Genomic DNA, 113,605 nt, shown 5'->3' on the forward strand with positions numbered 1-113,605 from the left:
GCCGGTGCCGCCCCGAAGCTGCGCGACCGGTGGCAACCCGGCATCGACGTGCCGGCGGCCAGCGGCCGAGCCGACTCCGGCGACATCGAGATCGACCTGGTCGAGTTGCTCAGCGACGCCGCCGCGGTGGCCAGTGACGTGGGCACCGGCATCGCCATCTTCATCGACGAGATGCAGGATCTCGGCCCGGAGGACGTGTCGGCGCTCTGCGCCGCCTGTCACGAGCTGTCCCAGCTCGGCGCGCCGCTGATCGTCGTCGGCGCCGGACTGCCGCACCTGCCGGCGGTGCTCAGCGCCGCCAAGTCCTACTCCGAACGGTTGTTCCGCTACCAGCGCATCGACCGGCTCGACCGGATCGCCGCCGACCAGGCGCTCTGTGCGCCCGCCGAGCGCGAGGAGGTCGAGTACGAGCAGAAGGCACTCGACCTGCTCTACGAGAAGTCCGGCGGCTATCCCTACTTCGTCCAGGCGTACGGCAAGGCGACCTGGGATCACGCCCCGCGCTCGCCGATCACCGCCGCCGACGTACGGGTCGCCGCGCCCGAGGCGGAGGCTGAGCTGGCGGTCGGGTTCTTCGGCTCCCGGTTCGAACGGGCCACCCCCGCCGAACGCGAGTACATGCGGGCGATGGCCATGATGTCCGCGGTCGAGGGCGAGTCCGGGGCGGTGGTCCGCGACGACATGGATGCGGCAGTGCCCACCGCCGAGATCGCCCGGGCCCTCGGTCGCAAGCCCGCCAGCCTCTCGCCGGCGCGGGACGCGCTGATCAAGAAGGGGCTCATCTACTCCGGTGAGCGGGGCACTGTCGCCTTCACGGTGCCGCACTTCGGCAGGTACCTGCGCACCCAACCGGCCTGACCGCCGACCGGGGCGACGGGGTCAGACCTTCGACCAGGGCGTCGGAAAGAGCACCTCGCCGCGGGGCGGGGGGCCCTCCTCGCTGGTGGACGGCGGCAGCACCAACGCCTGCCAGGGCTCACCGAGACCAGCCCACGGGCCCGTCAGGCCCAGCTCCGTTGCCGGGCTGAAGCCGAACCGGCGGTAGAAGGCCGGGTCACCGAGGACCACGACCAGCCGCTCGCCCAGCTCGGTGGAGGCGTCCAGTGCGGCCTGCACGACCGCCGTGCCGTGCCCGACGCGCTGCCGGTGCGGTGCGACCGCCACCGGGCCGAGGGCCAGCACGGGCACGTCCGAGCCTCGCTCCGGCCGCACACGCACCCGGGTGAGCAGCGCGTACCCGACGACCTCGCCGCCGTACTCGGCGACCATGGCCAGCTGCGGCAGCCAGGCGGGGGTGCCGCGCAACTCGTTGACCAGGATCACCTCCGGCGGTGTTGCCACGTCGGGGCGGGCGAAGGCGGCGGCCAGCACGCGGCGTACCGGGCCGGCGTCGGCCGGGTCCTCGGGGCGTAGCCGCAGCGTGGTCACCCGCGCGACGTTACCCTCCGCAGCCGGTCCATCCGTGACGGTCGCTCGAATCGGCGTGGCGCACGTGTACGAGCACCGATCCGATCCGGCCGTTGGCGGGGTAGCAAACGTCGCGAAGGGGTATGACTGATCCATGACGCCCGTACGCTCCCTCGCCCGAGTCATGCTGAGCGGCATTTTCGTGGTCAGCGGTTACCGCAACCTCCGTTCCCCGGAGCGGCTGGCCAAGAAGGCCGCGCCAGTGACCGACCGGGTTGCCCCGACACTGCAGAAGTTGAACCCCCGCATCCCCACCGACACCGTGCAGCTGATCCGGCTCAACTCGGCGGTGCAGCTCGGCGCCGGGCTGATGCTCGCCACCGGACGGCTCACCCGGCCCGCCGCACTGGTCCTCGCCGGCACGATTGTGCCGACGACCATCGCCGGGCATCCCTTCTGGAACGACGACGACCCGGTCACCCGTGACACGAACAAGGTCCACTTCCTGAAGAACCTCGGTCTCCTCGGGGGTCTGCTGCTGGCCGCGGCCGACACCGAGGGCAAGCCGGGTCTGCGTTGGCGCACCGGCCACCGCATCGGCCATTCTCGACGTTCCATGCAGCGCGCCGTCCGTACGGCCCGGCGCGAGGCCCGGATCGCCGTCCGATCCGCCTCCACCGCACGTCGCCTCCCCGGCTGACCTGCGTCGATCCGTCTCCGTGCCACCCCCACCCCCGCTAAGGCCGCGAATTACCTGAACCACCCGGTAGGCGTTAACGCGGTGGAAATGTCAAAAACATGTGTGGGATCGGACACGGTCGCATAACGCGGGAGGCACTGACGTGAGGCGCCGTTCTAGGCTCCGTGCAGGACCTGGACGGGTAGGACGACCTTGGTATGGGGGTGGCCACGCCATGCCGACGGCTGTCGGTAGACGGGCGGACCGCCTCGCCCCAATCCAACGCGTGACGCGTGGGATCGATCGCAGGAACGTCGTACGGGGTGCCATCGTGGCCGCCGTCGCCTACGCCGCATGGCTTGCCATCGGCACCTTCGGGCGGCCGTACAACTTCTTCGACATGAAGATCTATCACGGTGCCGTGGTGTGGTGGGCGAGCGGTCATGAGCTCTATGAGTTCATCGCGCCCGGAACCACACTCGGTTTCACCTACCCGCCCTTCGCCGGTCTGGTCATGCTGCCGATGGCGCAGCTCCCGATCGGCATTGCCGGCATGGTCAACGCCGCCGCCAGCATCGCCGCGTTGGCGCTGGTGCTGGCCGGGTTGCTCCGCCCCATCGTGGATCGGCTGGCGTGGCCACTGTGGTTCGTCGTGGCCCTGGCGGTGCCGCTCGCGGTCGCCATCGAGCCGGCCCGGGAGACCCTCGGCTACGGCCAGGTCAACATCCTGCTGTTCGCGTTGATCATGGCGGACCTGATCGGCCTGCGCTGGCGCTCCCGCCGGGGCACCCACTACGCCGCGACCGACGGTCCCCTGCTGCGCTTCCTCTACGGCGGCGCCTGGGCTGGCGCGGGCATCGGCTTGGCCACCGCGGTCAAGCTCACCCCGGCACTGTTCATCGCCTACCTGCTGATCACCCGCCAGTGGCGGGTGGCAGCCACCGCCATCGGCACCACGATCGGCGTGACGGTGGCGAGCTTCGCGATCGTCGGCGACGAGTCGCGGGCGTACTTCGGCAGTGTGCTCTGGCAGACCGAACGGGTCGGCGCGGCGGACATGACACCCAACCAGTCCCTCGCCGGTCTGCTCGCCCGGCTGTACGACTCGATCGAAACCCCCGGGCTGCTCTGGTTCGCCTTCTCGGTGCTGATCCTGGCGCTGGGCCTGTCCCGGGCGGCGAGTTCCCGTGCCGACGGTGACGAGCTGACCGCGTTCACGCTGGTCGGCCTGACCGCGAACGTGATCAGCCCGATCTCCTGGACCCACCACCTGGTCTGGGTGATCCCGGCGATCATCGTGCTGGCCGACGCCGCCGTGCGCCGCCGGGAGGCCAGTCGGGGGATGCCACAGCGCACCGGCCAGGGGACGGTGTTCGGCGGGCTGCCCGGGGTCAACGGGCTCCGCCCACCGATCTGGTATCCCACTCTGACCGGGCTCCGTCACGGGGTCGCCGCGATCGGGCTCTATCTGCTCTTCCTGATCTCCCCAATCTGGCCGTACGAGCACCAGCTACCGGAGATGTCGCACTACCAGGACGGTCTCTTCGGAGCGCTGATGGAAAACTCGCTCGCGGTCGCGCTGATCGTGCTCGTCGCCGCGCTGCCCTGGCGGCCCGGTGCGGAGCCGGCGTTCTACGGCGAACGGATCACCAGGGCCGTGCTGGCAAACGGCCGCCGCTGAACGGTCAGGGGCAGTTGACCCATTCCTCGGTGCCATCGGTGAAGACCTGCCGCTTCCAGATGGGCAGGCGCGCCTTGACCTCGTCGACCAGCCGGGCGCAGGCCGCGAAGGCCGCCGCCCGGTGGGCGGTGCTCACCGCGGCGACCAGCGCCACGTCACCGATCGCCAGCGGGCCGACCCGGTGCGAGACCGCCACCGCGTAGACGTCGGGCTCCGCAGCGATCTCGGCGGCCACCTCGCGCAGCACCTGCGCGGCGCTCGGGTGCCCCTCGTACTCCAGGCTCGTGACCTGACGCCCATGGTCGTGGTCGCGGACCACGCCCTGGAAGGAGACCACGGCTCCGGCCCGACGGTCGGAGACCGCCGCCTCGTGGGTGGCCAGGTCGAGCGGCTGGTCGGTGACCTCGCCGAAGGTGATCGCCGGTGCGGTCATGAAACACGCTCCCCAGGAAGCAACGGCAGTGGCACGATGGGCACCCGGTCACCCGGCTCGCCGCTGGTGCCGGGCCTGATGACAGCGAACCCGTCCGCGCCGGCCAGGCCACGCAGCATTGCCGAACCGACGTGTCGCACCGGAGTCGCGGTGCCGGCGGCCCGGTCCAGTCGGACCAGCGCCAGGTGGGTGTGGTCACCGCGACCGGGCACCGCCTCGGCCAGGGTGACCTGCGGCAACACCGGCATCGAACGGCCCTGCAGACCGGCGAGCAGCGGCGCCACCAGCGACACCAGCGCGACGATGGCGGACTGCGGGTTGCCCGGCAGCCCCGCCACGAAGCGGATCCGCCCGTCGTGCCCGGCCAGCCGGGCCAGGAGCATCGGGAAACCCGGCCGGACCGCGACCGTGTTGACCACGTAGTCGGCGCCCAGCGCCTCCAGGGTCGGGTGCAGGTGGTCGACCGGGCCGTTCATCGTGCCCCCGGTGGTGCACACCAGGTCGGCGCCGGCCAACGCCGAGCGCAGGGCCGCCACGTGCGCGGGCAGCGTGTCGGCCACCGGGCCGACCACGTCGGACGGGCGGATCTGGCAGCCGTACCGCCGCAGCCACCCGGGCACCGCCGGGCCCAGCGCGTCCCGGACACGACCGGCTGCCGGCGGGCCGGCGGTCAACAGCTCGTCACCGAAGACGAGCAGCGCGGCGCGCGGCGCTCGTCGGACCCGCAGTGTGTCGTGCCCACAGGAGGCCGCCAGGCCGATCACCGCCGGGTCGACCGGCGTGCCGACCGGCAACAGCTCCTCATCGGCGTACGCCTCCTCGCCGGGTTGCCGCCACTCGGGCGTCTCCCGGGGAGTGCCGCTGACCAGACCGTCGACGGTCGTGGACTCCTCCACGCGCAGCACGGCGCTGGCACCCTCGGGCACCATGGCACCGGTAGCGATCTCGACGGTCGTGCCGTCCTCGGTGAGCGGCGCGGGGGTGCTGCCCGCCAGCACCCGGCCGACGACCCGCCACGGGCCGGTGCCGCGCACCGCCCAGCCGTCCACGCTGGAGGTCGGGAAGGCGGGCAGGTCGGTGCGGGTGGTCAACGGCTCAGCAAGGGTGGACCCGTCGATGTCGGCCAACGGTCGGGCGACGGCGGGCAGCGCGGCGGCCAGACCGACCGCGTAGACCCGCGACCGCGCTTCCTCCCAGCCGGCTGGTGGAGGTGCGACGACCCGATCCGCGGTGGGTGCGGTTTCCGTGCTCACCGACCGAGCCTATCGGCACGGACCGACACCCGTCGGGGCCTGGCGTGGACCGGTCGGTGGGCGCAGCCGCGAACCTCAGTGGTCGCCGCCGCGCAACTGGTCGACGGTGTGCCCGAGGATCGGCCCGAGCACGGCCAGGCCGTCCCGGGCGCCGCCGGTCGAGCCGGGCAGGTTGACCACGAGCATCCGACCAGCCACCCCGGCCAGACCCCGGGACAACACCGACGTGGGCACCCGGTCACGGCTGTGCGCACGGATCGCCTCGGCGATGCCGGGGATCTCGTAGTCGAGTAGACCCCGGGTCACATCCGGTGTGCGATCCGACGGGGTCACCCCGGTGCCACCACTGGTCACCACCACGTCGACACCGTCGGCGCGGGCGGCCTGCAAGGCGGCACCAACCGGCTCACCGTCGGGCACCACCACCGGCTCGTCGACCTCGCACCCCAGCTCGCGCAGGCCGGCGACGAGCAGTGGACCGCTGGTGTCGGCGTAGACACCGGCCGCGGCCCGGTTGGACGCGACGATCACCCGCGCCCGGATCACGGCCGGTCCTCCGGCCGGACCCACTCGCCGGTCTTGCCGCCTTCCTTGCGCAGCACCCGGACTGCCTCCACCGAGGCCGCCGGGTCGACCGCCTTGACCATGTCGATCAGAGCGAGGCCGGCGACGGCAACCGCCGTCAGCGCCTCCATCTCCACCCCCGTGCGGTCCGCCGTGCGGGCGGTGGCCGTGATCTCCACGGTGTCGGCGGTCAACTGCAGGTCGACGGTGACGCCGTGCAGGGCGATCGGGTGGCACAGCGGGATCAGATCGGGAGTGCGTTTCGCCCCCATGATCCCGGCCAGCCGACCGACCGCCAACGCGTCACCCTTGGGCAACCCGTCACGATGCAGCAGGTCGATGACCTCGGGTGTGGTCCGCAGACGGCCGGCGGCCACGGCCAGCCGGCCCGTCACCGCCTTGGCGGAGACATCGACCATGCGGGCCGCGCCAGCACGATCGACGTGGCTGAGCTGTGCGGGTTCGGTCACGGTCGTGAGCCTATCGGTGCGGTACGACGGCGTTCGGAAGGAGCGGCGTCGCGCTGACCGCCGCGCCGGGTGCTGACGGCGCACCGGTCGGACGCCGCTCCTTCCTCGCCGACCCGCCGCCGAGGTCGCTGGGGGGACCTGGCAGCGGGTACGTGTCGACGACCCGGTTCTGCCCAGGGGCAGAACCTCCCCCGTTCGTCGATACGGCCGAGAAGCTACCGGGCGCGGCGATAAGAAATCGATAAACGGCGTTCAGGCTGGCCAGCGCTCTACGATCAGGGTTGGTCAACCAACTCGGCGAGGCGGCGCTCGGCCTCGATGCGCTCCGGCACGCCCATCCGCCGGAAGATCGCCAACGCCCGCTCCCAGTGCCGCCGGGACTCGGCCGGGTCCGTGCGGGAGAAGTGTTCGGCCAGCCCGGCCAGAGCGCGTCCCTGCTCATACGGGTGCGCGATCCGAGTCGCCAACCGCAACGCCTCCTGGTGCCTCTCGAATGCCTCGCCACCTTGTCCCTGCGCCAGCAGGGTGCGGCCGAGTTCGTTCAGCGCAGCCGCCTCGACGTGTCGTTCCCCCGACCCGATCGACAGCTCCCGGGCTGTTTCGTGCTCCTGCTGGGCCTCGCTGAGACGGCCCAGACCGCGGTAGGCGATCCCGAGATCGTTGCGCACCTCGGCCTCGGCGTACCGGTGGCCGCTGCGCTCCCGCAGCGCCAGTGAAGCCATCAGGATCCGGATTGCCTGTGGACGATCGCCCATGCGAACACGCACTGCGCCGATGTGGCTGAGTGCGTTCAGCGTGTGAAAGTCGTCGGAGTTCGTCCGAGCCCACGCCAGGTGCAGGCGGTGCATCCGCAACGCTTCCTCGTAGCGCCCCAGGGCCGTCAGCGCCAAGCCAAGATTCGGCAGCAGGATGGAGCCGCCGGTACTCCCATAGACATTGTCCCGCAGACACTCGAGGCCGAGCTCCACCGACTCGGACAGGTGGCCGCTCCACCAATAGACAGCGGCGAGGTTCGCGCGGTACCGGGCGGCGTTCAGTACGTCCCGCGAGTTGCGGGAAAGGTCGACCGAACGTGTCAGGTGGTCAAGCGCCCCCCGCTTGTTCCCGGTACGAACGTAGGCGGAGGCCAGGTAGTTGTTCATCAGTGCCAGTGCATCAGCGTCCCCGGCAGCCTCCGCCGCCTGCAGCCCAACACGGTGGGTCAGAATGATGTCCTCGAAGTACCCGCGGATGTAGCAGAATCGCCAGAGGGCACGGGCCAATTGCCAGCAGTGCCGGTAGAACCCCGACTCGTGCGCCGACACCACCATCGTCACCAGGTCCGTCCGCTCGGCCTCCACCCAGTCAGCGGTCGGCTCTCCGACGGCCTCGACGAGCTCGAGCTGTCCGGACGGCATGTGCGTCACCTGGGATCTGATGACGCCCGGCTCCAGCAGATCGGCGACCCTCAGAACCGCCTCCAGCGTGAAGTCGAACAGTCGAGCCAGTCCGCGTCGGCGATCGTCGGAGGAATCGGCGTGGGAGCAGAGTTCGATGGAGTACTGGCGCATGAGGTCATGCAGCCGATACCGCATTGAGTCCAGGTCCTCCACCAGGTTCCGGTCGACGAGTTCATCGAGCGCCGCATGAGCGTCCGCCAAGGTCAGGCCGGTCAGGGCGGCGACCACCGGCGGGCTGAAGCGATTACCGGGATACAGGCCCAGGAATCGGAAGACACGCTTGGTCGAACCCGGGAGAGGCTCGTAGGAGGCGGCGAAGGCACCGGTGACAGTGCTCTCTTCCTGAGCCAGGTGGTGCAGCACCAAAGGATCGCCGGCCAACTGTTCGACAAGGTCCGCCAACCGCCAGCCGCGCCGATGCGCCAGTCTGGCACCGGCGAGCCGGATCGCCAGGGGAAGGTGACCACACCGCCGAACCACCTCGGCGGCCGCCGCCGGCTCGGCCTCGACCCGGTCCCGGCCAACGCTCAGACTCAGAAGATCCATGCTCTCCTGTGGGTTCAGGAGCGGAAGCGTCCGAGACGTTCCGACATCCGGGTGGAACAGACGTCGTCGCGAGGTCACCAGCACGACGGTGGTCGGCTCGGTCGGCAGCAGGGGCATTATCTGTTCGCTGCTCGCGGCGTTGTCCAGAACCACGGCCGACCTCCGCCGGCCCAGTTCGTGTCGCCACAATTCCACTCTGTCGTCGAACTCCACCGGAACGCGGTCGGCCGGCACGCCAAGCTGTCGGAGCAGGGTGACCAGGGCACTCGCCGGCTCCACCCGGTGCTTCTCGCCATGCCCGCACAGGTCGATGAACAACGCGGCGTCCGGGTATCGGTCGGACAACTGGCGGGCCAGGTGCACAGCGAGGGCTGTCTTGCCACTGCCCGCCATGCCATCGATGATGTGCACCGCCGGCACCCGTGCCTCAACCCTCCGGGTCTCCGCCAGCAGTCGCGACACCACATCCTCCCGTCCGACAAAATCGGTGACCGCCCGAGGGAGGTGATCGACCGGGGTGATCTGACCGGATTGTTCGGACGGCGTAACAGCCCCCACATCAGCCGCGACCGCTGGCGAGCGCCCCACGCCGATCCCTCCTCTGAAGGCGACGGCGCGCGCCGGGCCCGGGCGCGACACCGCCGCGACGATCGAGCGGCGCAACTCTTGGAGGTTGCTTCCGGGTCCTACACCCAACTCGGTGACCAGCTTCGTGCGGATCTCGTCGTACGCCGTCAGCGCCTCCGCGTTGTCGCCGCGCTCAAACAGAGCCCGCATGAGCAGGAGGTAGGCCGGCTCACGGAAAGGGTGGCGGGCCACCACGCCACGCAGGAGCGGAATCGCCAGGTCGTCCCGGCCCGATCGCAACTGGACGTCGGCAAGAAGCTCTACGGTCAACAACCGATCCTCTTCGGCGGTGACGGTTCGAGCGGTTAGTACGGGTCCGAGCGGAATGCCGGCGAGCATTGGACCCTTCCAACGGGCCACAGCTCGCCCCAACTGCTCCCGAGCTCGATCCAGATGGCCGGCTGCCAGCGCCTCCCGACCAGTGCCCCGCTCCACCTCGAAGCAGAAGAGGTCAATCACTTCTGGGCGTACGTCGAGTCGATAGCCGTTCCGATGTCGCGCGATCGACGCCTGACTGTCAGGGAGAGCCTCGAAAGTCCGGCGCAGATTGGCCGCATAGGTCCGCACATTAGCCACGGCTGATCGCGGTGGGCAATCGACCCATAACTCATCTACGAGGTCATCCAGTGTCACCAGCCGACCGGGCTGCACTGCGAGCATCGCGAAGATTGCCTGCTGTTTGGGCGTACCGAGGCGCAGCATGCGGGTAGACAGTTGCACCGAAAGACCGCCCAGAACCTGAATCTCCACCGGTCCCCTGTTCCAGCCGTGCCAGGTATTCAGTCGATCACGCAGCGAAGTCTACGACCCTCTTCGGTGACGCACTGCTCACGAGGCGAAGGGGGATGGCTGTTGGTGACCTCAGGATTACCGTGAGGAGGGTCGCTTGATTGCCCTATCCGCAGCGCACCATGTCGGCAGCAAGTTGCATCGGCACCAGCGGTTCCGCGTCGTGGCCCTCGAGCCACTCGAAGACTGACGCCTTTACCCCGTCAGCCTGACACCTCGAACGCGTCAACTCTGCCCCTGCCGCGTTGATGCCTCTCCAAACTCCGGATGAGGCAACTCCTGGGGTGCCGCAGACCTAGCGAATAACGCGACCATTACCTCGTCCGATACCGTCTGCAGTTGGCAGCTGTCCCACGAATCCAGCATCGGGCCAGTTCGACCGCACTCCGTTCAGCAGCGATGGACAGAACGTCACAAAAAACCTCCAACTTGGCTAATGTTGCGCATACCGACATTTAATTCTTCTAACCTGCCGATCCTTCTCTTAAGCTGCCATTCCAAGGAAGACCTCCACTTTGGGTAGGTCCTCGAATTGGCTCAGCGAGAAGGGGGCAACGCGATGCGCGGCAGCGAGTGGAACTGACCCCTCGAGTGGGGACGTGCACGAGCCCCGGACGGTAGGCTACGAGCACGGCAGAGGCAGTCCTTCGGGAGTGGCATGACCCTTCCTCAGCGACGAGAGATTGAGACCGATCAGCGGCTACGGCTGCTCGTCGGTCTCGTCGTCGTTGTAGCAATCCTCATCACGGCCACTTCACTACCGGTCGCAGCGCGCTCGGCGGTGACCGCCACGCCGACCGACATCGCGGTGCTCGTCGTACTCACCGTCGCAATCGCCCTGGGAACTCTCGTCAAAGCAAGGGTGCGAATCCGGTCCACCACCCACTCGATCAGTTGGACCGAGGCCGCGATCATCATTGGCCTCGCCATCGCTCCGGCCCAGTCGGTGGTCCTCTGCACCGCAGTGGGCATCACCTTCGCCTCGCTCCGGCTGCCGCCGATCAAGATGGCCTTCAGTGTGGGCAAGAACGTCATCGTGGCCTGGGGTGCCGGCATCACGCTGGCAATGACGACCTGGACCTGGCCACCCGAGAACACCGTCGCACTGATCGTGCCGGTAGCTGCCTCATACCTGGTTGCGGCACTGCTGGACGACCTGCTGGCCATCCCGGTCATCGCGCTGGCATCCGGCACCAAGATCGCGAAGCAGTTCCGGACCAACCTCGACCTCCGACTCGCCGGCTTCGCCGTACGGTTCGTCGTGGCGGTCTGCACGCTGCTGATCCTCGACGCGAACTTCAAGCTCCTGTTGGCCATTCCGCCCCTGGTTCTCAGCCTGCACCTGGGCTACTCCACGAGAATCCGTTCCAGGACCGAACAGCAGGCGTGGCAGCGGCTCGCCCGCACCACCGACGCGCTCAACGTGGTCGACCTGGACACCGTCCTCACCACCGCCGTCACCCAGGCCGCCGAGTTGTTCTCCGCCGACGAGGTCGAGATCGAGCTGCGCCTCGGCGGCCGCACCGTCCGCGGTGGCACCGGCGGCATCACCTTCGACGGCCCGATCGGCACGCCCGCCGAGGTGGACGGCACCATCGTCCCCACACCGCTGGAAGGACACGACCGCACCGTCGACATCGGCATACTTCGACTGCGTTTCCGCGGTCCGGTGCAGCTCTCCGAGCGGGAGCAGTACACGCTGCGCACCTTCGCCTCCGCGCTCTGCACCGCCGTTCGCAACGCCCAGGCGTACGCCGAACTGGCCCGGGTGGCCGACGAACACGCGTACGCCGCCGCGCACGACGCGCTGACCGGCCTGGCCAACCGCCGGCACCTCCTCGACGAGGGCACCGAGCAGCTGAGCGCCCGCCACGCCGACGGGGTGACCGCGCTGGTGCTGATCGACCTCAACCACTTCAAGGAGGTCAACGACACGCTGGGGCACGCCGCCGGCGACCAGGTGCTGGTGCAGGTCGCCGACCGGTTGCGCGGTGCGACCCAGGCGAGTGACCTGGTGGCCCGCCTCGGCGGCGACGAGTTCGCCGTACTCCTGCGAGGTCTGCCGGCCCCGGCGGTCGCTGCACACCGGGCCGAGTCCCTGCTCGCCGCCCTGCACGAGCCGTTCGAGCTGGACGGCATGCGGATCAGCGTCGAGGCCAGCGGCGGAATCTCCGTCGCCCCGTCCAGCGGTGGCATGGCCGAACTGCTGCGCCGCGCCGACGTCGCCATGTACCAGGCCAAGCGGGCCGGGCAGCGGATCGCCACGTACGCACCGACCCGGGACACCGCCGACCTTGGCCGCCTCACCCTCGGTGGCGACCTGCCCCGGGCGGTCGCCGACCACGAGTTCGTCGTCAACTTCCAACCGATCGTCGACCTGGGCACCGGCGAGGTGACCAGTGCCGAGGCGCTGGCCCGCTGGCACCACCCCACCCACGGCATGATCGACCCGCTGCGTTTCCTGGAGGCCGTGGAGCGTTCGGGCCTGCTGCCGGCCTTCGCCGAGGCGATCCTCGACCAGGCGCTGATCGCGGCGGCCAACTGGCGCGACGCCGGCTTCGACGTCCCCGTCGCGGTCAACGTGTCCCCGCGCAGCCTGCTCGACGCGCGGTTCCCAGGCTCGGTGCTGGCCCGCCTGCGCGCCCACGACCTGCCGCCGGACCGGCTGGTGCTGGAGCTGACCGAGACGCTGACCCTCAGCCAGCTCGACGTCGTCGACCGGGTGCTCAGCCGGCTCCGCGACGAGGGTGTCCGGCTGGCGCTGGACGACTTCGGCACCGGCTACTCGTCACTCTCGCTGCTCTCCCGCATCCCCGTGCACGAGCTGAAGATCGACCGGAGCTTCGTGACGACGATGGAAAGCTCGGCGGAGGCCGCCGCCGTCATCCGCTCCACCCTCGACCTGGGCCGCAGCCTCAACCTGGACGTCGTAGCCGAGGGCGTGGAGAGCGAACCGCAGCGGCGGGCCCTGTGGGAGTTGGGCTGCGTCGCCGGCCAGGGCCACCTGTTCGCCCGGCCGATGCCGGCCGGCACCCTGCTCGCGGCGATGCAGCGCGGTTCGGGCGGCCGACCCGGCACCCTGGCCGCGCCACTGCACGACGCCGGCGCGGTGATCCGGCTGAGCCAGAACCGCCGCCAGGCCGGCCGTTCCCGCCCCGACCGCCTCCCGCACCTGCCCGCCTGACCCAGCATCGGCCAGGTGCCGACGCAGACCGGTCTGCCAGACTGGCGCCGTGATCGCCGACGACCCGACCGCCCGCCGCCGTCGCTGGCACTGGCGAACGCTCGACGCCGCTGGCGGCGGACTCGCCCTCGACCTGGGCCTCTACGCCGCCTCGGCCGCCTTCGCCGCGATCACCGCGGTCACGTCGACCCTGCTGCCGCACCGGGCGTGGGGCGCCGTCGCCGCCGTCGGATACCTGGCCGCGACGCTGGTGGCGCTCGTCCAACTCCTGCTGCGTCGGCGCTCACCGACCTCACCCCTGGTCGGGCTGCCGGCCCGCTGGGCGGTCACCGATCTCGCCTGGGCGGGCACCGCACTGCTGCCCCTGCTCTGGCAGAGCATCGACCGGGCCGGCGGACGCACCGACCGGGCCCAGGAGGAGGTGCTGGTCGTGGAACAGGCCGGCACCCGCCTCCTGGAGCACGGCACCCCGTACCTCGGGCCCGACGCGATAGCCGCCCTGCCACCCGGCGAACAACTCATGGGCTACACCCCATACCAGCCCGGCATGGCGATGTTCGGCCTGCCCAGAGCCCTGGCCGACACCTGGTGGACCGACTCCCGGGTCTGGTTCGCGGTGGGCACCGCACTCGCGCTCGCCCTGGCCGTGGCCGCCCTGCGCAGAACACCGACCGCCACCCACCAGGTCGACACGCGCCACCGCCGGGACGCCGCGTTGCTGCGCGGCGTGCAGGCCGCCACCGTACTGCCGATCTGCGCCCTCACCCTCGCCACCGGCGGCGACGACCTGCCCGTACTCGCGCTCTGCCTGCTGGCCCTCGCACTCGCCGCCACCGACCGACCCGGCCGGGCCGGCCTCGCGGTCGGCCTGGCCGGCGCACTGAAGCTGTTCGCCTGGCCGATCGCCCTGGTCCTGATCGTCTGGGGTCTGACCCGGCGCGCCGGCACCCGGGTCGCCGCCGGCGCGATCGGCCTGCCCGTCGCCGCACTCCTGCCCGCCATGCTGGTCGACCGGGACGCGCTGACCGAGAACGTGCTGCGCTTCCCCCTCGGCCACGGCCTGGTCACCAGCCCCGCACAGTCCCCGTTCCCCGGCTACCTGATCGCCACCGCACTGCCCGCCGGCCGGCTGATCGCCGCCGCACTGCTGGTCGCGGCGGGAGTGGCCATCGCCGTCAGACTCGCCCGCCGCCCGCCCCGCACCGCCGTCGCCGCCGCGCTCATCTGCGGGTACGGGCTGCTCGTCGCCATCGCCCTGATGCCCTCGACCCGCTTCGGCTACCTGCTCTACCCGCTCGCCCTGCTCACCTGGGCACCTGCCCTGCACCGCCCGGTCGACACACCGCCGACCCCGGTCCCCGACCACCTGCCCGGTCGGGCCACTTCCGCGTAACTGGCGGGTGGAACGTCGCGTCAGGGCGTAGACCTGAAGACATGACGACGTACCGCGACCGGGCCGACGCCGGCCGGGTGCTCTCCGACCGGCTCACCGCGCTCATCGGCGAACCCGACGTCGTCGTCCTCGGCCTCGTCCGCGGCGGCGTGCCCGTCGCCCGGGTCGTCGCCGAACGACTCGGCGCACCACTGGACGTGCTGGTCGTCCGCAAGCTCGGCATGCCGTGGGCCCGGGAGGTCGCCTTCGGCGCGCTCGGGCCGGGAGGCGTCCAGGTGCTCAACGACGCGGTCGCCAGCCGACTCAGCAGCGACGACATCGCCGAGGTCAGCCGTCGAGAACAAGCCGAACTCGAACGCCGGGAACGCCTCTACCGGGGCGGTCGCGCGCAATTGGACCTCACCGGGCATACCGCGGTGATCGTCGACGACGGCCTGGCCACCGGCGCGACCGCCCGCGCCGCCGTGGAGGTCGTCCGCCAACTCGGGGCACACCGCGTCGTGGTCGCGGTCCCGGTCGGCGCGCAGGAAGCCTACGAACTACTCGCCGCCGAGGCAGACCAGGTCATCTGCGCCCAACGCCCAGCGGATTTCGGCGCGGTGAGCGTCTACTACGACGACTTCCACGAGGTGTCCGACGAGGAAGTCACCGAGGCGCTCACAGCAACTGCCTAGGTCCACCAGGTACCGTCGGGCGATGAGTAGTCTCACCTGTCCCAAGTGTCACGGAGAAATGCGCCAATACGAGCGCAGCGGCGTCGTCATCGACCAGTGCGGGGAATGCCGAGGCATCTTCCTGGACCGCGGCGAGCTGGAGAAGCTGTTCGAGGCGGAGGCCAACTGGAGCCGCCAACAGAGCGCCGGTGCGCCGCCGCAGCCTGCCCAGCAGCCGGCCGGCTACCCGCCCCCGCCGCCCCCGCCCGGTTACGGTGCGGTCCCGCCGCCCCCGCCCGCCCACGGCTATCCGCCGCAGCCGGCGTACGGCCACCAGCAGCAACAGCACCACGGCTACCACGGGCACTACCGGCAGAAGAAGCGCAAGGGCTTCCTCGACGACATGTTCGGCTGAGCCCAGAGCCGACATTCCGCCCGGGTCGATCGACGTGTCGGCCCGGGCACACCGCCCACCCCATCGATGGTTGGCGGGGCGCGATCGTCCATGCCAGGGTGATTCGCATGACCGTGATCCGACGGGACGAGGCGCTGGCCCAGGCGTACGACGGGATCACCGCTGCCGTCGACGGCCTGGACGACGCCGGCCTGCAACGAACCACCCGCTGCCAGGGTTGGCTCATCGCCGACCTGCTGCTGCACGTGCTCGGCGACGCCCAACGGGCACTGGTCGCACTGGCCAGCCCCGTCGACGGCCCCGCCGACGTCGACGACGTGAGCTACTGGCGCGACTTTCCCGGCGGTGATGACAACGCCACCCGGCACGCCTGGTGGGTCCGCCGATCGGCCGCCGCCTTCGACCGTCCCACCGGGATCGTCCGGCTCTGGCAGGAGACCGCCCCGGCGGCGGTCCGCGCTGCGGCGTCAGCCGACCCCGAGGGGTACGTGACCACGCAGGGGCACGTGCTGCGCGTACCGGATTTCCTCGCGACCCTGACCACCGAGGCCGTCGTGCATCACCTGGACCTGACCGTGGACCTGCCCGGCGCGCCCCCGCCCGGCCCACTGGCGGTACGAGTCGCGGTGGCGACCATGGACGGTTTGCTCAGTGACGACACCGTCCGCCCCACCGCCTGGGACGACCACGACTTCCTGCTGAAGGCCACCGGGCGCGTGCCCCTCACCGAACGGGACCGGCTGGAGTTGGGCGAGTCGGCGGGCTGGTTTCCGCTGCTCGGCTGACCGACGGCGGGTCGTCGCACCGGTCAGCCGATGGCCATGTCCACGAAACGGGACAGGTGCAGCTGCGCTGCCACCGTCACGGTGTCGGTTGGTCCATTTCGATGCTTGGCAACAATGAAATCCGCCTCGCCGGCTCGCGGCGACTCCTTGTCGTAGTAGTCGTCACGGTGCAGCAGGATCACAACGTCGGCGTCCTGCTCGATCGAGTTGTGGGTCGCAATGCCATTGGCGATGAAGTTGTGCGTCCCCAAGACGGTCGCGTCGAACACCTCCTGCTCACCGATCGACTCGATAGTGACGATCGAGTCCCAGAAGATGTCGTTGGTCGCGTGCAGGTCCAGGTCGGCCGCGTCGAGGACGGTGGCGATCGCCGCCAGCCGGGAGCGGCTGGGCGCATGCTTCCAGAGGGTGCTGCCGCAGAACTGGGTGCCGATGGCCTTCGCGAACTCACGGTGAGTCATGCCCTGCTCCACCAGAATCTCCTTGACTCTGGTCCACACCTCTCGCGGCACAGTGTCGACGTTGGTGTTGCTCTCCGTCGACTCCAACGCGGTAAGCAGAGCAGCGCAGCCCTCCGACCGCTGCCCGTAGACGCCGATCTCGCGCAGGAACCTCAACTGGTCGTCACGCCCGGAGATGTCGAGCGTGTACTGAGGGCGGTGCCCCACGACTGGTACAACCCTCAGCCGCGCCGTAATCCCGTACCTCAGGAGCAGCCGAGAGATGTCCTCAAGTAGGCGTCGACTAGTGGATGCGAAATAGACACGCCCCCCGCGACCCGAGCTGTTCACGGTCACTGAGCCGTCCGTGGCCCACAGGTGCTGCAGGAAGGTGGTGATCTGCTCCTTGGGCAGGCTGAAAATGGTCGACGGAAGGAACTTCTCGTGTGATTTCAGGCCGAAGAGACCCAAGTCGTCCAGCCAAGCCGCGATGGGGTTTCGCCGGCCGCGTGCCAGCCGATAGGGCGCAGGCAGCCGAAGGGTCGTCACCCTCGCGGCTGCGTAGTCGTCACGGACAGCAGAGATCCCAAAGTGCTTCGCCGCTTCCGACACGGCCTGAAGGTTCAGCTCATCACAGCTCGCGTATCGGATGGGTTGGCGCCGCACGAAGGATCCGTCGCCCAACAGGTGCGCCAACATCACGACCTCCGCGTCGGCCCACGGGCGGGTGGCCATTGGCGGAGGTAGGTGACGTGGCGTGGCGATGCGATCTCCGGGCGACAGCTCACCGAGCGGCACCCATCCAGTGAACGCGAGGAAGGGATGGTTCGCCGTGGCGTCGATCTGCTTGCCTGATGCGAGGGTCAGCCGGAACACCTCGCGGGTGCCGCTTGGGAAGACGTGGGTCATGGTGCGGGGCGTGTAGCGAAGGCTCTCGTCCAACGCCCAGACCGGGATGTCCCTAGCGTTGTTGGATAACAGTTCACCGAGCGTGATCTCCGTATTGTCATCCGCTCGAACCACTCGGGTCTCGGCCGTGAGGCAGCCAGACTCCCGCAAATCGGACAGCTGAGGTCGCTTGTCCGTGCGCTGCTCGGGGCCACGATTCAGCTGACTGACCGCGATGACCGGGCACTCGACCTCCTTGGCCAACAGCTTCAGGCCACGGGACAGGTCCGCAACCTCCTGCTGGCGGCTCTCGGTGCGCTTCGGCGACGTCATCAGCTGGAGATAGTCGACCACGATCATCTTGAGGTCGTGCCGCTGCTTGAGCCGTCGAGCCTTGGCGCGGATCTCCATCAGGTTCATGCTCGGCGTGTCGTCGACGAAGAGCGGCGCCTCGCTGATCTCACCCATGCATCGGGCCAGCTTGGTCCAGTCGTCGTCGGAGAGCTGCCCGCTGCGCAACACGTGCAGCGGCACCCGCGCCTCGGCGGAGAGCAGTCGCATGACGATCTCGACCTTGCTCATTTCCAGCGAGAAGATCGCGGCGGCCTGGTTGGCGCGAATCGCGGCATTTCGGGCAAAGTCCATACTAGCGGTCGATTTGCCCAAACCCGGCCTGCCTGCCACGATGATCAATTGGCCGGCGTGCAGGCCGTTGAGCAGTCGATCCAGGTCGCTGAAGCCGGTCGGCACGCCGGTCATCATGCCGCCGGTCGCCCCCACCGCCTCGATCTCGTCCAGCGTGGGCTGCAACATGTCGGCCAGGATCGCGAAGTCCTCGCTGACCCGGCGTTCGGTGACGTCATAGACGGCCTGCTGGGCGAGGTCCACGACGTCGTCCACGTCGCGGCTGCCGCCGCTGGCGGTGCCGTAGCCCAACTGCACGATCTTGGTGCCGGCCTCGACCAGGCGGCGCAGCACCGCCCGTTCGCTGACGATCCGCGCGTAGTAGGCCGCGTTCGCGGCGGTGGGCACGCTGGCGATGAGGGTGTGCAGGTAGGGCGCGCCACCGATGCGGACGAGATCGCCGGAGTCGGCGAGCGCCGCCGCGACGGTGATCGAGTCGGCCGGCTCACCCCGGCCGTAGATGTCCAGGATGATGTCGAAGATGGTGGCGTGCACCGGCCGGTAGAAGTCGTTGGTCTTGAGGATCTCGACGACGTCGGCGATGGCGTCCTTGGAGAGCAGCATGCCGCCGAGGACGCACTGCTCGGCGGCAACGTCCTGGGGCGGAGTCTTGTCGAAATGGCCGTCCCGCGGCGCAGGTGGCTGGCCTCCGCCGGAGCGTGACTCTGCCCGCATGTCGTCGGTGACCGACACGGGTCCCCCCTCCACTGCGCCGGATCTGATTCCAGCTCTACCGCTGGGGTGCGACACTTCCGTCCGACCGGGCCGGTCGATCGGGGGCCATCGCGCCGGCGGTCGAGGGCCAACCATACGGACCCCGAGGTCAGAGACTCAACAACGCCGGTGGACGAGCCTTGGGACAACCTGTGGATGCCGGGGGACAGCATGTGCGCGGCGTGTGCACAGCCTGTGGAAAACTGTTGGGGAATTCTTCGCCATAACTCGTTGACCTGCGGAAACGTGCTCCCCAGCCTGTGGAGGAAGATATTTCGGTCGGGCCTGTGACACGATCGTCCCGTACTATCTCCAGCGAACGGCTACACCTGGACAGCGGATTCCGCTTTCGGTTCAGAAGGGTCACACTCCGGCCGTGAGTTACCGGGACTGGGGACGCGGGGATGGCAGCCCGCGCGAGCGCCAGCCGACCGCCTCGTGGGGTGAACGCGCGGCGTCCGTTCCGGTCGACCCGTACGACGAGGATGGGCGATACCGCACCTCCAGTCGGCGGCGTGCACTGGACCGGGGCCAGGACGAGCCCGTCGACGCCTACCTGCCCCGGTGGGCGTTGGAGTCGGGTGTCCGGCACGCTGACGGCGGCGGGCGTCACGCGGCACCGGACGAGGACGAACGCGAGCGGCCCACCTCCGGTCCTGGCCGACGCTCTGCCGAGGCGCCGAGCGGCCGCGGTCGGCGCAGCGAGGCGGGTTGGCGCGAACAGGCGGCGATCGGTGCCGGCCCGGACTCCGACCACACTCGGGAGTGGACGCTCGACCGCCCGCAGGACCAGGGGTACGCCGGCCGTCGACGTGCCGACGCCGGGGAGGACGAGCCGGTCTCCGGTGCGATCCAGGACCGTCGCCCCCGCCGCGCCCCCGCTGGCCGTCCTCAGGTGATCTGGTCGGGCGGGGATCTGGAGTCCGCCCCGAGCGAGCCCGCGCCTGAACCGGACGTGAGCCGCCCCACCCGGCGTAGCCGCCGTGCGGCCGAGGAGTCCTGGTCCCGTCCGGCGGCCGACCCGTGGGTGCGCGGGTCCGACCGGGTGGCTGAGCCCGAGCCGTCGTACCCGCCCGCTGTGGATCCCTGGGATGCCTCCGGCGTGCACGCGTGGCCGCCGGCCGCCGGGGCGGACGGGACGGATCTGAGCGGGCAGTGGTCGGCCGTGGAGAGCGTCGGTGGCTGGGAGCGGTCCGACCGCACCGGCCAGTGGGAGCGGTCCGCGATCGAGGACGACCAGTGGGACCGTACGCTGCCGCCGCGCTCGGACCGGTCCGTGGCTGCGGAGGGTTGGCCGGCACGGGACGACGGGTTCTGGCCCGGCACGCGGCTGGCCGATGACGACCCCCGGTGGATGGATCCGGCGACGTCGGCGCCCAGGTCGCCGGTGGTGGGTTACACCGCTCCGCGACCGCGCAGTGCGCCGGTGCCGCGTGGCGGAGCGCCACGGCGTCGGCCGGACCGGCCTGCGGTCGGGGCGGCGTCGGTGCGTCAGCGGGTCGAGTCGGCGGCCAGCGGTGCCTTCTCGCGGCGCCTGGAGGACGATCTGCTCGACCCTGATCCGGGCGGGCCCTTCCGGCCATTGCTGCTCACTGCGGCTTGTTATCTGGTGCCGGCGATGCTGATCTTCGGTTGGTTGTTGACGTTGGACAGCCAGGCGCCGGCTGGTTGTGTGACGGACATCAGCGGGGGTGGCTGCGAGTCGGCCCGGTCGCGCGCGTTGGAGTCGCTGCTCGCGGGCTCGCCGCGCTTCGGTCTGGCGCTGGTGAGCAGTCTGGTGGTGGCAGCGCTGCTGCGTCGGGTGGGTACGACGTGGCGCTCGGCGACCATCGCGCTCGCCGCGGCGGTGGTGGGTGGCGGCCTCTCCACGGTGTTGATCAGCGCGGTGACCGGCCAGCCGATCGGGTGACCTGCCCTGCGAGGGAGGGCGGCACCGACCGGGCGTCCGCCTGACCTGCCCGGCAGGTCAGGGGGCACCGACCGGGGCCTGGTCGGGCTCAGATGACGTACGCACGAAGGCCCGCACCGATCGCTCGGTGCGGGCCTTCGTGGTGGTGTTGCGGACGTCAGCCCTGAACGACGTTCAGGTTGAACGACGCGGTCACCTCGGGGTGCAGCTTGATCTTCACCGGGTAGGTGCCGGTCGACTTGATGTGACCGGGCACCTCCAGCCGACGCCGGTCGAGGACCGGGCCGCTGGCCGCCTTGACGGCGTCGACGATCTCGGCCGGAGTGACCGAGCCGAAGAGCCGTCCGCCGTCGCCGGCGCGGACCTTCATGTTGACCTTGAGACCCTCGAGCTGAGCCTTGACCTCGTTGGCGTGGTCGAGGTCGCGGATCTCGCGGGCCCCACGGGCCCGCTTGATGACCGTGACCTGCTTTTCCGCGCCCTTGGTCCAGGCGATCGCGAAGCCCTGCGGCAGCAGGTAGTTACGGCCGAAGCCGTCCTTAACCTCGACGATGTCGCCCGGGGCACCGAGGCCGGACACTTCCTGAGTCAGGATGATCTTCATATCGGTGCCTCCTCTCAGCGGGTGGTGGCCGTGTACGGCAGGAGCGCCATCTCACGGGCGTTCTTGACCGCACGGGCGATCTGCCGCTGCTGCTGCGAGGTCACGCCGGTCACCCGACGAGCGCGGATCTTGCCGCGATCGGAGATGAACTTGCGCAGCAGCGCGGTGTCCTTGTAATCGATGTAGGCGATCCCGTCCTTGTCGAGCGGGTTCACCTTCTTCTTGGGCTTGCGCAGTGCCGCAGCCTTGGCCGTTGCACGTGCTCCTGGTTTGCGATCGCGAGCGCTAGGCGCCATTAGAACGGTGGCTCCTCGTCAAAATTGGTGCCCGAACCGGCACGCGCGGGAGAGGGAGAGGGAGCAGCCGAAGCCCAAGGGTCGTCGAAGTTGCCTCCGCCGCCACCCTGGTTGCCACCGCCACCGCCGCCACCGAAGCCGCCGCCACCGCCGCCGGAGCGGGACATCTTCTGCACCTTCGCCGTGGCGTAGCGCAGCGACGGGCCGATCTCGTCGACCTCAAGCTCGATGACAGTGCGCTTCTCACCCTCGCGGGTCTCGTACGACCGCTGACGCAGCCGGCCCGACACGATCACCCGAGCGCCACGCTGCAGCGACTCGGCGACGTGCTCGGCGGCCTGCCGCCAGACGGTGCATGCGAGGAACAGCGGCTCGCCGTCCTTCCACTCGTTCGACGCCTTGTCCATGAAACGGGGCGTCGAAGCGACTCGGAACTTGGCGACCGCAGCCCCGGAGGGGGTGAACCGCAACTCGGGGTCATCGGTCAGATTGCCGATGACCGTGATGGTGGTGTCTCCTGCCATGACCATCTCCTCGCGCACTCAGCGTCTCGTCGTACAGGCTCGCAGAGCCGTACGACAGAGTCGCGGAGGCTGATCCGGACGAACCGGGGTTGGATGCTCTAGCGCATTTCCGGTCGGATGACCTTGGTGCGCAGCACGGACTCGTTGAGCCGGAGCTGACGGTCCAGCTCGGCCACCGCAGCAGGCGTGGCCTGCAGGTCGATGACGGCGTAGATGCCTTCGGCCTTTTTGTTGATCTCGTACGCGAGGCGCCGGCGGCCCCACACGTCGGTCTTCTCAACCGAGCCACCCGCGGTCCGAATCACGTTCAGGTACGTGTCGAGCGACGGTGCGACGGTGCGCTCCTCGAGGCTGGAGTCGAGGATGACCATTAGTTCGTAGTGACGCAAGACGTGCTCACCTCCTGTGGGCTAAGCGGCCACGGTCCTTCCGTGGCAGGAGGTCTTGTGTCGCTGCCCGCACGTGCCGAGGGAACCCGACCGGACGCGGACAACCTGACCAGGATACCCGGTCCGAACGATCATGCCCGGGGTGGTCGGGTCGGCGCCCGGACAGGATGACGGGGGCCCCCATTCGACCGTCATCCGGCCGATGGTGGACCCCCGTCTACGAGGCCGCGGGGCGTCTGGTCCGCATTCCTTGGGTGGGACCTGGGGAGGAACGACCACACCGATGAGGTTGGACCGAAGACGCCCCGCGGAGCTTTATCGTGTTGTTACCTGACGATACAACGGCACTCGTACCTTGTTGGAGGAAAAAGCACAAATTGCCGAGATTCTTCATCGGTGGGCGATCGCTGTGCGAGGGGTCCCCTCCGCCACGCCGGGCCGCACGGCGGAGGTGACCTCGCTGTCGGCCGTCGACCTCCGGTCGCCATCTGCGGGCTTGCGTCGCTGGCGGCACCGGGTGCTGGTCGCCGGTTCAATTCCATCAACGATCGTCGGTCCGTCCGGTGACGCGACCGCACGCGACACCGCCCCGGCCGTCACCCCGCCCGTCGGGGTCGCGACGTAGGCTCGCTCGCATGCGTATCGGAGCCCACGTCGATTCGACCGACCCGCTGGCGGAGGCGGCCGCCCGGTCCGCCGACACCGTGCAGTTCTTCCTCGCCGACCCACAGGGATGGAAGGCACCCAAGCCCCGGGAGGACGCCGAGCAGCTGCGCACGGCCGAGGTTGACCTGTACGTGCACGCGCCGTACGTCATCAACGTGGCCACCCTCAACAACCGCATCCGGATTCCCAGCCGAAAGCTGCTGCTCGGGCACGCCAACGCGGCCACCGCCATCGGCGCCAAGGGTCTGATCGTCCACGGTGGACACGTCAACGCCGGGGACGACCTGGCCGTCGGCTTCGACAACTGGCGCAAGACCTTCGCGTACGCGGCCGACTCCGGCGGCTTCGGCGTGCCGGTCCTGATCGAGAACACGGCCGGCGGCGACAACGCGTGCGCCCGGCGACTCGACGCGCTCGCCCGACTCTGGGACGCCATCGGCGACTACGAGGTCGGCTTCTGCCTGGACACCTGCCACGCGTACGCGGGCGGCGAGGATCTGCTCGGCCTCGTCGACCGGGTCAAGGCGATCACCGGAAGGATCGACCTGGTGCACGCCAACAACTCCAAGGGCGCGTTCAACTCGGGTCAGGACCGCCACGACAACCTGGGCGGGGGCACGATCGACCCGGAGCTGGTCGTCGCGGTGATCCGGGCCGCCGGGGCCCCGGTGGTCGTCGAGACACCGGGCGGCGTGGAGGGCCAGACAGCGGACATCGGTTTCCTCCGTCAGCAGCTCGGGACGGCGAGCCCGGCAGCATGACGACCGGACAGCCCGGGACCGGGAAGGCCCAGCCCACCCCCACCGGCACGGACGCCGAGACCCGATCCGCCTCCGCCTCGGGCACCCCGGCACAGCCGGATCGCACCTCCGACGCCGTCTCCGGCAAGACTTCCGCGCCGACCGCCGAGACCACTGCGCCGATCGCGGGGGCCGTCACCGACCAGCCGCGGTCGAGCGACGGCGGCACGACCGGAGCCACCACGAGCGGCGACCCGCAGCCCTCGAAGGGTGGCGGCACCAAGGAGCAACCCGCCGGGGACGCCGCCACCGGTGAGGGCGACGGCCGGAAGGGCAGCGCGGCCACGGGCGGCACCGAGGGTGGCAGCGCAACCAGCGACAGCACCGCCAAGGACAGCAGCCCGGCCAAGGACGGCACCGCCAAGGACAGCGATACCGCCAAGGCCGACAGCACCGCCAAGGCCGACAGCGCGACCAACGCGGGCAAGGACGGCGCCCCGGCCAAGGACGGCACGGACGGCGGCTCGGAAGACGTCCCGGTCAAGGGCACAGGATCGGGCAAGGGCAGGTGGTGGAGCAGGGGCAGGCGAGCGGGCAGGACCGACGGTCAGGCAAAACCCGACGGTGACACCAAGACCGATGAGGCCAAGCCGGACAACCCCGATCGTTGGGAGGCGTTCGCCTCCGCTCCGGAGCCCCGGCCCTCCATCGTCACCCGGGCGGGCGGAGCCGTCGGCCGGTTCCTGATCCACGAGTGGACCCTGGCCACCCTCGGCGCGTTGGCACTGGCTGTGCTGATGACGTGGCCGACGTTGCGCTATCCCCGCTACACACTCCCGCAGGACTACTGGGACCCGAGCCTGCAGGCCTGGCAGATGGCCTGGTCCGGGCACATCCTGCTGGCTGAACCGGCGCGCCTGTGGCAGTCCAACACGTTCTTCCCCGAGCTGTGGAGCTTCGCGTTCTCCGACACCCTGCTCGGGTACGCCCCCGCCGGGATGCTCGGCAGCGGCCCCGAGGACGCGGTGCTGCGCTACAACATCATGTTCGTGCTGGCGCACGCGCTTGCCACGCTCGGGGCGTACGCGCTGGCCCGGCAGCTCGGGGCTGGCCGAATCGGCGCCGCCGTCGCCGGCGTCAGTTACACGTACGCGCCGTGGCTGCTGGCCCAGGCCGGGCACCTGCACGTGCTCTCCAACGGCGGGATCCCGTTGGCGCTGGCGATGTTGGCGCGCGGGCACGGCTGGTCACTGCGGCACGGTTACCGGCCCGAGCGCCGACACGACGGATGGGTCTACGCCGGTTGGCTGGTGGCGGCCTGGCAGCTCAGCCTCGGATTCGGTATCGGGTTGCCGTTCGCGTACTTCCTGGCCTGCGCGGTGATCGTCACCGCCGTCCTCTACTACGCGCGGCGGCTGCGCACCGGCCAGGCCGTGCCCTTCGGTCGCCGGTTGTTCCTCGCGGACCTGCTCGGCGGGTTGTTCTTCGCCGGTGTGGGTCTGCTGATGGCGTTCCCGTTCTTCAAGGTGACCGAGCTGCACCCGTACGCCGAGCGGACCATCGACGACATCAGCATCTTCTCGCCTCCGGCGTCGGGTTTCGTGACGGCACCGGCCGAGTCGCGGATCTGGGGTGGGTTGCACGAGGGGGCACGCGCAGCGCTGCCGTGGCACCCGGAGATGACCCTGCTGCCCGGGTTCGTGCTCTACGCGCTGGCCGCGGGTGGGCTGTTCTTCTCGGTCTGGCGGCTGCGGCACCGACTGCTGCTGCTCACCGGAGTGCTGGTGACGATGGCCTTCGCGATGGGCACCCGCTTCTTCGACGGCACCTTCACCTACGTGCCGCTCTTCGAGCACCTGCCGGGCTGGAACGGACTGCGTACCCCCGGTCGGTTGATGTTGTGGACCACGCTGCTGCTGGGTCTGCTCGCGGCGGGCGCGGTCACCGCGCTCACCGACCGGGTCCGCGAGTTGACCGCGCAGCGGATCCCGTCGTGGCCGGGGCCGTGGCTGCGGACGGCCACCCTGCTGCCGCTGCTGCTGGTCGCCGTCGAGGGTCTGAACACCACGCCGCATCCGGTGGTGCCGACCCAACCGGCAGCGATGCGTTCCACCGAGGGGCCCCTGCTGGTGCTGCCGAGCAACCAGAGCCTGGACCAGCACGTGATGCTGTGGTCGACGAGCGGTTTCCCCGACGTGGTCAATGGCGGCAGCGGCTTCACTCCGCGCCAGCTCGATGACGTCCGTCGGGTGAGCCAGTCGTTCCCCGACCAGACCAGCGTCGACTACCTGCGCACGCTCGGCGTCCGCTCCGTGGTGTTGCTGCGCGGGCAGGTGGTGGGCACTCCGTGGGAGATCACCATCGACGCGCCGGTGGAATCGCTGGGCATCACTCGGCAGGACGTGGGCGACGCGGTCGTTTATCGGCTCTGAGACGTGGCTGATCTCTAAGGCGGATTTGCGGGGAGCCCACCCGGCTCCGGGCGGTCAGGCTTGATCCCTGCGCCGGGCGGGCTCCCCCGCAAACCCTGACGTGGTCCGGGCCGCGTTCGCGCTTGGGTCAGGTGGTGGTGGTGACGGGTTCGCGAGAGGGTTCGCTGTCGGCGGGCCGGCGCCAGCGGTCTACCCAGGGGGCATCTCGTGCGCCGTCGAGCACGCCACCGTCCGGGTCGTCCGGATAGGTCGCCCGGACTGCGTCCCGCTCGGGGTGCAGGATCTCCTTGACGACCAGCACGCAGAGCACCACCACGGTGGTCAGCCGGAACGTCGAGGCCAGCACGAACACCCCCTCCGGGAAGACCGGACGGCTGGTCGCCGCCCCGAGCAGCTCTCCGTAGAAGGCGACGAAGTAGCAGACCTCGGCGATCTGCCAGGCCAGGAAGGCACCCCACTTGGGTCGGGCCAGCACCACCAGCGGCAGCAGCCACAGCACGAACTGCTGAGACCAGACCTTGCTGAAGATGAGGAACGCGGCGACCACCAGGAAGGCGACCTGCGCCAGCCGCGGGCGACGCGGTGCCCGCAGCGTCAGCGCGGCCACACCGAGACAGGCCAACCCGAACAGCGCGTACGAGATGGTGTTGAGGGTGGGGATGTTGGCGTTCAGCCACTCGAACGGCCCGAGTTGGGCGGGGTCGTTGCCGACCTTGCCGTCCAGGTAGCGGCCGATGTACCAGAGCGTGCCCCAGTCGATGGGCCGGGTGGTGTTCAGCTCGAAGAACCGGTCCCAGTTCTCCGGGTATGCCCGGGCGGCCGGCAGGTTCACCAGCACCAACGCGGCGATCGCCGTGCCGGTGGCGATGAGCGCGGCGCGGATCCGGTCGGCCCGCAGCGCCAGGACGAGGAGCGGCCCGAGCAGGAACAGCGGCCACAGCTTCGCCGCACCGGCGAGCCCGAGCAGCACACCGGCGACAGCTGGTCGTTTCCGAGCCCAGGCCAGCAGACCGAAGGCGGCCAGCCCGATGGCGAGCAGGTCCCAGTTGACGGTGGCCGTGAGCAGCAGCGCCGGGGCCAGCGCGAACAACGCGGCGTCCCAGGGTCGTCGGCGGCGCAGGGCCAGGATCACCGCCACGGTGGCCACCGCGAGGGCGCCCAGCACCAACGCGTTGAGGTTGTAGAACCACTGGGCCTGGTTGATGCTCGGGTCGCCCTCGCCGATGGCGTGCACCGGCAGGCCCAGCGCCCCCATGAAGTAGCCGGTCAGCACCGGATACTCGACCGGGTGATCACGGTAGGGCACCTTGCCCTCGTTGAGCCCCTCGGCGTAGTAGAGGGCGAGGACGTCGGTGTAGCAGAACCGGGTGTACTGGACGTTGTTCTGCCAGGCGCCGTCCTGGCAGGGGGACTTCTGCACCCAGTGCAGCGCGAGCGTGAGACAAGCCAGCGCCAGCACGATCCGGACCGCGGTCCAGAAGCGACGTTCCTGGCCTGCCGGCCGGTCCAGTGCGGTCGCGTGGTCGCCCAGCGGGCCGCCGATCGCGCTGGACATGCCGCGGACGAACCCGTCGGAGCGGGACGGGTGGTCGGTGGTACCGGCGTCGTCGATGCCGGGCGTCGACTGGGTGCTCATGAAGAGGCATCCTGCCGTACGACGGGGGTGTCCGTCCCGTCCCGGCGCGGAGATCCGGGTATGAAAACGCCGCCGCCGGCCGGGACAGGTCGTCCGGCCGGCGGCGGCGTCATGAAGCGGTGCGGGTCAGTTTCGCTCGGGTGGTAGGCCGGGCAGCAGTCCGCCACCGCCGCCGCCGGGGTTGCCGCCCGGGTTGCCTCCCGGGTTACCCCCGGGGTTGCCGCCCGGGGTGCCGCCGACACGCGGGCAGAACGGGTCCGTCAGCGGATCACAGGTCGGGCCGCCCGGCAGACCCGGGATGGTCGGCGGCGCCACCGGCGGCTCCTTGCCGTTGCCCTTGGTGACGTCGCCCTCACCGGTGACGGTGGGCAGGGGGATCTCCTCCTTGCCCTTGAGGGCGGTGTTCATGAACTTTTCCCAGATCGGGCCGGGCAACGTGGCACCACCGATGGGCTTACCGCCGGTGAGGCGGATCGCCGGCTTGCGCGGGTCCCGGCTGCCCACCCACACCGCCGTGGCGTTCTGCGGGGTGTAGCCGACCGTCCAGGCGTGCGCGTTGTCCTTGTTGTCGTACTCCCAGGTACCGGTCTTGGCGGCAGACTGACGGCCGCTCTCCAGCGAGAGGTTGTTCGACCCCGCGCCGGGGATCTGCTTCAGGACGCCGGTGACCTCGTCGGTGACCTTCTTGGGGATCCGCTGCTCGGGCTTGATGCGCTCGCTGCCGACCACCTTCCACTTGCCGGTGTCCTTGTCCTGCTGCTCCACCTTGAGGACGAAGTGCGCCTTGATGTACTTACCGTCGTTGGCGAACGTGGCCATGGCGTTGGCGTGCTCGAACACGGTGATCGGGTACTTGCCGAAACCGGTGTAGTTGTCGAACGGCGTCGGCCCCTTCTTCGACAGGTCGAAGGCCTGCGGCGGGTCGACGCCCCACATGGTGGTCACGCCGGCCTTCCGGGCCATGTCGACCACCTTGGCGGCACCGAGCTCCTTGGTGACCCAGTAGAAGGGCACGTTGTACGACTGGATCGTCGACTCTTCGAGGGTGCAGTATTTGCCGCACTTGAGGTTGGTGCGGCCGGCGTTGCCGATCGCGACCTTGGAGCCCTCGGGCTTGTAGGGCGTGGGGTCCCAGTGCGACTTGACCGAGATGCCCGCCTCGATCGCGGCGGCCAGGGTGTACACCTTCATCGACGAGCCCGGCTGGTGTCCGCCGGTCAGGTCGCCGTTCTTGTCGGTGTTCTTGCCGGCGTAGTCGAAGTCGGCGCCGCTGTCACCGCCGTAGTAGGCGAGCACGCGACCCTTCGACGGGTCGATCGACACCACCGCCGCCATCAGGTTCTTCGGCTGGTCGTTGAGCTCGGAACCCTTCTTGGACTGCATCGCCGTGTTCTCGGCGGCGGTCTGCAGCTTATCGTCGATGGTGGTGGTGATCCGGTAGCCGCCGTCACGCAGCGCGTCCACGCAGCTCGTCTTGCCCTCCGCGCCGGTGTCGGAGCAGAGGCCCATCGCGTCCATCTCCTGGCGGACGTAGTTGATGACGTTGCCTCGCGGGCTGTCGACACCGAACCCGTTTCCGCCCTTCTTCGGCGCCAGCACCTTGGGGTACGCGGTCGGCGAAGCGGGCTGCCCGGGGGCGTCCAGCCAGCCCTCCTTCTTCATACCGGCGATCACGTAGTCCCACCGTGACTTGGCGTCGGGCAGGTTGACGGCGGGGTCAAAGCCGCGGTGGGTGTCGCTCGCCACCGGCTGCTTGATGACCGCCGCGAGCACCGCACCCTCGCCCACGGTCAGGTCCTTCGCCGACTTGTTGAAGTACGTCAGTGCCGCGGCCTCGATGCCGTAGGCACCGCGCCCGAAGTAGATCACGTTGAGGTAGTGCTGCATGATCTCCGGCTTGTCGTACTTCTCGTTCAGCTTGGAGGCGAGGATTGCCTCCTTCACCTTCCGGCCGTACGTGTCGTCCTGGAGGTTCTCGAACGCGTTGCGCGCGTACTGCTGGGTGATCGTCGAGGCGCCCTGCTTGTCACCGCCGGAGACGTTGTTCCACGCGGCTCGGACGATGCCCTTGTAGTCGACGCCGGAGTGCCGGTAGAAGTTGCGGTCCTCGGCTGCCGCCACCGCGTGCTGCACGTGCAACGGGATCTGGTTGATGGTGACGAAGCTGCGGTTCTCGCTGCCCAGCTTGGCCAACTGGGTCTTGCCGTCCTTGGCGTACACAGTGGTGGACAGCGGCAGCGGCATCTCGTTGGGCATGACCACGTTGGTCGAGTAGTAGGTGAACCCGACCACGCCGACACCGGCGAGCATGATGAAGACCGCGACACCGGCGATCAGCAGGTTCATCCGCTTGCGCTTCTTCGCCCGTCGGGCGGCGCCCGGGTCACCCGCACCACGGCCGCCCCGGCCCGGACCGTTCGGTCCACCGGGACCACCGGGACCGCCCGGCCCACCGGAGACCGGCGAGACGCTCGCCCGGGCGACGGCGGCACGGCCACCCACCGACGCGGAGCCGACACTGACCCGGCCCGCCGGGGCGGCACCGACGGCGGCGGCGCCGACCACGGCTCGGCCTGCCGGTGCGCCCGGCGCCGGGGACACGGGCACCGAGGCTCGGCCCGCACCGGCGCGTCCGGCGGCCACACCCGGTGCCGGCGACACCGGCACCGACGCCCGCCCTGCGCGGCCGGGGGTTGCCGAGCCCACCGAGGCGGAACCGGCCGCAGCAGCGCCGCGCGGCGGCACCGAGGCCGATCCGCCCACCGTGGCCCGCCCACCGGCGGCCCGTGGGGTCACCGAAGCGCGGCCCGGGGTCGCCGTGCCACCCTCCGGGGCCGACCAGCCATTCCCGCGGGAGTCACCGCCGGGGCGGCGGTACGCGTCGTCCGCGACCGGCCCGGGGTCGCCCTCGGGGCCCGAGTGCTGGGCCCGTCCACGCGCAGAACTGGGATCGCCGTACGAGTTCATTCCTCACACCCTGCCGGTCGCGGTGGGGCGCGACTGCGCCGCCACCGGGTTGCCGTGAGTTGCTTCACCCGGGAGACCGGCACGGGGGTGCCGTTTCACCGGGGGACTTGCCGTATTAATGGGGCTAATCGGACCAACGAGCGGTTGACCGTCCCGGGTTTCGTCTACGGCCCCGGGGCCGGTCCAACCAGCTGTGATCACCGTTGCGCCTCTCGCCTCCGCCGACCCGCACCTTCGGCGGCCGCCACGTCCTGCTCGCCGGTGCCGTCACTGTCGCCGGCCAGACCGTCCCGGCCGAGCAGGTACTGCTCGACCAGATGGTTCCAGTCACAACCGAGGCACACCTCCACCACGAAGACCTGGAACTCACGCAGCGTCATCGCCAGGACAGGCAACTCGGTCAGTGTCCGGGCCTGCCCGGCGGACTGCTTGAGCTCGTCACCGTAAATGTAGTGGACGAGAGTCAAGTTCTCGCTGCGACAGATCGGGCAGCGTCGGTCGGTCGGCTCACCGTGGAACCGGGCGGCGTTCTTCAGGTACGGCGATGCGTCGCACACGTCGTACGTGCCGACCCGGCCGGCCAGGAGCTCACGCAGCACTGCTCGCTTCTGAAGCGAGTAGTCGACGACCTGGCGCTGCGTACGCATGCGAAGAAGGGTACGCGGTCCGGCCCGAGCAGGCGACCACGCTCACAATCCGTGACGACGCCGTCTCGGAGCGGGGGTTTGCCCTGGCACGCGCGACCCGCTAACGTGCGATGTATCGGTCCGATACATCGCGGCGGTTACCGCTCCACGCCGGAGGGTAAAGAGAGGGTGGCCAGTGCTTGAGTTCGCCATCCTCGGCCTCCTGCAGGAGTCTCCGATGCACGGCTATGAGCTGCGCAAGGAGCTGACCGCCAAACTCGGCGCGATCCGGGCGGCGATCAGCTACGGCTCGCTCTATCCCACGCTACGCAGGCTGCAGGCGGCGGGATGGATCACCGAAGCTGATGAGACGCCCGCCACTGCTGAGGAGGTCCCCGCGCTGACCAGCCGACGAGGTCGGGTGGTCTACAAAATCACCGCGGAGGGCAAGGAACGCTTCGCCCAGCTGATCGCACAGGCCGGGCCCGAGACGTACGACGACACGGGCTTCGGTGTGCACTTCGCGTTCTTCGCCCGGACCGACCAGGCGACCCGCCTGCGCATTCTGGAGGGTCGCCGCCGCAAGATCGAGGAGCGTCGCGAAGGGCTTCGCGACGTGCTGGGCCGGGCGGCCGAGCGCCTCGACGCTTACACGCTGGAACTGCAGCGCCACGGCCTTGATGCCTGTGAGCGCGAGGTCCGCTGGCTGGAGGAGCTCATCGCCAACGAGCGCTCCGGCCGAGCCCCGACGGTCCCGAACATCGGGACAGCCGGCGGCCGACGAGAAGACAACAGCCCGCCTCCGCCTGGAGAGACCAGGAATGAGCGGCCGTGACAGAAAAGAAGGAGGCAGACGCTATGGGCTCCGTCCGCGTCGCCATCGTCGGTGTGGGTAACTGCGCCTCGTCCCTGGTTCAGGGCGTCGAGTACTACCGGAACGCCAACCCGAACGACCGCGTCCCGGGTCTCATGCACGTCGCCTTCGGCGACTACCACGTCAACTCCGTGGAGTTCGTCGCGGCGTTCGACGTGGACGCCAAGAAGGTGGGCATGGACCTCGCGGAGGCGATCGTCGCCAGCGAGAACAACACCATCAAGCTCTGCGACGTGCCGCCGACCGGCATCAGCGTGCAGCGCGGTCCGACCTTCGACGGTCTGGGCGAGTACTACCGCGAGATCGTCGAGGAGTCCGACGCCACCCCCGTCGACGTGGCGCAGGCGCTGCGTGACGCGCAGGTCGACGTCGTCGTCTGCTACCTCCCGGTCGGCTCCGAGCAGGCCGCCAAGTTCTACGCCCAGGCCGCGATCGACGCCGGCTGCGCGTTCGTCAACGCCCTGCCGGTCTTCATCGCCTCCGACCCGGAGTGGGCCCAGAAGTTCACCGACGCTGGCCTGCCGATCGTCGGTGACGACATCAAGAGCCAGGTCGGCGCCACCATCGTGCACCGCGCACTCGCGAAGCTCTTCGAGGACCGTGGCGTCGAGCTGCTGCGCACGTACCAGCTCAACTTCGGCGGCAACATGGACTTCATGAACATGCTGGAGCGCAAGCGGCTGGTCTCGAAGAAGATCTCGAAGACCCAGTCGGTCACCTCGCAGATCCCGCACGAGATGAGCAAGAGCGACGTGCACATCGGCCCGTCGGACCACGTGCCGTGGCTGGACGACCGCAAGTGGGCGTACATCCGCCTGGAGGGTCGCTCGTTCGGTGACACCCCGCTCAACGCCGAGCTCAAGCTCGAGGTGTGGGACTCTCCGAACTCGGCCGGCGTCATCATCGACGCCGTCCGGGCCGCGAAGATCGCGCTGGACCGGAAGATCGGCGGCCCGATCCTGTCGGCCTCGTCGTACTTCATGAAGTCCCCGCCGGTGCAGTACGCCGACCACGACGCCCACCAGGCCGTCGAGGAGTTCATCGCCGGCGAGGTCGCACGCTGACCCGCTGAAACAGCAAGCACCGGCGAGGGCCGGGTCCGAAACGGACCCGGCCCTCGCCGCGTTCAGCTCGACATCTCCAGGTACGGCGACAGCCGCAGCGACAACTCGTCAACCGAGTCGACCTCGCCGCTGACCAGCGCGTCGGTCAACGCCATCCGCTCCTTCGCGGGCATGTCGAGAACGAAGCCGGCCCGCGCCAGGAACACCCGCATCGCCGCCCAGCCAAGTCCGGCGTTCCAGACGTCGAGTGGTCGCCACATCATCAGGCCATGCAGGAGCGCTGCCGACTTGTCGAGCACGGTCGGATAGACGGCCCGCCCCACCAGTCGCGCGTGCGGGCGTGCTGCCGCTGCGACCAGGATTCCCGCATCACGCACCCGACTCTCCGGCCCGGTCCACTCTGCGAGGAGAGTCAGTAGATCCTCCGCGTCCGGCCAAGCCTGAGTCACCGCTCGCCCAGCATCTCGAAGAACGTGGCATCCTCCGCGAAGACCTTCCGAGCTGCCTGGCGGGTCCAGTCATCGCGGTCATGGCGATCCAGGTAGGCCTGAATCGCCACCTCCACGGTCTTGTGCATCGACCGCTGCTCAGCCTCGGCAAGCTCCTTGAGGCGCTGTTCGACTTCGGGCTTGAGGGTGAGGGTGAAGGCCATACCGAAGTTGTATAACTCTGGTTGACCGGCGTCAACCTCCCGACCATGCGTGTTGTAGGGCGACACCGGCCTCCAGCTCCAGCAGCTTGACCTTGCGAGGCAGGCCCCCGCCAAAACCGACCAGCTTGCCGCCCGCGCCGACGATCCGGTGACACGGCACGATCACCGGGATCGGGTTGCGGTTGCAGGCCACTCCCACCGCCCGTGCCGCTCCGGGATCGCCGACCAGACGCGCCACATCGCCGTACGTCAGCGTCTCCCCGTACGGGATGCGTGTCATCTCCCGCCACACGGCCCGTTCGAAGTCGGAGCCGCGCGGCATCGACACCGGCACGGTGAACGCGGTCAGCTCGCCGGCGAAGTACGCCCGCAGCTCGGCGACGGCCTGCCCGGCCAGCGCGTGGTCAGGATCGTCCGCCGCCGCCTCGACCCGCCCGAAATGGGCGCCGCAGACGCTCGTGCCGTCGGTGGCGACGGAGAACTCGCCGATCGGTGAGTCGAGCACGGTCCAGCGCATCCACCCATTCTCCCTGTCTCGGACTTCCTGGCCCGCCCGGCTACCAGCGGCGGGCCGAACGCCACTCCTCGGCAGCCCGGATCGCCTCCGCCGCAGCGGCCCGTTCGGCGCGGGTCCGATCGCGGTCCCGGAAGCCCAGGTAGAGCTTGCGACCGGCGAAGAAGGGGAGAAGCAGAGCCGCGTAGAAGACCGTGATGTGTCCGCCGCCGCCGGTGCTCAGCAGGAAGTAGGCGTAGTAGCCAGCAAACACGGCCCCGATACCGGCCAGCACCCGGTCGACCCGCGAGGTGGTGGCGAAGGAGGTTGCCGCGACGCCCAACAGGATGGCGGCGGTCAGCACCAGACCGAAGACGTAGATGATGATCACCACGAGCATGGGCGGTCCTCTCGTTCTGACTTGACCGGAACGATCGGCCGGCGGCAGAAGATAGCTCACCAAGATCCGTCAGCACTGCCCCTTTTTGGTCGGCACCGACGACCCACATCGGTAGATCATCTTGTGTCCCGCAGGGCTGTCAGAGCTTGCGCGGCATCGATACCGTGCAGGTCGTGGCAATGGGGACGCTCATCTTTCTGATCATCGGCGGGGCGGGCATCGGTGTGCTCGCGCTCGCCCTGCTCGGCACCGAGCTGTTCCAGTTCGGGCACGCAGACGTCGACGGGCCGATCTCGGTCGAGACGGTCGCCGGCTTCGCCGGCGCGTTCGGCTTCGGCGCGGCCATCGTCAACGAACTGCTCGGTGCGCGTACCCCTGGCATGGTCGTCGGCGCGGCGGTCGGCGGCGTGCTCGCGGCCGTGCCCACCGCCTGGTTGGCGTCCCGACTCAGCCGGGCGGCGCGGAACATGCGCACCGACGCCACCCCCACCCGCGACGATCTGGTCGGTGCGCTCGGCCTGGTCGTCACCCCGGTGCCGGTTGACGGCTACGGCGAGGTACGGATTCGTCTCGCCGGTCAACCGGTCAAGCTCAGCGCCCGTGCGGACCAGCCGATACCGGTCGGCGCCCAGGTCTTCGTGGTGCAGGCGCTCAGCGAGACCAGCGTGCAGGTCGAAACCTACTGACTTCCCCTCGTAGACAGGACTCCTTTATATGGCCCTGCTAATCGCCATCGGTGGCGCGGTCCTCCTCGTGCTCATCCTGGTGCTCTTCGTGCTCTCCCGGATCAAGGTGGCCGGACCGAACGAGGCGTTCATCGTCACCGGTCGCAAGGGTCGCACCACCCAGACCGCCGACGGCGGGCGCTCGACCGACAACTCCGGGCAGAAGGTCGTGCTCGGTGCCTCGGTCTTCGTGCTGCCGGTGGTGCAGAAGCTCCAGTCGCTCGACCTGTCCAGCCGACGGATCGACGTCGGCATCCGGGGGGCGGTGAGCAAGCAGGGCATCCGCGCCGACCTGCACGGCGTGGCGATCGTCAAGGTCGGCGGCACCGAGGACGCGATCCGAGCCGCTGCCCAGCGGTTCCTGCACCAACAGGACGAGATCGACAACTTCACCCGGGAGGTGCTCGCCGGAGCGCTGCGCTCGATCGTCGGCCGGCTCACCGTCGAGGAGGTCATCCGGGACCGAGCGGCGTTCGCCAGCGCGGTGGCCGAGGAGGCCGAGCACTCGATGACCAACCAGGGTCTCGTGCTGGACACCTTCCAACTTCAGGACATCCTCGCCGAAGGGTCCTACCTGCAGGACCTGGGCCGGCCCGAGGCCGCCCGGGTGCTCAAGGACGCGGCCATCGCCGAGGCACGGGCCCGGCAGCAGGCCGAGCAGGAGCGGCTGCTCGCCGAAGAGGCCATCGCGGAGGCGAACCGGAACCTGTCTCTCAAGCAGGCCGGCATCCAGGCCGAGATCGACGCGGCGAAGGCGAAGTCCGCCGCCGCCGGCCCGCTGGCCCAGGCCGAACGGGACCAGGCGATCCTCTCCGAGCAGCAGAAGGTCGCCGAGCGCAACGCCGAACTCAAGCAGCGCCAACTGGACACCGAGGTGCGCAAGCCCGCCGACGCGGCCCGGTACAAGGTGGAGCAGGAGGCCGAGGCCTCCCGCGCCGCGGCGGTGCTGCACGCGGACGCACAGCGGCAGTCGGTCATCGCGGCCGCGCAGGCCTCCGCCGAACAGGCGCGGCTCACCGGTGAGGGCGAGCGGGCCCGGCGTGCCGCGCTCGCCGAGGCGAACGCGATCGAGGGCGCCAAGGAAGGTGAGGCCGAGCAGCGTCGGCGCTCCGCCATCGCCGAGGCCGTGGAGCGGGAGGGTCAGGCCGAGGCCGCGGCCATCCTGGCCAAGGGTGAGGCCGAGGCGGACGCGATGGCGCGCAAGGCCGAGGCGTTCGCCGCCTACGGCGAGGCGGCGGTGCTGGACCTGCTGGTCAAGGTGCTGCCGCAGGTGGTCGAGGCGGCGAGCGCGCCGATCGGGGCGATCGACAAGATGACCGTCATCTCCACCGACGGCGCGTCGTCGCTGACGAAGTCGGTGGCCGGCAACGTGGCCCAGGGGCTCCAGCTCGGCAGCGACCTGACCGGGATCGACCTGGCCGGTCTGCTGTCCCGGCTCGGCTCGGCGTCCGCGGCCGGCAACGGCACCCCCGCCGGCAAGAGCGCCCCGGCCGTGGACGGGACCGCCGTCGAGACCCGCTGACGACGTACGCAGACGGGCGCCGCTCCCGGTTCGGGGGCGGCGCCCGTCAGTTCCACTCGGGTTCGGTGCGAGGGCTACTCGACGAGGCCCTCGGCGCGGGCCCAGCGCAGCAGCTCGACCTCCGCGGCGTCACGGTCCAGAGGGCCGTGCTCAAGGCGCTGTTCCTTGAGGTGCTTCCAGGCCCGCCCGACCACCGGCCCCGGCGGTACGCCGAGCAACTCCATGATCGCGTTGCCGTCCAGGTCGGGACGGACCCGGGCCAGGTCCTCCTCGGCCGCGATCCGGGCGATCCGATCCTCCAGCGCGTCGTAGTCGGCGGCGAGCTGGGCCGCCTTGCGCCGGTTGCGGGTCGTGCAGTCCGAGCGGGTCAGCTTGTGCAGTCTGGGCAACAGGTCACCGGCGTCGGCGACATACCGGCGCACCGCCGAGTCCGTCCACTCGCCCCGCCCGTACCCGTAGAAGCGCAGGTGCAGCGCGACCAGCGCGGTCACCTTGGCGATGACCTCCTTCGGGTAGCGCATCGCCTTCATCCGGGCCTTGGTCAGCCGTGCGCCGACCACCTCGTGATGGTGGAAGCTGACCCGACCGTCGGGGGCCGCAGCCTTCGTCGCCGGCTTGCCCACGTCATGCATGAGGGCGGCCATCCGCAGGATGAAGTCGCAGCCCTCCTCCTCGTAGGAGACCGCGTTCTCGACGACCGTCAGGGTGTGCTCGTAGACGTCCTTGTGCTGCGCGTGCTCGTCGATCTCCAGCTTCAACCCGGTCAGCTCCGGCAGGAACCGTTCGGCCAGCCCGGTGTCGACCAGCAGCCGCAGCCCGGTGATCGGGTCGGCACCGCAGAGCAGCTTCGTGAACTCGTCGCGGATCCGCTCGGCGGTGATCCGGTCCAGGTCGGCGGACATCTCGCTCATCGCCCGGTGCACGTCCGGGTGCACGGCGAAGCGCAACTGGGCGGCGAACCGGGCGGCCCGCAACATCCGCAACGGGTCGTCGCCGAACGACTCCCCGGGGGTGCTCGGGGTACGGATCATCCTGGCCGAGATGTCGTCCAACCCGCCGTGCGGGTCGGTGAACCGGTGCTCCGGCAGGCTGACCGCCATCGCGTTGATGGTGAAGTCGCGCCGCTTCAGGTCCTCGTCGAGGCTGGTGCCGTAGACCACCACCGGGTTACGGCTGACCTGGTCGTACGACTCCGCGCGGAACGTGGTGATCTCCAGCCGGAGGCCGTCGCGCTGGGCGCCGATGGTGCCGAACTCCCGACCGGTCTCCCAGATCGACTCGGCCCAGCCCTTGAGGACCCGCAGCGTCTCGTCGGGGTGCGCGTCGGTGCAGAAGTCGAGGTCGTCCCCGAGTCGGCCGAGCAGGGCATCCCGCACCGAACCGCCCACCAGGTGCAACTCGTGACCGGCGCGGACGAAGCGGCGGCCCAACTCGTCGGCGACCGGGGAAACCCGGAGCAGTTCGGCGACGGCGTTGCGCTGCGCGGCGGTGAGTTCGCGGCGGTCGGCGGCGTGAGGAGCGGAAGCTTCGGACATGGGATCGCCAGCTTATCGGGCCAGGGTGTGATCCGATCCGCCGGGCGCGGGTAACGGGTGGGGGTTGACTATGGTCTGTGGCGTGCGGGTCGGTGTCCGGCTCGACGTACCCCTGGGAGGCTGGAGATGAGCGGCGGGCTCTACCGCAGCGCCAACGCCACGCCGGACGGCGGGCCCGGGGCCGGCGGACGTCCCGGCGACGGCGCCACCTTCATCTCCGCCGAGCCCCTGAACCAGCCGGCCCTGGAGTCGACCGCGCCACCGCAGGAGCAGGTGGGCGAGGCGAGCGCGGCGACGAACAGCGCGGTGATGGCCGTCGGCAGCCTGGTCAGCCGCGGCACCGGCTTCCTGCGCACCCTGGTCCTCACCGCTGCACTCGGTTCGGCGGTCGGCAACGCCTACACCACAGCGCAGATCCTGCCTGGGATGGTCTATGAGTTCCTGCTCGGAGGCATCCTCACCAGCGTGCTGATCCCCGTGCTGGTACGCCGGCGGAAGTTCGACGGCGACGGTGGCCAGGCGTACACCCAGCGGCTGTTGACCCTCGCGCTGCTCACCCTCGGCGCGGCCGCGGTGCTGGCGGTGATCCTCGCACCGGTACTCACCTGGCTGTACGCCAGCGACGAGTCGAGCACGGATTATCAAAAGCTGGTCACCGCCCTGGCCCGGCTCATGCTGCCGATGATCTTCTTCACCGGCCTCAGCGCATTGATCAGCGCGGTGCTCAACACCAGGGGGCACTTCGCCGCTCCGATGTGGGCACCGATCCTGAACAACATCGTGGTGATCGCCACCGCCGGCCTCTACATCGCGATCTACGGAACGAAGATCCTCGACCCGGGGCAATTCACCACCGGGCAGATCCTGCTGATCGGCGGCGGCACCCTGCTCGGCGTCGCGGTGCAGGCCTGCGGCCTGCTGCCCGCGCTGCGCAAGGTGGGCTTCCGCTGGCGGCTGCGGTTCGACTTCCGCGCGCTGGGTCTCGGTGAGCTCGGCCGCCTTGGCGCCTGGATGTTCTGCTACGTGGCGGTCAGCCAACTTGGTCTGATCGTGGTCTTCAACCTTCTCAGCCGGGTCGGGAAGAACGCTGCCGGCGCTCTGATCTACAACAACGTTTTCCTACTGCTGATGATGGCGCACGGCATCATCGCCGTCTCGATCATCACGGCGCTGATGCCCCGGATGAGCGCGGCTGCCGCCGACGGCCGGTACGCGGACCTGGCCGCCGACCTGTCCCGGGGCACCCGCACCGTCTCGGCGGTGCTCGCACCCATCGCGGTCTGCTACGCGGTGCTGGCCACGCCGATCGCCTTCACCCTCTTCCGGTACGGAGCGTTCAGCGACGAGGACGCCCGGTCGACGGCTCCGGTGCTGTTCTTCGCCGCCGTAGCCCTGGTGCCGTTCGCGGTCAGTCAGCTCTTCACCTTCGCCTTCTACGCCCTGCCAGACACCCGCACTCCGGCGTTGGTCAACATCCCGGTGGTGGCTCTGCGGGCCGGGGTCCAGATCGTGCTCTTCGCCGCCTTCTCGGCAAGCTTCGCGGCCTCCGGCATGATGATTGGCAACGCGGTCTCCTACCTCGCGGCCGCCGTAGCCTCGGCCTGGCTGCTCCGCCCACGGGTCGGCAGAATCGGCCTTGGTGGGATCATGCGCACCCTAGGACGGATCAGCGTCGCCGCACTGGGATCGGCACTGGTCGGTCTGCTGGTGGTCAAGCTGCTGCCCGGTGACGACACACCGAGCCGACTGGAAGCGATCGTGCAGCTCGTGATCGGTGGCGCGGTCATCGGCGGGACCTACCTGGGTCTGGCCATGCTGCTGCGGATCAGTGAGATCACCGAGGTGGTCGGCATGGTCCGCCGCCGCCTGGGTCGCTGACCGTCAGCACCCGATCACAAGAAGTTTCTGCACGCACGGACCGTGATCGCGGATCACCAGGCTGGGGATGCACCTGTGGATAACTCCGCGATTCGCCGGTCAACCACCGCATCGGCCTGTGGATAACCAACCGTACGGCTGAGCGTGCCGGGCCAATCGGTGGGAACATGCCGGTTGTAGGGAGGGGTCACGTCAGCCCAGCCCCGGCGTCGGTCACTTGCGGTGAAGCCGTAGATTAGCTAGTACATGTGCCAGCAACGTGGCTGACAACGGTCGTAACCGGACGAGCTCTTCGACTGCCGGGAACCCGCCGGGTACGGCGGGAAGATGACATGTCGAGGAGACGGGCAACCCAGGTAAGGTCGCTCTCGACGGGTACGGCAGGGGCCGACGCTGCGCGTCGACACCGGTCGGCCGGTTCCTTCAACGGCAGAGCGGGAAGCCACATGCCCAGCAGTGCGGGTCCATCGATCGACACGATCACCGAGGGAGGACGGGTGACCCAGGTCGGCGAGGGTCAGGAGGCGGACGAAAGCGCTCCTCCGGTCATGACCTTCGGTGCTCCCACGGCCGGTGAAGTCCTCGCCGAGCGGTACGAGCTGGTTGAGCACATCAACAACGACAGCGCGGGTCGGCTGGTCTGGCGCGGGGTCGACGTCATCCTGCGTCGTCCCGTCGCGGTGGTGCTGCGCTACCCGGGTGGCGACTCCGCCACCGAAATGCTTCAGGCGGCCGTCGCGGCCAGCCGGGTCATCCACCCCAACCTGGTCGGCGTCTACGACGCGATCGACGAGGCCGACCGCGCGTACGTGGTGCGCGAGTGGGTCGACGGGCAGTCCCTGCGGGACCTGGCGGCCGACGGTCCACTGGACCCGGCCCGGGCCACCGCGATCGGCAACGCCGTCGCGAGCGCTCTCGCCGCAGTGCACGCCACCGGCATGGTGCACGGCAACGTCCACCCTGGCACCGTCATGATCAGTGACGAGGGCCGCGTGGTCCTGGCGGACGCCCGCACCGATGGCGACGACAGCCAGGAGAACGACATCCGGGCGGTCGGCGGTGTCCTCTACTTCGCCCTGACCGGTTACTGGCCGCACGCCGAGGCACCGCTGCGTGGCGCCACCGCCGGCCACGGCCGGGCCGCCATCCCGGACGCCGTTCGCGACGCCGGGGGCGCCATCGCGGCACCTCGCCAGGTCCGGGCGGGTGTTCCCGCGTACCTGGACGACCTGACCATGGATCTGCTCGACGCCGAGATCGCGCCGCCGTCGTCCGATGTGCTCGCCGCCGAGCTGGCCCGACTGGACGTGCCGGCCGAGGAGGAGCACTACCTCGACAACAGTGGGCCGCTGCGGTTCGCCGCCGACACCGAGGAAGAGCCGTCGCCACTGGCCGCTGCCGGTGGTCGCAAGGTCGCCGTGGGCATCGCCGGCCTGCTGGCGGTCGCCCTGGTCGGTCTGCTGATCGGGATCAGCACGCTGGGCGACGGCGACAAGGACCCGCAGGCCAACCAACCTCCCGCTCCCACCTCCAGCGCCCCGGCCGGCGATGCCACCCCGGCCGCCACCGCGGTCCGCAAGCTGGCCGTCAAGGGCGTCCGGATCATCGATCCGGACAGCCAGAAGCGCGACGAGCTGGGCGGCGCCGACAAAATCATCGACGGCGACGCGGACAAGGGCTGGGGCACCGACACGTACACGGCGGCCAAGTTCGGCAACCAGAAGAGGGGCATGGGGGTCTGGCTCGACCTCGGCGAGCCGCACAGCGTCAAGTCGGTGCAGGCGGTGCTCTCCGCGACCGGCGCGTCCGCCGAGCTCCTCACCGGCACCACCTCGCCGCCGTCGTCCTCCAACGGCGACAATCAGATGGTCCAGGCCTACAAGACCCCGGGCACCACCATCGGGCAGCCGTTCGAGGACCACGACGGCACCACCATGACGTTCAACGGGTTCGACGTCGACCAGAAATACCAGTACCTGCTGTTCTGGATCACCGAGTTGCCGGCCAGCGAGCGGGGCTTCCAGGTCGACGTCCAGGAGATCACGGTCCAGGGATCGTGAGCCCGGCACCTCCTCCGTGGCACTGCTTCCACCGGACGTGGTGATGGACGGGCACGCCACAGCTACCGATCTGGAGCTGTTGCGTGCCCATGTCGATGGCGACCGGCACGCTTTCGCCGAGTTGTTCCGCCGGCACCGCGACCGGCTCTGGGCGGTCGCCCTGCGGACCCTCGGTGACCGCGAGGAGGCAGCCGACGCACTCCAGGACGCGCTGCTCTCCGCGCACCGGGCGGCGTCCCGGTTCCGCGGTGACTCCGCCGTCACCACCTGGCTGCACCGCATCGTGGTGAACGCCTGTCTGGACCGGATCCGTCGCCGGCAGGCACACCCGACAGTGCCGCTGCCGGACGGCAACCGTGCCGAGGACGGCTCGGGCACCGGCGGGATCGAGCCGGCCGCCGTGGCACAGGACCACGACACCGTGCTGGTCGTCCGCGAGGCACTCGCCGCGCTACCCCTCGAACAACGCGCCGCGCTGGTGCTGGTCGACGTGCAGGGCTACCCGGTCGCCGAGGTCGCCCGCATCCTCGGCGTCGCCGAGGGGACGGTGAAGAGCCGGTGTGCCCGGGGCCGGGCCCGTCTGGCGGTGCTGCTCGGGCATCTCCGCCCTGCCGTGGCCGCAACGCCCTCGACACGATCGGACCCAGCCGGGATGGTCGGTGACGTGCCGGGCGTCACGCCGGGGAACCCAGGCCCGGCCGAGGGCGTCGGATCGGGGTCGAGCCGATACCGGCGGGACGCCAACCAGGAGGACACGTGACGACCGAGGGGTTCCGGGAGGTCGACGACGACCTCCTCGCTGACTACCTCGGCGGGGCGTTGGACGGCACCCCGCAGCAGGAGGAGGTCGCCCAGCTGGTGTCCGCGGACCCGGCCTGGGCCGAGGCGTACGCACTGCTGGCTCCCGCGTTGACGGAGGTCAGTGCGAGCCTGACCCGCTTGGCCGAGCCGTCACCGGAGATGCCGCAGGCGATCGTCGACCGCCTCTCCGCCGCGCTGGCCGCCGCGGAGCCGACGTCGGACGCCCCCTCCGCCGAGCAGACCGCGCCCGGGGTCGACCCGGCCGCCGACACCGGTTCGCCGCTGGTCGTACCGGTGCAGGGCGGGGCCGGTCGCCGGCCCACCACCCCCGCCTCGTCCAGGTCGGGACGCCGGGCATCCACCGGCCCTGGTCGCCGCTGGCGTGAATGGGCCCGCCGTGGCGCACCGGTGGCCGCCGCCACGGTCGCCGTCGTCGCGGTCGCGCTGGGCCTCAACCAGTTGGCGACGGGCGTCTCGGACGACACCGGTGCCACCAGCGCCCAGGACCGGCCGGCCAGTGCACCCGACGACGCCGCGGCGGCCGGCGCGGTCCGCACCACAGGGCCCGCCCTTCGCAGCGGTACGGACTACACCCCGCAGAGCCTCGACAACGAGCCGGGTGTCGGCACGCTGAGCACACCGACTCCCAGCCGAGTGACCGGCAACACCCCCGGCACCCAGCCGGAGGTGGACGACGAGGAAGGCCGGCGTCCCGCCGGCGACGGGCTGACCCAGTTGGCCCGGCTGACCGACGAGGCCGCGCTGGCGACCTGCCTGGCCGACGTGGCGGCCGAGCACGGCAACGCCCCACTGACGGTCGAGATGCTCGACTACGCGCGGTTCCAGGGCAAGCAGGCCCTGGTCATCCGCTTCACCGACGCGACCGGAGCTCGCTGGGCCTGGGTGAGCGGCCCGGAGTGCGGGGTGCCCGGGTCCGCCTCGGACAGCCGGTATTCGGCGCGGGTAGGGTGAATCCACGGTCAACGGCACAAAGACCGCCCACGTGACCTGACCCACCGGATGCCCGGCTCGGGAATCCCCGGTTCGTACGATGACGTTCTGGAAGTCAGCTGCCGGCCCCACCCAGGCGTCGGCAACTCGGATCGGCATCGGTGCTCGCGCCGACGCCGAACACACACAACTCGGGAGACGGCAGTGGACGAGGTCCGCAACCTGATCATCATCGGCTCCGGGCCGGCCGGCTACACGGCGGCGGTCTACGCCGCACGCGCCAACCTGAAGCCGCTGATCATTGAGGGCGTGCAGTCGGGTGGTGCGCTGATGACCACGACCGAGGTGGAAAACTTCCCCGGCTTCGCTGACGGCATCCTCGGCCCCGAGCTGATGGACAACATGCGCAAGCAGGCCGAGCGGTTCGGTGCCGAGTTCCTCACCGACGACGTGACCCGTGTCGAGCTGGTGGACACCGGCGACGCCGGCTCCGGCGCGGTGAGCACCGTCTGGGTCGGCGAGACCGCCTACCGGGCCCGATCCATCATCCTCTCCACCGGCTCGGCGTGGCGGCCGCTGGGCGTGCCCGGCGAGCAGGAATACCTGGGCCACGGCGTCTCCTCCTGTGCCACCTGCGACGGCTTCTTCTTCCGCAACCAGCACATCGTGGTCGTCGGCGGCGGCGACTCGGCGATGGAGGAGGCCAGCTTCCTCACCCGCTTCGCCGAGTCGGTCACCATCATCCACCGGCGTGACTCGTTCCGGGCCAGCAAGATCATGGCCGACCGGGCGCTGAGCAACGAGAAGATCAAGGTCGAGTGGAACAGCACCGTCGAGGAGATCCTCGGCGACGACGGCAAGGTCACCGGCGTACGGGTCCGCAACGTGCACACCGGCGAGACCAAGGTGCTGGACGTGACCGGCGTGTTCGTGGCCATCGGCCACGACCCGCGCAGCGAACTCTTCCGTGGTCAGGTCGAGATGGACGACGAGGGCTACGTCAAGGTCCAGGCCCCCGGCACCCGCACCAACGTGCCGGGTGTCTTTGCCGCCGGCGACCTCGTCGACCACACCTACCGCCAGGCGATCACCGCGGCCGGCACCGGCTGTGCCGCCGCGCTCGACGCCGAGCGGTTCATCGCGACGCTCAGCTGAAGCAACCGAACACATCTGAGGAGGGGCCATAGTGGGAAAGACCAAGGCGGTCACGGACGCGAGTTTCGTCGCCGACGTGCTGCAGGCTGACAAGCCGGTTCTGGTGGACTTCTGGGCCGAGTGGTGCGGCCCCTGCCGCAAGGTTTCGCCGCTGCTCGAGGAGATCGCCGGCGAGATGGGTGACCAGGTCACCATCGTCAAGCTCAACATCGACGAGAACCCGGAGACCGCGCGGGCCTACCGCGTGATGTCGGTGCCGACGCTCACCGTCTTCAAGAACGGCCAGCCGGTGCAGTCGATCGCGGGCGCCAAGCCGAAGGGTGAGCTGGTCAAGCTCATCGAATCGGCCCTCTGACCAGCAGAAACACCAACCGGACCCCGTACCCGCTCGCCGGGTGCGGGGTTTCGTTGTCTCCGGGCCGCACCGGCGACGTTTTTCCTGGCCCCAGCCACCTCACCGCCCCGGAACGCATAGCCTCAAGCCTGGGCCGCCCGGCCAGCCAGCGTCGTGCAGAGGGGGTCGTGCGTGCGTCCGATCCGACCCGGTGACCGGGGACCCGCGGTCACGGAGATTCGTACCATCCTGATCGGCCTCGACCTGCTCGCCGCAGCCGGGCCGCACGCCGACGAGTTCGACCTGGACACCGAGCGGGCCGTCCGGGCGTTCCAGCAGTCCCGAGGGCTCAGCGTGGACGGCCGGGTCGGGGCGGAGACCTGGCGCGCCTTGGACGCCGCCCGCTGGCGGCTCGGCGCCCGCACCCTCTACCACGCGGTCCCCGAGCCGCTCACCGGCGAGGACGTCCGGTCACTGCAGGAGCGACTGCTGGAGATGGGGTACGACGTGGGCCGCGCGGACGCCATCTACGGCGTCCGGACGTCCCGCGCTGTGGCCCAGTTCCAGCGCGAGGTCGGTCTCACCCCCGACGGCTCCTGCGGCCCGCACACCATGAACGCGCTGCGCCGGATCGGCCGCAAGGTGGTCGGTGGCCGCCCGCAGTGGCTACGCGAGTCTGACGCGATCCGACAGTCCGGGCCGGCGCTGGTCGGCAAGACGGTGGTCATCGACCCGGGGCACGGTGGGACCGACCCCGGGATGGTGGTGCCCGACGGGCCGCTGCGCTGGACGGAGGCCGATCTGGTGCACGACCTCGCCAGCCGGTTGGAGGGGCGGCTCGCCGCGTCCGGGGTGCGGGTGCAGCTCACCCGGGGGCCTTCGCCGGACCGTTGTCTGCCGGACACCGACCGGGCCGAGCTGGCCAATTCGCTCGGCGCCGACGTGTTCATCTCGCTGCACCTGGACGGCCACGCCAACCCGGATGCGGAGGGCGTCGCGACCTACCACTACGGCACCGACAACGGGGTGACCTCGGCGACCGGTGAGCGTCTGGCCGGGCTCGTGCAGCGGGAGATCGTCGCCCGGGCCGGGCTGCGGGACTGCCGTACCCACGCCAAGACGTGGGACCTGCTGCGACTGACCCGGATGCCCGCCGTCCGGGTCGAGGTCGGCTACCTCACCTCGCCCACGGACCGCGCCCAACTGGTCGACCCCCGGTTCCGGGACCGTGTGGTGGAGGCGATCGTGGCTGCCGTGCAGCGGATGTACTACCCGATCGAACGGGACGTTCCGACCGGCTCGCTGGACGTCAGCGAACTGCGGGCCGTCGTGGCCGCCGGCACCGTGGTCGACTGACCCTCTGCCTGAGTGCGGTCGCCGCGCGCGAGCCCGGCGGTCAGCCGTTGGTGGAACGGGTGGCCGGGGCGGGACGGACCGGGCGGAGCAGCGTCTCCGGGCTCATCGAGCCGAGCAACTTCTCCAGCGCGTACTCGACGTCGGACTTCCAGCTCAGCGCCGTACGCAGCTCAAGGCGCAGCCGGGGGAAACGCGGATGCGGACGTACGGTCTTGAACCCCACCGAGAGGAAGAAGTCGACCGGCGCCACGCAGCCACCCGAGGGGTCGTCCGTGTCGCCGAACTTGGCGTCGCCGAACGCCTCGATTGCCTTGATCCCCCGCTTGGTCAGGTCCCGGGCGACGCCCTGCACCAACATCCGGCCCAGGCCGCCACCGGCGAACGCGGCGACCACGTTGGCCGTCATCAGCAGTGCCGCGTCGGCGGAGACCGGCGAGGTCGGGAACGCCATCGAGCGGGGCACGTAGGCGGGTGGGGCGTACATCACGAAGCCGGCCGGCATGCCGTCGACGTACGCGAGCTTGCCGCAGGAGCCCCACTCCAGCAGCGTCTGGGAGACCCACGCCTCCTTCTCCAGGCCCGGATCGCCAGCGGCGCAGGCGCGCTCCGCGGAGACCGGATCGAGCTCCCAGTAGACGCACTGCCGGCACGGGCGCGGGAGGTCTTCCAACGTGTCGAGGGTCAGGCTGACCAGACGTCGCGACATATGGAGCATCCCCACAATAGGCTCGGTGGTGAGACCGGCATGGAACGACAGCGCCGCCTTCCTGCCCCCGACGAGCGATCGTACGCCGCCGATCGGAGATGCGGGAGGGGACGCGCAGATGCCCACCCCACCGGGGACGCCGGACACGGTCCGCCATGTGGTCGATCCGTCTCGGCACGGTCGCGGGGCGGCTTCGGCGGACTAGGATCGACAATCGGTGTCCCGCCGCCATGGTCAGCGGCTTGCGGGGTACCCGGGGCGGGAGCCACCCGAGCAGCGATCGAGGTGAGGTCATGACCGGCACGACACTCGACGACTACACCGACCGGTACGCCCGGCGGGTACGCGGGATGACCGCCTCGGAGATCCGAGCACTGTTCGCGGTCGCCAGCCGTCCGGAGGTCGTCTCGCTCGCTGGCGGCGCACCGTACATCGCCGCCCTTCCGCTGGACGCTGTCGGTGAGATGCTCGGCCGGCTCGGCTCGGAGCACGGCGTGACCACCCTCCAGTACGGCATCGGTCAGGGCACCCTCGAGCTGCGCGAGCGCATCTGCGAGGTGATGTCGCTCTCCGGGATCGACGCCGCGTGCGGCGCCTCTCCGGAGGACGTCGTCGTCACCGTGGGCGGGCAGCAGGCCCTGGACCTGGTGGCCCGGCTCTTCCTCGACCCCGGTGACGTGGTGCTGGCCGAGGGTCCGACGTACGTCGGTGCGCTCGGCGTCTTCCAGGCCGCCCAGGCGCAGGTCGTGCACGTACCGATGGATGAGGACGGGCTCGTCCCGGAGGCGCTGGAGGCGGCCATCGCCGACCTCGCCCGCGCCGGGCGTCGGGTGAAGTTCCTCTACACGATCCCCACCTACCAGAACCCGACCGGCGTGACGCTCAGCGAGGAACGCCGGGAACGGGTCCTCGACATCTGTGAGCGCGCCGGCCTGCTCGTCGTCGAGGACGACCCGTACGGTCAGTTGGGTTTCGAGGGTGAGGCCCCCGCGCCCCTGCGGGCCCGCCGCCGGGACGGGGTCTTCTACCTCAGCACCTTCTCCAAGACCTTCGCGCCCGGGCTGCGGGTCGGTTGGATCCTGGCGCCGCACGCGGTCCGCGACAAGCTGGTCATCGCCAGCGAGGCCCAGATCCTCTGCCCCAGCGGTTTCGCCCAGGCCGCCGTCTCCACCTACCTGGGCACGATGCCCTGGCGGCAGCAGCTCAAGGTCTACCGCGAGGTCTACCGGGAGCGCCGGGACGCCCTGCTCGACGCGATGACCGACCTGATGCCCGAGGGCACCAGCTGGACCACGCCGGCCGGCGGTCTCTTCGTGTGGGCCACCCTGCCCGAGGGGCTCGACTCCAAGGCCATGATGCCGCGAGCGGTCGCCGCCCGGGTCGCCTACGTGCCCGGCACCGGCTTCTACGCCGACGGCACCGGCACCGGCGCGATGCGGCTCAACTTCAGCTTCCCGCCACCGGAACGGATCCGCGAGGGCGTCCGCCGGCTGTCCGGTGTGATGGAGCAGGAGATCGCGATGCGCCGCGTCTTCGGTGCCGTGGGCGGTGCCGCCGGCCGACGCGGCCAGGCCGGCTCCGACGTGCCAGGGCCCGACTTGGCATGATGCCGGCATGGGTACGACCGCCGTTGAGCGCCTCCTCGTGACCGATTCCGTCGCCTCGCCCGACCTACGCGTCGTGGTGCTCGCGGGTGGGCTCTCCTACGAGCGGGACGTGTCACTGCGCTCCGGTCGCCGGGTGCTCGACGCGCTGCGCGCCGTTGGGGTGGAGGCCGAGCTGCGCGACGCCGACGTGGCGCTGCTCCCCGCACTGGCCGCCGACCCACCGGACGCGGTGGTGATCGCACTGCACGGCGCCACCGGCGAGGACGGCTCGCTGCGCGGGGTGCTGGACCTGTGCGACATCCCGTACGTCGGCTGCGATGCCCGCGCCTCCCGGGTCGCCTGGGACAAGCCCTCGGCCAAGGCAGTGCTCCGCGAGGCCGGCATCCCCACCCCGGACTGGGTGGCCCTGCCGCACGATCGCTTCTCCGAGCTGGGCGCGGTCGCCGTACTGGACCGGATCGTCGACCGGCTGGGCCTGCCCCTGATGGTCAAGCCCGCCCAGGGCGGGTCGGGGCTGGGTGGCGCGGTGGTCCGCGACGCGGCGGCGCTGCCCGCGGCGATGGTCGGCTGCTTCGCGTACGACTCCACGGCCCTCGTCGAGCGGTACGTGCCCGGCATGGACGTGGCGGTCTCCGTTGTCGACCTCGGCGACGGACCGCAGGCGTTGCCGCCGGTGGAGATCGTGCCGCGCAACGGCGTCTACGACTACGCCGCCCGCTACACGGCCGGCCGGACCACCTGGCACGCGCCGGCCCGGCTGGACCCGGAGGTGGCCGCCACGGTCGCCGACGTGGCCCTCGCCGCGCACACCGCACTCGGCCTGCGGGACCTCTCCCGCGTCGACGTGATCGTGGACGCCTCGGGCCAGCCGCACGTGCTGGAGGTCAACGTCTCGCCGGGCATGACCGAGACGTCACTGCTGCCGCTCGCCGTGCAGGCGGCGGGGTTGGACTTCGGCCGACTCCTCGGCACGCTGGTCACCCGGGCAGCGGCTCGCCTCACCACTTCCTGATCTGCTCACCTCAGACACCCCCTGTCGAGGCGTTCGCGTGGGTCATCGAATCGCCTGGCCGACGCGGGGTGCGATGAACCGCCGCAGCGGCAGGGCGATGAGCAGTGCGACCGTAACCAGGAGGCCGCTGACCCACGCCGGGCCGAGGTCGTTGGCGTTGGCCCCGAGCGTCGCTGCAGCAACGGCAGGGCCGCCAGCGGCACCGATGTTGAGCGCCGCGGTCGCATACGAACCTCCCATGGTGGGAGCGCCTGCTGCCTCATAGAGGACCCTGGCGATCAGGGTGCTGCCCAACGCGAAGGAAAGCGTGCCCTGCACGAACACGAGGAGCAGAAGCGCCACCGGCTGGGCAGCCAGGGTCGCCAACGCGAACCAGCCGAGCAACAGCAACGGGCCACCGACTGCGATCACGAGGCCGGGACGCTGATCGGAGAGCCGTCCCGCGAGGGTGACGCCGAGGAAGGACCCAACACCAAAGAGCACCAGCACGACCGAGACCCACAGCTCGCCCAGGCCGGCGGTGTCAGTCACGATCGGTGCCAGGAAGGTGAATGTGGCGAAGGTGGCCGCGTTGACGAGGGCACCGAGCAACATGACCAGGACCAGCCTGGGCATCGCGAGCGGGGCGATCTCGTTCCGAAGAGACGAGCCAGCCGGAGAGTCCCGAGAGGTCCTTCCGACACGGGCCGGGATGCCCTTCATGACACCGAAGGCAGCGGGAAGGCAGAGCAGTGCGATCGCCCAGAAGGTTGCCCGCCAGCTGAGCACCGTGCCGAGGATTGCGCCGCCGGGAACTCCAGCGATGGTGGCCACCGTCGTACCCGAGAGCAGCACCGCCAGCGCACGCCCTTTCTGGTCAGATGCAACGAGCGTGGCCGCCGCGCTCAGTGCCACAGCAAGGAAGCCCGCGTTGGCCAGGGCGGCGAGCACCCGGGTGATCAGCAGAACCGCGAAGCTCGTCGTGAGAGCGCCTACGACGTGGGCCACGGCAAAAACCAGCACGAAGCACAGCAGGCTGGCCCGGACAGGCCACCAGCGCGCAAGCGCCGCCATCAGCGGCGCTCCGAAGATCATCCCGAGTGCGAACGCCGAAGTCAGAAGCCCGGCAGCCCCGACCGACACGTCGAGGCTCGCGGCGATGTCCGGCACCAGGCCGGCAAGCATGAACTCCGAGGTGCCCATGGCGAAGACCGCCACGGCAAGCAGGTACAGCGGCAGAGGCATCAAGAACTCCGAGGTGAGAGAGAACGAGGAGACGTCTCGTCACCGCGGCCAGCGCCCAAGGGTGCGCGCAAATCCCCATGCAGCGAAGGCTGCTGGGAAGCGGACTATGAACTCAGTGATTCAGGGGGCTGACGGCGTGACCGAAAGCCCCCACCTTGGATGCCTCAGGGCTCGACATGGCGCAAACACTACTCAAAACCGCCGGTCACCACGCAACCGGTTTCTGCCCGGCGCGCGTGTCGTCAACCTTGCGCCCCGGGGCGCCGATGTTCTAGGCGTCGCTGTTCGGGGCGGCCCTGCGGGGTGCCTCATCCAGCGCGCCGGCGGTGGCCTTGTCAGCAGCGTCGCCCTCCGGATCGTTCCGGAGGGCAGCTCCCCGGAGAATCGCGGGTCCGTTGGCGGGCATCGCGCCGGCGACGCCGGACGTGGGTGTGCCGGACTCCGAGACGCCAGATGGTGTCGTGCCGGACGTTGAGGCGCCGGACGATGTCGTGCCGGCGGGCGCGCTGCTCGCCGCGTTGCCGGCTCGTGCAGGGCTGGCGGTTTCGCTCGTCGGAGCGGTGTCGGCGACCGTGGACCCGGCGTCGGCGTCCCCGTCCACAGGATCCGCTGAGGGTGCCGTGTCGCCGTCGGTCGGATCGACGCCGGGCGTGGAGCCCGCTGGTTCGGGGATCTCCTCCGCCGCCTCGATGACCGAGGCAGCAGCAGCAGCCGCTGCGGCATCGGCGGCAGCGGCATCCGCAGCTTCGGACTGAGCCAGGAGGCTGGACGGTGCCTGCCACTGGATGCGGGGCGGCTCGGCGAGTGGGCGACCGCCAAACTCGGCGAGCCAGGCGGCGACGAGCGCCAGATTCTCCCGCCACTGCGCCTCGGAGATCGGCGGCAGGATCGAGTCCCACAGTGACAGGAAGGTGCCCCGCAGCTGGAGGCGACCGTACGGCCGAGCGAGGAACCACATGTGCAGGTGGGCCGAGCCGTCTCCCCACCGGTTGACGTGGACTCGCGCCACCCCGTCGAGGGACCGGATTGCCCGCTCCAGACGAACGGTCATCACGCCCAGCTCGGCGGCGAGCAGGTTCGGCAGATCGCCGAGGTCGAGGTGTGTCCGCGATTCCAGGATGAGCACCATGGGCAGCCCGGTGGGCCGGTCCATGGCGCGTACCCGCCAGCGCTCTCCCACCCAGATGTAGGCATCGTCGGGTGCGTTGCAGGCGGTGCATTCCCGGAGACCCTCGCCCTTCCGGGGCGGTTCGACCGGGACCGGATCATCGAGTTGCTTCACGTGGAGGTCGCCCTCGAAGGGGAACGACGGCCACTGGGTGAAGTCCGGGACTGAGGGAGGGGTGTCGTGCACGACGCTGACCCTAACCGAGTCTGGCACCGCTGTCCCTACCTGAATGATCGGTCCGGGCCTGCCGAATCAGTGCCCGTCGTCGACCGGGTACACGGTGTCACCGCTGCGCCGCGAAGCGATATCCACAGGCTGCCGAGATCCTCAACACAGGCCGTCATCCACAGGCTCGCACCCGCTCCCACGCGCTGTTTCACGTGAAACAGGGGGTGCCTGTGGACAAAGGGTGTGGATAACTTTTCGGGCCGTCGGTCGTTGTCCGCGAACTGCCTGCGGGGGCGTTGGCGACGGTTCGCAGACGGCATCGGCGCGTTGCCGTTCGACTCGGTTGCGCTGGAGCTTTGGATTCCGCTCCCCAGCGGGAGAAGGTCGCCTGCCGGGGTGCCGAAGCGGTCCTGGATCGAACCGCTGCCTCAGGCGCGTGGAGTTTCCACCGGGCTCAGCCCCTGAGAGGTTTCCCCAGGGGCACTGCCTCCCCACTCCGGGCCGAGCGACGCCGACCACCCCGCTCAAGGTGCAGTCAGCTGTGAGACGAGAACAGGGCGTCGGACGGCCGCCTGTCGAGGTGCCAGCCGAGCGGGACGGTCACACGGCAAGGCCCCCAACGGTGCAGGGTCGACGGACAACGCAAGGGCGGGCAGCACGACGAGGGGCGCGGGCACAACGACGGCGGACAGCGCGACGAGGGGCGCGGTCAGCACGACCAAGGGCGGGGCGTCGCGAGGTGGACAGGTCGGGACAGGCGCAGACCGAGGCGCGCAGACCGAGGCCGCGATACGACGACGGGCGACGGCAGGCGGTGAGGTGGGCTGCCGCTTTTGCTGCGGGCTCCCGCCATCGCTGCCGGCCGGTGCGGTCCAGGTCGTAACGCACCGCCGCCGACCAACGCCTCCTGATGCTCACGTGCCCTGAGAAGAGCGTCCGGCGCTCCGGTCGATCACAACCACCCTCTGCGGCACACGACGCGGCAGCGGGCAACTGAGCGGCGCACAGGGCACTCCATGAGCATCTACTAGCGGGCCGGGTGAGGACTGGCGTCCGATTCCGCATCTCGGTGGCCGAGCCGTGCTCCAACGGATCAGGTGCAGTCGGGGGCGTCGGCCATCCGCGGCCCCTCCCGTTTCACGTGAAACAGAGCCTCAAGCCTTCGCCCACCGGCTGACGTCGGCCGGCGCAGCGGTTCGGTGGTGCGCCGGCGCGCCGCTCGGGCTGAGCGAGCCGTAGGCGTTCGAGTCGCGCCGCAGGGCCGCCAATCGGTAGGGCGTGAAACGGCGGCCGTTTCACGTGAAACGTGGCGAGCGGGATACGGAACGGCCGCACACCCCTGAGGGGTAGCGCGGCCGTTGGCGAGTAGGGAGGACTCAGCCCTCGCTCTCCTCCTGCTGCACTCCGATGATCCCGACGATCCGCTCCAGGTCGTCCACGGTCGCGAACTCGATCGTGATCTTGCCCTTGCTCCGCCCGATGTCCACCTTCACCCGGGTGTCGAACCGGTCGGACAGTCGGTCGGCGAGATCGGTCAGGGCCGGCGCGTGCGCCTTCGGCCGGCGCTTCGCGGCCTGCCCCTTCGCCGGCCCGTCGTTCAGCGTGAGGGCAACGATCTCCTCGGTCGCCCTGACCGACAGGCCCTCGGCCACGATCCGCAACGCCAACTGTTCCTGTGCCTCTGCACCGTCGAGGCTCAGCAGGGCGCGGGCGTGACCGGCCGACAGGATCCCTGCGGCCACTCGGCGCTGCACCTGCGCCGGCAGGTTCAACAGTCGGATCGTGTTGGAGATCTGCGGGCGACTCCGGCCGATCCGGCGTGCCAGCTCCTCGTGGGTGGCACCGAACTCCTCCAGCAGTTGCTGGTAGGCGGCGGCCTCTTCCAGAGGGTTCAGGTTGGCCCGGTGGATGTTCTCCAGCAGGGCGTCGCGGAGCATGGCGTCGTCCCGGGTGTCCCGGACGATTGCCGGGATGTTCTCCCGCCCCACCGCCTGAGCGGCGCGCCAGCGTCGCTCGCCCATGACCAGCTCGTACTTTTCGTCGTCGAGCTGCCGGACGACGATCGGCTGGAGGAAGCCGACCTCCAGGATCGAAGTCTTGAGCTCCTCCAGAGCCTCCTCGTCGAAGACCTGGCGGGGCTGCTTCGGGTTGGGCAGGATCGCGTCGACCGGGATCTCGGCGAACCGTGCACCCGGCACCGGACTGAGCACGGGCTCCGGCTCGCGGACCGGCGCCCCGACGGGAGCCGCGGCGACTGCCTCGGTGCCCGTGTCGTCCACGTACTCGTTCTCCGGTTCGGCCGTCGCGGTGCCAGCGGCAGCCGGCGCCGGCCCGGTCGGGATCAGTGCCCCCAGGCCCCTACCCAGACCGCCCCGAGGACGGTTCTTCATGCCACGCCTCCCAGCAACTCATCCGCACTACGCATTCCGGCCCACCGGCTCCTTGACGCCTCGTTCCGCGATCTCCTGGGCGGCTTCGAAGTAGCTCGTCGCTCCCCGCGAACCGGGATCGTAGGTCATCACCGACTGGCCGTAGCTCGGTGCCTCCGAGACGCGGACGTTGCGGGGGATGACCGCCTGGAGGACCTTGTCGCCGAAGTGGTTCCGGACGTCCTGCTCGACGGCGTCGGCCAGCCGGGTACGGCGGTCGTACATCGTCAGCAGGATGGTGGAGACGTCGAGTTTCGGGTTGAGGTGCTGGCGTACCAGGTTGATGTTGTTGATCAGCTGGTTGAGCCCTTCCAGTGCGTAGTACTCGCACTGGATCGGAATCAGCACCTCCTGCGCGGCCACCAGAGCGTTGACCGTCAGCAGACCGAGCGAGGGCGGGCAGTCGATGAAGACGTAGTCGAACTCGCCCGGGTAGGCCGCGATCGCGCGGTCCAACCGCGACTCCCGAGCGACCACGGAGACCAGCTCGATCTCCGCGCCGGCCAGGTCGATGGTCGCGGGGACGCACCAGAGGTTGGGGATGCCCTCGACCGCCTGCGCCACCTCGGCCAGCGGAACGCTGTTGATCAGGCAGTCGTAGACGTCCGGGATGCCGGTGTGGTGCGGGACGTTGAGCCCGGTCGAGGCATTGCCCTGCGGGTCGAGGTCCACCACGAGCACCCGGTTGCCGTGCAGGGCGAGCGCCACCGCAAGGTTGACGGTGGTGGTGGTCTTACCCACGCCGCCCTTCTGGTTGGCGACGCACATGACCCGGGTCCGGTCCGGTCGAGGCATGGTCACCTCGCCACTGGGATTCAGGATCTGCACGGCGCGCATCGCCTCCATAGCCAACGGTGGGTCATCCTCTTCGCGCGTCGGGGTTTCACGTGAAACGTACGTGGGGTCGGCCGCCACGGCGGCCAACGACTCGGTCGAAGCCACCGGTGCTTCGGCAACCGCAGGTGCGGCATCCCGAACGACTGCAGCGGTGGGCTGGTGCGGAACCGCGGGCTCGAAACGAACCGCCGCGGCGGTGTTGCGGCGACCCGAGGTCGACCGCACCTCGGCGGCGTTGACCGGTCGGCTCAACCCCTCCGGCGTGCGACGAACACTCGCCGGATCCGGGACGGCCGCGCCCTCCGGTTGCCCCGAGCCCGGGGACTGCTCGGGTGCTGCCGGCGCATCGCCGTCCGCTGGACCGGTCGGTGACCCGGTCGCGCCGGGCGACCAGCTCGGGTAGTCGGTTTCACGTGAAACGGGATCGCTGGTTGACCCGGTCACGCGTGGATCGTCGTACCTGCCGTCGTCATGCACCTGTCATCCCTGCCCGCTTCGGATGGTCGGTCCGCGCCCCGGTCAACTTTGGCCACACCACGCTCGCATCCCGGAGCGTACGGCCCTCGGGAGCGATCGGAGACCCGCGACGTCCACCGCTCGCTCCACACTATCGACGCGCGGTCAGCCTACGGCGGACGGGCGCGACCGGTCCACGTCGGGTTGTCATCTCCTCGTCCATCCGCACCGGTACAACGAGGCAACCCACCAGCCGGAAGCCCGATGGCGCGAAGTGTCAGCGTCGGCGGGAGCGACCGGCCCGCGAGCGCTTGCTGGCCGCCGGGCGAGCCGGGCCGACCATTCGCTCGCGCACGATCTCCACCACGGTGGTCGGCGGATCGATGACCCCGACGCCGCACAGCTGCACGGTCGGCTCTCCACCACCGAGTCGCGCCACCACCTCGGCGTGCTCTTCGATCTCCGCTGCGGCGGACGACCCCTTGAGTGCCAGCAGCCGGCCGCCGCGGACCGCCAGGGGAAGGCTCCAGCCCGCCAGCCGGTCCAGTGGCGCGACCGCACGGGCGGTCACCACGTCTCCGCTGATCGCGTCCCGGCCACTCGATCCGCTGGCTGCCTCGTCCGCCCGACCCCGGAAGACCCGCACCGACTTCGCCAGGCCGAGTCGCTCGACGACCTCGATCAGGAACGAGGTTCGTCGGGAGAGCGGCTCGATCAGGGTGACAGTGAGGTCGGGACGGGCGATGGCGAGGACCAGACCCGGCAGGCCGGCACCGGAGCCCACGTCGAGCACGGTCGCGCCGGACGGGATCCGCTCGGCGACCGCCGCGCAGTTGAGCATGTGCCGATCCCAGATCCGGGGTGCCTCCCGGGGGCCGATCAGACCGCGGACGACGCCGTCGGTGGCCAACAGTTCGGCGTACGCGGCGGCCAGGTCGAGACGGTCCCCGAAGAGGGTCAGTGCGGCCGGTGCCAGCTCGGGCGGCAGAGCCGCGTCTGCTGGCGACGGGGCGGTGTCGGGTCGGGTCGATTCAGCGTCTGCGGGCTGGACAGCGGACGGCCCGGGCGGCGTGCCGCCCGGGCCGGTCACGGTGTCGGCCGTGATGTCGTCGTGGGTCACCCGGTCAGTCCGCCGGCCGTACGACGATGCGCCGGTTCGGCTCCACACCCTCGGACTCGCTCGCCACGCCGGACATGGCGTTGACCACGTCGTGCACGCACTTGCGCTCGAACGCGGACATCGCGTCCAGCCGGACCGGCTCGCCGTGCTCCTTGACCTTCTCGACGGCGTTCTTGGCTACCGCGGCGAGTTCCTTGCGACGGTTCGCCCGGTAGCCACCGACGTCGAGCAGCAGGCGGCTCGGCGTCCCGGTCTGCCGGAAGACGGCGAGGCGGGTGAGCTCCTGGAGGGCCTCCAGGGTCGCCCCGCGCTGGCCGACCAGATTTTGCAGCCGCTCGCCGACCACCTCGACCATGGGGCGGCCCGCGGCGACCAACTCGTCGATGTCGCCGTCGTAGTCGAGGATGTCGAGCAGCCCCTCGACGTAGTCGGCGGCGATCTCGCTCTGCCGGAACAGGTCGCCCTCGCCGACGGCCTTCTTGGTCCGACCGCCGGTAGCGGCGGTGTCGGTGTCGTCGTCCGCCTCGGTCTCGTCGTCCTCGGTGTCGTCGTCCTCGGTGTCGTCGCCGTTCACCGCGAGCGTTGCGGTCTCCTCCTCGTCCAGGGACTGCTCGGCGCGGGGGATGCTGGTCTCGGTCACGGTCTCATCTCCGTACTCGCTCGGCCGGACCGTCGGGTCCGACTGGTTTCCCGGGGCCGGCGGGAGGTCGCCGGTGCCCACAGGCACGTCTGTACGGGCAGTGTCGCCCGTGGCCGCGCGGTGCGCGGTCGGTTCCGCCCGGCGCCGGCCTCGCGGCGGCTGCACAGTGCGGAACGGGCCGCCACCAGTCACCTGGCGGCGGCCCGCAGAGGTCAGCCCTGCCGCTTGGCGGGGCGGTTCTTCTTCGGGTTGTTCGTCGGCTTGGCACCCGGCTTCGGCCCGGCCACCTTGGGCGCGGTGGCCTTGACCGGCGCCGGCGGAGCCGACTTGCCACGGCCGAACAGGCCGCCGGTCTTGGCGGGCTGCACCGGGTTACGGCTGGCAGCGGGGGCCACGGCCTTCTTGGCGGTCACCGGCGGCGGGAACTTCCGCAGCACCCACTGCTGCTGGCCGAGGGTAAAGAGGTTGTTGGTGACCCAGTAGATGATCACGCCGATCGGGAAGATCGCGCCGGAGATCAGCAGTGACGCGGGGATGCCGTAGAGCATCAGGCGCTGGATCATCCGCTGCTGCGGGTCCTCGGCCCAGCCGGTCTTGAGGATCATCTGACGGCTGGTCAGGTAGGTGGTCGCGATCATGACCAGGACCAGGACACCAGCAATGATCTTCACGGTGGTGCCGTTGGCGCCGAGGCTGGCCAGCTCGTCCGCGGTGGAGCCGAACTTGCCGGCGATCGGGGCGGTGAAGAGCTTCGCCTCCGAGGCGCTCTGGAACTGGTCGACGGTCCAGCCGTAGAGGGTCTTGCTCTGCTTGTCCGGGTCGAGGCGGCGCAGCACGTGGAAGAGGCCGAGGAAGACCGGGATCTGAAGGAACATCGGAAGGCAACCCATCAGCGGGTTGGCCTTCTCCTTCTTGTACAGCTCCATCATTTCTTTCTGGAGCGTCTCCCGGTCACCCTTGTGCTTCTCCTGAAGCTCCTTGACCTTGGGCTGGAGCGCCTGCATCGCCCGCTGCGACTTGATCTGCTTGACGAAGACGGGGAACAGGATCACCCGGACGGTGACCACCAGGAAGACGATGGACAGGATCCAGGCGAAGTTGGTGCCGATGACCGCGCCGACCGGCACCCCGATGGCGTCCCAGGCAGAGTGCCAGGTCAGCAGGATCCACGAAATCGCATAGTAGATCCAGTCAAGACTGAACAATTCTCAGGCTCCAGTCACATCGGCGCGGCGGCGACCGCCCGGCTCCGGCACCGGGTCATGTCCACCAGGGTGGAAGGGGTGGCAGCGCAACAGCCGCCGGACCGCGAGCGCGGCTCCCCGGAGGGCACCGTGCCGGGCCACCGCCTCCTGGGCGTACGCACTGCACGACGGGTAGAACCGACAGCGGGCCGGCAGTGCCGGACTTATCCACCGACGGTACGCGATGATGGGTGCGATCAGCACCCTGGCACCGGTTGACGTGGGGCGCGGGGTGGTCGGGTCGGCACTCATCGGGACCGCCGCTCTCGGGACGACCGGGCAACCGCGAGGGCGGCGTCCAGGTCGGTGGCGAGTCGGGGGTACGACGCCTCGGCCGCGGCGGGCAACGCTCGGACGACCAGGGTGCTGCCCTCGGGCAGAGCGGCGAGCCGCTCTCGGACCAGCTCCCGTAGTCGGCGCTGGACCTTGTTGCGGGTCACCGCGTTGCCGACGGCCTTGGACACGACGAAGCCGGCGCGGGACGGCGCGGAGGACTGCTCCGCACTGTTGTCCCGCACCGGCTGCGACGAGGTCGGTGTGCTCGGGTCGGCGCTCACCGGCATGGTCAGGTGGACCACGACGGCGCCACGGCCGGCGCGCCGGCCACCACGGACCGCTGCGGCGAAGTCAGTGCTGCGCCGCAGTCGCTGCGCGGCGGCCAGCACGACTGCCCACGTTCCCTGGACCGGCCCGGTCGGCTCAGGCCGACAGGGTGGTGCGACCCTTGGCGCGACGGCTCGAGAGGATGGCACGGCCGGCACGGGTGCGCATGCGCAGCCGGAAGCCGTGGGTCTTCGCGCGCCGGCGGTTGTTCGGCTGGTAGGTGCGCTTGCTCACGTCAGGCTCTCCGTTTTCGTACGCGCCCCGTGCGACGGGATCGCCGGGGTCGTGTGGTGGTCCAGGCCACCTCGACGGTGGCCCACGATCGGTGCTGTCCGGCGGAGCGGAACCTCGGCGGTGCGGGGGATGCGACCGCGGACAGCAAGCACCCATCACCCTAGCAGAGGGCGAGAAAGCAACCGTTCCAGCCTACGCAGGGGTGCAATGACCGTCAAACACCCCGAGGAGCGGCCAACGGGACGCGCCCGGGCCGAAGGGCGGTTTTCGCTGATGCCGAGAAGGGTGCCGCCGCGTCGCCGGTTGATGGCGCAGGGACAACGCTGTTACCGTGCCCGATTGCGGTGAGCGTCGGAAGCTCCGGTCGTCGCACAGGCAAGACCGGACAAGGCAGTGAATCGTTCGGCACGGTGAACCCGCTTCAGCGCCCGTTCAGGCAGGGGCAGGTCCCACCCGCGTCCGGCGGGCGGCCACAATCGGTCGGTACACAGGCTGTGGATAACTTGTGGATGACCACCGGTCGACCGTCAGGTGGGTGTTGTTCCACCCGCGAACGCGGCGGGCCCGGGACGGCCGGCTGGCAGACAGCGGCGGCCGGGAGCAGAGGCGAGGGGGTGGCACGACGGTGGCCGGTACGACCGACCTTGCCGCAGTGTGGTTAGCGGCGACCGACGAGCTGGCCGACGAGATCATCTCCGCCCAGCAGCGTGCCTATCTCCGGCTGACCCGGCTGCGGGCGATCGTCGAGGACACCGCGCTGCTCTCTGTCCCGGACGCGTTCACCCGCGACGTGATCGAGTCCCGGCTGCGCCCGGCGATCACCGAGGCGCTGACCCGCCGGCTCGGCCGGCCGATCCAGGTGGCGGTCACCGTTCGGGTCGCCGAGGACGCCACGGGCCGACCCGCCGGCACTGTCTACCGCAGCGCTCCGGAAGCCAGCCCGTTCGACGTCGAGGGTCAGGCTGCCGCATCCTTCGACGACGACCAGGGCGCTCGGACGCATGCCGATGCCCTGATCCCTGAGCAGTCACACGCGCCGCGTACGCCTGAGCCGGCCGCGCCACCCGCACCTGCGGGTCCGCCGCTCGCGCCGAGCGTCGACGCGCATCGTCCCGGGATGATCCCCGCCAGCAGGGACGGGCAGGAGGCGCTGTTCAGTGCCTCCTTCGCGGAGCCGATGCGGTCGCCCCGACCTGGAGCGGACCGGCGCGGCTACGACGAGCAGACCGGCCGCCTGGATCAGCCGGGCCCGGACACCCGGCCCTACGAGCCCCGCTACCGGGAAGACTCGGCGTCGCCGCGCGACCAGCACGTGATCCGCGCGCTGCCCCGGGACAGCGGAACGGACAGCGGCCCGGGCCGCAGCGGTGTGGACCATCGCGCGGGTGGCCGCGACGACCGCCGGCTGCCCGGCGCCGACACCGGCGGCAACCGGCTCAACCCGAAGTACATGTTCGAGACGTTCGTCATCGGCTCGTCCAACCGGTTCGCGCACGCGGCGAGCGTGGCGGTGGCGGAGTCGCCTGCGAAGGCGTACAACCCGCTGTTCATCTACGGCCACTCCGGCCTGGGCAAGACCCACCTGCTGCATGCCATCGGGCACTATGCCACGACGCTCGGCAACGCCCGCTCGGTCCGGTACGTCTCGACCGAGGAGTTCACCAACGACTTCATCAACTCGCTCCGGGACGACAAGACCAGTGCGTTCCAGCGGCGCTACCGCGACGTCGACATCCTGCTGATCGACGACATCCAGTTCCTGGAGAACCGCGAGCGCACCCAGGAGGAGTTCTTCCACACCTTCAACACGCTGCACAACGCCAACAAGCAGATCGTGATCACCTCCGACCGGTCGCCGCGGCAGCTCGCCACCCTCGAGGACCGGATGCGAACCCGGTTCGAGTGGGGTCTGCTGGCCGACATCCAGCCGCCGGACCTGGAGACGCGAATCGCGATCCTGCAGAAGAAGGCGGCGCAGGAGCGGATGTACGCCCCGCCGGACGTGTTGGAGTTCATCGCGTCCCGGGTGTCGAACTCGATCCGGGAACTGGAGGGGGCGCTGATCCGGGTGACGGCGTTCGCCAGCCTGACCCGGTCGACCGTCGAGCTGTCCCTGGCCGAGGAGGTGCTTCGGGACTTCATGCCCGACGGTGCCGGGCCGGAGATCAACGCCGACCAGATCATGGCCTCGACCGCTGACTACTTCGGGGTGAGCCTGGAGGACCTGCGCGGTCAGTCCCGGTCGCGGGTGCTCGTCAACGCCCGCCAGGTGGCCATGTACCTGTGTCGGGAGCTGACCGAGCTGTCACTGCCCCGGATCGGGCAGGCCTTCGGAGGCCGGGACCACACCACTGTCATGCACGCCGACCGGAAGATCCGTCAGCAGATGGCGGAGCGCCGCTCGCTCTACAACCAGATCGCCGAGCTGACCAACCGCATCAAGCAGAACAGCTGAGGCGTACGCCAGCCGTCGCGACGGCACTCAGTTCGGGACACGCCCGGCCGGAATCTCCGGCCGGGCGGTCTTTTTTTCGTCCTCGGCTGGACTCTCGACATGGTGGAGACCACAGCATCGAGGCCGTGACCGCCTCGATGCCCACTCGTTGTCCACAGCTCGTCATCCACCGTCGGTGGATAACTACGGTCCGTCTTTCGCCGGTTACCCACAGGCTGTGGAGAAACCCTGTGTACGGAGCTGTGGACGCCTGGGGACAACGGTCACGTTATCCACCGATGACGGTCCACCTGTGCATGAGCTGTTGAAGGTTCTGGGGATGAAGGCAATGGTGATCTTCACCGTGATCCACAGGCTTGGGGAGAAAGTCGGTGGATTACCGGTGGACAACCGGTGGACAACGGTGGACAACCGGCCGGCCGGAGCGGGCTGTGGACACGCGAGCCAGTTGTACCCCCGGTTCTCCACAGCTAAATCACCTGTGGATACCCTCTCTGAGCTGCGCAGACCCGGGTTGTCCACAGTTTGCACAGGTGCGATGAAGACGATGAGTTATCTCTTCTAAGAGAACAAAAACCAATCATCACCGTTGGGCTTTCTGTGGATCGGGCCGAACGCTGCCGGATCAGCCGGTCAGCACCGACACGATCCATGGGGTCGGGCGCACAGCCGATGCCTACGCGCCCTAAGGTGCGATGGGTACCCGCACGGTTGGGCGGGACGGTAGGCAGCGGTCGGCATGAGAGAGTTGTCGCTGACGTCGACGCGGAGGCATTGATGAAGTTCCGAGTAGAGCGCGACGCGCTCGCTGAGGCCGTGGCCTGGACCGCGAAGAGCCTGCCCAACCGGCCATCCGTACCGGTGCTGGCCGGGGTGATGCTCCGCGTCACCGACGGCAACCTGCGGGTCTCCGGGTTCGACTACGAAGTCTCCAGCCAGGTCACCGTCGAGGTGCAGGGTGACGCCGACGGCGCCGCTCTCGTCTCCGGTCGCCTGCTCGCCGAGATCACCAAGGCGCTGCCGGCCAAGCCGGTCGACATCGCCGCGGTCGGCGCTCACCTCGAGCTGGTCTGCGGCAGCGCCCGGTTCACCCTGCCCACCATGCCGGTGGAGGACTACCCCGCGCTGCCCGAGATGCCGCAGAGCGCCGGCACTGTCGACGCCGCCGCGTTCGCCACGGCGGTCTCCCAGGTGGCCATCGCGGCCGGCCGGGACGAGACCCTGCCGATGATGACCGGCGTCCGCGTCGAGCTGTCCGGCAACACGCTGTCGATGCTCGCCACCGACCGTTACCGGCTGGCGCTGCGCGAGATCCAATGGCGGCCGGACGACCCCGACGTGAGCATCAACGCCCTGGTGCCCGCCCGCACCCTGAACGACACCGCCAAGGCTCTCGGCCCGCTGGGCGGCGAGGTCACCCTCGCCCTCGCCCAGGGCGCTGCCGGCGAGGGCATGGTCGGTCTGGCCGGCGGCACCCGACGCACCACCAGCCGCCTGCTCGACGGCGCCAACTACCCGCCGGTGCGTTCGCTCTTCCCGGCCACCCACAACGCCGCGGCCCGGGTGCCGGTCAGCACCCTGATCGAGGTCGTCAAGAGGGTCGCGCTTGTTGCCGAGCGCACGACCCCGGTGCTGCTCAGCTTCAGCGCCGACGGCCTGGTGGTCGAGGCCGGCGGTTCCGAGGAGGCCCGGGCCAGCGAGGCGATGGAGGCCACCTTCACCGGTGACGCGCTGACCATCGGGTTCAACCCTCAGTACCTCATCGACGGCCTGGCCAACCTGGGCTCCCAGACCGCCGTTCTCTCGTTCGTCGACGCCTTCAAGCCCGCGGTGATCTCTCCCGCCGACGAGGATGGCGAGGTAATTCCGGGGTACCGGTACCTCATCATGCCGATCCGCGTCTCTCGCTGATCGCGCCCAGCAACACCCAGATCCACGGAGGTAGAAACACATGCAGCTCGGCCTTGTAGGACTCGGCCGTATGGGCGGCAACATGCGGGAGCGGCTGCGCGCCGCTGGTCACGACGTTGTCGGTTTCGACCACAACGCGCAGATCAGCGACGTGACGACCCTCGCGGGCCTGGCAGAGAAGCTTGAGTCGCCCCGCGCGGTCTGGGTCATGGTGCCCGCCGGTGTCACCGACGCGACGATCGACGAACTGGCCGAGGTGCTTGGCGAGGGCGACATCATCATCGACGGCGGCAACTCGCGGTTCAGCGACGACGCGCCCCGGGCAGAGCGGCTCAACGAGCGGGGCATCGGCTACCTCGACGTCGGCGTCTCCGGCGGCGTCTGGGGCCGGCAGAACGGCTACGGGCTGATGGTCGGCGGTGCCCAGGAGCACGTCGACCGGCTGATGCCGATCTTCAGCGCTCTCAAGCCGGAGGGCGAGTTCGGCTTCGTGCACGCGGGCCCCGTCGGTGCTGGGCACTACTCGAAGATGGTGCACAACGGCATCGAGTACGGCCTGATGCACGCCTACGCCGAGGGCTACGAGCTGATGGCCGCCTCCGAGCTGGTGACCAACGTGCCGGGCGTGATCAAGTCGTGGCGGGAGGGCACCGTCGTCCGTTCCTGGCTGCTCGACCTGCTGGACCGGGCACTGGACGAGGACCCGGAGCTGGCCGAGTTGAGCGGCTACACCGAGGACACCGGCGAGGGTCGGTGGACGGTCGACGAGGCGGTCCGGCTGGCCGTGCCGCTGAACGTCATCACCGCTTCGCTCTTCGCCCGGTTCGCGTCGCGGCAGGACGACTCGCCCGCCATGAAGGCCGTCTCCGCGCTGCGTCAGCAGTTCGGTGGCCACGCCGTCCACAAGCGCTGAGCGGTATCCACACCCTGTGTACGTCCAACGGTTGGAACTGGTCGACTTTCGCTCGTACGAGCGGGTGGCCGTCGACCTCCAGCCGGGGGCGAACGTCCTGATCGGCGCCAACGGCGTCGGCAAGACCAATCTCGTCGAGGCGCTGGGCTACGTGGCGACCCTGGATTCGCACCGGGTCGCCACCGACGCGCCGCTGGTCCGGATGGGCGCCGCGTCGGCGGTGATCCGCTGCGCGGTGGTCCACGACGGGCGGGAACTCCTGGTCGAGTTGGAGATCGTGCCCGGCAAGGCCAACCGGGCCCGGCTGGGCCGGTCACCGGCACGGCGGGCCCGGGACGTGCTCGGCGCGCTGCGACTCGTGCTCTTCGCCCCGGAGGACCTTGAGCTGGTCCGGGGTGACCCGTCCGAGCGCCGCCGTTACCTGGACGACCTGCTGGTCAACCGCCAACCCAGGTACGCGGGGGTGCGGGCCGACTACGAGCGGGTGGTCAAGCAGCGCAACGCCCTGCTGCGCACCGCGTACCTGGCTCGCAAGACCGGCGGGTCCCGGGGCGGTGACCTCGGCACCCTCGCCGTCTGGGACACGCACCTGGCTCAGCACGGCGCGGAGCTGCTCGCCGGTCGGCTGGAGCTCGTCGCCGCGCTCGCCCCGCACGTCGCCAAGGCGTACGACGCGGTGGCCGCCGGTCGGGGCGCGGCGAGCATCGCCTACCGGCCCTCGATCGAGCTGGCCGAGCCGACCACCGACCGGGCCGCGTTGGCGGAGGCACTGACCGCCGCCCTGGCCGCGTCCCGCTCCGCCGAGATCGAACGGGGCACCACCCTGGTCGGCCCGCACCGTGATGAACTGGCGTTGACCCTCGGGCCGCTGCCCGCCAAGGGGTACGCCAGCCACGGCGAGTCGTGGTCGTTCGCGCTCGCGCTGCGGCTGGCCGGCTACGACCTGCTGCGCGCCGACGGCATCGAGCCGGTGCTGGTGCTCGACGACGTGTTCGCCGAGTTGGACACCGGCCGCCGGGAGCGGCTGGCGGAGTTGGTCGGTGGGGCGAGTCAGCTGCTCGTCACCTGCGCGGTGGACGACGACGTGCCGGCCGCTCTGCGGGGCACCCGCTATCAGGTTGGCGAAGGGACGGTACGCCGTGTCGGATGAGCCACGCACCAACAGTCCCGAGGCCGGAAAGGGCGACGCTGCGCGTACGCCCGGGGGAAAGTCGACGGGCGGTGAGCCGGCGGCGGCCGCCAGCGGGCCGGAGCTGGCCCGCGCGGTGCTCGACGCTGCGCTGTCCCGGCGGCAGCAGGCGGCGCGCGCCCGACGTGCCCCCGGCGGCGGAGGCGGCGACGCTGCCGGCGGCTCAGGGCGGCGGTTGCGGGGCTACTCCGGCCCGGGCCCCGACCCACGCGATCCCCAGCCGCTCAGCGCGGTGCTGAACCGGTTGGTGAAGGCGCGTGGTTGGCAGCAGCCGGCGGCCGAGGCCACCGTGTTCGGCGCCTGGGAGCGGGTCGTCGGCGCGGAGGTCGCCCAGAACAGTCGCCCGGTCAAGCTGGAGAACGGTGAGCTGACAGTGGAGGCGCGCTCGACGGCCTGGGCCACCCAGCTGCGGCTGCTCGCTGGCTCGTTGCTCAAGCAGATCGCCAGCGAGGTCGGCCACAACGTCGTGCGCAAGCTGCACATCCACGGCCCGGCCGCGCCCTCCTGGGCGAAGGGGCCGCGCCGGGTACGCGGGCGGGGCCCACGCGACACGTACGGCTGAGGGCGCCTCAGCTCCGCCGCTGGGCCTCGCGGTCGGCCCGCTTGCGTTCGCGCTGTTCCCGGGTGAAGCGCTTGCGCTCGGCCAGGTCGCGCTTCCACGCGTCGCGGGCCTCGGCCGAGCCGCCCTGCACCGCGCCCTTCACACCCTCGGCGGGGCCGGCGAGGTGCCGGAAGGCCCAGCTCAGGAGTCGGCCGCCCTCGCCCGGGGCCTTGGTGACCGCGCCGTCCTCGCTCATCTGCCGCACTCTCCCGCGTCGTGTGGTCCCGCAACTGTTGGCCTACCAATGGTTGGTACACCAATGATTGGTACGATAGCTATCGTGCATCAGGAGGGCAACCGATGAGCGAGAGACCGGAAGGCGTCGACCCGCTGGCGCTGGAGCAGCAGGTCTGTTTCGCCCTCTCGGTGGCCGCGCGCAGTGTGGTGGCGGTCTACCGCCCACTCCTGGAGCCGATGGGGCTGACCCACCCGCAATACCTGGTCATGTTGGCGCTCTGGCAGCACGCACCGTTGTCCGGCCGCGACCTCAGCCGCCTGTTGCAGCTCGATCCGGGCACGCTGTCACCCCTGCTCAAGCGGCTCGAAGCAGCCGGCTACCTGCGCCGGGAGCGCGACCCCAGCGACGAGCGCAGCCTCGCCGTCACCCTCACCGACAGCGGCGCCGCACTGCGAGGGCAGGCCGAGCTGATCCCGGCCGCGATCGTGCAGCGACTCGGGCTGCCCGTCGAGGACCTGCAACACCTGCACGCGGTGCTCACACAGGTGATCGCGGCGGCCAACCGACCGGGCGGCGACCCGACCTCGCCGGGGGCCGGCGCGGCGGCTCAGGCGTCGGCGTAGACGGCGAAACCGCGTTCGGCGCAGCGCCGGTAGAACGCGGCCAGCACGCCCAGCTCCGCGCAGGTGAAGTTCCACTGCGGCGGGTCGCCGCGCTCGTCGCGCAGCGCGTCGAGCCGGGTCTCCAGCCACCGCAGCTGCTGCTCGGCCAGCCTGCCGTCGCCGAGCAGAGAACGCAGCACCGTGCTCACCGACTCGAAGGTGACCGCCTCACCGTAGGGACGGTGCCCGGCCACGAATCTCTCGATGCCGCTGGCGATCCAGGAGCAGCCGTCCGGATCGATCACCGGGTCCTCGTCCTCGGCGGCGGCGTCTGTGGCGTACAACACACCTTCGAGGCCGAGGAGCAGATCCACCAGCTCGGTGTACGCGGTCGCCCGGATGGTGCCGGTCTTCGCGATCAGCTCGGCCAGGGCGGCAGTCGGCGCGGAGATTCGCGGCAGGTCGACGATCTCGCCGAAGTCGACGAACTCGGCCGGTGCGACCGGGTCGTAGAAGCGGCCGGTCCGCGGCCAGTGCACCGCGACGTTGTCCAGCCCCATCTGTCACCTCTTAAAGAGCACGTGTCGGGTCGATCGGGTCGATCGTCCCGGTTCCGGCCGGTAAAGATCAAGGCTGGTTCCGGGGCGCCGCAAACGTACGGCACGGATGCTTTGGCCGCGACCCCCGACCCGCCCGGGCGCGGGTCAACCCGTTCGGGGACGGCGCGTGCGATCGGACCCTGGCGTGTGGGGGGAGTCGCGGGCAGCGGGGTTCTGCCGGCTACGGACATCTCAGCCGCCTCTCTGAGGGTGCCGAGTGGTGGTTCTGTCCCCCGCGCACAGTAGGATTGACAGCGAGACGAAGACCCGGTGTGGGAGAGGGACGGGGCCGGTGGCCCCAGATTCATTCTCCACGTCGGGTCGAGCCGATCGCGATCCGCGGGCAACCGCGGCGACCGGCGCGTTCGACCCGCTGTCCGGAGGTCTCCGGCACCGGTCCGCGCGCCGACGTCGCGTCCTGTCCGCCGAACCCGCGCCCGACGCGCCCTACCGGCGTGGATGACGCGAGAAAGTGGCCGAGGGTGGCAGCGCAGGACAAGCAGGAGTACGGCGCAGAGTCGATCACCGTTCTTGAGGGTCTGGAGGCGGTCCGCAAGCGGCCCGGTATGTACATCGGGTCCACCGGCGAGCGCGGTCTGCACCACCTCGTCTGGGAGGTTGTGGACAACGCTGTCGACGAGGCGCTCGCCGGATACTGCGACACCATCGACGTGGTGCTGCTCGCCGACGGCGGCGTGCGGGTCACCGACAACGGCCGTGGTTTCCCGGTCGACCTCCACCCGAAGCTCAAGAAGCCGGGTGTCGAGGTCGCGCTGACGATCCTGCACGCGGGTGGCAAGTTCGACGGCAAGGCGTACGCGGTCTCCGGCGGTCTGCACGGCGTCGGTGTCTCCGTGGTGAACGCGCTCTCCACCAAGATGTTCGTCGAGATCCACAAGTCCGGCGCCGTGTGGCGGCAGCACTACACCCACTCCAAGCCGGGCCCGCTGGAGAAGGGCGAGGCCACCGACCGCACCGGCTCGGCGGTCTCCTTCTGGCCGGACCCCGACGTCTTCGAGACCGTCGACTTCGACTTCCAGACCATCTACCGACGCCTTCAGGAGATGGCCTTCCTCAACCGCGCCCTGCGCATCCACCTGCTCGACGAGCGGGTGGCCGAGGAGGAGGACGGCCGGCAGCGCGAGGTGACCTTCTACTACGAGGGTGGCATCGCCGACTTCGTCCGACACCTCAACGCCTCGAAGAGCCCGATCCACAAGACCGTGGTCGAGTTCATCGCCGAGGAGGAGGGCATGTCGCTCGAGATCGCCATGCAGTGGAACGAGTCGTACGGCGAGTCGGTCTACACCTTCGCCAACACGATCAACACGCACGAGGGCGGCACCCACGAGGAGGGCTTCCGCTCCGCGCTGACGAGCGTGGTCAACCGGTACGGCACCGACAAGAAGCTACTCAAGGGCGACGAGAAGCTCTCCGGCGAGGACATCCGCGAAGGGCTCGCGGCGATCATCTCGGTCAAGCTGGCCAACCCGCAGTTCGAGGGTCAGACCAAGACCAAGCTGGGCAACACCCCGGTGAAGAGCTTCGTGCAGCGGGTCTGCAACGACCGGCTGGTCGACTGGTTCGACCGCAACCCGGCCGAGGCCAAGATGATCATCACGAAGGCCTCCCAGGCGGCGCGGGCCCGGATCGCCGCGCAGCAGGCGCGCAAGCTGGCCCGACGCAAGTCGCTGCTGGAGTCCGGCTCGATGCCGGGCAAGCTGGCCGACTGCCAGTCCACCGACCCGCGCGAGTCCGAGGTGTTCATCGTCGAGGGCGACTCGGCCGGTGGCTCCGCCAAGCAGGGCCGCGACCCGCGGACGCAGGCGATCCTGCCGATTCGCGGCAAGATCCTCAACGTGGAGAAGGCCCGGATCGACCGGGTGCTCAAGAACAACGAGGTCCAGGCGCTGATCACCGCGCTGGGCACCGGCATCCACGACGACTTCGACATGGAAAAGCTGCGGTACCACAAGGTGGTGCTGATGGCCGACGCGGACGTCGACGGCCAGCACATCCAGACGCTGCTGCTCACCCTGCTGTTCCGTTTCATGCGTCCGCTGGTGGAGATGGGCAACGTCTACCTGGCCGCCCCGCCGCTCTACAAGATCAAGTGGAACAAGAAGGGCGACGACGCCCAGTACGCGTACTCCGACCGCGAGCGGGACGGTCTGATCGCGCTGCGCCAGCAGAAGAAGCCGAACGCCAAGCCGGACGACATCCAGCGCTTCAAGGGCCTCGGCGAGATGAACTATCCCGAGCTGTGGGAAACCACGATGAACCCGGCGACGCGTACCCTGCGTCAGGTCACTCTCGACGACGCGGCGACCGCCGACGAGTTGTTCAGTGTGCTGATGGGTGAGGACGTCGAGGCGCGCCGGTCGTTCATCCAGCGCAACGCCAAGGACGTGCGGTTCCTGGACATCTGACGGATCGCGGTGGATCGGCCGGGTGCTGCCCGGTCGATCCACCGATCCACAGAGTTATCCACAGCTTGGCCGCTATCCACAGCGGTTATCCACAGCACGAAAACGACTCTGAGTCTGATAAGGGTATACAGTGACCGATTCTCCCGAGTCCACACCGAACGAGCCCGAGGTCCCCGCCGAGGCCATCGCCGCGGTGGTCGCGCACGACCGGATCGAACCGGTCGGGCTCGAGGTGGAGATGCAGCGCTCCTACCTCGACTACGCGATGAGCGTCATCGTCGGTCGCGCGCTGCCGGACGTCCGGGACGGCCTCAAGCCGGTCCACCGCAAGATCCTCTACGCGATGTTCGACTCCGGCTACCGCCCGGACCGCGGCTACGTGAAGTGCTCCCGCGTCGTCGGTGACGTGATGGGTCAGTTCCACCCGCACGGCGACTCGGCGATCTACGACGCGCTGGTCCGGATGGCGCAGTCCTGGTCGCTGCGCTACCCGCTGGTCGACGGCAACGGCAACTTCGGCTCGCCGGGTAACGACCCTGCCGCCGCCATGCGATACACCGAGTGCAAGCTCGACCCCCTTGCCATGGAGATGCTGCGGGACATCGACGAGGACACCGTCGACCTGCAGGACAACTACGACGGCCGGGCCAAGGAGCCCACCATCCTGCCGTCGCGGATCCCCAACCTCCTGGTGAACGGCTCCGAGGGCATCGCGGTCGGCATGGCCACCAAGATCCCGCCGCACAACCTGCGGGAGATCGGCGCGGCGGTGCAGTGGTGCCTGGAGCACCCGGAGGAGGACGAGGAGACCACCCTCGAAGCCCTGCTCGGCATCGTCAAGGGTCCGGACTTCCCGACCCACGGCCTGATCGTCGGCACCACCGCGATCCAGGACGCCTACCGCACCGGTCGCGGCTCGATCCGGATGCGCGCCGTGGTGGAGGTCGAGGAGGACAAGCGGGGCCGCCCCTGCCTGGTCGTCAGCGAGCTGCCCTACCAGGTCAACCCGGACAACCTCGCCGAGCGGATCGCCGAGCTGATCAAGGAGGGCAAGCTCGCCGGGATCGCCGACATCCGCGACGAGTCCTCCGGTCGTACCGGTATGCGGATCGTCCTGGTGCTCAAGCGCGACGCGGTCGCGAAGGTCGTGCTGAACAACCTCTACAAGCACACCCAGCTCCAGGAGACCTTCGGCGCCAACATGCTGGCACTGGTCGACGGGGTGCCGCGCACGCTCAACCTGGCCCAGTTCCTCCGCTACTACGTCGAGCACCAGATCGACGTGATCCGCCGGCGGACCGCGTTCCGGCTGCGCAAGGCCGAGGAGCGGGCACACATCCTGCGCGGCCTGGGCAAGGCGCTGGACGCACTGGACGAGGTGATCGCCCTCATCCGGCGCTCTCCGACCGTGGACGACGCCCGGCAGGGCCTGATCCGGCTGCTGGAGATCGACGAGATCCAGGCGACCGCGATCCTGGACATGCAGCTGCGCCGGCTCGCCGCACTGGAGCGGCAGCGGATCGTGGACGACCTGGCCAAGCTCGAGATCGAGATCGCCGATCTCAAGGACATCCTCGCCAAACCGGAGCGCCAGCGGAGAATCATCTCGGAGGAGCTTGGCGAGATCGTCGCCAAGTGGGGCGACGAACGGCGGACGAAGATCATCCCGTTCGACGGCGAGGTCTCGATGGAGGACCTCATCGCCCGCGAGGACGTGGTCGTCACGATCACCCGCACCGGGTACGCCAAGCGCACCAAGGTCGATCTCTACCGCTCGCAGCGGCGCGGCGGTAAGGGCGTCAGCGGCGCCACGCTGCGGCAGGACGACATCGTCAGCCACTTCTTCGTCTGCTCGACCCACGACTGGATCCTGTTCCTGACGAACAAGGGACGCGTATACCGGGCCAAGGCATACGAGTTGCCGGAGGCCAGTAGGGTAGCCAAGGGCCAACACGTGGCCAACCTGCTCGCCTTCCTACCCGACGAGCAGATAGCGCAGATCATTGAGATCCCGAACTACCAGGTAGCCCCCTATCTGGTACTGGCCACGAAGAACGGCCTGGTGAAGAAGACGCGGCTCGAGGAGTTCGACTCCAACCGTTCCGGCGGCATCATCGCGATCAACCTGCGCGATGAGGACGAGCTGGTCGGTGCTGCTCTGGTTGCGCCGGAGAACGACCTGCTGCTGGTCTCCAAGAAGGCACAGGCGATCCGGTTCAACGCCTCCGACGAGGCGTTGCGGCCGATGGGCCGGGCCACCTCGGGTGTGATCGGCATGCGCTTCACGGACGACGATGTCCTACTCGCCATGGAGGTCGTCCGGGACGGCCTCGACGTTCTGGTGGCCACGAACGGGGGATACGCGAAGCGGACCCCGATCGAGGAATACCCGGTGCAGGGCCGGGGAGGTAAGGGCGTGTTGACTGCGAAGATCACCGAGCGGCGCGGTGGTCTGGTCGGCGCGGTGGTGATCGATCCGGACGACGAGCTGTTCGCGATCACCAGCAATGGTGGTGTCATTCGGACTCCGGTGAAGCCTGTACGCCGTACGCGTGACCGGAACACAATGGGGGTCAAGCTGATGGACCTCCCGGACGGCGTGACTATCGTGGCGATTGCTCGCAATGCCGACGAGCCTGACGAACAGGACTAGTTGAATGACGGAGACACAGGCGAAGTCGGGGAACACGGGGACCTCGGCCAACCCGGTCGACGAGGAGGCCGCCAAGGGCGGCACACCAGCGACCGGCCGCGCGGCCGTGGGCCGGGCTACGGTCCCCGCCGATGCGCCTGCCCCGAAATTCACGAGGGCTCCGGGCATGACACCCCCGCCGGAGCCGGCCGGTGAGGACGCTGGGGCCGCCGACAAGACTGAGAAGACGTCCGGTGCCGAGGCGCCGACGTCGGCAGCCGCCACACCTTCGGGTGCGGCGGCGCCACCCTCGGCCCGTCCGGCGACAACCCAGCCGATCAACGTCCGGCCCGGCCAGGCGGCGTCTGCCGGGTCCACCGGCACCCAGCCCCGGATCACACCGGGCATGACCCAGCCGCAGTCGGACGCGTCGCGTACGGCCGCTGCCGGCCGCCCGGCCAGCGGCGGTGGCCTGCCGCCCGGCATCGGCAACGCGTCCGCCGTCGGGGCAGCCCGCGTTGGCGATGCGGTACGCGCGGCGCGTACCTCGGTCAGCTCGGCCGCTTCCCGCGGACCGCGCCGGGCCCGGCTGAACCTGAAGCGGATCGACCCGTGGTCGGTGATGAAGTTCGCGTTCGCCGTCTCGGTGGTGCTCTTCATCGTCGTGGTGGTCGCCACCTCGGTGCTGTACCTGGCGTTGGACGCGATGGGTGTGTTCCAGAGCGTCAACGACAGCCTGAGTGACCTGGTCAACGCCGGTGGTGGAGAGAGCACCAGCGGGTTCCAGATCACCGCCAAGGGCGTGATCCTCAGCTCGGCGCTCATCGGCCTGGTCAACGTGGTGCTGTTCACCGCGCTGGCCACGCTGGGAGCGTTCGTCTACAACGTCTGCGCCGACCTGGTCGGCGGGATCGAGCTGACCCTCGCCGAGCGCGACTGAGTGACCGGGACGCCGGGGCACCGCGGAATGCGGTCGCTCCGGCGTCCCGTACTCGGGTAGGTTTTGCAGGCGACGACGGCCCGGCTCGCAGGGTCGGACCCCGATTTGGGGCCGGCAGAGTGGATGGGTTAATCTTGCTCGTCGCAACGCGGGGCTATAGCTCAGTCGGTTAGAGCGCAGAGCTGATAACTCTGAGGTCGATGGTTCGATTCCATCTAGCCCCACCGCATTGTCGTCCGACGCTAGTCGAGCGCGAGGGGTCGCCCCATGTTCAAGAAGCTGCTGATCCTGGCCGGCGTCGTCGGCGTGGCTGCCGTCGTCTTCAACAAGGTCAAGGCCGCCAACGACGAGCGTGCCCTGTGGCACGAGGCGACCACCGCACCCGACCTGCGCTGACGTCCGGCCCGGCGACGAGCGATCGACGCCACGGCCACTCACGGGGCCCTAGCTCAACTGGCAGAGCACTGCCTTTGCAAGGCAGGGGTTAGGGGTTCGAGTCCCCTGGGCTCCACCAGCACTTTCACCGGTTGATCTCCTTCCGAGTGCAGCCATTCGTACAGCCAAGCGGTCACGCCGTCTCCTCCTGGCCGAGAATCCGGTCAATGGCTGAGGCAGCCTTACGCGCCCCCGCCGGCAGAACGTGGCCGTAGGTGTCGGCCGTCATCCGGATCGCGGAATGCCCGAGCAGCTCCATGATCTGACCACACCTCCCCGGCGACGAGCCGTTCCTTGGCCTGGCGCACACGCTGTGCCTCCAATGCCCGGACGGCCAGAGCCGACAGCGGCAGCGGACGGGCCGACCGGTGCGTCTTCGGTGGCACGAACACCAACCCGTACTCCGTCCGCTGGAGCGTCTGCCGCACGAACGACGCCCTTCCCGGCAGGTCGACATCCGACCACCGCAGGCCCAGCAGTTCAGTCCGCCGCAGCGCGGTCGCCAGCGCCAGGACGAACACCGACTCCAACCGGTCCTCGGTCAACACCGACAGCAGCGTTTTGGCTTCCTCGGGGGCCTTAGCGCGCCGCTCGGCTCTGCCGAGGGCCGGAGGCTTGGCTGCCTTGGCTGCCTTGGCGACGTTGCGCGGGACCAAATCCATCCGCTCAGCGTCGGCTAGGGCGACGCGCAGCACCGCGTGCACATCGCGAGGCGTCAGCCGATCGAGCTTCACCCGGCCCAGGCCCGACACGAGGTGCTTGCTCACGGCCAGGCGGTAGCGCACCAGCGTTGACGGCCGGTCCGTCGTGCGCCTTCACGTCCCGCAGCCACTCGGTCAACCAGGCTTCCAGGTTCCGAGGCTGCGCGGAGAGGTCGACGCCGAGCTGAAGTTGGCGCCGCAGCTCGTCCCGCTTGCGGACCGCCTCAGCCTCGCTCTTGGCGTAGACGTACTTCCGCTTCCGCTTCCCGTCGATCCAACCGACGTCGACCACCGCAGCCCACACGCCCGGACGCTGTACACCGAGCCCTCACCGTGAGAACGCCGACGCCGGCCCGTCATGCCGCGAACTCCTCATCCGCCGGCGAGGAACTCATCCAGCGCTGCCCCGAACCCCGGCCCTCCTCAGAGATGCCGCCGCGAATCACCTCGCCGGGCACCACAAGGGGCTACCAGCCTCCCTGGACGGGGACATCCGCTCAGCCCACGATGCAGACGTGGTCGCAACGAACTACAGCTCCTCGAACAGCTCCCACTGAATGTTGTCCGGATCGCGGAAGACGACCATCGCCGGGCCCTTCGAGTCCGCCTTCACCCCACTGTTCGGAACCTGATTTGCGGTGAGCATCTCGGCGACGCGTGCGACTTCACCCACGGGCACGCCGATGGCGATGTGGTCCAGGCCTATGCGCGCCTCGGTGAAGCGGTCGCCCGAAGGCGTGCCGGGCAAGGCTGGGTGAAGCACCAGGCTGGTTGAGGTGCCTCCCAGCCTGAACCGCAGCTTCTCGGCCGGGAAATCCTGATCGACCCGCAACCCGAGGATTCCCTCGTAGAAGCGGCGAGACTGTCCCAAGTCGCTGACGCGCAGCGTGATGTGATGGAACTGATACGTCATCGAGTGGACGTTAGGCTGAGGCTCGCTGACGGTCAACGGCATTTGGGCTCAGTCCGCAACGAGTCCGCAAGCGGTCAACCGCCAGCGGAAAGCGGTGTGTGTCAACGCCGACTGAAAGTTTTCACGCGGCGTCGAAATAGGGCACGGGACGAGGGGCGATGAACTATCGGGAGCTGTTCGACAAGCTCCACCGGCGGCCGGGCATGTTCGGGCTAGACGGCTCGTTTGGGCAGTTCACAGCGTTCCTGCAGGGCTACTGGATGGCTGACGCTCCACTGTTAGACGGGTGGCGCGAGTGGCTGGTCATCCAGTTCGACGCCGGTAACAACCTGATGTGGCAGGCACTCGCCAGACGGCTCGCTACTCCCGAGGAGTACTCACCGCTCCTGCCGCTCGATCACGTTCAGAACCGTGCCGCAAGCGACGCCCTGTTCAGACTGTTGGATCGCTTCCTGACGGAGCGCGAAAGCAGCGGAGGAGCTTCGGCGATCAAGGCCGCTCACCAGGCGTGGATGGAGCGCCAGAGCTGGTACCGGCCCGAGGGGCTTCCCACCTCCACTGTGAGTCCGGGCGGAGCGTTCCACGATGTGCGGACTCACGGCGGAGATGGGCTTTGAGGCAGAGGAGCGGTACGTGCCAGACGTGGTGTTCCCCAGCGATCTTTCCGGCCACTTCTGGGCAACAGTGGAACGCCGGCCGGGACTCGATCGATGGCGCTTCGAGGTCCTCGACTATCAGAACAACGTCCTGCTCAGCGGCTTGGCCTGTAGCGAGCGGCAGGCCGCAGCCATTGTCAACGCGTGGGACCAGGTGATCACAACGTCGCCCGACGAAGAGGACCCCAGCATAGATTGAGTCGATGACTTGGAATGACGGGTAGACCACCGCCCCAGGAACGCGCGGTCCCTAAAGCATCGCGATCTGGCCTGGCAGTTCGGGCGGACCGGACAGCACTGCGCGGAGCTTGTTGATCTGCGGGAACTCACTCGCTCCCGCCTCGCCCCATAGGCTCCGCCACTCCGAGTCGTCGCCGAGGACCCGGTCAAGTGCTTCAACCGCCAGCTGTGGCAGGTCGTCGTCCAAGTCAAGGGAGACTCACCAGCAAGCAGGAAGTCCGGCGCGTACGGCGAGGTTATCGGGTCTCCGCCGGGCATCTGAGACGCCACGATGGCCGCTGCGGCGATGGCCGAGGTATCGGCCGTCATCCGGATCGTGGAGTGCCCAAGCGGCTCCATTACCGTCCGCAGCTCCTCGCCCTGGTCGAGCATGAACGTGGCGAAGGCGTGCCGCAGGTCGTGCAGGTGCAGCCAGTCCAGCCCGGCCGTGCCCCGCCAGACGGACAAGGGTCACTCATCGTGTTTCCCGGCATTCATCGCCCGCCTTACTCGGCGCCGTTCAGGTCGAGCTGCTAACCCCGCTCTACCAGTGGAGCAAGCCTGATGCAGGTCTCCATGGCAACTAGCCCTGCCAAGTCCGACCAGCCCAACGAAGACTTCACCGGCCCCGTACCGAACGCCGTTGTTCTGCTCGACGGCGCTGGCCTGTCCGAAAACAAGTCGACCTGCACTCATGGTGTCGCTTGGTACACCCGCCGACTTGGCGGGGCACTGCTCGCTCAGCTGTCGGCCGACGACGGCCAGGACCTCACCACCGTTCTCGGGCAGGCCATCGACCAAGTGGCCGACGCTCACCGAGGAACCTGCGACATCAGCGACCCGAGTAGTCCGTCTGCAACCGTCGTCATCTTCCGCGCGGGCCGCGCCGGCCCGGCCCCGGCTTGCTGGCGACCTCCAGCCGGCATTGGCCGGGCCGGCCGGACACGCTGACGGTCTCAAGTCCTTTGAAGACCTCGGGGCTCCGCCCCGAAGCCGACCCTCCTCGGAGATCCGCCTTCAGCGCATCGCAGGTTGGTCAGAGTCAGCTCTGTGTGCGTTGTTACGGGCTGACCTGTTGCATGTCGTACCCGCATGTAGCGGCCGCTATGGAATAGCCAACGCTGACTGCGGCCAGAATGAGGCCGACGGCGAGGCCAACGCCTGCCCCGCCCTTGGCGGACATCCCGGGTCGCCAAACGAGGGCGGCCGTCATCAGAGCGGCCACGGGCAGCGAGAAGGCGAGAGAGAGCCACACAGCATCACGGAAAACCCATACCGACCAAGCCAGATCTTCGGTGATCTTCTCGCAGGGCACCGCATGTGAGGGCATCGGCGCCGCCGCCAAGGGCGCAGTGGCCAGACCCGCCACCGCGTATCCCAACAGTGTCCAGCCCAAAGCAGCACGAATCCTCAGCCAGTCGATCACAACCGCGTACTGTGCCAGAGACTGTCGACGCCGCGTGAAAACTGACCCCGTGGTCCCGGTTGAATCTTGACCCCCTCCGGAAGCATCGCGAGGTGCTGAGCGTGGAGGACTGGGCAGAGATCCGTCGGTTGCACCGGGCGGAGGAGATGGCTATCAAGGCCATTGCTGGCGTGCCATACGGAAGGGCGAGCAGTCCGCACATGGTCCGCAGGATGCCGGCGGACAGCGGGGGCGTGGTGAGAGATGCCGAGAGGCATCTTCGCTGCTAGAAGGCCATCTGGGCAGCTCGCCGGGCCGCCCACCTTGATCTCATAATCCCTCGGTCGTAGCTCGCCCGGTCGCCCATCTTGATCTCGTAATGCGCCGGTCATACAACCTGTAGATCGAGCCCGCTCTCGGGCCGTAGGAACGTCGCCGTGAACGTCATCGAACGTTCCGCTATGGCCGCTTCCAAAGCAATCGTCTCCGTGTCGGCGAGGTGCACCTCGACCGGCGCGCTGCTCTGCCAATCCAGATGAGCCCGTACCACATGCTGGCCTGGCGCTACGTCGACGCTCTGGACGGCTCCACGCTTCAGGCGTGCCACGACGTGCCCATCAATCTCGATCTTGATGCGGCGTAGAAGGCCACTAGCGTCCAGGGCGCGACGAACGGTGATCCTCGGCATGAGGGTTCCACCCCTTCCCTGCGGCGCGGTGATACATCGAGATACCTCAGCACGGTGCATGCCAAACCAAAGGAGGCGAGGCTCCACCAGCACATCCGAGATCGATCTCGATCCCGAGTGCAGCGCGGGTTACTCCTTCCTCTCCTGGCCCTGCACGCTCGATCGCAGAGGCAGCCCGACGACGGTGACCCGCTCGATCGGCTAGGTCGCGGCGACGATCTCTTCTCCCTCGCCACGTGGCTCCTCTGAGACGGCTGCGATCCAATCCAGCGTTTCAGGCGTGATGATGCCGGACGCGGCATCCTCATTTCGGATGGCGAGGCGCCGCCTCAGTTCGGCCTGATCGACGCGGAAGTGCAGCAGACGCCAGTCAGCACCGAGCGATTCGACAAGCTGCTTGTAGTCGTCGCGCTCGCGGCGTTGCCCGAGGCCGTGATCGAGAACGACCGAGCGGCCGCTCCGGATCAGTTCGATGAGCTGCCGCCGCACCTCTTCGACGACAGGACCCAGCAGGGAGACGTGGCGTTCGGCTGGGTAGTCCTTCCCAAGTCGACCGTGTCGTGCCTGCAGAACGTCATCGACCGACAGTCGAACCACCCCGGTGAGTTCCAGCGCCCGGGCGTAGGTCGATTTCCCTGAGCCCGGTAGCCCCACGAGGAGAAACACCACCGGTCTTGACTGGTCCACGTGGGCACCCTATCGATGCGTTGACAGGCCACAAGCCGAGGTCACCAGAGGTTGCTCAGGTGGTTGGGTCGGTGTGATGGTCGAGCTTGTCGCGTAGCGTGCCGGCGAATTCCTCGGCCATGGCGACTTGGTCATGAAGTGCGGTCACCCGTGTGGTGGCGGCGTTGTGGAACATGCCGAGCCGGTCCAGCAGCTCGGCCCGTTCGGCCCCGGTGGCGGTGTCGAGTGCGTCGAGGACGGCGAGGAGGTCCCGCATCTCGTCGAGGGTGAACCCGAGGGGCTTCATCCGTTTGACCACGGCGAGGCGGTCGAGGTCGGGCTCGGTGTAGAGGCGGAAGCCGCCCTCGCTGCGGGCGGAGGGGACGATCAGGCCGGCTTCCTCGTAGTGGCGGATGGTGCGGATACTCAGCCCGACCCGCTCGGCGGCCTCTCCGATCTGCATCAAGCGCTCTGGGGTCGGGCCGGAATCGTGTCCCGACCCAGCACCGCGGCTGGCGGCGGCGGTCATCAGTGGCCGACGCCGAGTTGGCCGGCGAGGGTGTCGTGGATGCGGGCGCTGGGCTTGTTCAGCTCGATGATCTCGACGTGTTTTCCCCGGGTGGCGTACTTGGTGGTGATGGCGTCCAGGGCGGCGACTGACGAGGCGTCCCAGACGTGCGCGTGGGTCATGTCGATCACCACGTTCTCGGGGTCGTTCGCGTAGTCGAACTGACCGACGAGATCATTGCTGGAGGCGAAGAACAGCTCACCATGCACGGAGTAGATCCGGGTGGTGCCGTCCGGGTCAAGCACGCTGGTGACCTCGACCAGGCGGGCGACCCGGCGAGCGAAGATCACCATGGCGGTGAGCACGCCGACGACGACGCCGATGGCCAGGTTGTGGGTGGCCAGGGTGGTGGCGACGGTGGCGAGCATGACGATCGTTTCCCCGTACGGCATCCGCTTGAGCGTCTTCGGCACCACGGAGTGCCAGTCGAATGTCGACACGGCCACGATGATCATCACGGCGACCAGGGCGGCCATCGGGATGACTGCGACCACGTCACCGAGCGCGACGACCAGGATGAGCAGGAACACGCCGGACAGGAAGGTCGACAGTCTGGTGCGAGCACCCGACGCCTTTACGTTGATCATCGTCTGACCGATCATCGCGCAGCCGCCCATGCCACCGAAGAAGCCGGTGACGATGTTGGCGACGCCTTGCCCCCAGGACTCGCGGGTCTTGTTGGAGTGGGTGTCGGTGATGTCGTCGACGAGCTTGGCGGTCATCAGCGACTCCATCAGCCCGACCAACGCCACGCCGAGGGCGTAGGGGGCGAGCACGGCGAGAGTGTCGAGGGTCCAGGGAATCTGCGGCAGACCGAGGGTGGGCAGGCTGTCCGGCAGCGCGCCCTCGTCGCCGACGGTTGGTACAGCCACGCTGGCGACCACCGTGACGACGGTCAGCACGACGATCGCGACCAGCGGCGCGGGGATCGCCCGGGTGAGCCGGGGCATTCCGACCATGATCGCCAGGGCGACGGCCACCAACGGGTAGACCAGCCACGGCACGCCGATCAGATGAGGGATCTGCGCTGCGAAGATCAGGATGGCGAGGGCGTTGACGAAGCCGACCATGACACTGCGGGGAATGAACCGCATCAGCTTCGCCACGCCGAGCACCGCGAGCAGGACCTGGATCGCGCCGCCGAGGATCACTGCCGCGATGAGGTAATCCAGGCCGTGTGCCTTCACCAGGGGCGCGACGACCAGGGCGATCGCTCCGGTCGCGGCGGAGATCATCGCCGGTCGACCGCCGCAGAATGCGATCACCACGGCCATGGTGAACGAGGCGAACAGGCCGACGCGGGGATCGACGCCGGCCAGGATGGAGAAGGAAATCGCCTCGGGAATCAACGCGAGCGCGACCACCAGGCCGGCGAGAACCTCGGTGCGGAACACCTTCGGCGACAGCCAGGACGGGCGGGACAGACGCGGTCGGAGCGCCGCGGACAGCACAGAGGACATACGGCCTTTTCCAGTCAGGCGCACCCGGGGAAGGCGCACAGCAGCAGCCGTCCCTCGTGGGGGCGGACGGTTCAAGAACGGTCGGGCGTGGCTCCAGAGCTCAGGGCGCTCTGCCCACGAGGTGAGAGGGCTGCCGCCACACCTCGATGACCCTCACAGAACCTACCCTTCCGTCAGGGGAGAGTTGGGGAAGCGTGGTGACCATCACCAGGGGTGCGACCAGAGACGTTCCAGCTCACGCGAAAGCCGGACGAGCGGCGAGAGCGGAGCGGACAGATCCGGCGAGATTCTTCTGGCACAGTGTCGAATCCGAGGCGAGTCGTTCGTAGAGCAGACGAGAGGTGGCCGGAGGAGGCCGCCGGGACAAGGGGGTCATGAGGATGACGCAGTACCTGATCTCGTTCAATGACGGCGCGATGGACCACATCCCCGCCGAAGAGATGCCCGACGTGGGCAAGGCCTCGCACACGGTGGTCCAGGAGGCCGTGAACGCCGGCGTGTGGGTGTACGGCGGCGGACTCGAAAGGCAGCGGGCGAGCGTCGTGGCCACCAACGGGACGGTCACCGATGGCCCCTACCCGGAGACCAGGGAGGTCATCGGAGGGTTCTCGGTCGTCGACGTGGCCACGCGCGAGGAGGCGCTGGCGTGGGCTGCGAAGATGGCCGCCGCCTGCCGCTGCGCCCAGGACGTCCGGGAGCTCATGCCCGACCCCGAGACGGACGCCATGATCCGTGAGGCCGCGATTCGGGGGTGACTCCCGACGAGGTCTGGTCGAAGGGACCTGCCACGTGTGAGCCGCCCTTGTCATGATCCGTGCATGGATCAACAGTCGGCACCCCTCACCATGCACATCTACTGCCGGGTCGAGGTGATCGTCACCGACCCGGCGGCGGTCACCCGTCAGGCAGTCGCCGAGCTACGTGCGGCCGACATCGACTGGTCCACAGAGGAGGACGACCTGGAGGCGGCGGTCGAGGAGCTTCGATCGGACCTCGCCGCCTCCGTGTCGGACCTGGTGGACATCAGCCACCTTGTCGAAGGAATCCCGGGGGTGGAGTTTCGCGGTGGCCTCTGCTGGACCGAGCAGGGCCCGGCTCGGGACCCGTTCCGCTCGGACGAGCAGTGAGGGCTGGGACGCGCGGTGACGGCGCGGGCACGTGGTGACAAAGGTGGGCGGCATGGCCGTGCCGGACCGGGGTAGGAGGAACGGCAACAACCCCCCGGAAGCGAGGTGTCTTACCAATGCCTACGGCACGCGAGATCATGACGAACGACGTGACCTGTGTCCGCGAGCAGGACGACCTGAAGTCGGCCGCGAAGCAGATGGCGGAGCTGGGGGTCGGTTCACTGCCGATCTGCGGCGACGACAACCGGCTCAAGGGCATGCTGACCGACCGCGACATCGTGGTGAAGGTGCTGGCCGAGGGCCGCGACCCGGCCAACGTGACGGCCGGTGAGCTGGCCCAGGGCGAGGCGGTGACCATCGGCGCGGACGACGACGCGGCCGAGATCCTGCGGACCATGGGCCAGCACAAGGTACGCCGGCTGCCGGTGATCGACGGGCATGAGCTGGTTGGCATCGTGGCTGTCGCCGACGTGGCCCGTTCCCTGCCGGAGCGCCCGGTGGGCGACCTCATCGAGGCCATCTCCGAGCGCAGCTGACCGTCGCACCCTTCCTCGATCGCCGCCCCGGGTGGGCGGCGATCGCCGTGTCTGGGCTCTGCCCGATCGGCGGTCAGGAGGACAGCGCGACGGAGGCGGTCAGGAGGGCGGGGTGAGCGGGGCGGTCTCCCCGCGGGCGATGGTGCGTACCTGCTTCACCCAGCCGCGGCGGCGGGCCTCGTCGACGAAATGCGCCAGCGGCGAGCGGAACACCGGGTAGTCGTCGTAGTGGATCGGCACGGTCAGCTTCGGGCGGACCAGTTCCACCAGGTCGGCGCCCTGCTGGGCGTCCATGGTGAGCAGGATCCCGGCGACCTTGGTGCCGCCGAGATGGATGAGCATCGCGTCGATGTCCGGGTAGCGCTCGGGGATGGCGGTGAGCAGCGGCCGGTTGAGCGTGTCGCCGGTGACGTAGAGCCGGAACTCGCGCCGCCCGGAGCGCTCCACGTCGATCATCGTGCCCATGACGTCGGGCATCAGCCGGTCCAGAGCACCCGGTCCGTGCTGTCCGGGCATCGAGGTCAGCCGCAGCGTCGTACCGTCGCGGTGCAGTTCCCGGGACGACCAGGTCGGCAGGCCCTGGGCGGCCTGGAAGCCCCAGCGACGCAGCCTGCGTTCCGCCGCCGGAGTCGTGACGATGGGCAGGTCGCGGTCCAGTTCCCTGCGGGCCACCCGGTCGAAGTGGTCTCCGTGCAGGTGGGAGAGGACCACCGCGTCCAGCTCCGGGAGCTGGGCGATGCGCAGCGCCGGGTCCGTGCGTCGGCGCGACCACAAACCCTTGCCCAGGTACGCCCGTTGGCCGCGGTGCAGAAAGTTCGGGTCGGTCAACAGGGTGAACCCGCCGATCCGCAGCACCGTCGTCGCGGTACCGATGAACGTCACCTGTGGTTGCTCCGCCATCCTGCCCACCTCCTCCGGCTGCGGTACCCCGGCGAGCCCTGAGCATGCGGGTTGGTTCGGTGCTCAGCCTTCGGAGCCGCTGGCGCCGTTCCTGTCCGGTCGGGCCTGCGGCACGTGTTCCATCAGCTTGGTGAGCGCGCCGTTGGCGAAGGTGGCGCCGAGCGCCGACCCGGCCCCGATGGTCCAGCCGACCGGGCCGAGCGGGGTGCAGCCGAAGAACTGGCTCACCCCCGGCGTCTGCACCACGACGACAAGCACGCCCAGCGACGCCGCGGTGGACGCCAGCACGGCCGGGCTGGTGCCGCCGGCCAGGATGGTCTGGCCGAGCTGGGTGCCGACCAGGGAGACCAGGGCGACCGTTCCGGCTCGCTGACGGCGCCCGGTGTAGCGGGCCAACGTCCAGCCGGCGGTCGCGCCCAGCGTGGTGGCTGCCGCCCGCAGGCCGATCTCCCGGGTCAGGCTCTCGCCGAGCGCCGTGTCCGGGCCCTCCCGCAGCAGCGCGTCGGTGCGGTCCGACGCTGGTGGCCGGACGGCGATGGCCAGAGCCGGCGCCAGGTCGGTGAGCAGGTTGACCAGCAGCAGTTGTCGTCCGGTGAGCGCGGAGCGGCCGGTCGCCGCGGCGGTGAGCACACTGAACGCGATCTCGCCGAGGTTGCCGCCGACCAGGATGCTGAGGGCGTGCCGCACCGACGACCACATCGCACGTCCCTCGATCAGGGTCGCGATGATGGTCTCCAACCGGTCGTCGGTGACCACCAGGTCGGCTGCGGCGCGAGCGGCCGGGGTGCCCCGTTGGCCAAGGGCGATGCCGACGTCGGCCAGCCGGATCGCCGGGGCGTCGTTGGCGCCGTCGCCGGTCATCGCCACGGTTCGCCCGCACTTCTGCAACGCCTGGATGATCCGCACCTTGTGTGCCGGGGTGCAGCGGGCCACCACGTCGGTGTTGGCCAACCGCTCGGCGAGCGCGTCGTCGTCCAGTTGGTCGAGTTCGCCGGCGGTGACGACCCGCTGTTCGTCGTGCTCGCTGATGGTGGCGGCGATCGCCTCGGCGGTGGCGGGGTGATCGCCGGTGATCATGATGGTGTGCACGCCGGCCTGCCGGATCCGGCGTACCGCCGGGGCGGCACTCTCCCGAACCCCGTCCGCAAGGGCCAGGAAACCCACGAAGGTCAGCCCGCGAACACTGGCGTCGGTCACTTTCGGGTCGTTCACTGTGCACTCGGCGACCGCCAGGATCCGGTTGCCCGCCCCGGCCCGGTCGGCGAGCATCCGCTCCAACTCCGCGCGGCCGGCATCGTCCAGCGGCTCCTGAGTGCCGTCCGTACGTCGGGCCGAACAGCGCGGCAGCACTGTCTCCGGCGCGCCCTTGACGCTCAACAACAGTCTGCCGTCGGTCTCCCCGACGCTCGCGTGGTAGCCGCGGGACGGCTCGAACGGCAGCCCACCGGCGGCCTGCCAACCGGGGGCACCGGTCTGCTCCACCACCCCAGCCTCGCCGGCGCCCCGCCAGACGGCCCGGTCGGTCTGTAACGCCAACTCCTCCGGCTTCGTCGCGGCGGGAGTGGCCCGCAGCGCCGCAGCCAGCGTCAACTGGAGTCGGTCGTCCAGTCGGTCCACCGGCGCGTACCGGTCACCGGTGCTGTCGCCGACCCCGGCGAGCAGCAACTGGCCCTCGGTGAGGGTGCCGGTCTTGTCGAAGCAGAGCACGTCCACCCGGCCCAGCGCCTCGATGGTGCGCGGGTTGCGAACCAGGGCGCCGTGCTCGGCCAGCCGCCGGGCGGCGGCCAGCTGCGCCGCACTGACCAGGAACGGCAACCCCTCCGGCACGGACGCCACGGCGAGGTTCGCGGCGGTCGCCGCCGTCTCGGCCAGGGGTACGCCCCGAAGCAGGCCCGCGCCGGCCACCGCCACCGCCGAACCGGCGGCCAACGGGATGGCAGCCCGGGTCAACGAGCCGAGCCGGGCTTCCACCCCACTGGCGGGTGGGGCCTGCTTGACCAGGGCGAGGCTGCGTCCGGATTCGGTGTCTGGCCCGGTCGCCACCACCACGGCAGTGCCATGCCCGGCGGCGACGGTGGTGCCCTCGTACAACATGGAGTGCCGGTCGGCGATCGCGGCGGCCACCACCGGCCGGTTGGACTTGGCGACCGGCAATGACTCACCGGTCAGTGACGATTCGTCCGCCTCCAGACCCACCGCCTCCAGGACGCGACAGTCGGCGGGCACCGAGTCACCCGGCTCAAGGGCGATGACGTCACCGAGGACCAGGTCCTCGGCGGCGAGAACCTGCTCGGCCCCGTCGCGACGCACCCGTGCGGTCACCGCCGAACGGGACAGGAGTTCGGCCAGTGACCGTTCGGTGTTGCGCTCGTGGACCGCGCCGATCAGGGCGGACCCACCGACGACGCTGCCCACCAGCGCGGCGTCGACCAGCGACCCGAACGACGCGGAGAGCACCGCCCCGGCCACCAGCACCGGGGTGAGCGGGTTGGACAACTCGTCCACGAAGGCACGCAGCAGCCCTCCGCTGCCCGGCCCGGCATCGCCGTTTCCGCCGGTGCCGTGGTGTCGGCGCTGCGCATCGGCGCTGGCCAGGCCGTCCGGCGTGGTGTGCAGGTGGTCGAGCACGGTTCCGACGGGCATCAGGTGCCAGGGGGTCGTGACCGGCGCCGGGGTGTCCGACTGGTCGTGCAACCGGCGGGCCTGCCAGACCCCGTTCGCGAAGGCCAGTCCGGCCGCGCCGTTCACCGCGACGAGTGACCGGCCGGGCAGCTCGGTCGGCGGTGCCGTGAACGCGCCCAGCGCCCCGAGTCCGGTGCCGGCCATGGCCAGCCGGATGTTCTGCTGGGCCGTACGCCGAGCCACGCCGGTCGCCTCGATCACCAGGGCCACCACCCGCAGGTCGGCACCGACCAGCAGGTGCGCGCCCCACGGCGGCAGGTCCTCCGGCGGGGCGAACCCGAGACCACAGTCGGACGCGCCGAGCGCCCGGCGGTCCGCGGAAACCAGCATCACCACCGCGCCGTCGCGCTGCAACGCGCGGACCGACTCGGCCAGCTGGACCCCGCCGGGCAGCATCGCATCGGCGAAGCCGTACCGCTGCTCGTCGCCGCCCGCCACGACCAGCCGCAGACCGGCGTGGCGGGCGGCGGCCGGCAGCCCGTCGACGCCGGGTGCGGGTTCCGGCTCGACCCGCAACAGGGCGGCGAGTCGGTCACCGTGGGCGAGACCGAGCAGTTGGCCGCCGGCCGCACGCAGCCGATCCCCGTCCGGGACGTTGCCGGGGTCGTGAGCGGGCATCTGGTCCAGCGGCCCGAGACGCCAGCCGTCCGCCGTCCGGGAGGCGGCCGGATCGTCGGGGTCGAACAGCGCGAAGGCCCGCTCCGCCACCTGGTCGACGTCCGCACCGGGCACGGGTGCCAGATCGGCCAGTACGCCCCGGTCCGAGCCGAGCACCGCGGCGTCCAGCACGAGCGTGTCGATCCGGTCCAACTCCCGCAGCACGCTGCGGTCCATCGCGATCACCCCGCGCCGGGCCAGCATCCGGCCGAGTTGGGCGCCGTACCCCTCGCGTCCGCTGCCGGGCGCCTTCGGCAGGGAGGACAGGCCCAGCGCGGCGGCCCGCTTGCGCCCGGCGAAGGGCACCGCCGCCGCGCCGGCCGCCGTACCGGCGGCGAGGGCCCGGTTGATGTACCGCTCGACCGGGCCGTGCGGCTTGGGTCGGGGACGGTCGGCTATCGGCCATCGGGCGACGGCACGCTCGGGGTCACCGGTCAACCGCGGTTCGGCCTTCTCCCAGGCGGAGAACTGGGCCCGGTCCTCGCCCCACTCCACCAGCCGTTGGGCGCTGTCGAGGACGATGCCGGTCCAGCGGCCGGTCAGGCCCTGCACGACGGCCTCGGCCAGGGGAAAGAGGACCTCCGCGCGCGGGTCGGAGCGCAACGCCCTGCCGAGGAACGCGTGCAGCTTCGGTTGCAGGTCGACAGCCGACAGCACGCCGGCCACCTCACCGGGCAACGGTGCGAACGGCAGGATCCGGGTGGCCGCCCAGAGGGTCAGACCCAGCGCGTCCGAGGCGAGCGCGCCGAGGGTGCGCGGGTTGTGTGGGCCCTCCTCCGGCGGGTGCGGGGGCGGAATCTCCGGGTCGGGCTCGTGGTCGCAGGTCCGCTCGACCCGGCTGATCGTGGCGATGAGGTCACCCAGAGCCGGTTCGGGGGCCTGCACGGCCACCACCACCCGCCCGGATGGAGCGTTCACCCTGGCCCAGGCCACCCCGGGCATCCGCTCCAGCGCGCCCTCCACCTGCCGGGCGAGCTGGTCGCCGCCCTCCTGGCACACGCCGTGCACCTCGATGTGGTGCCGACCGGGACGGGACCAGACCCGACGCCGGGCGAGCCCGACCGACCGGGCCAGCCGGGTCGCGGCCGACCCGACGGTCCGGGACGCCTCGCCGACCAGGTGCGGCACGCCAAAGGACGGCAGGATGCGGCCGGCAGCGCGGCCTGCCGCCGTCATCGAGGCGTACGGCTGGACGGGCGCCGGCCCGGCTCCCTGTTGCTGCTGGTCCTGACCTTGGCCATCTCGTCCTCCCACCGCCTCACGTCCGGCGGCCTGGCTTCCCGACCTGCCGTCCGTTATGCCCTTCGAGTGGTGGAACTTTCCGCCCTCGCCGAAGCATGGACGGGTTGGGCGGTGGAATCCGACGACCATCACCGGACACGGGGAGGCCGGAATGAGCATGCTGACGCGACACCTCAACGGTTCGCAGGAGAACGTGCAGATGTACAGCCGGCGGATGGACCTACCGATGCTGGGCGAGGTGGCCCTGCCGCCACCCGACAAGGTCATCTACTACGCCGGGATCGGCGTGCTCGCCGCGCTGCAGGTCATCGAGTGGCCGATCGCTCTGGTGGTCACCGCCGGTCACCTGCTGGCAGACCAGCATTTTTCCGGACTGGCGCGCGGGGTCGGGAGGGCACTGCAGGACGCCTGACGAGAGCCGGGTCACCGGCGATTGACATGAATCCGGGTTGAGGTCCCATGCTCGGTCCATGCCGAGCACAGTCGCCCCCGCCATACCCGCCGCAGCGGGACTGTTCGCACCCCGGCTGCGAGCGATGACGGTGGGCAGCGTCGCGTTGATCTCGTTGCTCGCCTTCGAGGCGCTGGCGGTCGGTACGGCGATGCCGACCGTCGCCCGCAGCCTGGACGGGCTCGCGCTGTACGGGATCGCGTTCGGTGGTCCGTTCGCCACGGGTGTGCTGGCCATGGTGGTTTCGGGCATCTGGTGCGACGCCCGAGGCCCTCGGGGGCCGATGTGGCACGGCGTCGCGTGGTTCGTCGTCGGGCTGCTGATCGCCGGGACCGCGCCCGTGATGAGTGCGCTGGTCGTCGGGCGGGCGGTGCAGGGTTTCGGCTCAGGGTTGCTCTCGGTGGCGCTCTACGTGATCGTCGGGCAGGCGTACCCGCAGGATCTGCACCGGCGGATCTTCGCGGCGTTCGCGGCGGCGTGGGTCGTACCGTCGCTGGTCGGGCCGGCGATCGCCGGTCTGATCGTGCAGTACCTGGGCTGGCGGTGGGTCTTCCTGGCGGTCCCGGCGGTGGCCGTGCCGGCGGTGTTGCTGATCCATCCGGGCCTACGGTCGCTGGGCCGGAGTGTGGCGAGCAGCCCGGCGGCCGGTGCGGCGGCACGGATCGGTTGGGCGTGCGGGGCGGCGGTGAGCGCCGCACTGCTGCACATCGGGGGACAGCAGCGTGGCGTCACCGCCCTGGTGCTGATCGCGGCCGCAGTGGTCGGCCTGCTGGTCTGCGCTCCCCGCCTGCTGCCAGCCGGGTTCCTCCGGGCGGCCCGAGGGCTGCCCACCGTCGTCGGGCTGCGCGGGCTGGCGTCGGCGGCGTTCGTCGGCGCCGAGGTCGTCATCCCGTTGATGCTCTCCCGGGAGCGGGGCCTCTCGCCGACCGCGGCCGGGCTGGTCCTGACGGTCGGCGCGCTGGCGTGGTCGGTGGGCTCCTGGTTGCAGGGCCGGATCCCGGTGCCGGCCTCCCGGGCCAGCCTGCCGCGTGCCGGGCTGACCTGCATCACGGTCGGCACCGCCACGGTGGCGCTGGCCGTCCTACCCGAGTTGCCGATCATGGTCGCCGTGCTCGGCTGGGCGGTCGCCGGCCTCGGCATGGGGCTGCTCTACCCGTCGTTGTCGGTGCTCACCCTGGAGCTGTCCGCCCCCGGTGAGCAGGGCCGCAACAGCTCGTCGCTGCAACTGGGCGACAACCTCTTCGCGGCGACAGTGCTGGCGCTCACCGGGGCGGTGCTGGCGGCGGGAAGCGCACCTGGCCCGGCCAGTTACACGCTGACCCTGGTGGTGGCCTCCGGCTTGGCGCTGCTCGGGGCGCTGCTGGCCGGCCGTGTCGTGACGGGCGGGAGCGTACGGCCGGTCGGGTGATCGGGATTCCGCAGCCTCCGAGCCGGTTCGCCGGGGAGGATGGCGGCGATGAACTTCCTGACCGTCCTGCCGCTCGCCGTGGTGATGGTCGCCGGGACCCAACTGGTCGTTGCGGTCTTCCTCGCCTCGTCGGACCGGCCCCGGGCAGCGTCGCTGGGCTTCCTCTCCGGTGCCGGGCTGGTGGTCGCGGCCGGAGTGACAGTGGGCTGGCTGCTGACCCGTTGGGTGGGCGGACTGGCCGCCGACGCCAGTGCCGTGGCCGGCAGGGTCGATCGCGGTCCCGTCATCGATCTGGTGGTCCTCGCCCTGCTGGTCAGTCTGGCCGTGCTGGTGTGGGTACGGCGGAACCGGGCCGGGCCACCGAGATGGCTGGGGAGCATCGAGCGTGCCGACCCGCGTCGGGCCCTGCGGCTGGGCGCGTTGCTCTTCGTGGTGACGCCCACCGACGACCTCACCATGGCCGCCGTCGGGGCGAGCGTGGCCCGGCACGACCTGCCGTGGTGGCATCTGGTGCCGTTCGTGCTGCTCACCGTGCTCCTGCTCGCCCTGCCCCTGCTGGCGTTGCTGCTGCTCGGGGACAAGGCGGCGCGGGCGCTGACCCGGATGCGGGAATGGGCCGAGCGGCACGCCTGGATCGTCAACGAGATCGTGATCGCGTTCTTCGCGCTGCTGACCGTGCTGGACCTGATCCGTTCGGGATGAGTCGTCGCACACCGGGCGGGCGCACCTGGCCCCCGACCACCTCGCTGACACGTACGGGGGAACCGGGCGGAGATGAGAGCAACAACGGTTCACGTTCGTCTTACGGTGACGCCATGTTCGCTGTCGTCACCACGGTGATCCTCTACGTCTTCGGCTTCGTCTTCCTCTACGGCGTGATCCGGCTGGGTGTCCGCCACGCGTTGGAGGACCTGGAGTTGCAACGGGCCAAGGCCCACCGCGAGGAGGAGTTGGCGGCCGCCCGCGACCGCTCCTTCATGCGCGACAACGCCTTCCTCTCCGGCAGTTGAGCACCGGTTCGGTCCGGCCCAGGCCGGCGGTGTCCCGGGACGGCCCGGGAGCCGCCGGGCGGTTCGGCATGCCGGATGCGAGGATCGCACCCGTGATGGGAACGCTGAAGACCGAACCGGCCCGCGCCCGCCTCGACCTGCTCGCCCCGCCGGTGGCGGAGGCCATCGCGCAGTGGCCCGCCGACGCGCCAGTGGACGTCAACGATGTGCTGGTCGCGCCGATCGACGCCGAACTCGCCGACACCGCAGCGTTCTGCGCGGCGTACGAGGTGGGGTTGGACGTGTCGGCCAACTGCGTCGTGGTGGCTGGCAAGCGTGAGGGTGTGGTGCGCTACGCGGCCTGCATCGTCCTGGCGACCACCCGGGCCGACGTCAACGGGGTGGCCCGCCGCACGTTGGACGTGCGCAAGGCGAGCTTTGCACCGATGGAGGACGCGGTCGAGCTGACCGGCATGGAGTACGGCGGCATCACTCCGATCGGGCTGCCGGCGCAGTGGCCCATCCTGGTGGACGCGCGGGTGATCGCCACGCCGCACGTGATCATCGGGTCCGGCGTACGGCACAGCAAGATCGCACTGCCGGGGCCGGCGTTGGGCGCGCTGCCCGGTGCGCAGGTGGTGGAAGGGCTGGCCAGGCCGGCCTGAGCAGGCACCGGCATCGATGTTGTTGCACGTGAAACATCGTGATCATCAATGCCGGGCGCTCCGGTGGCTCAGTGTGCCGCAGCCTCGCGCTGCTCGACCTCGCTGAGAGCGGCGAGCAGTGTCTGCACCTCCTGTGCGCCGGAGACCGCGTATTTTCCGGCCAGGACGAAGGTCGGCACGCTGGTGATGCCGAGGTCCTGAGCTGCGGCCAACTCGGCGGCGATGTCGGTGACGCGCTCGTCGGAGTCGAGGAAGCGGCGGACGTCGACCGCGTCCAGGCCGATCCCACCGGCCACCGCGGCCAGCGCCTCCCGGGAGCCGACGTCGACACCCTCGTTGAAGTGCGCCTGGTAGAGGGCCTCCACCATCTCGGCCGCCCGACCGTGGTCAGTGGCGTAGGAGACCAGCCGGTGCGCGTCGAAGGTGTTGGCGATCACCGCACGGTCGTAGTCCAGTCGGAGCCCGTCAGCCGCCGCGACCTGGGTCACGTGCGCGACCATCTGCTGGGCGCGCTCCGGGCCGCCGAACTTGCCGGCCAGCGCCTGCACCAGCGGGAGCGGCTGGGGCACCGGTGACGGGTCGAGCTGGAACGGTCGGTAGCGGACCGTCACCTCGCCCTCGTAACGGGCGAGGGCCTCATCCAGGCGGCGCTTGCCGATGTAGCACCACGGGCAGATGACGTCCGCGTAGATCTCGATCTCCATGATCGGTGGCAACCTCACGGTCAGCCGAGTTGTTCCCGCACCTGACGCTTGAGCCGGCCCAGGATCGCCGTGCCGCCGCGGATCCGCAGCGGGCTGATCGCCTGCGCCAGGCCCATCCGCTGGTAGAGGTCGTCCGGCACGTCCAGCACCTGCTCGGCGCTCGCGCCCGCCAGCCCTTCGGCGAGGATCCCGGCGAACGCCCGGGTGGTCGGCGCCTCCGGCGGGCAGTCGAAGACCGTCTCCACGGTGCCCTCGGGGGTCACCTTGGCGCGCAGGAAGAACGACGTCTGACACTCCGGCACCTGCTCCATGCCCTCGCGTGCGGCGGCGCCCTCCGGCAGCACCGGAATGACGTCGGCGTACTCCAGGAGCATCTCCAGCACCAGGTCGCGCGGGGCGGCAGCGAACTCGTCGACGATCTCGGCCAGTCGGGCCGGCATGTCAGCCATGCGTCGAGGCTACCGCCGGTCAGTTGCGAACAGGCCGGCGGCGCATTGCTGCGCCTGGCCGGCCTGTTCGTCACACCGTTGGCGACTGCTCGCTGATCTCGCTGAGAGCGCTGGTGGGGTCGAGCTGCATGGCCAGGTCGCCGAGCGAGACGATCCCGACCAGCTTGCGATCACTGTCACAGACCAGCACACGCCGAATGCCCCGGTCGCGCATGAGCGCGGCCGCCTCACCCGCCGTGCAGTGCTGCTCGATCATGACCACCTCGCGGGTGACGATCGAGCCGATGGTGGTGGCCGCGGGGGAGCTGTTCTCCGCCACTGCCCGCACCACGATGTCCCGGTCGGTGAGCATGCCGGCGAGGCTGGCGCCATCGGTGACCACCACGTCGCCGATGTCCGCCTCCTTCATCACCCTGGCCGCTTCGTCCAGTGTGGTTTCGGCCGGCAGGTACACGACCTGTCTGGTCATCACGTCACTGACCCGGTAACCGGTCATGAGAGCCCTCCGAAGACGTATCCACCCGATCCAACTGCACTACCCCGTGACGCGACAGCTACACCAGGCTCGCACGTTCCTGGCGTACCTCATGGACGAGCTGCTCCACCAGACCCTTCAACGGCAGCTCGGTGCGCCCGTCGCCGGCCCGCTCGCGCAGCTCGACGTACCCGTCGGCGAGTCGGCGGCCGACCACGACGGCCCGGGGGATGCCGATGAGCTCGGCGTCGGTGAACTTCACCCCGGCCGAGACGTGCGTGCGGTCGTCGACCAGCACCCGCAGGCCGGCTGCGGCGAGGCGCTCGCCGAGTGCCAGCGCCGCGTCGAGCTGCGGGCCCTTGCCCGCAACCACCAGGTGTACGTCGCACGGCGCGATCGCCGCCGGCCAGACCAGCCCCCGGTCGTCGTGGTGCTGCTCGGCGATCGCCGCGACCGCCCTGGAGACCCCGATGCCGTAGCAGCCCATGGTCGGCCGGACCGGTTTGCCGGCCGGACCGAGCACGTCGACCGCGAAGGCGTCGGTGAACCGGCGGCCGAGCTGGAAGATGTGCCCGATCTCGATGCCCCGCCGGATGGTCAGCTCCCCCGCGTCGCAGTCCGGGCAGGGGTCGCCGGCGCGCACCTCGGCCGCCTCGATCGTGCCGTCGGGCGTGAAGTCCCGACCGCAGACCACGTCGGTCGCGTGACGGCCCAGCTCGTTCGCCCCGGTCAACCAGGCAGACCCGGTCACCACCCGCGGATCGACCAGGAGACGGATGCCCAGCTTGTCGAGCAGTTGCGGCCCGATGTACCCGCGTACCAGCTCGGGATGGTCGGCCCACTCCTCGAAGACGGCCACCTGGGCCGGGTGCAGGGCGGCACCGACCCGCTTGAGGTCGACCTCCCGGTCACCCGGCAACCCGATCACCAGAGGTTCGGAGCGCTCGGCGCCCGGCTGGCGGACGGAGAGCACGACGTTCTTCAGTGTGTCGGCGGCGGTCCAGTCGTCCCGACCGCCCAACCTGCGGGTGTTGGCCAGCTCCACGAGGCTGGCGATCGTCGGGGTCTCCGGTGTGTCGTGCACCTCGACGGCCGGCTGCGCGCCCGGGTCGGCGGCGGCCGGTGCCCGGGTCACCACCGCCTCGGTGTTGGCCGCGTAGTCGCAGGCGGTGCAACCGACGTAGGTGTCCTCGCCGACCGGTGTCGCTGCCAGGAACTCCTCCGACGCGGAGCCGCCCATCGCCCCGGACATCGCGTGCACCACCGTGTAGTCCAGGCCCAACCGGTCGAAGATCCGCCGGTACGCCGCGCGATGCCGTGCGTACGCGTCCCGCAGCCCCGCATCGTCCAGGTCGAAGGAGTACGCGTCCTTCATCAGGAACTCCCGGCCGCGCAACAGACCGGCCCGGGGCCGCGCCTCGTCGCGGAACTTCGTCTGCACCTGGAAAAGCGTCACCGGGAAGTCCCGGTACGAGGTGAACAGGTCCTTGACCAGCAGCGCCGCCATCTCCTCGTGGGTGGGCGCCAACAGGTGCTCGGCACCGCGCCGGTCGGCGAGGGTGAAGATGTCGTCGCCGTACTCCGCCCAGCGGCCGCTCGTCCGATAGGGATCGGCCGGCAGCAACGCTGGGAAGTGCACCTCCTGGTCGCCGATCGCGAACAACTCGCCCCGCACCACGTCGGTGATCCGATCCAGCACCAGCTTGCCCAACGGCAGCCAGGTGTAGCCGCCCGGTGCGGCGCGACGGATGTAACCGGCTCGCAGGAGGAGCCGGTGGCTCGGCACCTCCGCGTCGGCCGGATCCTCGCGCAGGGTCCGCAGCAACAGGGTCGACATGCGTAGCAGCATGCGCGCAGCGTAGAGCCGTGCCGAGCGCCCAAGCGACCCAATTCGTCCGGTGCGTCGCGGGCCGTTGCCCGGAATCCCGGAAACGGCCTGTCCGTCCGGCAACCGTCCGGAGAGGCATCACGTCTCTCACGCACCACCACCCAAAGAAGTGGCCTGTGGACCCTGCTGAGTCTCGGGTCAGACCGCAGGGATTGGCCGATGGAGGTGTCGCGCGGTTGTCCATGACCTCCGCCACGTCGCCCGTTCGGGGCACTTGCCGCCGCGCCTCCGGTGACAGACTGGTCGCCGCAGGCAACGAACGGCGTAAGGGGAACGCGGGTGGGCTGGCGCAGTTTTGTCGCGGTCGGGGACAGTTTCACCGAGGGCATGGATGACGCGTACCCGGACGGCACCTACCGGGGTTGGGCGGACCTGGTGGCGACCCGGCTCGCCGCCGACGCGGGGCCCGACTTCCGGTACGCGAACCTGGCCATCCGCGGCCGGCTCTTCCCCAGCGTGGTCGCCGAGCAGGTGCCCTCAGCGGTGGCGATGAAGCCGGATCTGATCAGCTTCGCGGCCGGCGGCAACGACGTGCTGCGCCGCAGCTTCGACCCGCACACGCTGGTGGCCCGCTTCGACGAGGTGGTCCGGCAACTGCGTTCCGGCGGCGCGGACGTGCTGCTCTTCCGGTTCGCCGACGTGATGGCCCGACTGCCCGGCCAGCGCCTCGTCGCCCCTCGGGTGCAGTTGCTCAACCAGGCGGTCGGCGAGACCGCCGAGCGGCACGGCGCGATCATGGTCGACCTGTACGCCGACGACACCTTCCTCAACCCGATGCTCTGGAGCACCGACCGGTTGCACCTCTCCCCGGCCGGCCACCGGCGGGTCGCCGGGCAGGTGTTGAACGCGCTCGGGGTCGGTTGCGACGAGGAGTGGCTGATGGTCCCGCCGCACCCGGCCCCGTCGCCGTGGCTGGCCGCCCGTGCCGCCGACCTGCGGTGGGCCGGTCAGCACCTCGCCCCGTGGGTGCGGCGGCGGCTGACCGGTCGGTCGTCCGGTGACACGGTGACGGCGAAGCGCCCGCTGCTCGGGCCGATCGTCGACTGAGCGTGCTCACCCTTCACACCGCGCCGCTGCTGTGGCGCGACCGGGTCGGCGAGGCGCTGCCGGAGCACGCGGTCCTGGTGGGCGGCGACCGGATCGAGGCCGTCGGACCGTTGGTCGAGCTGAGTGGGGCGTACCCGGGTGTTCGGGTCCGCCGATGGCCCGGCACCCTGGGGCCGGGTCTGCTGCACGACGGCCCGCTGCCGGCGGCACCCACCCCACGCGAGCGGGTGCACGCGCTGCTGCGCAACGGAGTGACGGCGGTGTTGGCCGAGCACCTGACCGACCCGCTGCTGCGGGCTGCCGTCGACAGGAGTGACCTGCTGGTGCTGCCCGCCGCGGTGTCGGCGGTGCTGCTTCCGGGCGGGCGCGCCGACCTTGCGGTCCACGGTGTCGACGGTGTCTGTCTGGTGACCGTGGTCGCCGGGCGAATCGTCCACCGCCGCGCCTGAACGGCACTGTCAACGTTCCCCGCACCACATCTGTGCCCCCCGATCCTCGATGGCGGGCCGTCCGGTCGTGTCGCGGCGTAGTTTGGGGATCATGTCTGTGCCGAGCGATCCTGATCCCCGCCTCCAGTCGTACGCGGACCCGCAACGGCTGGTCACCACCGAGTGGCTGGCCGAGCACCTGGGCGACGAGGGCCTCGTCGTTGTCGAGTCCGACGAGGACGTGCTGCTCTACGAATCCGGCCACATCCCCGGTGCCGTGAAGGTCGACTGGCACCTGGAGCTGAACGACCAGGTGACCCGGGACTACCTGGACGCGAAGAGCTTCGCCGAGCTGTGCGCCGCGAAGGGCATCGGCCGGGGCGACACCGTCGTCTTCTACGGCGACAACTTCAACTGGTGGGCCGCGTACGCCCTCTGGGTGTTCTCGCTCTTCGGCCACGCCGACGTGCGACTGCTCGACGGCGGCCGGCAGAAGTGGATCGCCGAGGGCCGCGAGGTGACCCGCGACAAGCCGGCTCGCCCTCGCGCCGACTACCCGGTGCCGCAGCGGGACGACGCGCCGCTTCGCGCCTACCGTGAGCAGGTCATGGCGCACATCGCCGCCGGTCGGCCGCTGGTCGACGTCCGGTCGCCGAGTGAATACACCGGCGAGACGCTGCACATGCCGGACTACCCGCAGGAGGGCGCGCTGCGTGGCGGGCACATCCCGGGTGCGGTCAGCAAGCCGTGGAAGTCCGCCGCCAACGAGGACGGCACCTTCAAGTCCGCCGACGAGCTGAAGGCGATCTACGCCGACCAGCTCGGGCTGAGCCCCGACGACGACGTGATCGCGTACTGCCGGATCGGTGAGCGGTCCAGCCACACCTGGTTCGTCCTGCGGCACCTCCTGGGCTATCCGCAGGTGCGCAACTACGACGGCTCGTGGACCGAGTGGGGCAACCTGGTCCGGGCGCCTGTCGTCAAGGGCGATCAGCCCGGCGGCCTCGCCGCCTGACCAAGCTGGCCAGCCCTGTCCCCGCGCGACCACCCGGCCGCGCGGGGACGAGGGCTCAGCCGGCCAGTGCCACCATGCCGGTCAGGTCGCGGACCACGCCGGTGACCTCGCCGGTCTCCGGGTGCCAACGCACCAGGCCGCCCGGTTGCAGGCGGAGCAGGACGGCACCCCGGTTGTCCCAGCCCAGCACCTCGCAGCAACCCTTCCACCGGTCGCGGCCGAGGTCGAGCATGTGGGCCACCGCACCGGTCCGGGCATCCAGCACGGCCACCCCCTCGGCACCGTCCATCTCGCTGTTGGTGATCCACGCCGAGCGGGCCAGGCGTTCGCCGTGCAGCCAGCCCCGGCCGTAGAACTCGTTGACCTGGTACGGCACCGGTAGCGGGCCGCCGGTGACCTTCTGTTCGGAACGAACAGTGCCCTCGCGGGCGGTACGGCTGCGCAGGGTCAGGTTGTCCCGCATGCCGCTCACCTCGACGAGCGCCGCCTCGCGACCGGCCGCCGGGTCGGGCGCGACCAGGTCCCAGAGCGAGACGTCGAGCTGGCTGGCCGCGCCGGAGGCCCGGTCCACCGCGTACGTCCGGCCGTCGCCGCCGACCAGCACCCGGTCGCCCGCCCAGACCACCATTTCCAGGTAGCCCTCGAGGGGGATGCGGCGCACGGTCGCCGTGGTGAGGTCGACCATGATCAGCTCATTGGTCTGCGCGAACGCGGCCGACCGGCCGTCCGGCGAGAGCACTCCCGCCTTCAGGGCGGGTGCCTGGTTGCCGCCCGAGTCCCGGGTGGGGGCCGGGGTCACCACGTCGAGACTGCGCACCACACCGTCGTCCCCGAGCACCCGGACTGGACCGTCCGCACGGTATTCCTCGCTGTCCAACGGCTGGAACAGCGCCAGCGCCCGTTGGACCGGTCGGGCGGAGAGGGGCACTGCCGCCGGGTCACCGAGTCGGGCCAGCGGATCAGGCGGGAAGGTCAGCTCGCCGGGGGCGCGCACCACCGGCCCAGCGTGGTTGGGCACGACGGTCGGCGCCACCGAGTGGTCCGGCGGTGGGTTGGCGGGCGGTCGCAGGGCAGCGACAGTGCCGCCACCGATCAGCACCACGGCCACTGCCACCGCGCCGACGGCCCGGCGGGTACGCCGAGTGCGCCGGGCCCGTTCCCAGCCGGTGACCGCGGGGTGGCTGGGCCGGACGTCCTCGACGCTGACTGTCAGCAGTTGACGCAGGTCCTGCTCGTTCACGGGTTCACCTCCAGGCCGTTGGCCAGGTCGGCGGGGCGCTGGCTCGGTCGGGCATCCCGGGCCAGGTCCGGAGCGACCTCGCGGAGTCGGCGCAGCGCCGCGTGACACTGGCTCTTCACCGTGCCGACGGTCACCCCGAGCGCCTCGGCGGTGGCGACCTCGGTCAGATCCTCGTAGTAGCGCAGCACCAGCACGGCCCGCTGCCGTGGTGGCAGCAGGCCCAACGCGTCGTGCAGTGTCAGCCGCAACGCGCCGTCCCGGTCGTGGGCCACCTGCTCGGGAGGTGTGGCGCTGAGCCATTCCCGCCGTCGGCGACGCCACCACGACACCGCATCGCGGTAGAGGATGGCCCGCACGTACGCGGAGGGGTCGCCGTCACGGACCGAGGACCAGCGCAGCGCGAGCTTCAGCAGGGCGTCCTGGAGCAGGTCTTCGGCCTGGTGCCGGTTGCCGCAGATCAGGTAGGCCGCGCGCAGCAGCCGGTGTTGGTGGCTCTCCACGAAGGCGAGGTAGCCGTCGCGTCCGTCGCTTCTCGTGGCTGCCATCCGCCCCCCTTCCGGCCGTCGCGATGCGCGTCACCTGGCAGACGCACGGGAAGGGGGAAAAGGTTGGGTCAGCTCTCCGGCGTTCCGGTCAGGTAGCGCTGGAGGGTCGGCGCGACCCAGGAGACCAGGTCCTGCGGTGTGGTGTCCACCATGGGCGGCAGGCGGACGACGTACCGGGTGTAGGCGAGGCCGAGGATCTGACTGGCCACCAGCCCGGCGCGCCGGGCGGTAGTGGTCGGGTCGGTGCCGAACGTGGCCACGGCCGCGGTGAGCTGGTCGGCGAAGATGCCGCGCATCCGTTCGGCGGCACCGGGGTTGGTGCTGGCGGCCCGCAGCAGCGCCACGAGCGTCTCGTCGCCTTCCCAGCGGGTGAGGAAGTGCCGGACCAGCGTCTCACCGAGCTGCTCGGGTGGCACCGCGGCCAGGTCGGGCAGGCGGAGGTCGAACTCGGCCGCCGCCGCGAAGAGCCCCTCCTTGCTGCCGTAGTAGCGCATGACCATCGACGGGTCGATCTGGGCGTCGGCGGCGATGGCCCTGATCGTGGCCCGCTCGTAGCCGTCCGCCGCGAACCGTTCCCGGGCCGCGCGCAGGATCGCCGCCCGGGTGGCGTCCGAGCGACGGGGAGAGGTTGGTTGGGCCGGCGCTGTCATGTCAACGACCGTAGGCCAACGCCTGTTGACATGCAATCGACTGGCCTCTAGCGTCGCCAACAAGTGTTTGCCAACAGATGTTGGCAACGGTCTTCTGGAGGTGGCCATGCTGCCCACGAGCACCGACGTCCTGGTGGTGGGCGCAGGCCCCACCGGCCTCGCCACCGCGCTGACGCTGGCCCGGCGCGGGATCGAGGTGACAGTGCTGGACCAACTGGCCGAACCGCCGATCACCTCCCGCGCTGCCGTCGTGCACGCGTACACCCTGGAGGTGCTGGACCGGATCGGCGCTGCGGCGCCGCTGGACGCCCAGGGGGTGCGGACGCCGCGCTTCACAGTGCGCGACCGGGACCGCGTGCTGCTGTCGGTGCCGTTCCACGAGCTGCCGTCCCGGTTTCCCTACGCGCTGCTGGTCTCCCAGTCGGTCACCGAGGCCGTGCTCGCCGGGCAGTTGGCCGAACTCGGCGTCCAGGTGCGACGGCCCTGCCGGCTGACCGGGTTGACCACCACCGGTGACGGGGTGCTCGCGCAGGTCGACGGAAAGACGCTGCGCGCCCGGTTCGTCGTCGGCGCGGACGGCTTGCACAGCAGCGTCCGCCAGTTGGTCGGCATCGGCTTCACCGGCCCCAGCGACGAGGAGTCCTTCGTGCTCGCCGACGTACGGGTGCGAAGCGTTCTGCCCCGAGACGAGGCGGCGCTCTTCCTCGCCCGCTCCGGGCCGCTGATCTGGGCCCCGCTCCCGAACGGGGTGGTCCGACTGGTCGCCGCCGTGGCGACGGCCCCGGCCGAGCCGGACGAGGCGTACCTCCAGGCGTTGCTGGACGAGCGCGGTCCGGCGCGACGACCCGACCGGGTGACCGAGGTGCTCTGGGGCTCCCGGTTCCGGGTGCATCACCGGATCGCCGACACGTTCCGAGCCGGGCCGGTGCTGTTGGCCGGAGACGCCGGGCACGTGCACAGCCCGGCCGGCGGGCAGGGCATGAACCTCGGCATCTGCGATGCGGTCGCACTCGGCACCGCGCTGGCGGACGTGTTCGACGGTGGTCCGGACGCGCTGCTCGACGACTACACCGCCCGGCAGCGGCCGATGGCCGAGGACGTGCTGAGCTTCGCCGCCGGGCTGACCCGGCTGGCCACCGTCTCCCCGGCCCGCCGGCCGGCCCGTGACGTGCTGCTGCGGCTGCTCGGTGCCGTGCCACCGTGGCGCCGACGGATCGCGCTGCGACTGTCCGGGCTGTCCCACCGGGAACGCACGCCGGGCTAGGAGATCAGGTCTCGCGCGACCGGCACCGGCTGGGCACCCGCGGGCGGGTCGGCCGGCCGCAGTGTCCGCCACGCGGCCAGGGTGACCAGCGCGAAGATGCCGGCCGCCGCACCCGCCACCGGCGCCGTCCCGTACGCGGCGGCTGCCAGCCCGGCGAGCGCCGCACCGATCGGCGCGGTGAGCAGGCCGACCATCCGTTGGGCCGATCCGACCCGGCCGAGCAGCCTTGCCGGCACGTTCCGCTGCCCGTACGACGCCCACAGGCTGTTCCACACCACAGTGCCGGCGGCGAAGACGGCCAACGCGAAGCCGCCCGGCACCGGATGCCGGGCCAGCGCGAACCCGGTCAGTGCCACGGTCTCCGCGGCGAGCACCACGCACAGCGCCGGCACCGTGCCGAGTCGGGCGGCGAGCCGACCGGACCCGAGCGCCCCCGCCACGCCCCCGACGATCGCGGCGGCGGCGAACAGCCCGTAGCCGGCTGGCGGCACCCGCAGCACGTCCAGCGCATAGAGCACCAGCACCGCCATGATCCCGCTGATCGCCAGGTTGCTCGCGGCGGTGAGCAGAGTGACCCGCCACAGGGTCCGGTGCGCACGCAGCCAGCGCAAACCTTCGATGATTTCGCCCCACACCGACCCGCGTCGAGTGCCGGGCCGCGCCTGCACGCTCGCGACGGGAGTGGGGGTGAGGGCCAGCACGAGCAGCGCCGCCGCGGCGAAGGTGACGGCGTCGAGGGCGAACGGGAGGGCCGGGGCGACGGCGAAGAGGACACCGGCGGCCGGCGCCCCGAGGAAACCGCCGGCAACCGCCGACCCCGCCTGGAGTCGACCGTTCGCCCGGGGCAGCGCGTCCGGTGGCACCAGCGCGGGGAGCAGCGCGAACGAGGCCGAGTCGAAGAGCGTCCCCAGTGTGGCGAGCAGGAACGCCGCGACCAGCAGCACCAGGACACCAACGCGGTCGAGTGCGACGGTCACGGCCAGTGCCGCCACCACGACGGCACGGATGCCGTCGACCAGGGCCATCGTCCGACGACGGTCCCAGCGGTCCGCGTACACACCGCCGAGCAGACCGAAGATCAACGGCGGCAACTGACCGGCCACGGTGACCGCCGCGATGACCCGCGGGTCGCGGGTCACTGTCGCCGCCAGCAGGGCCAGTGCCGGCGTACGCAGCGCGTCTCCGAACCGCGACGAGACGGCGGCGGACCAGAGCAGCCGGAAGTCCCGGCCCAGAGCTGAGGAGGTCATCCGGTGACCGTGCGGGTTCGACCGGGTCGAGGGTCAAGCCGCCGGGCGAAAGGGGGACGCGCGTGTCGGTGATCATCGGTACGGTGGGCGCCGGTATTTCGGGACCGGGGGAGAAGACACGCGTGGACCACACCTTCCAGGTCGACCTTCGTGGCGTGGTCGACCTGCTCAGCCATCACCTCTACGGCAGCCCGCGGGTCTACGTCCGAGAGCTGTTGCAGAACGCGGTGGACGCGATCACCGCGCGGCGCTCGACCGAGTCGGACGCGCCAGCCCTGGTCCGCATCGAAACTCCCGAGATCACCGGCGACGGCACGCTGCGGGTGCACGACACCGGGATCGGCCTGACCGAGGCGCAGGTGCATGAGCTGCTGGCCACCATCGGTCGCAGCTCCAAGAGGGACGATCTCGGCTTCTCCCGGCACGAGTTCCTCGGCCAGTTCGGCATCGGCCTGCTCTCCTGCTTCCTGGTCGCCGACGAGATCCAGGTGCTCACCCGCAACGGCGAACACCCCACGGTCCGCTGGACCGGCTACGCCGACGGCCGGTACGCGGTGAGCCTGGCACCACCGGAGGCCGCCCGCACCGAACCAGGCACCACCGTCACGCTGGTGCCCCGCCGCGACGCCGACCAGTGGTTCACCACACCGACCGTCACCGACCTGGCCCGCCTCTTCGGTTCGCTGCTGCCGGTCACCGTCCGGGTCGGCGACGTGGTCACCACCACCGGTGAGCCGCCCTGGCCGACCGCGCCGGGCGCCCCGGTCGACCGGGCGGCGCTGATCGCGTACGCCCGGGAGACGCTCGGCGTCGACCCGTTCGACGTGCTGCCGTTGACCGTGCCGGAAGCCGGGTTGACCGGTGTCGCCGTCATCCTGCCCACCCCGGTGAACCCGGCGGCCCGTGCGGGGCACCGGGTCTACCTCAAGCGGATGCTGCTCACCGAGCACGCCGACGGGTTGCTGCCGGACTGGGCGTTCTTCGCGCACTGCGTCGTGGACGCCACCGAGCTGCGCCCGACCGCCAGCCGGGAAGCCCTCTACGAGGACACCCTGCTGACCGCGACCCGGGAGGCGCTCGGCGACCAGATACGCGGCTGGCTGGTCCGGCTGGCGCGACACGACCCGCACCGGCTGGCCGAGTTCCTCCAGGTGCACCACCTGGGTGTGAAGGCGCTGGCGCTGCACGACGACGAGATGCTCCAGCTGGTCGACCGGTGGTGGCCGATGGACACCAACGTCGGCACGCTCACCCTCGCCGAGTTCCGGGAGCGCTACGGCGTGCTCCGCTACGCGGCGAGCCTGGACGAGTTCCGCCAGCTCGCCGCGGTGGCTGCCGCACAGGATCTGGCGGTGGTCAACGGCGGCTACACGTACGACACCGAGCTGATCGAGCGGCTGCCGGCGGTGGACCGCTCGGTGCTGATCGAGCGTCTGGAACCGAGCGATCTCACGACCCGCTTCGACAGCCTCGACCCGCACGTGGAGCTGGCGCTGCGGCCCTTCCTCAGCGCCGCGCAGCGGGCCGTCGAACGTTCCGGCTGCGAGGTGGTGATCCGGGCGTACGACCCGGTGTCGCTGCCCGCGCTCTACCTGGTCAGCAGGTCGGCGGCGTTCAACGACCAGCTCGCGGCCAGCCGGGACCGGGCCGACGAACTGTGGGGCGGGGTCCTCGACGCGCTCGCCTCCACCGCACCACCGGACCGCCCGCAGTTGGTGCTCAACCACCGCAACCCTCTGGTCCGCCGCGTCACCGCGCTGGCCGACCCGGAGCTGGTGGGGCTCGCCGTCGAGGCGCTCTACGGGCAGGCGCTGCTGCTCGGGCACCATCCGATCCGCGCGGCCGACGTGGCCCTGCTGAACGATTCCTTCCTCGGCCTGCTCGGCCGGGCCGTGCCGGGACAGGAGTGAACGTGAGCGACGAGGATCTGTGGCGGGTGCTGCGCGGCATCGCCGACATGCCGTACGGGGCGGGGCAGATCGCCGCGCTGGAGCAGCTGCTGCGTCGGGTCGACGCAACCGACGACCGACACCTTGCCTTCGTCACCCGGATGCAGGCCACCACCGGCTACATCTACGGCGGCGAGCCGGCGAAGTCCTTCGTGACCTTCTCCTGGTGCCTGTCCGAGTTCGACCAGGATCCGCAGCCCTACCACCAGCGGCACCTGCACAACCTGCTCTGGCACTTCAAGTACATGGTCAACGGCCTGCTGAACTTCCCGGAGGTGCCACTCGACCGCACGTACGCCGTGCTGGACGACATGGAACGCCGCTACCGGGCCGGTGGGCACAGCCTGCAGACCGTCCACAAGCATCGGTTCCGGGTCGCCAACCACGTGGGCGACGCCGAGGCGGCCGCGCACTGGTACCGGCTCTGGCAGACCACCCCGCGCGACGCCCTCTCCGACTGCGCCGGCTGTGACCCGACGAGCCAGGTGAACTACCTCGCCGACACCGGGCGGGACGCGGAGGCGGTGGCGTTGTCCGAGCCGGTGCTCGCCGGCCGGCTCACGTGCAACGAGCAGCCGCAGGCGATCCTCACCGCGCTGCTCCTGCCGTACCTGCGGACCGGGCGGGCCGAGTCGGCGCGGGACGCGCACCGGGAGGCGTACCGCCGGTTGCGCGGCAACCTCGCCGACCTGTGGGACATCGGCGACCACGTCGAGTTCTGCACGTTGACCGGGAACGAGGCGCGGGCGGTGGAGTTGGTCGAACGGCACCTGGACTGGCTGGACCGGGCACCGTCGCCGGCCGCCGCGATGCACTTCGCTGCGACGGCCGCCGCAGCGCTGCGCCAGGCCGGTCAGAGCGGTGAGGCGACCCTGTACCGCCGGGCTGCCGAGGGCCGACCGGCCGGCGAGGTGTCGGCGTTGGTGCTCGCCGACGAGTTGACACGGACCGCGACCGGGCTGGCGGAGCGCTTCGACGCCCGCAATGGCACCACCCACCAGTCGGAGTGGATCGCCCGCCGGCTCGCTGTGCGGCCGCGCGGCGAGCACCTGCCGCTGTCCGCGAGCGTCCGCCGTCGCCCGCCACGCCCGACCGAGGGCGAGCCGACCACTCCCACGAGTAAGGCCTCTGCGGCGACCGGCAACGTGGTGCGCTCCGGCATGGCCGTGCCGACCGCCGTGCCGGTGCCCGCCGACGCCGGGCCGGACGAGCTGCTGAACCTCGCCGAGCAGAGCTGGGGTCGGCACGACCCGGCCACGTTCCGAGCGGTGCTGGCCGCCTACGACGAGCGGTTCGGTTCGGCCGACCTGCCCCCGCGTACGCTCGCCCACCGGTTGGCGTTGCGGGCGGCCGAGCGCGGCGACGAGGACGACATCCCGGGCGCGATCGAGATGAGCCGAGCGGCACTGGAGGCGTACCGGACGGCGGGCGAGGAGTTGTCCGCCCAGGTGATCGCCGGGCGGCTCGGCGTGCTGCTGACCCGGTCCGACGACGACGCCGACGAGGGGTTGGCGTTGGTCCAGAAGGCAGCCGAGGTGTTGGACCGGGACGGCGACGCCCGGCAGCGGGCCGCCGCCCACGACCGGGTGGCGTTGGCGCTGCTGCACCGGGAACGCTGGGCCGACGCGCTCGCGGCGCTGGACCGGGTGCCGCCCGACGCGGGTGGCGATCCATACCTGGCGGCCCGGGTCGCACTGCACCGGGCGCACCTGCTGGAGCAGGCGGACCGTGTCGAGGAGGCACGCGCCGCCGCCGCCGAGTCCCGTCGGATCGGCCGTGAACTGGGCGTCGGTGAGCTGGTCACGGCGGCCTGCCTGGCGTACGCCCGAACGGTGGACGACCCGGCCGAGGCGGTGGCCGCCTGCGACGAGGCACTGCCGTTTGCACCTGCGGACGCGGAGTTGCCGGTTCGCGTCGCCCGTGCCCGCGCGTTGCTCGCCGCAGGCCGGGCCGCCGACGCGGTGGACGACCTCGTCGAGGCGGTGACGCTCTGCGTGGAGCGGGGTGCCGAGGGAGACGCGTTCCTGCGGTGGGAGTTGGCGAACGCGTACCGGATGGTGGGTCGGCTCGGCGAGGCGGCCGAGGTCGCCGAGGAGGCCGTCCTCGGTCTCGACCGGCTTGGCGCCCAGGCCGAGGCGGACCGTTGCCGGCACCTGCTGGCCGGCGTGTACGCCGGTCTCGGCGAGATCGATCCGGCGCTGACCCTGCTGGGGCAGTTGGCCGACAACCTGAATGGTCCGGACAACCTCCCGTATCGGGCGCAGGTGCTGGAGGAGGCCGGCGACATCCTCTACGACGCGGACCGGGACGCGGCCGGCGCAGAGCGGTTCGCCTCAGCCGCCACGGCGTACCGGCTCGGCGGCATGCCGCTGGACGAGCTGCGGGCGCGTCGGCGCGAGGCGTACGCCTGGTTCTGGGCCGACGACCGGCCGGCGGCGATCCGTGCCGTCGAAAAGGTGGACGAGTTGGCGGCGACGCTGGCCGGACAGGCCGAGCCACCGGTGACGTACGAGCTGGCGATGGCGGCCGAGGCCGGGGCGCGGGTGCTGACGGCCGACGGCCGGCTGGACGAGGCGCTGGCGCGACTCACCGGGGTGCCCGACCAGCTGCGGTCGATCGAGGCATTTGGTGAGGCCGCCCAGGTGGAGGGTCTCACCGGCGAGCTGCTGCTTCGACTGGACCGGCCGGCCGAGGCGGAGCCGCTGCTGCGGCGTGTCCTCGGTGGGCTGCCGGCCGACTCGCAGCCGGTCCGCCAGACTGCCTGGCTGCTGGCCCGTGCCCTGGATCTGCTGGACCGGCCCGCCGAGGCCGCCGCGCTGCGGACGGAGCACGACCTCGATCCGGACGACGACTGAGCGCGCCGAGGTGTGCCCAATCGCTGGGTAACCAGCGGCCCCCCGTGGTCAGGTCGCGGTCTACGCTTGCCCGGTGACGGTGGAACAGCAGGCACGGGGTGCGGCGGGCGCGGGCCGGCGCAGGTCCCGCAAGGACGAGATCCTGGAGATCGCGGTCGGTCTGTTCGCCGCCCGTGGCTACCACGGTGTGTCGATGGACGACATCGGTGCGGCGGCGGGGGTCACGGGTCCGGCGCTCTACCACCACTTCGCCGGCAAGGAGGCCATGCTGGCCGCCGCGCTGATCCCGGTCAGCGACGGGTTGCTGGCCGGTGGGCGGGAACGTGCCGCCGGCCGCCCGGACGACCCGCGCGGTGTGCTGGAGTCGCTGATCGACTTCCACGTCGAGTTCGCGCTGGCCAACCCGGCGGTGATCGCGTTGCACCTGCACGAGTTGGATCGCCTGCCGGAGGAGCCGCGACGGCAGATCCGTCGCCTGCAACGGCTCTACGTCGAGGAGTGGGTGACAGTGCTCACCGCGTTGCACCCGGGCATGCCCGACGGTGAGGCTCGGGTGCTCGCGCACGCCGCGTTCGGTCTGATGAACTCGACCCCGTTCCTCGGTGGCGAGGTGGACCGCCGACGCCGTGCCGAGCTGCTGCGCGGCGCGACCCTGGCCGCACTGCTCGCCTGAGGCCGACTCGCTCGCCTGAACCCGACTCGTCAGAAGCCCGTCGCTCATGATTCCCTGACTACCGTCCCACCATCCGGACGCCGGGAGGAAACATGATCGAGTCACTGCTGGTCGCCAATCGGGGCGAGATCGCCCGCCGGATCATCCGGACCGCCAAGCGGCTCGGCATCCGCGCGATCGCTGTGTACTCGGAGGCCGATGCCGACCTCCCGTTCGTGGCCGAGGCGGACGAGGCCGTTCTCATCGGCCCGCCGAACCCGGCGCAGAGCTATCGCAACGCCGAGGCGATCCTCGCCGCCGCGAAGGCGACAGGTGCGCAGGCCATCCACCCCGGTTACGGCTTCCTGTCGGAGAACGCCGAGTTCGCCCGTACCGTCGAGTCGAGCGGCCTGATCTGGGTCGGGCCCGACGCGGACGCGATCACCGCGATGGGCGACAAGATCAATGCCCGGAACCTGATGGCGGCCGCCGGCGTTCCCGTCGCGCCCGGCACCACCGACCCGGCCGCCGACCTGGACGCGGCGGTGACCGCCGCCGCCGGGATCGGCTACCCGGTGATGGTCAAGGCCGCAGCCGGTGGCGGCGGCATGGGCATGGGCGTCGCCGTCGACGAGGCCGCGCTGCGCACCGAGTACGACAAGGTGCGCGCGTTCGCCGAGCGGATGTTTGGCGACGGTTCGGTGCTGATCGAGCGGTACTTCCCCCGGGTGCGGCACGTCGAGGTGCAGATTCTCGGCCTGGCCGACGGCCGGGTGGTGGCGCTCGGCGAGCGGGAGTGCTCGGTGCAGCGACGCAACCAGAAGCTGGTCGAGGAGTCGCCGTCCCCGGCGGTGTCGCCGGAGCTGCGATCTCGCCTCCTGGCGGCGGCGGTGCGCGCGGGTGAGGCGGTCAGCTACCGCAACGCGGGCACGGTGGAGTGTTTGCTCGATCCGGAGACGAACGAGTTCTTCTTCCTGGAGATGAACACGCGCCTTCAGGTGGAGCACCCGGTGACCGAGTACGTCTACGGCGTCGACCTGGTCGAGGAGCAATTGCGGGTGGCGTCCGGGCTGGCGCCGACCTTCGACCCGGACGCGTTGGCGCCGAGCGGTCACGCCATCGAGCTGCGGATCAACGCCGAGGACCCGAAGCGCTTCCTGCCCGGCCCCGGCGTGATCAGGACCTGGGTGGAGCCCACCGGCGAGGGTGTGCGGGTCGACTCCGGTTACACCGAGGGCAACACGGTCACGCCGTTCTACGACAGCCTGCTGGCCAAGCTCATCATCAGCGGCGCCACCCGTGACGAGGTGCTGGAGCGGGCGAAGACCGCGGTCGCCGCCTTCCAGATCGAGGGCCCGAAGAACAACGTCCCCTTCTTCGCCGAGCTCCTGACCAACGAAGAGTTCCTCTCCGGCGCCTACGACACGGGCATCGTCTCCCGAATGCGCTGACCGGCCAGGCCGTCGCCCCTGCGGGGAGGCAGGACTGGTTCGTTCGCCCTTTGCTCTGCTTACCTATAGGCGACAGCGGTTGTCCGGATGACGGACAGTAGCCGTCGCACATAGGGCAGCAGAGCAAAGGGGCCGACATGCTGTCCCGATCCGACGTCACAGCGAGGTGACCGATGAGTCAACTGCCAGATTCCGTCTCCATCCGTGAGGTCGGGCCGCGGGACGGGTTGCAGAACGAGGACCCGATCCCGACCGACGCCAAGGTGCGGCTGCTCGACGCCCTCTCCGGCACCGGCGTACGTCGGATCGAGGCGGTGTCGTTCGTGCACCCGAGGGCGATCCCGCAGATGGCCGACGCCGACGAGGTGTGGCAGCGGGCGGTCAAGGCCGACGGGGTGCGGTACTCGGCGCTGGTGCCGAACACCCGGGGCGCCCAGCGGGCCCTCGCCGCCGGCTTCACCGAGATCGAAGTGGTGGTCTCCGCCAGCGACACGCACAACCGGCGCAACGTCAACCGGTCGACCGACGAGTCGCTGGACGACATCGCCGAGCTGATCGACCTGCTGCACGGCGCGTCCGCGCAGGTCGAGGTGATCGTGGCGACCAGCTTCGGCTGCCCGTACGAGGGTGACATCGACCCGGCGCGGGTGGCCGGCATCGTCGACCGGGTGGTCCGCGACGGCGCGGACCGGGTCGCGTTCGGCGACACCACCGGCATGGGCACCCCACGCCGGGTCCGCGAGCTGCTGACCGCGGTACGCGACCGCAACGCGCATGTGCCGGTGCTGCTGCACTTCCACAACACCCGGGGTACGGCGCTGGCCAACCTGTTGACCGCGCTGGAGCTGGGGGTGACCGAGTTCGACGCCAGCGTCGGTGGCCTGGGCGGCTGCCCGTACGCGCCGGGGGCGAGCGGCAACCTGGCCACCGAGGAGGCCGTGCACATGCTGCACGACATGGGCATCGACACGGGCATCGACCTGGCGGCCCTGATCGAGGCGGCGGAGCTGGCCGAGGAGTTGCTCGGCAAGAAGCTCCCGTCCGGCGTGCTGCGGGCGGGCCCGCGTACCCGCCTGACGCCGATGCCGAGCTGAGCGGTTCAGACGCGACGAAGGGGCCGGCGCGCGTGCGCCGGCCCCTTCCACGTGCCAGGTCGATCAGCTCACGGAGGTGAGCGCGCTCGGCCAGCTGTCGCGGAAGATGTCCGCGCTGCGGTCGGTGGCGCTGAACGTGCCGGCGAAGAGGTTGCTCACCCGGCTCGCCTCGGCGGAGCTGGGGTAGGCGTTGGTGCAGCTGGTGCCGGCGCTGCCGCCGGACATCAGCAGCGCGCAGTTCCCGTTGTAGTTGTCCGGCAGGCCGAGGATGTGCCCGATCTCGTGGGTCATGATCCGCAGCACGCTGTACTGGGCGGCCTGCTGGGTGTCGATGTAGACCCGGCCGTTGCCGAGGCTGGTCCGCTGGGCGTACGAGCCGCCGCCGGTGATCCGGTAGATCCGGAGGTTGGAGCCGCAGTTCGCCGAGAGGGTCAGGTTCACTGTGGCGTTGTTCCAGATCGATGCGGCCTGGTTGGCGACGCTGGCGTAGCTGCCCGCCTGGCTGGTGTTGTAGCAGATGGTCATGGCGGCGGACGCGGGCGACGGGTTGGCGACCGTGACGCCGAGGGTGGCGAGTGCCGTCGCGAGGAACGCGACCGCGAGCCGATTGAGTCGTGAGGTCATCGCTGACTCCGATCTGGGAGGGGGGTGTCAGGAGCCTAGCGATAAGCATTCATCTTTTTCAATGTCTTGCGTCAAGCTTCGCCGTCTGATTCGCCCGTGGGTCGCCGACGGTCGTGCCGATGCGCTA

General features: G+C 70.2%; 105 protein-coding genes, 2 tRNA genes and 1 pseudogene (1 of these 108 running past the window's edge). 56 read left to right on the top strand and 52 right to left on the bottom strand.

What is annotated here, in order from left to right; genetic code table 11:
• Positions 1-858 carry the 3' portion of an ATP-binding protein gene (locus tag KBX46_RS06970; RefSeq protein ID WP_210791717.1) on the top strand. 384 nt of this gene lie to the left of the window's left edge, so the window shows 858 of its 1,242 coding nt (coding positions 385-1,242); the start codon falls outside the window, past its left edge; it ends in the stop codon at positions 856-858.
• A 21-nt stretch (positions 859-879) separates the two neighbouring features.
• Here KBX46_RS06970 and KBX46_RS06975 read toward each other — a convergent pair whose 3' ends face one another.
• Entirely contained in the window at positions 880-1,428 is a 549-nt protein-coding gene (locus KBX46_RS06975; protein ID WP_088950758.1) for a GNAT family N-acetyltransferase, read from the bottom strand.
• A gap of 133 nt (positions 1,429-1,561) precedes the next feature.
• Between KBX46_RS06975 and KBX46_RS06980 the strand changes: the two genes are divergently transcribed.
• Together KBX46_RS06980 and KBX46_RS06985 are read left to right on the top strand one after the other, a co-directional pair.
• Entirely contained in the window at positions 1,562-2,107 is a 546-nt protein-coding gene (locus KBX46_RS06980) for a DoxX family protein (RefSeq protein WP_088950759.1), read from the top strand.
• A gap of 214 nt (positions 2,108-2,321) precedes the next feature.
• Positions 2,322-3,767 (top strand): glycosyltransferase 87 family protein, encoded by a 1,446-nt coding sequence (locus KBX46_RS06985; RefSeq protein ID WP_210791724.1) that lies wholly within the window; start codon positions 2,322-2,324, stop codon positions 3,765-3,767.
• Between the two features lie 4 nt (positions 3,768-3,771).
• Here KBX46_RS06985 and KBX46_RS06990 read toward each other — a convergent pair whose 3' ends face one another.
• The 5 genes from KBX46_RS06990 to KBX46_RS07010 all read right to left on the bottom strand — a co-directional run bounded on the left by KBX46_RS06990 (position 3,772) and on the right by KBX46_RS07010 (position 9,849).
• Complete coding sequence (locus tag KBX46_RS06990; protein ID WP_210791726.1) at positions 3,772-4,200, bottom strand: molybdenum cofactor biosynthesis protein MoaE; 429 nt, start codon at positions 4,198-4,200, stop codon at positions 3,772-3,774.
• Positions 4,197-5,453 carry a molybdopterin molybdotransferase MoeA gene (locus KBX46_RS06995; protein WP_210791728.1) on the bottom strand — a complete coding sequence of 419 codons (1,257 nt, stop codon included), beginning with the start codon at positions 5,451-5,453 and terminating at the stop codon, positions 4,197-4,199. The genes KBX46_RS06990 and KBX46_RS06995 overlap by 4 nt, the downstream gene beginning before the upstream one ends.
• A gap of 75 nt (positions 5,454-5,528) precedes the next feature.
• The gene (locus KBX46_RS07000) at positions 5,529-5,999 is read right to left on the bottom strand and encodes a molybdenum cofactor biosynthesis protein B (RefSeq protein WP_088952101.1); all 471 of its coding nucleotides are present in this window, start codon (positions 5,997-5,999) and stop codon (positions 5,529-5,531) included.
• Positions 5,996-6,487, bottom strand: coding sequence for a cyclic pyranopterin monophosphate synthase MoaC (gene moaC, locus KBX46_RS07005; RefSeq protein WP_141911911.1), 492 nt, complete (start codon positions 6,485-6,487; stop codon positions 5,996-5,998). Before moaC ends, KBX46_RS07000 begins: the two co-directional genes overlap by 4 nt.
• A gap of 275 nt (positions 6,488-6,762) precedes the next feature.
• Positions 6,763-9,849: a BTAD domain-containing putative transcriptional regulator gene (locus KBX46_RS07010; protein WP_210791730.1), complete on the bottom strand. Its 3,087-nt coding sequence runs from the start codon at positions 9,847-9,849 to the stop codon at positions 6,763-6,765.
• Between the two features lie 697 nt (positions 9,850-10,546).
• On the opposite strand from KBX46_RS07010, the gene KBX46_RS07015 reads away from it, so the two are divergent.
• The 5 genes from KBX46_RS07015 (at position 10,547) to KBX46_RS07035 (ending at position 16,318) form a co-directional block, all read left to right on the top strand.
• The gene (locus KBX46_RS07015; protein ID WP_210791731.1) at positions 10,547-13,072 is read left to right on the top strand and encodes a bifunctional diguanylate cyclase/phosphodiesterase; all 2,526 of its coding nucleotides are present in this window, start codon (positions 10,547-10,549) and stop codon (positions 13,070-13,072) included.
• A gap of 49 nt (positions 13,073-13,121) precedes the next feature.
• Positions 13,122-14,465: a glycosyltransferase family 87 protein gene (locus tag KBX46_RS07020; RefSeq protein ID WP_210791734.1), complete on the top strand. Its 1,344-nt coding sequence runs from the start codon at positions 13,122-13,124 to the stop codon at positions 14,463-14,465.
• 41 nt (positions 14,466-14,506) lie between these two features.
• On the top strand, positions 14,507-15,139 hold the full coding sequence (locus KBX46_RS07025; protein WP_210791735.1) for a phosphoribosyltransferase: 633 nt from the start codon (positions 14,507-14,509) through the stop codon (positions 15,137-15,139).
• 22 nt (positions 15,140-15,161) lie between these two features.
• Positions 15,162-15,533, top strand: a complete 372-nt coding sequence (locus tag KBX46_RS07030; protein ID WP_088950768.1) for a zf-TFIIB domain-containing protein — start codon at positions 15,162-15,164, stop codon at positions 15,531-15,533.
• A gap of 107 nt (positions 15,534-15,640) precedes the next feature.
• Positions 15,641-16,318, top strand: a complete 678-nt coding sequence (locus KBX46_RS07035) for a maleylpyruvate isomerase N-terminal domain-containing protein (protein WP_210791737.1) — start codon at positions 15,641-15,643, stop codon at positions 16,316-16,318.
• 23 nt (positions 16,319-16,341) lie between these two features.
• Here KBX46_RS07035 and KBX46_RS07040 read toward each other — a convergent pair whose 3' ends face one another.
• The gene (locus tag KBX46_RS07040; RefSeq protein WP_307871329.1) at positions 16,342-19,038 is read right to left on the bottom strand and encodes a replicative DNA helicase; all 2,697 of its coding nucleotides are present in this window, start codon (positions 19,036-19,038) and stop codon (positions 16,342-16,344) included.
• A 382-nt stretch (positions 19,039-19,420) separates the two neighbouring features.
• Between KBX46_RS07040 and KBX46_RS07045 the strand changes: the two genes are divergently transcribed.
• Positions 19,421-20,953 (top strand): hypothetical protein, encoded by a 1,533-nt coding sequence (locus KBX46_RS07045; RefSeq protein WP_210791741.1) that lies wholly within the window; start codon positions 19,421-19,423, stop codon positions 20,951-20,953.
• A 157-nt stretch (positions 20,954-21,110) separates the two neighbouring features.
• On the opposite strand, the gene rplI is transcribed toward KBX46_RS07045, so the two are convergent.
• From rplI to rpsF, 4 genes are all read right to left on the bottom strand, one after another.
• A complete protein-coding gene (gene rplI, locus KBX46_RS07050) occupies positions 21,111-21,557 on the bottom strand; it encodes a 50S ribosomal protein L9 (RefSeq protein WP_088950772.1) in 447 nt (148 codons plus the stop codon).
• A gap of 14 nt (positions 21,558-21,571) precedes the next feature.
• Positions 21,572-21,853 (bottom strand): 30S ribosomal protein S18, encoded by a 282-nt coding sequence (gene rpsR, locus KBX46_RS07055; RefSeq protein ID WP_051723758.1) that lies wholly within the window; start codon positions 21,851-21,853, stop codon positions 21,572-21,574.
• Positions 21,853-22,395, bottom strand: coding sequence for a single-stranded DNA-binding protein (locus tag KBX46_RS07060; protein WP_172862133.1), 543 nt, complete (start codon positions 22,393-22,395; stop codon positions 21,853-21,855). The genes rpsR and KBX46_RS07060 overlap by 1 nt, the downstream gene beginning before the upstream one ends.
• A gap of 80 nt (positions 22,396-22,475) precedes the next feature.
• Entirely contained in the window at positions 22,476-22,766 is a 291-nt protein-coding gene (gene rpsF, locus KBX46_RS07065) for a 30S ribosomal protein S6 (RefSeq protein ID WP_036391391.1), read from the bottom strand.
• A 635-nt stretch (positions 22,767-23,401) separates the two neighbouring features.
• Between rpsF and KBX46_RS07070 the strand changes: the two genes are divergently transcribed.
• Together KBX46_RS07070 and KBX46_RS07075 are read left to right on the top strand one after the other, a co-directional pair.
• Positions 23,402-24,193 (top strand): deoxyribonuclease IV, encoded by a 792-nt coding sequence (locus KBX46_RS07070; protein ID WP_099849454.1) that lies wholly within the window; start codon positions 23,402-23,404, stop codon positions 24,191-24,193.
• On the top strand, positions 24,190-26,604 hold the full coding sequence (locus KBX46_RS07075; RefSeq protein WP_210791743.1) for a hypothetical protein: 2,415 nt from the start codon (positions 24,190-24,192) through the stop codon (positions 26,602-26,604). The genes KBX46_RS07070 and KBX46_RS07075 overlap by 4 nt, the downstream gene beginning before the upstream one ends.
• Positions 26,605-26,731: 127 nt before the next feature.
• On the opposite strand, the gene KBX46_RS07080 is transcribed toward KBX46_RS07075, so the two are convergent.
• The 3 genes from KBX46_RS07080 to KBX46_RS07090 all read right to left on the bottom strand — a co-directional run bounded on the left by KBX46_RS07080 (position 26,732) and on the right by KBX46_RS07090 (position 31,854).
• Positions 26,732-28,240, bottom strand: coding sequence for a glycosyltransferase family 87 protein (locus KBX46_RS07080; protein ID WP_088950775.1), 1,509 nt, complete (start codon positions 28,238-28,240; stop codon positions 26,732-26,734).
• A gap of 126 nt (positions 28,241-28,366) precedes the next feature.
• Positions 28,367-31,207 carry a transglycosylase domain-containing protein gene (locus KBX46_RS07085; RefSeq protein ID WP_210791745.1) on the bottom strand — a complete coding sequence of 947 codons (2,841 nt, stop codon included), beginning with the start codon at positions 31,205-31,207 and terminating at the stop codon, positions 28,367-28,369.
• A 197-nt stretch (positions 31,208-31,404) separates the two neighbouring features.
• Complete coding sequence (locus KBX46_RS07090; protein WP_088950777.1) at positions 31,405-31,854, bottom strand: DUF5318 domain-containing protein; 450 nt, start codon at positions 31,852-31,854, stop codon at positions 31,405-31,407.
• Positions 31,855-32,029: 175 nt separating this feature from the next.
• On the opposite strand from KBX46_RS07090, the gene KBX46_RS07095 reads away from it, so the two are divergent.
• Both KBX46_RS07095 and KBX46_RS07100 read left to right on the top strand, forming a co-directional pair.
• Positions 32,030-32,668, top strand: a complete 639-nt coding sequence (locus KBX46_RS07095; protein ID WP_088950778.1) for a PadR family transcriptional regulator — start codon at positions 32,030-32,032, stop codon at positions 32,666-32,668.
• Positions 32,669-32,691: 23 nt separating this feature from the next.
• Entirely contained in the window at positions 32,692-33,771 is a 1,080-nt protein-coding gene (locus KBX46_RS07100) for an inositol-3-phosphate synthase (protein ID WP_210791751.1), read from the top strand.
• Between the two features lie 62 nt (positions 33,772-33,833).
• On the opposite strand, the gene KBX46_RS07105 is transcribed toward KBX46_RS07100, so the two are convergent.
• The 4 genes from KBX46_RS07105 to KBX46_RS07120 form a co-directional block, all read right to left on the bottom strand.
• The gene (locus tag KBX46_RS07105; protein ID WP_210791753.1) at positions 33,834-34,148 is read right to left on the bottom strand and encodes a hypothetical protein; all 315 of its coding nucleotides are present in this window, start codon (positions 34,146-34,148) and stop codon (positions 33,834-33,836) included.
• 68 nt (positions 34,149-34,216) lie between these two features.
• Entirely contained in the window at positions 34,217-34,423 is a 207-nt protein-coding gene (locus tag KBX46_RS07110; protein ID WP_141911936.1) for a ribbon-helix-helix protein, CopG family, read from the bottom strand.
• Between the two features lie 31 nt (positions 34,424-34,454).
• The gene (locus KBX46_RS07115; RefSeq protein ID WP_210791755.1) at positions 34,455-34,940 is read right to left on the bottom strand and encodes a methylated-DNA--[protein]-cysteine S-methyltransferase; all 486 of its coding nucleotides are present in this window, start codon (positions 34,938-34,940) and stop codon (positions 34,455-34,457) included.
• A 40-nt stretch (positions 34,941-34,980) separates the two neighbouring features.
• Positions 34,981-35,316: a hypothetical protein gene (locus KBX46_RS07120; protein ID WP_210791757.1), complete on the bottom strand. Its 336-nt coding sequence runs from the start codon at positions 35,314-35,316 to the stop codon at positions 34,981-34,983.
• Between the two features lie 179 nt (positions 35,317-35,495).
• On the opposite strand from KBX46_RS07120, the gene KBX46_RS07125 reads away from it, so the two are divergent.
• Positions 35,496-36,002: an NfeD family protein gene (locus KBX46_RS07125; RefSeq protein WP_099849465.1), complete on the top strand. Its 507-nt coding sequence runs from the start codon at positions 35,496-35,498 to the stop codon at positions 36,000-36,002.
• Positions 36,003-36,030: 28 nt separating this feature from the next.
• Positions 36,031-37,563, top strand: coding sequence for a flotillin family protein (locus tag KBX46_RS07130; protein WP_210791759.1), 1,533 nt, complete (start codon positions 36,031-36,033; stop codon positions 37,561-37,563).
• Positions 37,564-37,637: 74 nt separating this feature from the next.
• Here KBX46_RS07130 and KBX46_RS07135 read toward each other — a convergent pair whose 3' ends face one another.
• Complete coding sequence (locus KBX46_RS07135) at positions 37,638-39,098, bottom strand: CCA tRNA nucleotidyltransferase (RefSeq protein WP_088950785.1); 1,461 nt, start codon at positions 39,096-39,098, stop codon at positions 37,638-37,640.
• Between the two features lie 126 nt (positions 39,099-39,224).
• Here KBX46_RS07135 and murJ point away from each other — a divergent pair, with 126 nt between their 5' ends.
• The 7 genes from murJ (at position 39,225) to KBX46_RS07170 (ending at position 47,633) form a co-directional block, all read left to right on the top strand.
• Positions 39,225-40,976: a murein biosynthesis integral membrane protein MurJ gene (gene murJ / locus KBX46_RS07140; RefSeq protein ID WP_141911943.1), complete on the top strand. Its 1,752-nt coding sequence runs from the start codon at positions 39,225-39,227 to the stop codon at positions 40,974-40,976.
• A gap of 446 nt (positions 40,977-41,422) precedes the next feature.
• Complete coding sequence (locus KBX46_RS07145; RefSeq protein ID WP_210791761.1) at positions 41,423-43,036, top strand: protein kinase family protein; 1,614 nt, start codon at positions 41,423-41,425, stop codon at positions 43,034-43,036.
• A gap of 43 nt (positions 43,037-43,079) precedes the next feature.
• Positions 43,080-43,796, top strand: a complete 717-nt coding sequence (gene sigM / locus KBX46_RS07150) for an RNA polymerase sigma factor SigM (protein ID WP_088952103.1) — start codon at positions 43,080-43,082, stop codon at positions 43,794-43,796.
• Entirely contained in the window at positions 43,793-44,809 is a 1,017-nt protein-coding gene (locus tag KBX46_RS07155) for a hypothetical protein (RefSeq protein ID WP_210791763.1), read from the top strand. The genes sigM and KBX46_RS07155 overlap by 4 nt, the downstream gene beginning before the upstream one ends.
• A 183-nt stretch (positions 44,810-44,992) precedes the next feature.
• The gene (trxB, locus tag KBX46_RS07160; protein WP_099849474.1) at positions 44,993-45,943 is read left to right on the top strand and encodes a thioredoxin-disulfide reductase; all 951 of its coding nucleotides are present in this window, start codon (positions 44,993-44,995) and stop codon (positions 45,941-45,943) included.
• Positions 45,944-45,974: 31 nt separating this feature from the next.
• Positions 45,975-46,298, top strand: coding sequence for a thioredoxin (trxA, locus tag KBX46_RS07165; RefSeq protein WP_088950790.1), 324 nt, complete (start codon positions 45,975-45,977; stop codon positions 46,296-46,298).
• Positions 46,299-46,469: 171 nt separating this feature from the next.
• A complete protein-coding gene (locus KBX46_RS07170) occupies positions 46,470-47,633 on the top strand; it encodes an N-acetylmuramoyl-L-alanine amidase (RefSeq protein WP_088950791.1) in 1,164 nt (387 codons plus the stop codon).
• A gap of 40 nt (positions 47,634-47,673) precedes the next feature.
• Here KBX46_RS07170 and KBX46_RS07175 read toward each other — a convergent pair whose 3' ends face one another.
• Complete coding sequence (locus KBX46_RS07175) at positions 47,674-48,339, bottom strand: GNAT family N-acetyltransferase (RefSeq protein ID WP_210791764.1); 666 nt, start codon at positions 48,337-48,339, stop codon at positions 47,674-47,676.
• 293 nt (positions 48,340-48,632) lie between these two features.
• Between KBX46_RS07175 and KBX46_RS07180 the strand changes: the two genes are divergently transcribed.
• Both KBX46_RS07180 and KBX46_RS07185 read left to right on the top strand, forming a co-directional pair.
• Positions 48,633-49,946: a PLP-dependent aminotransferase family protein gene (locus KBX46_RS07180; protein WP_088950793.1), complete on the top strand. Its 1,314-nt coding sequence runs from the start codon at positions 48,633-48,635 to the stop codon at positions 49,944-49,946.
• Positions 49,947-49,953: 7 nt separating this feature from the next.
• Complete coding sequence (locus KBX46_RS07185) at positions 49,954-50,958, top strand: D-alanine--D-alanine ligase (RefSeq protein WP_099849477.1); 1,005 nt, start codon at positions 49,954-49,956, stop codon at positions 50,956-50,958.
• A 42-nt stretch (positions 50,959-51,000) separates the two neighbouring features.
• Here the strand turns inward: KBX46_RS07185 and KBX46_RS07190 are convergent, their stop codons facing one another.
• From KBX46_RS07190 to rpmH, 10 genes are all read right to left on the bottom strand, one after another.
• Positions 51,001-52,182 carry a Cmx/CmrA family chloramphenicol efflux MFS transporter gene (locus KBX46_RS07190; protein ID WP_210791766.1) on the bottom strand — a complete coding sequence of 394 codons (1,182 nt, stop codon included), beginning with the start codon at positions 52,180-52,182 and terminating at the stop codon, positions 51,001-51,003.
• A gap of 271 nt (positions 52,183-52,453) precedes the next feature.
• Positions 52,454-53,311, bottom strand: coding sequence for a hypothetical protein (locus KBX46_RS07195; RefSeq protein WP_247667160.1), 858 nt, complete (start codon positions 53,309-53,311; stop codon positions 52,454-52,456).
• A 1,583-nt stretch (positions 53,312-54,894) separates the two neighbouring features.
• Positions 54,895-55,908: a ParB/RepB/Spo0J family partition protein gene (locus tag KBX46_RS07200; RefSeq protein WP_210791776.1), complete on the bottom strand. Its 1,014-nt coding sequence runs from the start codon at positions 55,906-55,908 to the stop codon at positions 54,895-54,897.
• 27 nt (positions 55,909-55,935) lie between these two features.
• On the bottom strand, positions 55,936-57,036 hold the full coding sequence (locus KBX46_RS07205; RefSeq protein WP_282102691.1) for a ParA family protein: 1,101 nt from the start codon (positions 57,034-57,036) through the stop codon (positions 55,936-55,938).
• A gap of 481 nt (positions 57,037-57,517) precedes the next feature.
• Positions 57,518-58,360: a 16S rRNA (guanine(527)-N(7))-methyltransferase RsmG gene (gene rsmG, locus KBX46_RS07210; RefSeq protein WP_210791778.1), complete on the bottom strand. Its 843-nt coding sequence runs from the start codon at positions 58,358-58,360 to the stop codon at positions 57,518-57,520.
• A 4-nt stretch (positions 58,361-58,364) separates the two neighbouring features.
• Positions 58,365-59,000 (bottom strand): R3H domain-containing nucleic acid-binding protein, encoded by a 636-nt coding sequence (locus tag KBX46_RS07215; RefSeq protein WP_210791780.1) that lies wholly within the window; start codon positions 58,998-59,000, stop codon positions 58,365-58,367.
• Positions 59,001-59,212: 212 nt separating this feature from the next.
• Entirely contained in the window at positions 59,213-60,205 is a 993-nt protein-coding gene (gene yidC / locus KBX46_RS07220) for a membrane protein insertase YidC (protein WP_088950800.1), read from the bottom strand.
• A 3-nt stretch (positions 60,206-60,208) separates the two neighbouring features.
• The gene (gene yidD / locus KBX46_RS07225) at positions 60,209-60,496 is read right to left on the bottom strand and encodes a membrane protein insertion efficiency factor YidD (protein WP_088950801.1); all 288 of its coding nucleotides are present in this window, start codon (positions 60,494-60,496) and stop codon (positions 60,209-60,211) included.
• Entirely contained in the window at positions 60,493-60,909 is a 417-nt protein-coding gene (gene rnpA / locus KBX46_RS07230) for a ribonuclease P protein component (protein ID WP_210791782.1), read from the bottom strand. Before rnpA ends, yidD begins: the two co-directional genes overlap by 4 nt.
• A 34-nt stretch (positions 60,910-60,943) precedes the next feature.
• Entirely contained in the window at positions 60,944-61,081 is a 138-nt protein-coding gene (gene rpmH / locus KBX46_RS07235) for a 50S ribosomal protein L34 (protein WP_007453904.1), read from the bottom strand.
• Between the two features lie 652 nt (positions 61,082-61,733).
• On the opposite strand from rpmH, the gene dnaA reads away from it, so the two are divergent.
• From dnaA to KBX46_RS07260, 5 genes are all read left to right on the top strand, one after another.
• Complete coding sequence (gene dnaA / locus KBX46_RS07240; RefSeq protein ID WP_371409959.1) at positions 61,734-63,536, top strand: chromosomal replication initiator protein DnaA; 1,803 nt, start codon at positions 61,734-61,736, stop codon at positions 63,534-63,536.
• A 777-nt stretch (positions 63,537-64,313) separates the two neighbouring features.
• Positions 64,314-65,447 carry a DNA polymerase III subunit beta gene (dnaN, locus tag KBX46_RS07245; protein ID WP_088950803.1) on the top strand — a complete coding sequence of 378 codons (1,134 nt, stop codon included), beginning with the start codon at positions 64,314-64,316 and terminating at the stop codon, positions 65,445-65,447.
• A gap of 40 nt (positions 65,448-65,487) precedes the next feature.
• Entirely contained in the window at positions 65,488-66,360 is an 873-nt protein-coding gene (gnd, locus tag KBX46_RS07250; protein WP_088950804.1) for a phosphogluconate dehydrogenase (NAD(+)-dependent, decarboxylating), read from the top strand.
• 16 nt (positions 66,361-66,376) lie between these two features.
• Positions 66,377-67,510 (top strand): DNA replication/repair protein RecF, encoded by a 1,134-nt coding sequence (gene recF / locus KBX46_RS07255; RefSeq protein WP_210791784.1) that lies wholly within the window; start codon positions 66,377-66,379, stop codon positions 67,508-67,510.
• Positions 67,500-68,111: a DUF721 domain-containing protein gene (locus KBX46_RS07260; RefSeq protein WP_088950806.1), complete on the top strand. Its 612-nt coding sequence runs from the start codon at positions 67,500-67,502 to the stop codon at positions 68,109-68,111. Before recF ends, KBX46_RS07260 begins: the two co-directional genes overlap by 11 nt.
• Before the next feature lie 7 nt (positions 68,112-68,118).
• Here KBX46_RS07260 and KBX46_RS07265 read toward each other — a convergent pair whose 3' ends face one another.
• Positions 68,119-68,346 carry a hypothetical protein gene (locus KBX46_RS07265; protein WP_099856854.1) on the bottom strand — a complete coding sequence of 76 codons (228 nt, stop codon included), beginning with the start codon at positions 68,344-68,346 and terminating at the stop codon, positions 68,119-68,121.
• Between the two features lie 104 nt (positions 68,347-68,450).
• Between KBX46_RS07265 and KBX46_RS07270 the strand changes: the two genes are divergently transcribed.
• Entirely contained in the window at positions 68,451-68,951 is a 501-nt protein-coding gene (locus KBX46_RS07270; protein ID WP_088950807.1) for a MarR family winged helix-turn-helix transcriptional regulator, read from the top strand.
• On the opposite strand, the gene KBX46_RS07275 is transcribed toward KBX46_RS07270, so the two are convergent.
• Positions 68,936-69,490, bottom strand: coding sequence for a hypothetical protein (locus KBX46_RS07275; RefSeq protein ID WP_088950808.1), 555 nt, complete (start codon positions 69,488-69,490; stop codon positions 68,936-68,938). The two genes, KBX46_RS07270 and KBX46_RS07275, sit on opposite strands and share 16 nt — an antisense overlap.
• A gap of 521 nt (positions 69,491-70,011) precedes the next feature.
• Here KBX46_RS07275 and gyrB point away from each other — a divergent pair.
• The 6 genes from gyrB to KBX46_RS07305 all read left to right on the top strand — a co-directional run bounded on the left by gyrB (position 70,012) and on the right by KBX46_RS07305 (position 76,044).
• Complete coding sequence (gene gyrB / locus KBX46_RS07280; RefSeq protein WP_141911966.1) at positions 70,012-71,958, top strand: DNA topoisomerase (ATP-hydrolyzing) subunit B; 1,947 nt, start codon at positions 70,012-70,014, stop codon at positions 71,956-71,958.
• A gap of 130 nt (positions 71,959-72,088) precedes the next feature.
• Complete coding sequence (gene gyrA, locus KBX46_RS07285) at positions 72,089-74,611, top strand: DNA gyrase subunit A (RefSeq protein WP_210791786.1); 2,523 nt, start codon at positions 72,089-72,091, stop codon at positions 74,609-74,611.
• Between the two features lie 4 nt (positions 74,612-74,615).
• Positions 74,616-75,530, top strand: coding sequence for a DUF3566 domain-containing protein (locus KBX46_RS07290; RefSeq protein WP_088950811.1), 915 nt, complete (start codon positions 74,616-74,618; stop codon positions 75,528-75,530).
• A gap of 150 nt (positions 75,531-75,680) precedes the next feature.
• Positions 75,681-75,754 (top strand) — tRNA-Ile (locus KBX46_RS07295).
• Positions 75,755-75,797: 43 nt separating this feature from the next.
• A complete protein-coding gene (locus tag KBX46_RS07300) occupies positions 75,798-75,926 on the top strand; it encodes a DLW-39 family protein (RefSeq protein ID WP_007453934.1) in 129 nt (42 codons plus the stop codon).
• Between the two features lie 42 nt (positions 75,927-75,968).
• Positions 75,969-76,044: transfer RNA gene (locus tag KBX46_RS07305), tRNA-Ala, on the top strand.
• A 103-nt stretch (positions 76,045-76,147) separates the two neighbouring features.
• Here the strand turns inward: KBX46_RS07305 and KBX46_RS32395 are convergent.
• Both KBX46_RS32395 and KBX46_RS07315 read right to left on the bottom strand, forming a co-directional pair.
• On the bottom strand, positions 76,148-76,750 hold the full coding sequence (locus KBX46_RS32395) for a tyrosine-type recombinase/integrase (RefSeq protein ID WP_308159406.1): 603 nt from the start codon (positions 76,748-76,750) through the stop codon (positions 76,148-76,150).
• Between the two features lie 445 nt (positions 76,751-77,195).
• Positions 77,196-77,579: a VOC family protein gene (locus tag KBX46_RS07315; protein WP_210791788.1), complete on the bottom strand. Its 384-nt coding sequence runs from the start codon at positions 77,577-77,579 to the stop codon at positions 77,196-77,198.
• Positions 77,580-77,737: 158 nt separating this feature from the next.
• Between KBX46_RS07315 and KBX46_RS07320 the strand changes: the two genes are divergently transcribed.
• Both KBX46_RS07320 and KBX46_RS07325 read left to right on the top strand, forming a co-directional pair.
• On the top strand, positions 77,738-78,196 hold the full coding sequence (locus KBX46_RS07320; protein WP_210791790.1) for a hypothetical protein: 459 nt from the start codon (positions 77,738-77,740) through the stop codon (positions 78,194-78,196).
• A 16-nt stretch (positions 78,197-78,212) separates the two neighbouring features.
• Positions 78,213-78,434 (top strand): hypothetical protein, encoded by a 222-nt coding sequence (locus KBX46_RS07325; protein ID WP_210791791.1) that lies wholly within the window; start codon positions 78,213-78,215, stop codon positions 78,432-78,434.
• A 51-nt stretch (positions 78,435-78,485) separates the two neighbouring features.
• Here KBX46_RS07325 and KBX46_RS32400 read toward each other — a convergent pair whose 3' ends face one another.
• On the bottom strand, positions 78,486-78,662 hold the full coding sequence (locus tag KBX46_RS32400) for a DUF4259 domain-containing protein (RefSeq protein WP_247667102.1): 177 nt from the start codon (positions 78,660-78,662) through the stop codon (positions 78,486-78,488).
• Between the two features lie 128 nt (positions 78,663-78,790).
• Positions 78,791-78,922: pseudogene (locus KBX46_RS32850) on the bottom strand (tyrosine-type recombinase/integrase); the annotation flags it as partial.
• A gap of 96 nt (positions 78,923-79,018) precedes the next feature.
• Between KBX46_RS32850 and KBX46_RS07335 the strand changes: the two are divergent.
• Entirely contained in the window at positions 79,019-79,405 is a 387-nt protein-coding gene (locus KBX46_RS07335) for a hypothetical protein (RefSeq protein WP_210791793.1), read from the top strand.
• Positions 79,406-79,514: 109 nt separating this feature from the next.
• Here the strand turns inward: KBX46_RS07335 and KBX46_RS07340 are convergent, their stop codons facing one another.
• The 5 genes from KBX46_RS07340 to KBX46_RS07360 form a co-directional block, all read right to left on the bottom strand.
• Positions 79,515-79,880 (bottom strand): hypothetical protein, encoded by a 366-nt coding sequence (locus tag KBX46_RS07340; RefSeq protein WP_210791795.1) that lies wholly within the window; start codon positions 79,878-79,880, stop codon positions 79,515-79,517.
• A gap of 367 nt (positions 79,881-80,247) precedes the next feature.
• Positions 80,248-80,547, bottom strand: a complete 300-nt coding sequence (locus KBX46_RS07345; RefSeq protein ID WP_210791797.1) for a hypothetical protein — start codon at positions 80,545-80,547, stop codon at positions 80,248-80,250.
• A gap of 201 nt (positions 80,548-80,748) precedes the next feature.
• On the bottom strand, positions 80,749-81,234 hold the full coding sequence (locus KBX46_RS07350) for an ATP-binding protein (RefSeq protein ID WP_210791799.1): 486 nt from the start codon (positions 81,232-81,234) through the stop codon (positions 80,749-80,751).
• A 55-nt stretch (positions 81,235-81,289) separates the two neighbouring features.
• Positions 81,290-81,742, bottom strand: a complete 453-nt coding sequence (locus KBX46_RS07355) for a MerR family transcriptional regulator (RefSeq protein ID WP_210791802.1) — start codon at positions 81,740-81,742, stop codon at positions 81,290-81,292.
• Entirely contained in the window at positions 81,742-83,241 is a 1,500-nt protein-coding gene (locus KBX46_RS07360) for a SulP family inorganic anion transporter (RefSeq protein ID WP_210791804.1), read from the bottom strand. The genes KBX46_RS07355 and KBX46_RS07360 overlap by 1 nt, the downstream gene beginning before the upstream one ends.
• Before the next feature lie 380 nt (positions 83,242-83,621).
• On the opposite strand from KBX46_RS07360, the gene KBX46_RS07365 reads away from it, so the two are divergent.
• The 3 genes from KBX46_RS07365 to KBX46_RS07375 all read left to right on the top strand — a co-directional run bounded on the left by KBX46_RS07365 (position 83,622) and on the right by KBX46_RS07375 (position 84,904).
• The gene (locus tag KBX46_RS07365; protein ID WP_210791805.1) at positions 83,622-83,996 is read left to right on the top strand and encodes a YciI family protein; all 375 of its coding nucleotides are present in this window, start codon (positions 83,622-83,624) and stop codon (positions 83,994-83,996) included.
• Between the two features lie 63 nt (positions 83,997-84,059).
• Positions 84,060-84,368, top strand: a complete 309-nt coding sequence (locus tag KBX46_RS07370) for a hypothetical protein (RefSeq protein WP_247667103.1) — start codon at positions 84,060-84,062, stop codon at positions 84,366-84,368.
• Between the two features lie 116 nt (positions 84,369-84,484).
• Positions 84,485-84,904 (top strand): CBS domain-containing protein, encoded by a 420-nt coding sequence (locus KBX46_RS07375; protein WP_141911976.1) that lies wholly within the window; start codon positions 84,485-84,487, stop codon positions 84,902-84,904.
• A gap of 99 nt (positions 84,905-85,003) precedes the next feature.
• On the opposite strand, the gene KBX46_RS07380 is transcribed toward KBX46_RS07375, so the two are convergent.
• Together KBX46_RS07380 and KBX46_RS07385 are read right to left on the bottom strand one after the other, a co-directional pair.
• Positions 85,004-85,804: an MBL fold metallo-hydrolase gene (locus KBX46_RS07380; RefSeq protein ID WP_210791807.1), complete on the bottom strand. Its 801-nt coding sequence runs from the start codon at positions 85,802-85,804 to the stop codon at positions 85,004-85,006.
• A 63-nt stretch (positions 85,805-85,867) separates the two neighbouring features.
• The gene (locus tag KBX46_RS07385) at positions 85,868-90,319 is read right to left on the bottom strand and encodes a cation-translocating P-type ATPase (protein WP_210792035.1); all 4,452 of its coding nucleotides are present in this window, start codon (positions 90,317-90,319) and stop codon (positions 85,868-85,870) included.
• 217 nt (positions 90,320-90,536) lie between these two features.
• Here KBX46_RS07385 and KBX46_RS07390 point away from each other — a divergent pair, with 217 nt between their 5' ends.
• From KBX46_RS07390 to KBX46_RS07410, 5 genes are all read left to right on the top strand, one after another.
• Positions 90,537-90,797, top strand: a complete 261-nt coding sequence (locus tag KBX46_RS07390) for a hypothetical protein (protein WP_088950815.1) — start codon at positions 90,537-90,539, stop codon at positions 90,795-90,797.
• A 58-nt stretch (positions 90,798-90,855) separates the two neighbouring features.
• Positions 90,856-92,244, top strand: a complete 1,389-nt coding sequence (locus tag KBX46_RS07395) for an MFS transporter (RefSeq protein WP_210791809.1) — start codon at positions 90,856-90,858, stop codon at positions 92,242-92,244.
• Between the two features lie 48 nt (positions 92,245-92,292).
• Positions 92,293-92,946, top strand: coding sequence for a GAP family protein (locus KBX46_RS07400; RefSeq protein ID WP_210791811.1), 654 nt, complete (start codon positions 92,293-92,295; stop codon positions 92,944-92,946).
• A gap of 113 nt (positions 92,947-93,059) precedes the next feature.
• Positions 93,060-93,254 (top strand): hypothetical protein, encoded by a 195-nt coding sequence (locus tag KBX46_RS07405; protein ID WP_088950818.1) that lies wholly within the window; start codon positions 93,060-93,062, stop codon positions 93,252-93,254.
• A 95-nt stretch (positions 93,255-93,349) separates the two neighbouring features.
• On the top strand, positions 93,350-93,898 hold the full coding sequence (locus tag KBX46_RS07410; RefSeq protein WP_141911982.1) for a YbaK/EbsC family protein: 549 nt from the start codon (positions 93,350-93,352) through the stop codon (positions 93,896-93,898).
• A 68-nt stretch (positions 93,899-93,966) separates the two neighbouring features.
• Here the strand turns inward: KBX46_RS07410 and KBX46_RS07415 are convergent, their stop codons facing one another.
• The 4 genes from KBX46_RS07415 to KBX46_RS07430 all read right to left on the bottom strand — a co-directional run bounded on the left by KBX46_RS07415 (position 93,967) and on the right by KBX46_RS07430 (position 97,375).
• Positions 93,967-94,602, bottom strand: a complete 636-nt coding sequence (locus KBX46_RS07415) for a DsbA family protein (RefSeq protein WP_210791813.1) — start codon at positions 94,600-94,602, stop codon at positions 93,967-93,969.
• A gap of 20 nt (positions 94,603-94,622) precedes the next feature.
• On the bottom strand, positions 94,623-95,051 hold the full coding sequence (locus KBX46_RS07420; protein ID WP_210791815.1) for a SufE family protein: 429 nt from the start codon (positions 95,049-95,051) through the stop codon (positions 94,623-94,625).
• Positions 95,052-95,121: 70 nt separating this feature from the next.
• Positions 95,122-95,547 (bottom strand): CBS domain-containing protein, encoded by a 426-nt coding sequence (locus KBX46_RS07425; RefSeq protein ID WP_099849526.1) that lies wholly within the window; start codon positions 95,545-95,547, stop codon positions 95,122-95,124.
• Between the two features lie 58 nt (positions 95,548-95,605).
• Positions 95,606-97,375, bottom strand: a complete 1,770-nt coding sequence (locus KBX46_RS07430; protein ID WP_210791816.1) for a proline--tRNA ligase — start codon at positions 97,373-97,375, stop codon at positions 95,606-95,608.
• Between the two features lie 318 nt (positions 97,376-97,693).
• Between KBX46_RS07430 and KBX46_RS07435 the strand changes: the two genes are divergently transcribed.
• The 3 genes from KBX46_RS07435 (at position 97,694) to KBX46_RS07445 (ending at position 99,904) form a co-directional block, all read left to right on the top strand.
• Positions 97,694-98,461: an SGNH/GDSL hydrolase family protein gene (locus tag KBX46_RS07435; RefSeq protein WP_088950823.1), complete on the top strand. Its 768-nt coding sequence runs from the start codon at positions 97,694-97,696 to the stop codon at positions 98,459-98,461.
• Between the two features lie 2 nt (positions 98,462-98,463).
• On the top strand, positions 98,464-98,910 hold the full coding sequence (locus KBX46_RS07440) for a hypothetical protein (protein ID WP_210791818.1): 447 nt from the start codon (positions 98,464-98,466) through the stop codon (positions 98,908-98,910).
• 91 nt (positions 98,911-99,001) lie between these two features.
• Positions 99,002-99,904, top strand: a complete 903-nt coding sequence (locus KBX46_RS07445) for a sulfurtransferase (protein WP_141911990.1) — start codon at positions 99,002-99,004, stop codon at positions 99,902-99,904.
• A gap of 55 nt (positions 99,905-99,959) precedes the next feature.
• Here the strand turns inward: KBX46_RS07445 and KBX46_RS07450 are convergent, their stop codons facing one another.
• The 3 genes from KBX46_RS07450 to KBX46_RS07460 all read right to left on the bottom strand — a co-directional run bounded on the left by KBX46_RS07450 (position 99,960) and on the right by KBX46_RS07460 (position 102,339).
• A complete protein-coding gene (locus tag KBX46_RS07450) occupies positions 99,960-101,144 on the bottom strand; it encodes a hypothetical protein (protein WP_210791820.1) in 1,185 nt (394 codons plus the stop codon).
• Complete coding sequence (locus KBX46_RS07455) at positions 101,141-101,689, bottom strand: SigE family RNA polymerase sigma factor (RefSeq protein WP_088950827.1); 549 nt, start codon at positions 101,687-101,689, stop codon at positions 101,141-101,143. The genes KBX46_RS07450 and KBX46_RS07455 overlap by 4 nt, the downstream gene beginning before the upstream one ends.
• Before the next feature lie 68 nt (positions 101,690-101,757).
• Positions 101,758-102,339, bottom strand: coding sequence for a TetR family transcriptional regulator (locus tag KBX46_RS07460; RefSeq protein ID WP_099849535.1), 582 nt, complete (start codon positions 102,337-102,339; stop codon positions 101,758-101,760).
• A 106-nt stretch (positions 102,340-102,445) separates the two neighbouring features.
• Here KBX46_RS07460 and KBX46_RS07465 point away from each other — a divergent pair, with 106 nt between their 5' ends.
• A complete protein-coding gene (locus tag KBX46_RS07465; RefSeq protein WP_210791822.1) occupies positions 102,446-103,603 on the top strand; it encodes an FAD-dependent oxidoreductase in 1,158 nt (385 codons plus the stop codon).
• Here the strand turns inward: KBX46_RS07465 and KBX46_RS07470 are convergent.
• Positions 103,600-104,853: an MFS transporter gene (locus KBX46_RS07470; RefSeq protein WP_210791824.1), complete on the bottom strand. Its 1,254-nt coding sequence runs from the start codon at positions 104,851-104,853 to the stop codon at positions 103,600-103,602. The two genes, KBX46_RS07465 and KBX46_RS07470, sit on opposite strands and share 4 nt — an antisense overlap.
• A gap of 122 nt (positions 104,854-104,975) precedes the next feature.
• Here KBX46_RS07470 and KBX46_RS07475 point away from each other — a divergent pair, with 122 nt between their 5' ends.
• The 5 genes from KBX46_RS07475 (at position 104,976) to KBX46_RS07495 (ending at position 112,854) form a co-directional block, all read left to right on the top strand.
• Complete coding sequence (locus tag KBX46_RS07475) at positions 104,976-106,763, top strand: HSP90 family protein (protein WP_210791826.1); 1,788 nt, start codon at positions 104,976-104,978, stop codon at positions 106,761-106,763.
• A 2-nt stretch (positions 106,764-106,765) separates the two neighbouring features.
• Complete coding sequence (locus KBX46_RS07480) at positions 106,766-109,657, top strand: hypothetical protein (RefSeq protein ID WP_210791828.1); 2,892 nt, start codon at positions 106,766-106,768, stop codon at positions 109,655-109,657.
• Between the two features lie 73 nt (positions 109,658-109,730).
• Positions 109,731-110,330 carry a TetR/AcrR family transcriptional regulator gene (locus tag KBX46_RS07485; RefSeq protein ID WP_088950830.1) on the top strand — a complete coding sequence of 200 codons (600 nt, stop codon included), beginning with the start codon at positions 109,731-109,733 and terminating at the stop codon, positions 110,328-110,330.
• A 92-nt stretch (positions 110,331-110,422) separates the two neighbouring features.
• Positions 110,423-111,760 (top strand): acetyl/propionyl/methylcrotonyl-CoA carboxylase subunit alpha, encoded by a 1,338-nt coding sequence (locus tag KBX46_RS07490; RefSeq protein WP_099849541.1) that lies wholly within the window; start codon positions 110,423-110,425, stop codon positions 111,758-111,760.
• A 182-nt stretch (positions 111,761-111,942) separates the two neighbouring features.
• Positions 111,943-112,854 carry a hydroxymethylglutaryl-CoA lyase gene (locus KBX46_RS07495; protein WP_210792036.1) on the top strand — a complete coding sequence of 304 codons (912 nt, stop codon included), beginning with the start codon at positions 111,943-111,945 and terminating at the stop codon, positions 112,852-112,854.
• A 63-nt stretch (positions 112,855-112,917) separates the two neighbouring features.
• Here the strand turns inward: KBX46_RS07495 and KBX46_RS07500 are convergent, their stop codons facing one another.
• Entirely contained in the window at positions 112,918-113,478 is a 561-nt protein-coding gene (locus KBX46_RS07500; RefSeq protein WP_088950833.1) for a snapalysin family zinc-dependent metalloprotease, read from the bottom strand.
• Between the last annotated feature and the right edge of the window lie 127 nt (positions 113,479-113,605).

The sequence above is a fragment of the Micromonospora sp. C81 genome (genome assembly GCF_018070425.1).
GTDB lineage: Bacteria > Actinomycetota > Actinomycetes > Mycobacteriales > Micromonosporaceae > Micromonospora > Micromonospora zamorensis.

What these genes read in the sequence shown, in the direction of transcription:
- KBX46_RS07115 (WP_210791755.1), bottom strand. Translation starts at nt 34,940, where the DNA reads ATGCGCTGGACCGTGCTCGACTCACCGATCGGCGAGTTCTCCGTCGCC.
- KBX46_RS07390 (WP_088950815.1), top strand. Translation starts at nt 90,537, where the DNA reads ATGAGCATGCTGACGCGACACCTCAACGGTTCGCAGGAGAACGTGCAG.
- KBX46_RS07385 (WP_210792035.1), bottom strand. Translation starts at nt 90,319, where the DNA reads ATGACGGCGGCAGGCCGCGCTGCCGGCCGCATCCTGCCGTCCTTTGGC.
- KBX46_RS07470 (WP_210791824.1), bottom strand. Translation starts at nt 104,853, where the DNA reads ATGACCTCCTCAGCTCTGGGCCGGGACTTCCGGCTGCTCTGGTCCGCC.
- KBX46_RS06990 (WP_210791726.1), bottom strand. Translation starts at nt 4,200, where the DNA reads ATGACCGCACCGGCGATCACCTTCGGCGAGGTCACCGACCAGCCGCTC.
- KBX46_RS07420 (WP_210791815.1), bottom strand. Translation starts at nt 95,051, where the DNA reads ATGGCTGACATGCCGGCCCGACTGGCCGAGATCGTCGACGAGTTCGCT.
- rpsR (WP_051723758.1), bottom strand. Translation starts at nt 21,853, where the DNA reads ATGGCGCCTAGCGCTCGCGATCGCAAACCAGGAGCACGTGCAACGGCC.
- KBX46_RS07375 (WP_141911976.1), top strand. Translation starts at nt 84,485, where the DNA reads ATGCCTACGGCACGCGAGATCATGACGAACGACGTGACCTGTGTCCGC.
- yidD (WP_088950801.1), bottom strand. Translation starts at nt 60,496, where the DNA reads ATGAGTGCCGACCCGACCACCCCGCGCCCCACGTCAACCGGTGCCAGG.
- KBX46_RS07265 (WP_099856854.1), bottom strand. Translation starts at nt 68,346, where the DNA reads ATGAGCGAGGACGGCGCGGTCACCAAGGCCCCGGGCGAGGGCGGCCGA.
- KBX46_RS07405 (WP_088950818.1), top strand. Translation starts at nt 93,060, where the DNA reads ATGTTCGCTGTCGTCACCACGGTGATCCTCTACGTCTTCGGCTTCGTC.
- KBX46_RS07130 (WP_210791759.1), top strand. Translation starts at nt 36,031, where the DNA reads ATGGCCCTGCTAATCGCCATCGGTGGCGCGGTCCTCCTCGTGCTCATC.
- KBX46_RS07175 (WP_210791764.1), bottom strand. Translation starts at nt 48,339, where the DNA reads ATGTCGCGACGTCTGGTCAGCCTGACCCTCGACACGTTGGAAGACCTC.
- KBX46_RS07120 (WP_210791757.1), bottom strand. Translation starts at nt 35,316, where the DNA reads ATGCTCGTGGTGATCATCATCTACGTCTTCGGTCTGGTGCTGACCGCC.
- KBX46_RS07415 (WP_210791813.1), bottom strand. Translation starts at nt 94,602, where the DNA reads ATGGAGATCGAGATCTACGCGGACGTCATCTGCCCGTGGTGCTACATC.
- KBX46_RS07455 (WP_088950827.1), bottom strand. Translation starts at nt 101,689, where the DNA reads ATGGCAGCCACGAGAAGCGACGGACGCGACGGCTACCTCGCCTTCGTG.
- KBX46_RS07445 (WP_141911990.1), top strand. Translation starts at nt 99,002, where the DNA reads ATGTCTGTGCCGAGCGATCCTGATCCCCGCCTCCAGTCGTACGCGGAC.
- KBX46_RS07085 (WP_210791745.1), bottom strand. Translation starts at nt 31,207, where the DNA reads ATGAACTCGTACGGCGATCCCAGTTCTGCGCGTGGACGGGCCCAGCAC.
- KBX46_RS07015 (WP_210791731.1), top strand. Translation starts at nt 10,547, where the DNA reads ATGACCCTTCCTCAGCGACGAGAGATTGAGACCGATCAGCGGCTACGG.
- KBX46_RS07180 (WP_088950793.1), top strand. Translation starts at nt 48,633, where the DNA reads ATGACCGGCACGACACTCGACGACTACACCGACCGGTACGCCCGGCGG.
- sigM (WP_088952103.1), top strand. Translation starts at nt 43,080, where the DNA reads ATGGACGGGCACGCCACAGCTACCGATCTGGAGCTGTTGCGTGCCCAT.
- KBX46_RS07075 (WP_210791743.1), top strand. Translation starts at nt 24,190, where the DNA reads ATGACGACCGGACAGCCCGGGACCGGGAAGGCCCAGCCCACCCCCACC.
- KBX46_RS07125 (WP_099849465.1), top strand. Translation starts at nt 35,496, where the DNA reads ATGGGGACGCTCATCTTTCTGATCATCGGCGGGGCGGGCATCGGTGTG.
- KBX46_RS07355 (WP_210791802.1), bottom strand. Translation starts at nt 81,742, where the DNA reads ATGACCGCCGCCGCCAGCCGCGGTGCTGGGTCGGGACACGATTCCGGC.
- rplI (WP_088950772.1), bottom strand. Translation starts at nt 21,557, where the DNA reads ATGAAGATCATCCTGACTCAGGAAGTGTCCGGCCTCGGTGCCCCGGGC.
- KBX46_RS07500 (WP_088950833.1), bottom strand. Translation starts at nt 113,478, where the DNA reads ATGACCTCACGACTCAATCGGCTCGCGGTCGCGTTCCTCGCGACGGCA.
- KBX46_RS07195 (WP_247667160.1), bottom strand. Translation starts at nt 53,311, where the DNA reads ATGGTGCTCATCCTGGAATCGCGGACACACCTCGACCTCGGCGATCTG.
- KBX46_RS07400 (WP_210791811.1), top strand. Translation starts at nt 92,293, where the DNA reads ATGAACTTCCTGACCGTCCTGCCGCTCGCCGTGGTGATGGTCGCCGGG.
- murJ (WP_141911943.1), top strand. Translation starts at nt 39,225, where the DNA reads ATGAGCGGCGGGCTCTACCGCAGCGCCAACGCCACGCCGGACGGCGGG.
- KBX46_RS07030 (WP_088950768.1), top strand. Translation starts at nt 15,162, where the DNA reads ATGAGTAGTCTCACCTGTCCCAAGTGTCACGGAGAAATGCGCCAATAC.
- KBX46_RS07200 (WP_210791776.1), bottom strand. Translation starts at nt 55,908, where the DNA reads ATGAAGAACCGTCCTCGGGGCGGTCTGGGTAGGGGCCTGGGGGCACTG.
- KBX46_RS07070 (WP_099849454.1), top strand. Translation starts at nt 23,402, where the DNA reads ATGCGTATCGGAGCCCACGTCGATTCGACCGACCCGCTGGCGGAGGCG.
- KBX46_RS07380 (WP_210791807.1), bottom strand. Translation starts at nt 85,804, where the DNA reads ATGGCGGAGCAACCACAGGTGACGTTCATCGGTACCGCGACGACGGTG.
- KBX46_RS07145 (WP_210791761.1), top strand. Translation starts at nt 41,423, where the DNA reads ATGCCCAGCAGTGCGGGTCCATCGATCGACACGATCACCGAGGGAGGA.
- dnaN (WP_088950803.1), top strand. Translation starts at nt 64,314, where the DNA reads ATGAAGTTCCGAGTAGAGCGCGACGCGCTCGCTGAGGCCGTGGCCTGG.
- KBX46_RS07025 (WP_210791735.1), top strand. Translation starts at nt 14,507, where the DNA reads ATGACGACGTACCGCGACCGGGCCGACGCCGGCCGGGTGCTCTCCGAC.
- KBX46_RS07290 (WP_088950811.1), top strand. Translation starts at nt 74,616, where the DNA reads ATGACGGAGACACAGGCGAAGTCGGGGAACACGGGGACCTCGGCCAAC.
- KBX46_RS07190 (WP_210791766.1), bottom strand. Translation starts at nt 52,182, where the DNA reads ATGCCTCTGCCGCTGTACCTGCTTGCCGTGGCGGTCTTCGCCATGGGC.
- KBX46_RS07320 (WP_210791790.1), top strand. Translation starts at nt 77,738, where the DNA reads ATGAACTATCGGGAGCTGTTCGACAAGCTCCACCGGCGGCCGGGCATG.
- KBX46_RS07335 (WP_210791793.1), top strand. Translation starts at nt 79,019, where the DNA reads ATGCAGGTCTCCATGGCAACTAGCCCTGCCAAGTCCGACCAGCCCAAC.
- KBX46_RS07365 (WP_210791805.1), top strand. Translation starts at nt 83,622, where the DNA reads ATGACGCAGTACCTGATCTCGTTCAATGACGGCGCGATGGACCACATC.
- KBX46_RS06980 (WP_088950759.1), top strand. Translation starts at nt 1,562, where the DNA reads ATGACGCCCGTACGCTCCCTCGCCCGAGTCATGCTGAGCGGCATTTTC.
- KBX46_RS07370 (WP_247667103.1), top strand. Translation starts at nt 84,060, where the DNA reads ATGGATCAACAGTCGGCACCCCTCACCATGCACATCTACTGCCGGGTC.
- KBX46_RS07300 (WP_007453934.1), top strand. Translation starts at nt 75,798, where the DNA reads ATGTTCAAGAAGCTGCTGATCCTGGCCGGCGTCGTCGGCGTGGCTGCC.
- KBX46_RS07090 (WP_088950777.1), bottom strand. Translation starts at nt 31,854, where the DNA reads ATGCGTACGCAGCGCCAGGTCGTCGACTACTCGCTTCAGAAGCGAGCA.
- KBX46_RS07135 (WP_088950785.1), bottom strand. Translation starts at nt 39,098, where the DNA reads ATGTCCGAAGCTTCCGCTCCTCACGCCGCCGACCGCCGCGAACTCACC.
- KBX46_RS07430 (WP_210791816.1), bottom strand. Translation starts at nt 97,375, where the DNA reads ATGCTGCTACGCATGTCGACCCTGTTGCTGCGGACCCTGCGCGAGGAT.
- KBX46_RS07425 (WP_099849526.1), bottom strand. Translation starts at nt 95,547, where the DNA reads ATGACCGGTTACCGGGTCAGTGACGTGATGACCAGACAGGTCGTGTAC.
- KBX46_RS07395 (WP_210791809.1), top strand. Translation starts at nt 90,856, where the DNA reads ATGCCGAGCACAGTCGCCCCCGCCATACCCGCCGCAGCGGGACTGTTC.
- KBX46_RS07185 (WP_099849477.1), top strand. Translation starts at nt 49,954, where the DNA reads ATGGGTACGACCGCCGTTGAGCGCCTCCTCGTGACCGATTCCGTCGCC.
- KBX46_RS07315 (WP_210791788.1), bottom strand. Translation starts at nt 77,579, where the DNA reads ATGACGTATCAGTTCCATCACATCACGCTGCGCGTCAGCGACTTGGGA.
- KBX46_RS07360 (WP_210791804.1), bottom strand. Translation starts at nt 83,241, where the DNA reads ATGTCCTCTGTGCTGTCCGCGGCGCTCCGACCGCGTCTGTCCCGCCCG.
- KBX46_RS06985 (WP_210791724.1), top strand. Translation starts at nt 2,322, where the DNA reads ATGCCGACGGCTGTCGGTAGACGGGCGGACCGCCTCGCCCCAATCCAA.
- KBX46_RS07410 (WP_141911982.1), top strand. Translation starts at nt 93,350, where the DNA reads ATGGGAACGCTGAAGACCGAACCGGCCCGCGCCCGCCTCGACCTGCTC.
- KBX46_RS07035 (WP_210791737.1), top strand. Translation starts at nt 15,641, where the DNA reads ATGACCGTGATCCGACGGGACGAGGCGCTGGCCCAGGCGTACGACGGG.
- KBX46_RS07270 (WP_088950807.1), top strand. Translation starts at nt 68,451, where the DNA reads ATGAGCGAGAGACCGGAAGGCGTCGACCCGCTGGCGCTGGAGCAGCAG.
- KBX46_RS07080 (WP_088950775.1), bottom strand. Translation starts at nt 28,240, where the DNA reads ATGAGCACCCAGTCGACGCCCGGCATCGACGACGCCGGTACCACCGAC.
- KBX46_RS07490 (WP_099849541.1), top strand. Translation starts at nt 110,423, where the DNA reads ATGATCGAGTCACTGCTGGTCGCCAATCGGGGCGAGATCGCCCGCCGG.
- KBX46_RS07465 (WP_210791822.1), top strand. Translation starts at nt 102,446, where the DNA reads ATGCTGCCCACGAGCACCGACGTCCTGGTGGTGGGCGCAGGCCCCACC.
- KBX46_RS07460 (WP_099849535.1), bottom strand. Translation starts at nt 102,339, where the DNA reads ATGACAGCGCCGGCCCAACCAACCTCTCCCCGTCGCTCGGACGCCACC.
- KBX46_RS07100 (WP_210791751.1), top strand. Translation starts at nt 32,692, where the DNA reads ATGGGCTCCGTCCGCGTCGCCATCGTCGGTGTGGGTAACTGCGCCTCG.
- KBX46_RS07110 (WP_141911936.1), bottom strand. Translation starts at nt 34,423, where the DNA reads ATGGCCTTCACCCTCACCCTCAAGCCCGAAGTCGAACAGCGCCTCAAG.
- gnd (WP_088950804.1), top strand. Translation starts at nt 65,488, where the DNA reads ATGCAGCTCGGCCTTGTAGGACTCGGCCGTATGGGCGGCAACATGCGG.
- KBX46_RS07345 (WP_210791797.1), bottom strand. Translation starts at nt 80,547, where the DNA reads ATGCCGAGGATCACCGTTCGTCGCGCCCTGGACGCTAGTGGCCTTCTA.
- KBX46_RS07275 (WP_088950808.1), bottom strand. Translation starts at nt 69,490, where the DNA reads ATGGGGCTGGACAACGTCGCGGTGCACTGGCCGCGGACCGGCCGCTTC.